A 114155-nucleotide genomic window follows, 5' to 3' on the forward strand; every position below is an offset into this window, starting at 1 on the left:
TGAGCTTCAAGCACACGGTGCAACTGTGGACAGAGTGGGTCTCGCGAGGCCTCTCGGCCACGAAGGATTGCGGGCGGCTATTCACGTTGATCGCACAATGCAGGGTCGGCCATCGACCCGGACGCATCGAGCCGCGAATGCGAAAACGAAGGCCCAAACCCTACCCCTGGTTGAAGGTGCCCCGCGACCAGGCTCGCCGACACGTCCAGAGGCATGGTCATGCCTATGAGCCAAAGTAAGTGCCATTCGCCCTAAGTGTTGAAGAGGTCGTGAGCGAGTACAACCCCCCTGTCCTGAAAACCTGGGAAACCCGGGGCGAACCGCGCTTGCTGCTGATCGGCCCGTACCGGATGGGTTTTGACCTGGCGCCCAGGGAAGGGAAGACCCAGTTGCGTGTCTGGATCGACTACAACCTGCCGTCCGGTTGGCCGGGACGCTGGCTCGGCAGACTGCTGGGCGCCGTTTACGCGGACTGGTGCGTGACGCGCATGGTGAAGGATTCGACGAGCTCTGCGTTGTTCAAGACGGTATGAACAAGGAGCACAACATGGCGATCATTTCTTTGGCATGGCGTCGCATTCCCGCGAAGAACCTGCTCGTCCTGCTGCTTTTGCTGCCCCTGATGGCCGCGACGTTCAGCGCGTTTGCGCAAGATGGTGCGCCGGCAGAAACCCAGACATCGGTCCAGCAAGGTGTGACGGTGAAGGTCACGCCCAGGGTGGTCGGCGCCGGCAACGCGCGCTGGCAATTCGCCATCGTGCTCGACACCCACAGCAGCGACCTCAACGATGACCTCGTGACCATCGCAACGCTGGTCACAGCCGATGGCCGGGAGGTCAGGCCGCTGGCCTGGACTGGCGCGGCCCCCGGCGGACATCATCGCGAGGGGCTGCTCGAATTTGCGATGACCGCGCCCTGGCCCACGGCGATTGAGCTGAAGCTGGCGCGCCAGGGCGAAGCTGCGCCACGGGTCTTCCGCTGGCAGTTTTGAACTCCGGCTCGCTCACCCCAGCATCATGAGAGCGGCGGCGGCCGAGCCGGCAGCAATCGACAGGCCATAACCGGCTGCGACAGGGCGACCGAGCGGCATCCCGCCGATCACGGCAGCAATGCAAGCCTTCGCCACCATGTTGGCCGCGGTTGCGAGGCCCACGGCGGCCACGGTGGTGGTCACTGCCAGGCCGCCCGCCGCCTGCATTTTCATCACGCTGATGATGATGGCGTCGACATCGGCCAGCCCCGACAGTGTGGCCAGCGCATACAGGCCGGGGTCGCCCAACCACGCCTTGCTGGCCTGGGTCAGCACGGCCATCAGGCCGAGAAACGCGCCGAAGCCGAGCGCTGTGCTCAGGCCGAAGGGCGCGATAGGATCGCCCTCCGACGCGACAGCGCCAGACGTGCCGCGCTTTCGCTGCCACGCGGCCAGGCCGAGAAGGGCGGCGCCTGCAGCCACCATGGGAACCCCGAGCGGCCGCCCGAGCGCAGGCTGAAGCGTGAACACGATCACCGTTATGCGCAGGAACATCATGCCGCACGCGGCCAATGTGCCGGCCGCCGCGGCATCGGTGAGCGCCGGTTCCGCCCGGGCACGCCTGGCGAGCATGAGCGTGGCTGCGGTCGAGGAGGCCAGGCCGCCGAGCAAGCCGGTCCAGAAGATGCCGCGCTGGGGGCCGGTGAACCGCATCGCGATATGGCCGCACAGGGACATGCCGGCAATCAGGATCACCGCCCACCACAGACGATATGGGTTCAGCGCGGCATAGGGGCCGAAGCCGGCGTCCGGCAGCAGCGGCAGAATGACGACCGACAGCACGAGCAGCTGCAGCGCGGCGCTGAGTTCGCTGTGCTCCACGAGTTGCAGCCAGCGGTGCAGCGTGGGCTTGAGATCGAGCAGCACCGCGATGACGACTGCCGTGCCCACCGCGATGGCGGGATGGCCTGTGCCGGCCAGCACGCCGAGCGCGTAGGTCAGCAGCGCGGCAACGGCGGTGGTCGCGCCCAGGCTGCCATGGATGCGAACGTTCTCGTGATAGGACACCGCCCCGAGGATGGACAGGCCGGCGAGCCCCATGGCCACTGGCCAGGGGCCCAGGGTCTCGCTCAGGACGCCGAGCACGCCGCCCAGCAAGCCAAACAGCGAGAAGGTCCGCAATCCCGCAACGCGGCCGCCTTCAGCACGCTCGCGCTCCTGCCAGCCGCGTTCGAGGCCGACCACAGCGCCGGCGGCGAGTGCCGCAGCCAGGGATGACACGATGGACATCACGGAGGGAGGCAGGAGTTCCACGGGAGGTTCCGGTGTGTAGTGTGAGCGGTGGGATGCCGTAGGGAGACCATAGTTACGCATTCATTGTCAAGCAGATCAGGCCAATATTCCAATATTCAGGGCTGTGACTGGAGGGGCGCGCACCGGGCGCCAGCTCGCCGGTCCAGCGCGCGGCCCACCAGTTTGCGCAGTTCGCTGAACCACAGCACGACGCTGCCCATCGCAGCGCAGACCAGCCACTGATGGAGTGTCAGCGGCACGGTGCCGAAGGCGAGATTGAGAAAGCCGAGGTTGACGACCGCCACCTGCAGCAGTGCCGACAGGGCAACCGCGCCCCACAGCCAGGGGTTGACGAACAGGCGTGTGAACGCGCTGGTGGTTTCGGAACGGGCGTTGAAGCAGTTGAACAGGTGGGCGAAGACCAGCACCGTGAAGCCCGCGGTGCGTGCGGTGGCGAGGTCTTGCGTGCCTTCGATCAGCCCGCCCGGCAGGTACAGGTCCATGGTCAGCAGGGTCACCATGGCCACGACCACGCCAATCTGGAGCACCCCGGCCCACATGCGGGCGTCGATGACCCGCTCACTCAGGTGGCGCGGCTTGCGGGCCATGACGTCGTCGGTTGGCGGGTCCACGCCCATCGCCAGCGCGGGCCAGGAGTCGGTGATCAGGTTGAGCCACAGGATCTGCGTGGCCAGCAGCGGCAGCACCACCGCGCCGCCGGCGGCGGTCTGCGTGCCCGTCAGGCCGATCACGCCTGCCCCGACCACACCGAGGAACACCGTCAGCACCTCGCCCATGTTCGAGGACAACAGGTAACGCAGGAACTTGCGGATGTTGTCAAAGATGCCGCGACCTTCGCGCACCGCCTCAATGATGGTTGCGAAGTTGTCGTCGGCAAGGATCATCTTGGCCGCCTCCTTCGTCACCTCGGTTCCGGTCATGCCCATCGCGATGCCGATGTCCGCCGATTTCAGCGCCGGCGCGTCGTTGACGCCGTCGCCCGTCATCGCGACGATGTCTCCGTGGGCCTGCAGCGCGTCGACGATGCGCAGCTTGTGCGCGGGCGCGACCCGGGCGTAGACCGACGTCTTGCGCACCGCCTCCGCGAACCCCGCATCGTCGAGCGCATCGAGCTCGGCGCCTGTCAGCGCCGTGGCGCCGGCATCGACGATGCCCAGGTCTGCGGCAATGCGGGCGGCGGTGCGCGGGTGGTCGCCGGTGATCATGATGATCCGGATGCCGGCGCGCCGTGCTTCTGCAATGGCCTGCGCCGCCTCCTCGCGCGGCGGGTCGATCATGCCCACGGTGCCGACGAAGATGAGGTCGTGTTCCAGGGTGTCCGTGGCCTGCGGGTTCTCGTCCGGGCGGAGGGGGCGGTAGGCTACAGCCAGGGTGCGCAGCGCGGCATCGGACAGCGTGTAGACGTCAGCCAGAATCTTCGCCCGCAGTTCATCGTCGAGTTCAACCGACTCCATCCCCACCCGCGCCCGGTTGCACCTCTGCAGCAGGACATCCGGCGCGCCCTTGGTGACCACGACAACCGCATCGCCGTGTTCGTGGTCGAGCGCTATCGTCGACATCATCTTGCGCTCGGAGGTGAACGGGATGTCGCCAATGCGCTCGAAACGCTGCTCGCGCCGCTCGCGCATTTCGGCATGGCCCAGCTTGCGTTCGGCCACCAGGAAGGCCGCTTCGGTGGGGTCGCCGTGGATCTCCCAGGCACCGTCCTCGCTTTGGCGCAGGTCTGCGTTGCCGGCCAGACTGCCCCCGCTGAGCACCACCACGTGCTCGGCATGCAGCGCTCCGGCACCGAGCCTGGCGCCCTCGTGTTCCACCTGACCGTGGGGAGCGTATCCCACCCCGGTGATACGGGTTCCGCCGGAAGCGGTCATGACCCGTTCAATGGTCATCTCCGAGCGGGTCAGCGTGCCGGTCTTGTCCGAGCAGATGACCGAGGCGGAGCCCAGCGTCTCCACCGACGAAAGGTTCCTGATGATCGCGTTGTGCCTGGCCATCCGCTGAACCCCCAGGGCGAGCACCACCGACAGGATCGCCGGCAGCCCTTCGGGCACGGCCGCCACGGCCAGGGCGACACCCAGCAGCAGCACATCGATGACATCGGCCGCGCTGTGGATCTCCGACAGCAGCAAAACGGTTGCGACCACCACCAGGGCAATGATGATCACGGCGATACCCAGCATGCGCCCGATGCGGGCGACTTCCTTTTGCAGCGGCGTGCCTTCCTGGGCGGTGGCCTTGAGCATTTCGGCGATGGCGCCCACCTGCGTGTCCATGCCGGTCGCCGTCACCACGGCCCGGCCGCTACCCTGCACAATGGCGGTGCCCTTGAAGACCATGTCGAGCCGGTCGCCGAGGGTGGCCGGTTCGCGCAGGGTGGCCGCATCCTTGAGCACCGCCTCGCTCTCGCCCGTCAGCGAGGCTTCCTGTACACGCAGTGAGGTGGCCAGCACCAGGCGCCCATCCGCCCCGACGGCGTCACCCTCGCCGAGCACCAGCAAGTCCCCGGGTACCAGTTCGGCACTCGGCACCCGCAGCACCTGCCCGTCACGCACGACCGCCGAGGTCACCGCGGTCATCCGGGCCAGCGCAGCCACGGCATGCTCGGCTTTCGCTTCCTGCACATAACCCAGAACGCCATTGAGGATGACGATGACCGCGATCACCATCGCATCGACCGGCCAGCCGACCCTGCCGTCGATGGCCCAGGCGACGAGCGAGATGGCAATGGCGGCCAGCAGCAGGTAGATCAGCGGATCCTGGAAATGCGCGAGGATGCGGCGCCAGGTGGGTACTCGCGGCGCTGCGCGCAGTTCGTTGGGGCCTTTTTCCGCGAGCCGGCGCGCGGCTTCCTGCGACGTCAGCCCGCTGTCGAGGTCTGCCCCGAAAGCCTTGGCTACTTCGTCAGCGTCCTGGACGGACGGGTCCTCAGATTTTCCGGTCTGCGCCATCACCGATGTGAGCTCCCAGTGCGTGTTACGGGCATGGCCCGGCTTTGTCCTTCGGCGAGCCCGGTGACGCCCGTCACAGCGCTCTTTGTCCCAGCCGCCGCAGCTTCACCAGCCAGCGCTCCGCGTCGCCTGGCTTGAAATTGCCCACCATCCCGATCAGCGTCTCATGCACCGGCGCGATGCCGGAAAAACCCAGAATATTGCGCTCCAGTGACCTGACGCTGTGCGCGCGGAAGTACCAGCGGTAGAGCAGGGCGGGCATGCCCATGGTGACCACAATACGGGCCGAACGGCCTGTCAGGCCCTTTTTGGTGAAGGCGATGCTGCCGGTTTCGCGTTCAAAGGCAAAACCGGGCCGGGCCACCTGTTCAAGAAAACCTTTCAGGAGCGCGGGCATGTCACCCAGCCACAGGGGAAAGAACAGCACGATATGCTGGGCCCAGCGGATGGTGTCCTGCGCCTGTTGCAGGCTGGCGGGCAACTCGCCCTCCTCCCAGGCCTTCTGGCTGCGCAGCAGCGGAAATTCGAGTTCCGCCACGTTGAGCGAGCGCACGCTGTGGCCGCTCTCCAGCGCGCCGCTGGCGTAGGCCGCGGCCAGAGCATGGCACAGGTGAGGGGTGGTCGTGTCGGGGTGGCCCTGGATCAACAGGACATTTTTTGACGTCATGGCAGGTTGCGCTGTGTATGGCTTGAAACGGCGAGCACGGCCCTGGCCAGCAGCGGCGTAAGGCGGATGGCGTTGCTGGCGTGAGGGATCGTATCGCAGGTCACCACGCGTGTCACGCCTGCGGCCTGCAGCCGTTGTAATGCGCCGCTGTCAAAAAGGGCATGCACGCCAATGCACAGGGGTGCGGGCATGCCGGCCTGCTTCAGGGTTGCGGTGGCGGCGACTAGCGTCTGGCCGGTGGAGATGATGTCGTCCAGCAGCACAGGCGTCCTGCCGGGCCAGGGGCCGCTGTCGGCCAGCGTGACCTGCACATCGCGGTCGCCCAGGCGGGTCTTGCTCAGTACCGTCCAGGGGGCATCCGTCAGCCTGGCCACCTCGGCAACCCATTGCCCGCTTTCCTGGTCGGGCCCGATCACTAGCGGACGGTCGACATGGCTGCGCAGCCAGCGCGCGATCACCGGCGCTGCCGCGACCACCTGCGTGCGGATCGGGTAGATCTCACCCAGGCTGCGCCATCGGTGCAGGTGCGGATCGACCGTGACCAGGAAGTCGAGCGATGCCGACAGCAGCCGCGCATAGCTGCGCGAAGTGATCGCCTCGCCCGGGTGAAAGCGGTGGTCCTGTCGCATGTAGGCCAGGTAGGGCGCCACCAGGCCGACTTGCGCGGCACCCAGGTCGCGTGCCGCATCGGCGGCAAACAGCAGGGGCAGGGTCTTGCCGTCAGGGTGGTGCAGGCTGCCGGCCAGCACGATGCAGCGGCCCTGCACCGGCGCGTCAATGCGCACCAGGGTTTCCCCATCGGGAAAGCGGTGCTGCCACAGCACGCTCCAGTCGCAGCGCAGCAGGCGAGCCAGGGTGCGCGCCAGTCGGGTTTCATCCGGCAGGGCGACGATCAGCATCAGGCATCCTCCAGCACATGCACCGTCTCGGCCTGCGAGGCCGCGTATTCCAGCGCATAGGCCAGTTCACCCGGCGTGGCTGCGTGCAGCGTGAAAAGCGGCTGGCCGCGCTCGACGAACTCACCCGGCCGAACATGCAGGTCGATGCCCGCGCAAGCCGCCTCCGGCGCACCGGCCAGTTTGGCAATGCGGGCCAGGCGCCGGTTGTCGACGGCGAGAACGCTGCCGCTGCGCAAGGCATGCACCGCTTGCCGGTGTGCGGCTACGGGCGGCTCGCGCAGGCCGCCCTGAGCCGCACAAATGTCCTGGAACTTGCGCCAGGCCCGTCCATCGGCCAGCACGGCGCTGGCCAGCGCCAGTCCGCCAGCGGCCGCAGCGGCGCCGCCGAACTCGAGAACCTCGCCGGCCAACAGCAGCGAGCGCTGGGTCAAGTCCGCCGGCGCGTTGGCCTGGTTGCGCAGCACGGCCAGTACGTCGCGTGCCTCCAGTGCGGGGCCGATGCCCCGGCCTACCGGGGCCAGGCCGTCAGTTTGCAGCACACGCACCTGCAGTCCCAGGGCGTGTCCCACCTGGCTGAGCAGCCGGCCCAGCAAATCCGCCGCCTCGGCGCTGCGAACCTTGGCGGTGGGCCCCACGGGCATGTCGATCAGCACATGGGTGGAGCCCGCAGCCACCTTCTTGGACAGAATAGAGGCCACCAGCTGGCCCTGGCTGTCAAGGTCCAGCGGACGTTCCACCCGGATCAGGATGTCGTCCGCCGGGCTCAGGCGTACCGCGCCGCCCCATACCACGCAGCCGCCGGTGCTTTCGACCACCCGGCGGATCTGCGCCACATCCAGGTCCACCGGTGCCAGTGTCTCCATGGTGTCGGCCGTACCGGCTGGGGAGGTGATGGCGCGCGACGAGGTCTTGGGCATGCGCAGCCCGCAGGCCGCCACGATGGGCACGATCACCATGGTCGTGCGGTTGCCCGGCAGCCCACCCACGCAGTGCTTGTCCATCACCAGGCCTTCGCCCCAGTCAATCCGGTCGCCAACGGCAACCATCGCGCGGGTGAGCGAGACGGTCTCCTCCAGGTCCAGCCGGTCGCCGGCACAGGCGGTGACGAAGGCCGCCAGTTGCAGGTCCGAGTAGCGACCCGCGGCCACGTCTTCAATCACGGCCGTGATGGCCGCCTGGGTGAGGGGCCGTCCATAGACCTTGGCGCGCACATGACCCAGCGACTCGAGCGGCGCGGGGTGGCGCAGCGAGACCATGTCGCCCTCCTGCGCCCGGAGCAGGCGCCACGCTGCTTCGGACAGGCCGGCCTCGTCGGGTGCGAGAAAGTCGCCAGACACCACGTTCAGCGTGGCGACAATGGTGCGATCGCCCAGCGCCAGCTCCACCCGCGATTGCGCCTCGAAGCCTTCCGAGTGGCAGACGTGGCAGTCGCGGTGCATGAAGAGCACCGGCTCCTGGTAGGTGTCTATGCCCAGCCGCCGCAGGCGCAGCTTGTGGGGCGTGAGAGGAATCGGCGGGGTTTGCATGGCGGGGGCGTGTTTCAGTCACTGTAGGCAAGGTGGGGCGTTGATCTCATTGGGGCGGGGTATCAAAACCGTCACGGAACCCCGTCCCCGGGCGGGGCCTGAACAAAGGCAAGCTCGTCTTCGGCGAGCGGTTCGGCGACGGCGTGCAGGCGTTCCAGCACGGCGGCGTCAGCTTCGGACGGGTCCCCCCGGCGGCCCAGCAGGCGCGCGTGCAGCACCGGCAGTGGCGCCTCGCAGGCGACGATGGAGAACGGCACGCCCAGCGTGCGCGCCAGCGCCAGGGCCTCGGCGCGTTCCGCGCGGCGCAGGAATGCCGCGTCGAGGATCACCGGGTAACCTGCCTGCAGCGCGATGCGCGCCGTGTCGAACAGGTGCCGGTAGGTGCGCGCGGTGGCTTCGGCGTCGTACAGGTTCAGCCCCCGGGCGCGCGAATCCTCCAGCAGGCCGAGGCCAAACAGGCGCTTGCGCTCGACGTCCGAGCGCAGCCGGATCGCCCCCTGCTGTTCCAGCAGGCGCTGTGATGCGAGGGTTTTGCCCGAACCGGGCAGGCCGTGGGTGATGGACAGCCGCACGTCGCGGGGCCCGATCCAGCCCAGAGCCGCCTGCAGGTAGCGTTGCGCCGCGGCGCTGTTGGCCCTGCGCAGGTGTTCCACCTGTGCCCGCACCAGCGCGCGGTAGACGAGCGAAAACCGCAGCGCTGGCAGTCCGCCATGATCGCCCGTGCGGTCAAGCCAGCCGTTGAGCAGGCGAAAGGCGAGGTCGCGGCGACCGCAGGCGTCGAAGTCCATCACCGCGAAGGCCACATCGTCGAGCACATCAATCCAGCGCAGCGCCGGGTCAAACTCGATGCAGTCGAAGGCCACCACGCCGCCATCGTGCGCCAGCAGATTGGCCAGGTGCAGGTCGCCATGGCATTCGCGCACATGGCCATCCGCCTTGCGGGAGGTCCACAACGGCGCCAGCGTGCCGGCCCCGGCTTCGAGCCAGGCCCGGAGCGCGGCAAGCCCGGCCTCGCTCGCCAGCGGCCGCACGCCTTCGAGTGCCGCCAGCGCGCTGGCGCGCCGCCGTTCGGGGCTCGCGAAATCGCTCGTCGCATCCGCGCGGGATGCTCTCGCATGAACGTCGGCGAGCAGCGCGGCCAGCCGATCGACATCATCGGCGCGCAGCGTGTCTGCAGCCAGCTGCTCGCTGAACAGCGCACCCGGCGCAAAGCGTCGCATGCGCACGGCGTACTCCAGCACCGGACCGGCACCGTCGAGGACGGGCGCCTCCGGCCTGCCGGTGATGCGCGTGACACCCAGGTACAGCGACGGTGCCAGCCGCTGGTTCAGCCGCACTTCCTCTTCACAGAAATGACGCCGGGCTGCCAGGTCGCCGTAATCCACGAACGCCAGCCGCACCGGTTTCTTGATCTTGTAGGCGGTGTCGCCAGCCAGCAGCACCCACGAAATGTGGGTTTCCATCAGTTCCGCATGCAATGCCGTTGAAAGGACGTTGACCAGGGCGGCAGCCCCTCTCATTTGCTGGCTGCCCTCAGGTGGGGCACCCCCAACTTCCGGATTGGGCGCAGCGTTCACGGGAAGCTCCCTCTGAGCACGCGGCGGGGAAGAAAATGGAAATACACCACGGTGCTCAACAAGGCGGCAAAGAAGCACCAGACCGAAATGAACCAGGTGGTGTAAAAGCCGTAGGCGATGGCAAAGGACAGCAGTGTCAGGACGCCGAAGGCCTTCGCTTTCGGGTGCGTGGACAGCATGAGGCTGAGCGTGGTGGACACCAGGTACAGCGTCGACGCCATGGCCAGAAAATGCGGCGGCGAGACGTACTCGATGTGTTGCCCCGTCAGCTGCGAAACAACCGGGTAGTCGACCAGGTGGTACAGCAAAAAGGCGCCCACCGCGACCCCGGTGCCCACCAGCGCGAGCAGCGCCCGCCGGCGCGGCCCTGGTGGTTCGATCAACAGCACCGCGACCGGGACGTAGATCGGCCACAACACATGGGACATGAAGGAATACATCTGGGTCATGGCCTCATTGAGCCATGGCATGGCGGGCTCTGGCTCGAACGTCAGCCACAGGACGCCCTCGCTCAACTGCTGCACGGCGAACAGCAGCGGGATGGCCGCGAAGGCCAGTTCGCGCGGACGGCGAGGCTGTTTCAGGGTCAGCATTCCGATTCCGAGAAGGCCGGCGCCTGCGGCGAAGCTGGCTGTGGCAGAGAAGCACATTCAGCCTGCTCCCTTCCGGAGCCGCCAGATGCAGATGCAGATGCGACAGCCTGGTTGGCCGGCCTCAGGCAGCGCAGCCTTGCGCCTGGCTTCCAGGTTGGCTTCCAGTGTCCGGGCCCGGTCGTGCCGCGTCATGGCATGGCCGGCGCGGTGCAGATCGGTGGGAAGGGCGTTCCGCATTTTGGTGTTTTCCCACGGGGTTGCGACTCAATGTTCGTCCCATACGGAATCCATACAACATACGTACAGCATAGGAGTCTGCCGGCCCCTTCCATTGATGCAGATCAACCGCTCTTCAAAGGTGCAATAGCCCATCACCCATCACGGATGGGCTGCTGCTGTCGGCAGGATCGGCCGGGTCGGCCGGGTCGGCCGGAGGAAAGCGGCTATTGCACCGTCAGTTTCTTGGAAGCGGCGGTGGCCTTTTTGGGCAGCTCCAGCGTCAGCACGCCGTCGGCGTACTTTGCCAGGGCTTTGGCATCGTCCACGTCCTGGGACAGGCTGAAGGTGCGCGACACGCTGCCATAGTAGCGCTCGCTGCGCAGCACCTTGTCATCGCTGCCCCTGGTTTCCTTTTCCTGCTTGACCTCGGCGTCGATCTGCACGATGTTGCCGTCGATGCGCACATTGATATCGTCTTTCTTGACGCCGGGCAGGTCGGCCTTGACCACGTAGGCGTCTTTCTTTTCAGAGACGTCCACGCGCATCTGGATGGCCTGGGCGTTGATATCCAGCGGGACCGGTGAGAAGAAGCGGCGCAAGGCCGATTCAAAGGTGTCGCTGATGCCGGGTTCGAATACACGCAGATGGGTTGTCATGATGATCCTCCTGGGTGGGTTGAAAAAATGCCGGAGACGGCTAGGCACCGACCTCCAGCTTGTCGACCACGCGCGAAACGCCGCGGGCGGCGAAGGCGGCACCTATGGCGGCGTCATGCTCCGCCAGCGAATGCACCTTGCCGCTGATCGTGACGACGCCGCCCTCGACCTCGATGTCGAGATGCTGGGCTTCGCGTGTTGCCTGCCGTGTGAGCGCCGCGGTGATCCCGGCGCCGATATCCCTGGAGCTTGCACGGGGCTTGATATGGATGTGGCTGGTCAGGCCGCGGACACCGACGAGCGGACGGATGCACTGCTCGGCGCTGGCGAGCTGGTAGCCCCAGTCCACCTCACCGGTCAGGGTCACCCAGCCGTCTTCGACCTCGACCTTCACCCGCTCGTCGGGAACCAGCGAACTCCAGCGCAATGCGGACGACGCGGCCTGCGCGATCTCGGAGTCGCTTCGCTGGTGCTCGGCAGCCAGTTTGACGTCCAGTTCGAGGGCAATGCCGCGGACCCCGGCGACGCGGCGCACCGCGCGTTCCACGGCACGTTTTTCAGCGAAGGTGTCGAGATGGCCCGTCAGTGTCACCACGCCATCCCTGGCAATGACCCCGATGCCGATCGGGTTGATGGCCGCGTCCCAGGCGAGTTCCGCCGTGACGTCGGCTTTGAGTTGTGCATCTGTTTTCATGTTCTTGCTCCTTGAATCGTGAGCCGCAGGAAGCGACCGCCGGCCGCTGCGAATTGCGGGCTCAATTCACTCTATGCCGTTGGCTTTTTCCCTGCTTGATATTTCGCAAATCGCGACACGCTGCGCGTGGCCCATCGAGATAAGTATTTGATCTCGCGCAACGGCATGAGTGCCCGGCGGCGGGGTGACGCCAGCAGCGATGACCAGGACCGCAAAAAATAAATAGTGATGTGTCCGGTGGCGTGTTTGATACGGACTACGGGCGGACCCTGCGCGATAGGTAAAAGCTCAGGGAATGAGCACCGCAGCCCCGTTCACCGCCCCGCTGCGCAGCGCCTGCACGGCGGCATTGGCGTCGTGCAGCGCGAAGGTCTGCACATGGGTTTGCAGCGCCAGATTCTCCAGCAAGGTGAAGAAGTCCTCGCCGTCGGCGCGCGTGAGGTTGGCCACCGACCTGAGCACCCGTTCGCCCCAGAGCAGCCGGTAGTCGAAGGAGGGAATGGCGCTCATGTGGATACCCGCGCAGACCACGGTGCCGCCCTTGCGCGTGGCGGCCAGCGCCGCCGGCACCAGTTCGCCCGCGGGCGCAAAGATGAGCGCCGCGTCCAGCGGGGCCGGGGCGGCGTCCGGGGAACTGCCGGCCCACACGGCCCCCAGGCTGCGGGCGAAGTCCTGCCCAGGCTGGTCACCGGCACGGGTGAAGGCAAACACATCCTGCCCCTGGGCCACGGCGACCTGGCAGATGATGTGCGCCGCGGCACCGAAGCCGTACAGGCCCAGGCGGCGCGGCAGGGCGGCGCCGGCCAGGCGCCAGGCGCGAAAGCCGATCAGGCCGGCGCACAGCAAGGGTGCGGCATGGGCGTTGTCGTAGCGTGCCGGCAGGGCAAAGCAGAAACGCTCGTTGGCGGCAGCGTACTCGGCGAAGCCGCCGTCGCGGTCGTAGCCGGTGAACACCGGAAAGTCGCAGAGGTTTTCGCGGCCCATGGCGCAGAAGGCGCAGCGACCGCAGGCGCCGCCCAGCCATGGGATGCCGACACGCTGCCCGACGGTGAACCGCGTGGCCCCGACGCCGAGGGCGATGACCTGCCCGACCACCTCATGCCCCGGCACCACCTGGGGCCGCCGCGGCGGCAGGTCGCCGTCGAGGATGTGCAGGTCGGTGCGGCAGACCCCGCAGGCGAGCACGCGCACCAGCAGGTCGTGGTCGCCGGTGGGCGGCAGCGGTTTGTGGGCCGCCAGCAATCGCCGTCCGGCGGGGTCGGCGGTCATTGCAAACATCGAGGTCGGCAACATGCCACCATGGTACGCAATCCACCCCGGCATGGGTGGGGTTGGCGGGCTTGTCCTTGATCTGGCGCAAGCCGAAAATACGGTGCAGGTGGGATCATGTGGCATGTGGCATGTGGCATGTGGCGGCCATCGCCACAGAACGGGGGTTTTCATGGCGCTTTACGACCCACGTCCCGAGGGGCAGCACACACTGCCTCCCATGGACGTTCCCCTCAAGCTCTGGCTGGCCCGGCAGGCACACGGCATCTCGCCGGCGTCGCTCATCCTGGCCTACACCGACTGGCTCAGCCACCTGGTGGTTTCTCCATCGAAGCAGGCTGACCTGGGCGCCAGCGCCTTGCGCAAGTGGCTGCTGTGGCTGCAGTACGCGCCGCAGCCCTGGCAACAGGAGCCCCCCGTGAGCGTGGAGCCGCTGTCGCAGGACAAGCGCTTTTCGCGGCCCGAGTGGCAGGTGCCGCCGTTCAGCGTCCTGGCTCAGGCCTTTTTGCAGCAGCAGCAGTGGTGGGCCGAGGCCATGACTGGCGTTCGAGGGGTATCGCGGCACCATGAGGAGGTGGCCGCCTTCACCACGCGGCAGTGGCTGGACATGCTGTCGCCTTCAAATTTTGTCGCCACCAATCCCCAGGTCCTGAAGGAGACGCTGGGCAATGGCGGCATCAACCTGGCCACCGGGCTGGCCAACTGGTCGCGCGATGCGCTCGCCGTCCTCACTGAAGGCAAGCCGCGCGGCGTCGAGGAGTTCACGCCCGGACAGGGCGTGGCGCTGACGCCGGGCAAGGTGGTGTTCAGGAATCACCTGATCGAGCTGATCCAGTATGAGCCCGTCACGGCCGAGGTGGATACAGAGCCCGTGCTCATTGTCCCGTCATGGATCATGAAGTACTACATCCTTGACCTGACGCCCGACGACTCGCTGGTCAAATACCTGGTGGAGCGGGGGCACACCGTCTTCATGATTTCATGGCGGAACCCTGACAGTGCCGATCGCGACCTGGGCATGGACAACTACCTGGAAATGGGCGTCATGGCGGCCCTGCAGGCGGTTCGGGCCATCCGGCCGCGCGCGCGCATCCACGCGATGGGCTACTGCCTGGGCGGAACACTGCTGGCCATCGCGGCGGCGGCCCTGGCCGGCAGCAGCCCCAACCCGCTGAAGACGGTGACCCTGCTGGCGGCGCAGGCCGATTTCCACGAGCCGGGCGAACTGGGGCTGTTCATCGATGAGAGCCAGATCGCGTTCGTCGAAGACCTGATGGCCGAGTGGGGCTACCTGGATGAGCGGCAGATGGCGGGTGCCTTCGCGCTGATCAATTCCAAGGACCTGGTCTGGTCCAAGCTGGTCCATGAGTACCTGATGGGGGCGCACACGCCCATGACGGCCCTGCGGGCCTGGAATGCCGATGCAACGCGCCTGCCCGCCCGCATGCACAGCGAATACCTGCGCTGGCTTTACCTGCACAACGACCTGGCCGCGGGCCGCTACCGCGCTGCCGGCCACGTGGTGAGGCTGTCCCATATCGAGCTGCCGCTCTTTGTGGTCGCGACCGAGGCCGACCATGTGTCGCCCTGGCACTCGGTGTACAAGATTCACCGCCTGACCTCCAGCCCGGTCAGCTTTGTCTTGAGCTCCGGCGGCCACAACGTGGGCATCGTCAATCCACCGGCTGGTCCTGCCGCGCATCCGCAGGCAAGCTACCGCATCGCCTCCCATGCGCCGGGCAAGGCGCCTGCCCATCCCCACGACTGGCTCGACACGGCGGCGCGGCGTGAGGGTTCATGGTGGCCGGGCTGGCATGACTGGCTGAGGCAGCACTCGTCTAGCATGGTCAAGCCGCCGCGTGTCAACGCGGTGATGTTCGAGGGGGCTCCGCTGGCAGCACCCGGCCGCTACGTGCACCTCGACTGACAGGCGCGACCGGCCGGGAGAGCGGTCGCAGGCCACGGGGCGGCAGCTTAATGCGTCGTCGGCCGGTTCCCCGCGCCATCCAGGGAGGCGGAAAGACTGGCTTGCCAGGCTTGCAGTGCCGGCTTGAAGCTGTCGCCGGCGCTGGAGCCCAGCAGGTGGCTGGCGCAGCCCATCATTTCCAGCTGGGCCTTCATCATGGCCGTCGCAATCTGCTGCCAGTAGTGGGCCGCCTCCTGCATATCGAAACGCAGCAGGTCCGACTCAATGGTGAGCAGCTCGGCAGGCCCGTGCGGGTCGCGCAGCCTTTGTGCAGCCGCCTCGTGGTGGACCGCGGCCTGGTGCGCGGCCTGTTGCTGGACTTTGCGGATGGCTTCGGAGCCGCGGAACATGGCGCTCGCACTGTCGGCTACCAGCGCGAACTGCAGGCGACCGAGGTTGGCCAGCAGGTTCCAGGGGGCGAAATCGGCGGCGCTCGCCTCGTGGGGCGGCGCACGCTGAGTGGTTTTGGTACTCATGGGGTTTCCTTTCGTTTTCAGGGTGGGGTGGGTGGAGGGATTAGCGCCGCAGCGCCGGCTGTCGTTCATGCTCATGAATGGCCTGGCAGGCGGTGCAGTAGGGGGTAGCCGGCAGGGCCGCAAGCCGCCGCAGATCGATGGCTTCGCCGCAGTCCAGGCAATAGCCATAGTCCGAAGGATGGTCGGGCCTGGCGTCGTCCAGCCGGCGCAGCGCGGTCAGCACCTGCTCGAGTTCGTGGGCGGCATGGTCCACCTTGGCGTCGGCGACCGTCGCCAGCGACTGTTCCGTTGCCACGTCCTTGAAATCCGTCACATCGTGCGACTCGGCTTCGGCTGCTTCGTCGGGCAAGCGGCCGGCGGCGCGCAAGACTGCGCGCAGTTCGCCCCCGCGCTGGGTGAGGAGCAGGCGAAAGCGCGGTGCCTGGCTGCTGTCGTAGATTTCCATGGCGAGCTTTCGTTGATCGTCGTTGAGGTGTCGTTGACGGTGTATTCCGTGTTTCAAATTCCATTTTGTGGGGCGCAAGTGCTGCCATCGTTGATCTAAAGCAAAGGCTGGCGCTGTCCGGGCGCTAATCTCAATACGGTTCAGTTAGCACACCGCGTGCAGTGCCGATCGTCTCCTTCCCCCGCTGGGGGAAGTCCGGGATGGGGGCTCACGGCGTGGGCGTCGAGCGACCGTGCTGACCTGGTCGTCGCTGGCCCCCACCCCAACCCWCCCCCGGAAGGGGAGGGAGCTTCAAGGGTCCTTCACTGAACGGTATTGGCGCTAATCTGGTTTTGTCAGACGGGGTGGCCCGCCTGCGCACAAGGAATTCCATGAGCGTACGTAATCTTGAAGCCCTGTTCCAGCCCGCGTCGGTGGCGGTGATTGGCGCTTCCGACCGCGAGGGTAGCCTGGGGTCGGTGGTGCTGCGCAACCTCAAGCTCGGCGGCTTCAAGGGGCCGGTCTGGCCGGTCAACCGCCGGCATGCGAGCGTGGATGGCGGGCCGGCCTGGCCCGATGTCGAGTCGCTGCCGCAGGCGCCGGACCTGGCCCTGATCTGCACCCCGGCACACACCGTGCCGGGACTGGTCGCCGCCCTGGGCCGCAAGGGTACGCGCGCCGCCATCGTGCTCACGGCAGGGCTGAAGCAGCCGGCCGTAGAGGGTGGCTCCGCAGGCGGGGTCTCGCTGGAGCAGGCCATGCTGGATGCTGCGCGGCCACACCTGCTGCGCATCCTGGGGCCCAACTGCATTGGCGCGCTGGTGCCGGGTGCCAGCCTGAATGCCAGCTTTGCGCCCGGCAATGCCCAGCCGGGCCGGCTCGCGTTTGTGACCCAGTCCGGCGCGCTGGCCACCGCCATGCTGGACTGGGCCAACAGCCGCGGCGTCGGCTTTTCGCATTTCATTTCGCTGGGCGACAGCGCCGATGTGGATTTCGGCGACGTGATCGACTACCTGGCCAGCGACCCGGGAACCCGGGCCATCCTGATGTACGCGGAATCGATCAAGGCGGCACGAAAGTTCATGTCGGCCGCGCGTGCGGCCTCGCGCAACAAGCCGGTGATCGTGGTCAAGGCCGGGCGCGCGCCCGATGGCGCCCGGGCGGCCGCCTCGCACACCGGAGCCCTCGCCGGTTCGGACGCCGTGTTCGACGCCGCGGTCAGGCGGGCCGGCATGCTGCGGGTCGACACGCTGGAGTCACTCTTCGATGCCGCGGAAACGCTGGCCCATGCGCGCCCGTGGCGTGGTGAGCGGCTGGCCATTGTCACCAACGGCGGCGGCGCCGGGGTGCTGGCGGCCGATGCTCTGCAGTTGGGGGGCGGCAGCCTGGCGCAACTGAGTGAGCAGACGCTGGCCGCCCTCGATGAATGCCTGCCGGCGACCTGGTCGCACGGCAACCCGGTCGACATCATTGGCGATGCCCCGGTCAGTCGCTACCAGGACGCCTTGCGCGTGCTGCTGGCTGCGCCCGATGTCGATGCCGTGCTGTTCATGCATGCACCGACGGCCATTGTTGCGTCCAGCGAGATCGCGCTGGCCTGCCTGCCGATGATGCAGGCATCGGCCAAGCCGGTATTGACGTGCTGGCTGGGTGGTGCCGCCGTGGCGGCTGCGCGCCAGTCCAGCGCGGGGGCGGGCATCGCCTCCTACAGCACGCCTGAGCGCGCGGCGGCGGCGTGGCTGCAGCTGCTTGGCCATGCGCGAAACCAGCAAGCCCTGCAACAGCTCCCGGCCGCCACACTGGACGACTTCACGCCGGACAGGGCGCAGGCCGGGTTACTGCTTCAACAGGTGCTGCATGACGGCCGCGAGTGGCTCGACGGGGCGTCGGCCCAGGCGCTGCTCCAGGCCTACGGCATCCCTGGCGTTGAAACCGTGCAGGTCCGCGACGTGCAGGAGGCCGTCGCCGCCGCCAGCCGGATCGGCTACCCGGTGGCCCTGAAGATTGTGTCGCCGCAGGTCATCCACAAATCCGACGTCGGCGGTGTCGTGCTGGGTCTGGCATCCGCCGAAGCCGTCAGGGCTGCGGCCGTGAAGATGTCTGGGCAGGTGACGCGCCTGCTGCCGCAGGCGGTGGTGCTGGGCTTCACTGTGCAGGCCATGGTGCAACGCCCTGGCGCCCATGAACTGATCGTTGGCATCGCCACCGACGCCGTGTTCGGCCCGGTCCTGTTGTTGGGCGAGGGCGGTACCGCCGTCGAGCTGCGCAAGGACCATGCGGTAGCCCTGCCGCCGCTCAACACCAGCCTGGCACGCGACCTGGTCGCCCGGAGCCGGCTGGGGCCCCTGCTGGCCGGTTATCGCGGCCGCCCGGCGGCGCACGAGCAGGCGCTGTTGACCACCCTGCTGCGGGTGTCGCAGATGGCCTGCGACCTGCCCTGGCTGGCGGAACTCGACATCAACCCGCTGCTGGTCGATGAGCACGGCGTGCTGGCGCTGGATGCGCGGGTCAGGCTGCGGCCGGTGCCGGCGGGCGAGGGCAGCCGGCTCGCCATCCGCCCGTATCCGTCGGCGCTGGAAGAGCGCGTCCAGCTGGCGGGGTGCGAGTTGCTGCTGCGCCCGATCCGGCCCGAGGATGGCCAGCGCCTGATGGCCTTCTATGCCGGCGCGTCGCCTGCCGACATGCGCCTGCGATTTTTCATGGCACGGCGCGAGGTGCCGCATTCCGAGTTGGCGCGCTACAGCCAGATCGACTACGACCGCGAGATGGCCTTCATTGCGCTGGCGCCCCAGGCGTCTGGCGGTCACGCGATGGTGGCGGAGGCGCGGGCCGTGTGCGACCCGGACAACTTGCGCGCGGAATTCGCCATCCAGGTGACGTCCGGCTGGCAGGGCAAGGGCCTGGGCCGCCTGCTGCTGGACAAGCTGACCGCCTACCTGCGCGAGCGCGGCACGGCCGAAGTCGTGGGGCAGTGCCTGCAGGAGAACACCGGCATGGCCGCGCTGGCGCGGCAGGCTGGCTTCGAGGTCTCGGCCGAGCCGTCCCAAGACACCATGATGATGCGCCTGCCGCTGCGCTGAAATCCTTTCAACTCCGGAGCCACCATGTCCACCTACCATCAAATCCTCGTGCCGGTCGACGGCAGCCCCACCTCGGAAAAAGCACTCGACGAAGCCATCAGGCTGGCCCAGCTGACCGGCGCCAGGCTGCGGCTGGTCCATGTCGTGGACGAGCTCAGCTATGTCAACGGCTTCGAGCCGGCGATGAACTACCTCAATGAAATCATTCCGCTGATGCGGGAGGCGGGCGAAAAATTGCTGGCGCATGAGCGGCAAAAGGCCGTGGACAAGGGCGTGGAGGCCGACTCCGTGCTGGTTGTGGAAGGCCCGGGCCGCATTTGCGACCATGTGGCGGAGCAGGCGCGGCGCATCAAGGCAGACCTGATCGTGGTGGGCTCGCACGGGCGCCGCGGCATCGGCCGGGTGTTGCTGGGCAGTGATGCCGAGCAGATCGTGCGGCATGCGCCGGTACCGGTGCTGGTGGTGCGGGGCGACCCGTCTGCCGGTTGATGCCCGCTGATGCCCGCGTTGATGTGCCCCGGTGAGAAGAAGCGGCCGGCTTCCCGCAGCCCTGCGCAGGGACGGCTTTGTCGCCTGTCCCCGTGCGGAAATCTGCTTCATCGTGGCGCACCTTTTGTCCTTCTGATCTGGACCCTTCTGATCTGGATCAAACGGGTCCCACTCCGCATATCTCCGCCTATCTCCGCATATCGAACGACTGATTTAGATCAAGCGGACGACCTGCAGCGCGCGGCAAACTTTGCGCCATGACCACTGTTTCGCCCGACCTTTTGCGCCGATTCGACATTGCCGGGCCCCGGTACACCTCCTATCCAACGGCCGACCGTTTCGTCGAGGCATTTACCGCGGCCGACTATGGCCAGGCGCTGGTCCAGCGCCAAAGCGGACCGGCCGCGCTGGCGCAACCGCAGCCGCTGTCGCTGTACCTGCACATCCCGTTCTGCGAATCGCTGTGTTACTTCTGCGCGTGCAACAAAATCATCACCAGGCACCACGACCGTGCGGCCACCTACCTGCGCTATCTCGGCCGCGAAGTGGACCTGCACACGGCCCAGCTGGGTCTGGAGCAGCCCGTCACGCAGCTGCACCTGGGCGGTGGCACCCCCACCTTCCTGTCCGACGCCGAACTCAGGGAACTGATGGCCATGCTGCGGCGAAGTTTTGCACTGGTGCCCGGAGGCGAATACTCCATAGAGATCGACCCGCGCACCGTGGACGGCGCCCGCCTGGCCACGCTGGCCGAGCTGGGCTTTAACCGGATCAGCTTCGGCGTGCAGGACTTCGACCCCGACGTGCAGAAAGCGGTGCACCGCATCCAGCCTGCCGCGCAGGTGTTCGCGCTGATGGAGCAGGCGCGGGCGACAGGCTTCGACTCGGTCAACATCGACCTGATTTATGGCCTGCCGCGGCAGACGCCGGAATCGTTCGCGCGCACGCTGGCCCAGGTGCAGCAGCTGCGGCCCGACCGCATCGCGCTGTATGCCTACGCCCACCTGCCCGAGCGCTTCAAGCCGCAGCGGCGCATCGTGTCCGCCGAGCTGCCCGGCGCTGCGGCCAAGCTGGCCATGCTGTCGCAAGCGCTTTCGGGCTTCGAGGCGGCGGGCTATGTCTACATTGGCATGGACCATTTCGCACTGCCCGGCGATGCGCTGGCCATTGCCAAGCGGCAGGGCCGCCTGCACCGCAACTTTCAGGGCTACAGCACCCAACCCGACTGCGACCTGATCGGCCTGGGCGTCTCGGCGATTGGCCACATTGGCGCGACCTACAGCCAGAACGCCAAGACGATGGAAGAGTATTGCGACCACCTCGACCAGGGACGGCTGCCCGTGGCGCGCGGTCTGGCACTCAGCCGGGACGACCTGGCCCGCCGGGCCGTGATCATGGCGCTGATGTGCCAGGGGCAGGTGCTGTTTGAATCGATCGAGCAGGCTTGGCTGCTGGACTTTGAGACCTACTTTGCGGCCGAACTCGAGCAGTTGAGCGAACTGGCCGACGAAGGCCTCGTGGTGCTGGATGACGCCGGCATCCAGGTCACGGCCAGGGGCTGGTTTTTCGTGCGGGCCGTGGCCATGGTGTTCGACCGCTACCTGCAGGCCGACCGCAACCGCGCGAAGTTCTCGCGCATTATCTGAAGAGCTCCAGCGGTCATGTCCACTACCCTCGCTGTCACGGCGCTGCTGATGGGGCTGGCGGGTGGCCCGCATTGTGTGGCCATGTGCGGTGCGGCCTGCGCCGCCATGCCCCGTGCCGGCCATGGTTCGCCTGCGCCCGCATCCACGCCATCGCGCTCGAATTCGCGCTCGCTCTGGATCTTCCTGGCAGGGCGGCTCGCCGGTTATTCCGTGGCTGGGGCCGCGGCCGCGCTGGCGGTGGAAAGCTTTGCCTGGCTCACGGCCCATGCCGTGGTGCTGCGGCCGGTCTGGACGCTGTTCCATCTGGCGGTGCTGGCGTGGGGACTGGTGTTGCTAGCCCAGGCGCGTCAGCCGGCGTGGGTGAATGCGGCCGGCCGCTCGGCCTGGGCGCGCATCCGCCCGCTCGCGGCGGCGCGCGGTGGTGTGTTTGCCATGGGCGCGCTGTGGACCTTCATGCCCTGCGGCCTCCTGTATTCGGCGCTGCTGGTTGCCTCACTGAGCGGCGGCGCGTCGCAAGGGGCGCTGTCGATGGCGCTGTTCGCCGCTGGCAGCGGCGCCTCACTGGCGCTGGCACCCCCGCTGCTGGCGCGCCTGCGGGACGCGGGTGACCGGCTGCGGCAGGACTGGGGCACGCGCGCGGCCGGCGCCCTGCTGGCGCTGACCGCTGCGTGGGCCCTGTGGGCGGACCTTGCCGCCCGCGTGGCCGCCTGGTGCGGGCTGGCTTAGCCGCAATACGGTTCAGTTAAGAACCCGTGAAGCTCCCTCCCCTTCCGGGGGAGGGGTGGGGTGGGGGCCAGCGACTACCAAGTCAGCACGGCGGCCCGATGCCCACGCCGTAAGCCCCCATCCCGGCCTTCCCCCAGCGGGGGAAGGAGAGGATCGGCACTGCACGCGGTGTGCTAACTGAACCGTATTGGGCTTAGCCGCTGTATGTCGACCCGAGCTGGCCCGCCGCCGGTCAATGGAGAGGGACAGATTCCAGATAGCAAGGCATGTGGCAGGTCCAGTGCAGCTCGCGCTCGATGCGCTGGCGCATGGCATCGGCGGCCGCCGGTTCGCCGTGGGTGATGAAGGTCTTTTTGGGTGCCGCCTTGAAGCCCTTCAGCCAGCCGATGATCTCAGCCGCGTCGGCATGGGCCGACAGGTCGTCGAGCATGGCCACCTCGGCATGCACGGGGATGTCTTCCCCATGGATGCGTACGCTGGGCGCACCGCCGGCAATGATCGCGCCGCGCGTGCCGCCGGCCTGGAAGCCGGCGAACAGGATGGTGTTGCGCGGGTCGGGCGCGAAGGCCTTGAGGTGATGCACCACGCGCCCGCCCGTCGCCATGCCGCTGGCGGCAATGATGACCATAGCGCCCTTGCGCGTATTGAGCAGGCGCGATTCCTCCGGCGTGCCCACGATGTGCGCCGTATGCGTCATGGCCTCGCATTGCGCGGCCGTCAGGCGCAACTCGTTCCTGTGCTTGAGGAACACCTGGGTGGCGCTGGCTGCCATGGGGCTGTTGAGGTAGACGGGCAGGTTGTCGCGAATCACGCCCTGGGCCTTGAGCAGATGGATGCAGTACATCAGGTTCTGGGCCCGGCCGACCGCGAAAGCCGGGATCACCACCACGCCGCCGCGCGCAGCGGTTCGGTTGATCACCTCGCCAAGCGCCGTCAGGGGATCGGAATTCTTGTGCAGGCGGTCGCCGTAGGTCGACTCGACGACCAGGTAGTCTGCACCGTCCATCTGTGAGGGCGCCTTGAGCACCATGTCGTTCGGGCGGCCGATGTCTCCGGAAAACAGCAGCGAGCGTGAGCCATTGTCCAGCCGCACAAACGACGATCCCGGCATGTGGCCCGACGGCGTCAGGCTCGCGTTCAAGCCCGGCGCCGGCTGCCAGTGTTCCCCATAGTCCACCGGGTGGAGTAGCTTTAGGCAGCGTTCGGCGTCTTCGCGCGTGTACAGCGGCAGCGCGGGCGAATGCTTCGACAGGCTGCGCCGGTTGGCGTATTCGGCTTCCTCTTCCTGCAGGTGGCCGGAGTCGGGCAGCAGGATGCGGCACAGGTCGGCGGTGGCGGGCGTGCAGTAGACCTTGCCGCGAAAGCCCTGGCGTGCCAGCAGCGGCAGGTAGCCGCTGTGGTCGATGTGGGCGTGGGTCAGTATCACGGCCTCAATCGCGGATGGCTTCACCGGCAAGGGCGACCAGTTGCGCAGGCGCAGCTGCTTGTACCCCTGAAACAGACCGCAGTCGACCAGTACCCTGGCCTTGTCGTGCTGCACGAGGTACTTGGAGCCGGTCACCGTGTCGGTAGCGCCGAGAAACTGGAGTCGCATGGAAATCCTCGCCGTGTGAGTGGCCAGTTTCCGGCCGTTACGCCACGGGCGGATTGATTTCGATCAAGTGCGGCCCTTGGAGCGAAGAAATAGAGTTTGAAATGTGCAACATTCGACCCGTTGCGGTCACTGAAAATTGGGCTTCGAACGACGGGACTGCAGCGGGAACGGTCAGTCGCGGTTCATGCTCGATGGACAGGTCTGGGCCAGAAGCAGAGATTCTTAATGACTGCTTCTGGCTGACCAACTCGGGTAGCCCCCCTGGGGGCTGGAGGTAGTTGCGTATTCCAGTCCGACACAGCCCTCTGAGCAGGAGTTCATCGCCATTGCTGAACTAAGATAAGAGCACATATTCAACAAGAAGTGCCGTAGGCGCGTACTGCCGCGTAACCGAAGGGAGCAGACATGCAATGGATCGACGAAAAGGCTCTTGAGACCTGGGCCGAGCGAATGAACGCCCGCGACATGCTGATGGCAATGTTGGCGGACCTGATCCGCATGACGATTGACGACGCGACTCGATTCCGTTTCCCGAGCGGCGAGGTCAGCCAGTTGCGAGGCTGGGACGGAGATTTGGAAACGACTGAGGCCAAGAGCTTCGTTCCAGTCGGCAAGTCCAAGTGGGAGTTCGGCACCGGCCCTGGCGAAGCGAAGGCGACAGCCGACTACGAGAAGCGGACCCGACAGACGCCTCCCGCGGAGATGGCTGAGAACACCCTGGTTCTGGTCAACCTCGGCTCCTGGGACACGCCGAGGAAGAAGATTCCGGAGTGGGAGGACGACCGTCGTCGAGAGGGCAAATGGAAAGACGTAAGGTACCTTGATGGCGTTCAGCTCGTCCAATGGCTGAAAGACCATCCTGCGATTGCTGCCCGATACGCCCGCAATGTCCTCGGGACGGCCCCCCGAGAAGGCGCCTTGAGCACCGATGAGTACTGGGAAGAATTCAGCACGCAGTTCAAGCCGCCGCTCACCGAGAAGCTTGTAATCGCTGATCGGCAGCGCGAGGCGGACGACCTGATCGCGAAGCTTTGTGGTCCGGCCGACTCCTTCATGCTCGGCGCTGAGACCTCCGAGGAGGTCGTCGCATTCGCGGTAGCCGCGATTCGACGTGCAGCGCCGGCCGTTCGCGAGTCGCTTGAATCCAGAACGTTGATCATCCGTACTCAGATGGCTGCCCGGTTCTTTGAGATGCACACCGGATTGGCCTTTATCGCAACGGGCGAGGCCGAATCACTGGTTGGCGTGCTCGGAAAAAAGTGCCCCACGCTATCTGCCGCGACCGGTGCCTTGGCCAAGCGCGGCGCCATGCTAAAGCGCCCAACGGCCTCAGGCATGGTGGAAGGCTTCATTGAGATGGGGCTTGATCATGGCCAAGGCTACGAGCTCGCACATCGATGCGGGCGCAGCTTGACCATCCTAAAGCGACTGATCAATAACAAGCCAGCTGCTGACCCGGTCTGGCTGCAGCAGGCAGCTGTGCTGAAGCCCGCCTTTCTAGCAGGGGGATGGTCGAGCGATCTCGAGACAGACTGCGCCGTTTTGAAGGAGCTGGGGGACTACCCCGCCTACGTGACGTTGGAAGGCGTGCTCATGCCAACGCTCGCCTTGCCTGATCGCCCTGTGGACAGGGAGGCTGACGTCTGGCAGGTGCGTGCACCGGTCGATGCTTTCTTCTTTTACGGCAGTCAGCTGACCGCAGCAGACCTCACGCGGCTGCGCAACGCCATCGTCAAGGTATTCGGCAAACAGCCTGAGCAGCCGTCGCGAGATCAAAAGTTCAACCAGGCCAAGGCCGCTCCCGCCGACTACAGCAAATGGCTGCGCGATGGGCTTGCGTTGACGCTCCTCATCATCGCGTCAATGCATGACGTCGCTGGCCTGCACGTCAAAGGCAAGACGCCTCAGCAGTACGTCGATGACGTAGTCAACGCGCTGCCGGATTGGAGCAAATCGCACCATTCGATACTGCGCCTCGGCGATCAGACCGCGCTACTCGCGGAGGCCGCCCCCAACCCTTTTTTGAAGGCCCTCGAGTCTATGCTCGAGGGCGCCCCTGAGCAGACTTCACAGATATTCGAAACGGAGCGCGACCGCTTCTTCGGTCCGTCGAGTCCGCATGTGCATTTTCTCTGGGCGCTTGAGACGATTGCCTGGGACCCACGGTACCTCAACCGTGCTGCGGTGGTGCTCGCCAAGCTCGGCCAGCTGGATCCGGAGCCGGAATCGAACCACGTCAACCGGCCGATCAACAGCTTGCGCGACATCCTATTGGGCTGGTCGCCCAACACATACGCATTGCAGCCCCAGCGCATTGCATGCCTCGATGCCATCATCAGGGAGTGTCCCGACGTCGGCTGGCAGTTGCTCAAGAAGCTCCTTCCGCGTAGTCACGACTCCAGCTCGCCCACGCAGCATCCGAAGCTGCGGGACTTCGCGCCAGAGAAGCCCGAAGAGATCACCTTCGGTTTGGTGTGGGACTTTGAAGCCGCCGTTGTCGATCGAGCACTCGTGGCAGCTGGCGATGACAAGACACGCCTTAGCGTCTTTGTAGAAGCGTTGGGGCAACTTCAACCACCGAATCGTTCGAAGGTGCTCGCCCGCGTCGACAGCTACCTCGCCGATCACCAAACGGCCGAAGGCTGCACGATCTGGCATGAGCTCAAGGATGAATCGGCTCGCAATGAATACTTTGGCGACTCAGACTGGGCCCTGACCAACGAAGAGTTGGCCGCTGTGAAGGAGGTGGTCGAGCGTCATCGTCCTGCCGACCCCCTAGTGTCCGACCGCCATGCGTTTGATGACTGGACGCCGCACATTGGCAAGTACCAGGCAGTCTCTGAAGACTTCGATGACCCCACTGACCTGCGTAAGAAGGTTCTTCAGCGCGTGCTTGACCGCGACGGGGTGCTGGGCGTCCTGAGGCTGGCGAACATGGTTAAGTTGCCAGAGCTGCTCGGCCAAGTGCTGGGCCACCTCTCCATCACGCTGGATCAGATGTTTGAGCTGATGCAAGGAGCACTCAATCCTGCCGCGCCACCGAGTCTTTCGTACTACGTATCGGCCGCTGGTGCAGACAAGTTCGGCTACCAATGGACGGACGCATTCAAGGACCGCGTTCTGGCGCAAGTCGCGGACGACGCTGAGAAAGCCAAACTCTTGCTCGGTTGGCCAGCTACCCCGTCGACCTGGGCCTATGTCGATGGCCTTGACAGCGAGGTACGCGACCAGTACTGGCGCAACGCGGGCTTACTGCCAGTCCAAGCTCCGCTCGACGAGTTGCTGTTCGCGATTGAACAGTTCCGAAGCGTGGGGCGAGACATCGACGTCTTGGGCCTGTTGTACACGCGTGGCAAAGACTTGCCGTCGAGCCTGCTGGTGGACCTACTCGCCAAAGGGGCCGGGCAGGTTGGCAACGGCATCAAGCGCTTGGGCAACATGCTGTCGTACTACATCGCGCAGGCGCTGAAGGAAGTGCGTACGCGCAGCGATGTCGACAAATTGGAGATCGCGAGGTTGGAGTACGCTTACCTGCCTCTGCTGCGCCATGAGAGTGAGCCTTTGACCGTCTTCAGCCTTTTGGCTTCCGATCCCGAGATGTTTGTCGACGTGATGTCACACGTATTCAGAGGCAAGAACGCGTCCCCGGACCAGGTCATCACAGCCGAAATGAAGGCACAGGCGAACATCTCATACAAGCTGCTGTCGGCGTTCAAGACAGTGCCTGGGCTGCGCGAGGGGAAAATCGATGCTCAGATGCTAGCTGAGTGGGTTGAAAAGGTTCGAACACTTGCATCGGCAAAGGGCCTCGATGACATCGGTGACCAGCGCATTGGCTACGTTCTCGCTCATGCATCGCAGGACGCAAGCGAGCCGTTCTGGCCACCATCAGCGGTGTGTCAGGTGATCGATGCGGTCGCTGCCGAGCATGTCGAACGCGGGTTCGCCATGGAGTGCTTCAACAAGCGCGGCGTCTATGGAAAGGGAATAAACGAGGGTGGTGGGCAAGAGCGCGAGCTCGCTGCGCGTTACAAGGGCTGGGCAGATGCGGCTTTGAAGTACCCGCGGACGTCGGCGATGTTGATGGCCATCTCAGATGATTGGACACGCCATGCAGAGCATGCAGACGTCAATGCTGAACAGAGCAAGATGAAGATGTAGATTGCTCGACATCCACTACTGGCAAGAATCGCCCCCGTCAGCTATCCTTGTGACACAGCTTGAAGTCCGCTCTTGGGAAGTGAATCTGACGTGAGCGAATTCCGCTTTGGGTCAGGAGCTGCCAGCCACTCCAAAAACCTGAATGACTCTTGCCAGTCTTCTGCTGTCGTTCAGCCTGCCGCAGTGAACGACAGCAGATGGCCGACTGTAGCTGTTTCTACTGGCCGAACTTCGGGGTCCTGAGCCGACAGTGACGCCCCTCGTTGGGTGTCCGCAATGAGAGACCGGAGCGCTCATCCGGCCGACCTCACGCCTGCGCGAACATCCCTTCGAGGAATGATGTGATGTTCCGCATCGCGCGCGAGATGTAATTCTGCGCATTTTTCCGTACTTCATGAGTGTGGCTCATTGGTTCATAAAAAATACTCGTTGGACTTTGTCCGCTTCTCTCAGCGATAGTGGGTGCAACCAAAAGGACAAATACAAGCTATGCGAACAAACCTCCTCTGGCCGGTTTTGGCCGTCGCCGCCTACACGGCCTTCACAGCCTTCCCAGTTCAGGCCCAGACCACTTCACAGGCCACAGCGGCGCCTTCGATGCATCCGGTCGGCTACGGCGCACCCATGTCCCTGGCTGCGGCCAAAAAAGTCACAGATGCAGCCATGAGCGAGGCGAAACGCGTTGGGGTGCCCATGGTCGTTGCCATTACGGATCAGGCCGGTGTGCTGCTCTACCTCGAAAGGCATGACGATGCCATCTTGGCCGGTGTGACGGTTGCACAGGAAAAGGCCAAATCAGCGGCGGCGTTCAAGAGGCCCACAAAAGCTTTCGAGGATGTCATCGGCGGGGGCGGTAGCGGCAACCGAGTGTTGGGACTAGCGGGCGCTGTGCCGCTCGAGGGCGGCTTGCCCGTGATTGTTGATGGGAAGATCGTGGGGGCGATCGGTGTCTCTGGGGGGAGCGGTGCGCAGGATGGGCAAGTGGCAAAGGCCGGACTTGAGGGGTTGAAGTGAGTCTGTATGTAGACGTTGGCGGCCTCGCGAACGTCCTTTGATGCGTCAATCAGCCCGCCGTCAATCTCGGCCCATGCCCTCGGTGCCAACGAATATTCCGGAAGAACCCATGCACGCAGAACCGCCTAGCCGTGCGGTGCTGGAGGCGGCTCCCGCTTGCGGCCGCCAAGCAAACGGGCACCGGCATCAAAGCCACGGCAAACCCCCGTGGCGACCATGCCGGTGACGGCGAGCATCGCCGCCGTGTGAACGCCTAGCGCCGCGAGCGCCAGTGTCAGCAGTCCCGATCGGGTCATCTCCAGAACCGATGCGTCCCCTGCGCAAAGCGGAATCAGTGCCGGCACCAGCATCAAGCCGGCGCCGTGCGCGGTGGACATCATGAAGGACCAGAGCGCCAGCCCGGCGTGCCCTGCCGGTGCGCGCGCCGCCTTGGGTGTGTGGCCTGACAGGTGAAGCACTGCTGCGATGGCAAGCAGGCCGCCCGCCAGAACTTGCAGCGCGAAGCGATCCATGGCCATGCCGAATACCACCGCGCCGGCCACCAGCGCGACCGATGCGGCGTGCCCGGCTGCGATCGGCACCAGCGCCCGCAGTGCCTGCGCCCGGTCGCGCGAACGCAGGCCCCAGGCAGCGGCCAGCATCCAGCCGGTGGCAGGGTTCAGCCCATGAAGGGCACCGACCCCCGCCACCACGAGCCACGGCCAAAGGCTTGACATGATGGTCGCGCCAGTCTGGGCCGGTCAGGCTTTCTCGCTGCAGCACGAGCCGGCTTCAGGCGCGGGCGTAAATGCGGACGCGGTTTCGTAGCGGTCGTGGTGGCGCACCCAGTCCATCTTGTAAAACCCGTCATGCTCGTCGCGGCCCTTGGGTGCGAGATCGAGCATGCTGTACGTGCCTATCATCACTTCCACGCCGCGTCCGTAGGTGGAATAGGTGTGGAAGACCTGGCCCTCGCTGTCCTTGTAGAACAGGCTGATGCCAGGGGCCTCTTCGGCCGGGAAGGGCTGCATGGTGTAGTTGTAGTTGACGGCGCCGGTGGCCTGCTCTTCTGGCTTGAAGCTCACGTGGAAGTCGTAGTTGAAGTCGTTGCCGTTCGATGAAACCCACTTGAACTGCCAGCCCATGCGCTGGCGGAAGCGCTCGATCTCGGGCAGCGTCGCGCGCGAGACGGCCACGAAGCTCACATCGCGGTGCTCCAGGTGGATCTTCATGCCGGCGGTGTGGTCGGCCATGAAGGAGCAGCTGGGGCAGCCCTGTTCCCACCCCGGCCCGAACATGAAGTGTTGCACCAGCAGCTGGCGGCGCCCTTCGAACAGGTCTGCGAGCTTGCGCTGGCCTTCGGGGGCGTCGAAGACGTAGTTTTTCTCGATGCGAACCCAGGGCAGGGCGCGGCGTTCGCTGGCGATCTGGTCGCGCAGGCGCGTCAGTTCCTTCTCTTGCGCCAGCAGCGTCTTGCGCTCGGCAAGCCATCGCTCCCTGGACACGACGGGATGGTTCACGGTGTTCACTTTGTTCGCTTCGGCAGTTGCTGTACTCATGGTTTTCTCCTTGGCTCGATGAGCCGTTTGCGTTGGTCAATGCGCTGCCCGACCCGTGCTGGTAACAGGTGCGCTCGTTATCGGCCGGTGAGTGGGCCGAATGGGTTGTCAGCGCAAGGGCGCCATGCCTTGCGCGCTGCGTTGATGCGGTCTATACGGCCTTGGGCCGCCGCACGGCGCGGACTTTTCCGCTCTTTCCGCCGCCGCAATAAAAGAGGTCCGCACCGTCGGACTCCAGGCCGCTGACGCCGACACCCTGTGGCATCTGCAGCCGCTCGAGCACGGCGCCGCTCTTCGGGTCGATACGGCGGATCTCGCTGTCGTCGCCCTCCCAGGTGCCGTGCCACAGCTCGCCGTCCACCCACGTCACGCCGGTGACGAAGCGGTTGGACTCAATCGTGCGCTGGATGGCGCCTGTCTTCGGGTCAACCTGGTGAATCCTGCGGTCGCGGTACTGGCCCACCCACAGGCTGCCCTCCGCCCAGGTCAGGCCCGAGTCGCTTCCGCTACCGGGCGCCGGGATGGACGCCACCACCTTGCCGGTGGCCGGGTCGATCTTGTCGATGCGCGTCTCGGCGATTTGGTAGAGGTGTTTGCCGTCAAAGGCGGTGCCGGCGTCGCCGGCACACTCCAGCGTGCGCGTCTGCTCGCCGCTGGCGGGGTCGAAGGCGATCAGCCTGGCCCCCGTGGCGGCCCAAACACGCTGGCCGTCGTGGGTGACGCCTGCAATGTCATTGACGCCGGGGAAGGGACCGTATTCGCGCACGATCTCGGCAGGGCGCGCCTTGGCTTCGGGTTTGTCGTTAGGGGTCTTGCGGGTCATCGTTGCTCCTTGTGTTGCACCGTCCGTCGGCGCTTAGAACCTGTTCACTGCCTAAACGGCCCCGTTTAGGCAGTGAACAGGTTCTTGGAGTCAACTCTATCCAATCGGCAGCGAAGCGGGGAGTAACAAGATCGTCGTGAATCCCGCCAGCGGCGGCGCCAGCCAGCGCTGCGCCCGCGCCCGCCCGATGGAGCGCGCCCGCCCGGCGGCCTCGAGATCGGCGAGTGCCCGCTGGACGGTGCGCTGGCTTGCCCCCAGGGCCAGCGCCAAGGCTGAGGTGGACCAGGCCGCGCCGTCCGACAGCAGCGCCACCAGCGAGGCCTGCTCGCCGTCAATGGGCGGCGCCAGCACGGCCACGTCGCGCTCGGCCAGCGGCTTCAAGATAAAGCCCCGTTCGGTCGCTTCGATGGCCGCGAGTGTTTTGACCAGCGCGCGCAGACGGCCGATCTCGACCCTCAGGCGCGCCCGATGTGTCTCGTCAGGGCGCCTGGTGCGAAAGGCGGATTCGATCAAGGCTTCGCGGCTCACGTCGCCCGGCCATGCTTCAGCGAGCGAACGTGCCAGTGTGAACAGGACTGGCCGGCGCGCCAGCGGCCGCCACTGGTCGCCGGCACCCAGCCCACGGCGGCAGGCATCGACCACCAGCGCGTCTGAGGCCAGGAGCGCCGAGACCTCGTCGAGGCGCAGCGCCTGCCCGCCATCGGCGGTGAGGCGCCGGGCAGCGGGACGGTCCAGTGCAGCGCGCGCTTCTGTGACCTCGGCCATGAGCGCAGGCACCTGTGCGCGTTCAGCCGCCGCGTGCGCACGCGCCAGCGCCATCCGCGCCTCGCCGACGCGCAGTGAGCGCAGCGCAAGTTCGGCTGCGGTCAGTTCGGCCACCGCTCTCAGCGAAGGCGGGAGGCCGCGGGCATCCAGCTGTGCCAGCGCGGCCGTGGCCTCGCCCAAGCGGCCCAGCAGCAAAAGCCGGCGCGCCGTGATGAGCCACGCCTGCAGCGCATTGGCACTGTCGGCATGCGCCTCGAGCGTGGCTGCAGCCGCTGCCAGCGAGCGCGGCGAGCCGGCGAAGTCGCGCATGGCCAGCGCCACCTCGGCCTCCGCAACGACGCAGCGGGCCCGCGCCAGCTCCTCGTGGGCGCCAAAGCCACGGGCAGCGCGGCGAAGGAGTTCGCGGGCGCGCGCGTGCTCACCGAGCTGGGCCATGGCGATGCCGCGCAGGGCCAGCGCCGGCGGGTCGTCGCGCAGGGCGACCCGCTTGAGGGCGCCGAGCGCGTCGCCGGCGGCAAGCGCGCGCGCGGAGGCGGTAATCAGGGAATCCATGCCCATAGGCTACACCGCCTTGCTGATGCAGCGCCGCGCTTGCAACTTTCCGGGCCCTGGCGCGCGCGACCAAGGATAGTGTCGGCGTTGAACATGCAGCCCTGGCTCCGCCTGCGACCAAGGTCAGCCAGCCTTGGTCGGGAGTTCCGCACTGGGTACCTCCTCCGGGGGGCGCACACGGCTGAACATGGACAGGAGCAGGATGTCATAGATGATTTTCAATGCCCCACCAACGATCAGGGGCCATCCGAATGTAGACACGCCAAGAAGGTAGCCGGCCAGCGCGGGACTGGCGGCAGCAGCCAGGCTGCGCGGCACAGACGTCACGCTTGCCGCAGCGGCGCGCTCCTGCGGTGTCACGATGGCCATCACATAAGAGCTTCGCGTAGGCACGTCCATCTGCGACAGCGCGCTTCTGACCAACAACAGAGTCACAGCGTAAGACAGGTCGGTACAAAACGGAATCGCAATCAAGCACAGGCTGGACGGTAGATGGGTATAGACCATGGTCTTCACCAAACCAATGCGGCTGGCTATATGAGCCGCCACAAGGTATGAAAACGCTGTCAGCAGGCCGGCCCAGAAAAAGATGGATCCGGCTACTTCGATCGAGAGGCCAAAGCGCTGATACAGCCACAGGGCGATCAACGATTGAACAACAAACCCACCGCCGAACGCATCCAGGCTGAACAGCGTTGCCAGGAGGTAGACCCGCCGTTTCGAAGGACCCAGTGCCGACTTCGGTTCGGCGGCTTCTGCAGCAGGTCGCAACGGCAGACCGCGGTACAGTGCGGCCATCACAAGAGCCAGCAAGGCATACAGGACGAACATCCCCTGGATGGCGGTCTGCGTAGCGATACCCGCCATCGGCGCTGCCAACCCAGGCAAGGCGGCTGCCAGTGATCCAAAAGCCGAAAACAAGGTCCCCGTCAAGCTGTAGCGCGCGAAGACGGCCGTGCGAGATGGGCCTTCGACATTACTCGCCAGCATCGCATGCTCGACGGGCATGAAAACGCTCACGTCGCCACCCGACGGATTCAGCGTGCCAACGAACGCCACCAGCATCAGCGGCCAAAAGCTGTTCAGTGAGGCGATTCCCAGGCCTGTGAAAGCCATCAATGCCGAGGCGGCAAGCAGCAAGGGCCGGTGGTCGTAGCGCGACGCATGCGTACCAATGAGCAGGGTCAAGACGCCGGACCCCAGCAACGTTGTGGTTGCGATGAGCCCGACCTGAAACGGCGTCAACCCAAGATTGAGCAGATAGACCGGCAGCAACAAGCTGACGAAGCCGTCGCCAAATCCCCTGATCGCCTTGGCAGCGATCAGCCGGTTAAGACTGGTTAAGTGAAACGTAAGCACAGTTATTTGCTCCTAGGCCCGGCGGCATCTGATCTAACCGCCGGATCTCACGTCGCAGCGGTCTTGGGGATTAAGGGCAGCTGCGCGGCTCTCCAGGCCTCGATGCCGCCTTCCATAAATTGCGCGTTCACGCCGTGTGCCCTCAGCGACAAGGCCGTAGAGCGGCCAATGTCCAGGCCGTGGAAGCAATACACCACGACAGGGCGCTCAGGATCAAGCGTGCCAACCCAGGCGGGTACTTCTGCAGGATCGGCATAGCGTGCGCCCTTGATCATGTCGTTGGCGTCCGCGAAGGTTTCGGCGCGGCGAACATCAATCAATTGCGCGGTCGCCTGGTCGACGGCAGCAGGCTCAAGTCCAAACCCGAAGGCACTGGCTTTCACGGCGGCACCATAGCGCGGATAAACGGTGTCCCAGTTGATATTGCGCATGAACGCATCGACATAAGCTGCGGCTTTGGCGCCGAAGTCCAGGTGGTAAGCGTGCTCATACATATCGAGCGCCAGGATCGGCGTGGCGCCGGCCAACAAGTGCGTGTGGTCCGCCGCCCACTGGTTGACCAGCCGGCCTTCACGCGATGACCAGGTGAGGATGGCCCAGCCCGAGCCACCGCCCATGGCCTTGGCCAGCGCGGTGAATTCGCTGCGCCAGCGTTCGACCGAGCCGAAATCGCGGGTGAACGCAATCGAGAGGCCATTCGACGGCAACACACCATCGCCGCCCAGGTTCTCGAAATACAGCTCATGCAGGTAGACCGAGTTCGCAGCGATCAACTCCTCCCGTTTGAGACCGTTGATCGTGAAAACCGGCGTTGTATCCCAGGCCAGTTGCGCGAGCTGGCCCCGGATGGCGTTGAGGCGCTTGGCCGCACCGGTGTAGTTGTTGTCATAGTGGCTGCGCAGCAGATTTTCAGACAGACCGTCGAGTTTTGCAGGGTCCAGAGAAAGGGTTTTGAGTTGAATGTCCATGGTATTTCCTATTGGTTCATCATGAGGGGATAGAGCGCCAGGCCGGCGAATGCGGCCACCAGCACAACGACGGGTTCGGGCAGTTTCTTGAAGCGCCAGAGAATGGCGGCCGTGCCCAGGGCGAGCGCCGCCGTCACCACGTCGGTGATCGACCGCTGGCCCAGCACGATCACAGCGCCGGCAATGGCCCCGATGGCTGCGGCTGTGACGCCGTCAACGAAGGCGACGATGCCGGGGTGCTTGCCGTGTTTTTTGAAATAAGGCGCGGGGATCACGGTCAGCAGGTAGCAAGGGACAAAGGTCGCAAGGGCCGCTACCACAGCGCCCCAGAATCCGCTGGTCAGGTAGCCAATAAAGCCCGTGGTGATAACGACCGGCCCTGGGGTGATCATGGCCACCGCCACGGCATCGACAAACTGGCGGTCCGTCAGCCAGCCGTATTCCTGGACCACTCCGCCGTAGAGGAAGGGCACGATCGCCAGGCCGCTGCCGAAGACAAACGACCCCGCATACGCGAAGAATTTAGCGATCTGCCCGAGCTTGTGCCAGTCGACGCTATCGCTTGCCAGGGAGCCAGCCAAAGGAACGGCCGCGAAGGCAATTCCATTCAAGCGACCTCCAGCACGCTTGAGTGGACCGCGCGCCGCCCAGACCAGCAAGCCGGCGCCCAGGAACACCCAAATGACTTCGGAGTGCGTGATGATGGTGACGGCTGCGCTGACCAGGTAGATAACCCAGAGCAGCTTGTCCTTGCCAACGCTTTTGGTGGTGAGCTTGTACGAACTCAGCGCGATGATGCCGATCACCGAGGCACCGACCCCATAGAACACCGCCTGCATCCAGCCGATACCGCCGTAAGCCGTGTAGGCCGCGCCCAGCGCCACGACCATGATGAAGGACGGCAGGACAAAAGCCAGGCCCACCAGCGTGGCACCGACAAGGCTGTAGTGGACGTAGCCGAGGTAAATGGCCAGCTGCGCGGCCAAAGGACCGGGCATCAGCTGGGCCAGCGCAATGCCTTCCTTGTACTCAGCCTCCGAGATCCAGTGGCGCTGCTCGACCAGGTCGCGGTACATGTAGCCGACCAGAGCAACGGGACCGCCGAAGCCGATGGTCCCAAGACGCAGCATGTAAGTCACCATTTGCCACAGGGTATAGCTCGGCGAGGCAGCCGCCGCTGCGGCTGGGGTTTCGAGAGCCTGGGTCATGGCCGGGCCCTCCGCAGAGAGCGGGCGTGCGAACCCGCAAGCGCCGAGATACGCTTGTGCGCCAGGTGCGCAGTGCAAAAAAGAAGGAAAAAGCAAAAGACCAAGTGAAGCTCCTAATTGGGCGTGGTAACCCATCATCAGGAGCAGTACTTGGGGCACCGGAAGGCACCCTTGGCAGACGGGGAGACCGCTCAAGTCCCCGCTAAGTCAAATTCTATGTCAATTGAAACCCCCCTGTCGAATCCGAAGCGCAAGAAGGGCAAGGAATGGAAGGTGACGTTCAAGGATCCGGCAGCCAAGGACAAAGCCAAAGAAACCTTGTACATGGCGACCCTGCGCGCCCGTGGACGGTTCGGTCACCCGAGAAAAGCCGATGGCGGCTTTCTGGATGTTGAGTTTTAATGGTTGACTTGCCAGTCAGCAGTCGTTCATGGTGGTCAACAACGGGCCCATTGCGGCTGTTCGGTGCGTTCGGTTGTTGCCTCGAACATCAGCGACGTGGAGCAGCGAGGATCAAAGCCATTCCCGCCGCCACGAACGAGTGCGCCGGCCCCTTCTTGCCGAGAAGATCACCGTTCATGTATGCACCATCGATGAGAAGCACAAGCTGGTCGGCCAGCTCGTCAGGCTTGCGAGCCCCCATTTTCCTGGCCAGCACGCCGAGACGGCGATGCAGTTCCACCTTGTTCCTTCTGGCGACTGCGCGGGCGGGATGGGCTGGGGCCGGGAACTCGGTCGCCACATTGAGAAACGGGCAGCCGCGGTACTTCGGCCCGGCGATATGCTCGGCGATCCAGCGCAGAAGCGCCTGAAGTTCCGCTTCGGCATCATCCTTGCCTTGCGCCGCAGCACTTTCCCAGTCACTCCAATACTCGGCGTCCTCGCGCTCGAGAAATGCAACCACGAGATCGTCCTTGGTGGCGAAGTGCCGGTAGAGGCTGGTCTTGGCGACGCCGGATCGTTCGACCACAAGATCGACGCCGACGGCTCTGACGCCTTCCTGGTAAAACAGCGTCGCCGCGGTCTCAAGGAGGCGTTCCCGCACGCTCAGGACACCCTGCTCATCACTCACTTTGGTGGTCTGCGCCGTACGCTTTTTCATTGCATTTCCTCTATACCCTTGACACGCTACAGATCTGTACTCTACACTCATTAAAAGAGTACAGATCTGTAGCGTCTTGCGGCGGATGGCTCTCCATAGAAAGGGATTCCGTGATGACATCAAAAAAACAAGCTGTGACCGTGTATGGCGCCTATGGGCACACCGGGCGGTTCGTAGTCTCGGAGTTGCGCAGGCGTGGCTGGACGCCCATCCTCTCCGGACGCGATCCCGGGAAGCTGAGCGCCGTCGGGGCGGAACACCCCGGGCTCGAGGTGCGGCCCGCATCGGTCGATGAGCCTGCCTCGCTCGATCGTGCGCTGATAGGGGCCGTGGCGGTCATCAACTGTGCCGGCCCCTTTGCCAGCACCTCCGCACCCCTGATCGAAGCCGCATTGCGTGCCCGGATTTCCTACCTGGACGTCGCGGCGGAAATAGAAGCCAACATTGACACCTTCGAGCTGTTCGCTGATCGCGCACGCGAAGGAGGCATTGTGGTTGTGCACGCCATGGCGTTCTACGGGGGGCTGGGTGATCTGTTGGCGACCGCGGCGATGGGCGACTGGACGTCGGCGGATGAAATTTCCATCGCCTATGGACTTGACAGCTGGAGGCCGACGCCCGGGACATTGGTCGCGGGGCAAGTTTCGAAGCAGCGTCGGGACGGCCGCCGGGTTGTTTTCGCGAACGGAAAATTAACGTATGTCACGGGGGCGGCGCCAGTCGTTGACTGGACGTTTCCCGCGCCGGTGGGAAAGCAGCCGGTCATCGCAGAATTCACCATGGCGGACACCGTGACGATCTCGCGTCACCTGAAGACGCCCGAGATTCGCTCGTACATGACGGTCGCAGCAGTCAAGGACCTGACCGATCCGAATCAGCTGGCGCCGACGGCAAGCGACGAAAGCGGCCGATCATCACAAACTTTTCTGGTTGAAGTGCTTGTGCGCCGGGGAGGCGAGGAGCGCCGGGCAGTTGCCAGCGGGCGAGACATTTATGCGTTCAGCGCTCCCCTCGTCGTGGAGGCGATGGCGCGAGTCGTCAGCGGCCAGGTCAAAACAGCCGGCGTCTTTACCGCTGGAGAGGCATTTGACGCGCGGGACTTCCTGGCGTCGCTCTGTCCTGAGCATCTCTCATTGGAAATACGATGAGTTTTCTTCGAGCCCTCTGAAATCCTGAGGAGTGATGCAGGAGAGGGCTGAGGCTGAGCTTGCAAGCCGATGAGCGTTGATGACGGCGAAGCGTGGTGAATCGAGACGAAAGCATTCGTTCGACGCCCGTCAAGCAGCCATTCGCTCGGAATCCATGGGCTGAATGCGCCCGAGGCGCCTTACGCAGGCGGGAATGTCCGGCAAAGGAGTCGACAAGCATGATGGAGAAGACCGCAGGACGCCGTTGACGAGGCTGGCATGCGTGGCCACAATAGCGCATCGTAGCCAATGCCCAACCAGGCGGCGGACTCGTTGGAGAGGCCTGGCCCGCTCTGGAATGGGTGGGCACAGGCGCCATTTCGAGCTTTCAAGGGGGTCTTATGGCTGAGAGCGACAAAGTGTTTGCGGGCTCGATCCCGAAGTTCTACGACACGCTGATGGTCCCCCTGATCTTCGGGGCCTATGCCGCCGACATGGCGGAGCTTGTCGCTGCCTCCTTGCCCGGCTCGGTGCTTGAGACGGCGGCCGGCAGCGGCGTGGTCACGCGGGCGCTTGCGCCAAAACTTAAGCCCGACGCGCGCTACGTGGTGACCGACCTCAACCAGCCCATGCTCGACTATGCCGCCACCCGGCAGGGGGGCGATAGCCGCATCGAATGGCGGCAGGCCGACGCGCTCGACCTGCCGTTCGAAGATGCCTCGTTCGACGTCGTGTGCTGCCAGTTCGGCGCGATGTTTTTCCCTGATCGGGTCGCCGGCTACGCCGAGGCGCGTCGCGTGCTGAGGCCAGGCGGGCGCTTTGTCTTCAGTGTCTGGGACCGCATCGAAGAGAACGCCTTTGCCGACGACGTCACCAACGCCGTCGCTACGGTGTTTCCGCACGACCCGCCGCGATTCCTCGCCCGCACGCCGCACGGCTATCACGATATCGCACTGATCCGCGAGGAATTGAGACGCGCAGGGTTCGCCGACATCGAGATCGAGACGCGTGAGAAGGTGAGTCGCGCGCCCTCGGCACGCGACGCCGCCACCGCCTATTGCCAGGGAACGCCGCTGCGCAACGAAATCGAGGCGCGCGACGCCAGCTTGCTTCAGCTCGCTACGGACCGCGCGACGGAGGCGATCGCCAGCCGCCATGGCGAAGGCCCGGTGGTCGGCAAAATTCAGGCGCATGTGATCGTAGCGGCGCGATAGCGGAGTCCGGTGCAAGGCTGTTGCAAGACCGACAAGCATTGGCGATAAGCGCGGGCATCTGAGGCGCGGTGCGCCTTTGCCCGCGCGCACCAGAAAGCAGCCCGCCAAGACGAGATTCCCCCGAGCTGGTGTTCTCGAGCATGCAGCCGACGCACGTGCTTCATCGCGGCAACTATGGCCTGGTGAGATGCCAGAAGGCCGCCTGTGGCCAGCGACTGGAACTGGCCGACTGTGTAGCCGGTCGCCCATCTTCAAAACCTTTCGAACAGTCGCGTTGGAATGATTTCGGAGGTGAATCCTGTTGAATTCAACATGGGGATGAGGTTTAGCGGACCCGGCTATCGAAGGTCAGTTTTTTACGTCGACCAAAAGCGGACTCTTCAACCCGGAATATTCGGCTCGACCAACTGGGCCAGCGCAAGAAGCGACTCCTGCCAGCCCAAGTAGCACATTTCGGTAGGAATCACATCGGGGATGCCTTCCTGCACGACGGACATTTCGGTGCCACAGGAAACTGGGGTCAGCGTCACGGTGGTCTTCATAGTGCCCGGCAGGTTGGGGTCGTCGAACTTCGCATCGTATGCAATGCGCTGGCCGGGGACAAGTTCCAGGTACTTCCCGCCGAACGAGTGGCTGTGGCCGGTACCAAAGTTAGTGAAGGACATGCGCCAAGCGCCCCCGACCACGGGCTCCATGCTGTGGACTTGGCCGGTAAATCCGAATGGTGGCAGCCAGCGCTCGAAAGCGCTTGGTTCGACGAAGGAACGGTAGAGCCGGTCCGGTGAGGTGCGCAGCACGCGGTGCAGACGGACGGTGTTGGTAGCCATGGTTGTGTTCTCCTGAAGTGCAGAGGATGACCCTCAACTGACACGACGAATGAGCTTGCGGAAAATCGACACCGAGCGATGCCGGCTCCTGATTCTGAGGCCAGAAGGAAGGACCGGTATTGGCCGTATTCTGCCACCTGCTCGAATGTCGGCTCCTGGCCGGGTACGGGTGCAGCGATCATCGCGAGATGGTTGCGCCGCTCGTCGAAGGGCGACAACCTCGGATCTCCGCTGCTGTCAGCCCCCCGTACCAGTGTCGGCTGACAGCCTGACGACGCAGGCGCCACCGTGCGCTTGCGTCACTCTGAATTCGGAGGTTAAATTGCGGTCTGACGATCTTTTCGGAGAATCAGATGGAACGTCCTTCTCCCGAGGCGCCGCAGCGCTTTGTCATCAGCCACCACAACGAGGCCGACTTCAAGACCGGTGGCCTGCGGGACTACTCGGCTTATCGCGATCTGGGCGTCGCGGCTGCGACCAATGGATTGGCTAAGGCACATGTGATCCGCATGATCGCGCCGTTCCGCACCGAACTCAGCGTGCGACATCACCACAATGTGCACTTCCAGCTGGTCTACTGTCTGAAGGGCTGGTTCCAGACAGACTTCGAGGGCATCGGACCACAGCGGCTGGTCGCCGGGTCGTGCTGGGTCCAGCCACCCGGCATCCGCCACACGGTCGTCGGCTGGTCGGACGACTGCGAGCTCCTCGAGATCCTCATTCCCGCTGAACACGAAACCATCAATGATCCATGAAGCTTCAGCTCTGAATTTGGCTCGCTTCGCGCAGACCGATCCTGGGCCGCGAGCGTCTGGATCGTGTCGATACTTCGCCTGAGATGGTTGAATTTCCCATCCGTGTTGAAAGAGCTTTAGGAGGGACGAGTCATGTCGGAGATTGAAAAAGACCAGGTCGTTGGCGTGCTGAACCGGATACTTGAGGCCGAGCTCGCCGGCGTCGTCCGCTACACCCACTACTCATTTCTGGTGTTCGGGTTCGGCCGTATTCCGGTTGTTGCCTGGTTGCGCGAACAGGCCACTGAATCGCTGTTGCATGCCCAGCAGGCCGGGGAATGGATCACCACGCTCGGCGCCTATCCGTCGCTTGCGATCGGCAAGCTGCTGGACAGCCACACCTTTGATATCGCCGCGATCCTGCGCGAGTCACTGGAAGCCGAGATGGGTGCCTTGAAGCTGTACCGCGAGCTATTGACACTGGTGGAGCATCGCTCCGTCGCGCTGGAAGAATACGCTCGCCAGATGATCCAACTGGAAGAGCTGCATGCCGGGGACGTGGACAAGATGCTGCGCAAGCCGGGACATGCCGCGGCGTTCGCCCAACCCCAAGGTTGACGGGAACGAAAGCGACCAGCAGCCCGCAAACTGCGGCCGCGTTCAACGCGATCGCCTCAAGCGTATTGCGCGAGGCCGTGGCCGAGGGACCAATTCTCTTTCGCGACCTCGATAAGGCTCACGAACACGTCTTCCGACCGGATACCGGGGCTGTCGCCGAGCAGCTCCGCGATCCGCCGGAACAGCGCCTTCTTCTGATCCACGGTGCGGGTGTTGTTGGCGGTGATCTGGATAAACACGAGATCGTCGCTCCGGGCGACGCCAAGATAAGACGTGCCGTAGCGGAAGTTCGCAGCGTCATGCTCCGTGATGGTCATGAACTGGTCGTCTTCGGGCACGTTGAACGTTTCGCGCATCGCGCGGTAAAGGCTGTCGAAGATCGCCTGGCGGTAGGCTTCCGGCTTTCCGGCGTGTAGTGAGATGTGAAGCAGCGGCATTGGGGGCCTTTCCATGTTGTGCTGGCTGCATGTTATATATTTCGATATGCTATTGATATTTATATCAATAATAACGTTTGAATATGATAGAACGCCCCCTCGACCTGGATGCCGTCGCGGCTTTCATCCGCATCGCCGAGCTTGGCAGCTTCACGCGCGCGGCTGAAGCCATGCGGACGACGCAGGCCGCGGTCAGCTTGAAGCTCAAGCGGCTCGAAGACAGGCTCGGCTGCCGGCTCGTCGAGCGGACGCCCCGGTACGTGGAGCTTTCGGCGCAGGGCGCAGCCTTCCTCGAACACGCCCGCGAGCTCCTGGAAGTACATGAGCGCGCGCTCGCCGTATTTGCCGGAGCGCGGCAGCGCCTCACCATCGGCATCAGCGACCATGTTGCGGGGCCGGAGCTCCCCGCGTTGATCGCGCGCATGAACGCGCAAGACCCGCAGCTGTTGATCGAAATCCGGATCGGATCATCGGGCGACCTGCTTCAAAGCTTCGACCGGCGGGAACTCGACACGGTGATCGTCCGCCTGCATGTCGGGCGCAGCGACGGGGAAATTCTTACCGAAGAAAAATTCGGCTGGTTCGCAGCGCCAGGCTGGCAGCATCGCGCGGGCGAGCCCCTGCCGCTTGCCACGCTTGCCGAGCCCTGCGGCGTGCGTGTGATGGCCGGGCAGTTTCTCGATGCGGCAGGCGTGCCCTGGACAGAAATTTTCGTCGGCGGCGGCGTTGCGGCGGTCGCTGCGGCCGTCATGGCCGGGCTGGGCGTTGCTGCATTGGCTCCGCGCATGCTGCCATTTGGCGCAGTTGACGTGGGCCCCAAGCTCGGGCTTCCCGATTTGCCGCGCTTGCCAGTTCTGCTTCACTCAAGGGTCAAGGACGGCCGGTCGCGCGATGCGCTTGCCGCGCTTTCGGCTGCCTTCAGGAGCGCGGTGCGAGGCTAACGATGAGCCACACAGGATAAGCCACACAGCTGGTGAAAGAAGATGAGGTGGCCGGATGCGGGTGCAGAAACCATCGAAATCGACGCCACATTGCCGACACCCAACCCGCCGATGTCAACGTCGGGTATGGAGCGAGTATTTTTGGTAGCCCTATGTCGGCAGTCGACCCCAAGCGGACGCCCAATGTCACAGAGGCAAGGCCGCCGCACTCCGGGGCGGTCATGCTGGTGATGGCTTGGCGTCCAGCATCGCTCGTCCCACCGCGATGTCTCCCTGCCTGATCAAGGCCTCGCCGGCACTGACTCGGTCACATGCTGCCCGGTTCTGACTCAATTTGAATTTGCCGACCAGACGGGTGATCTCGATATCAATGCCCACGATGGCCTGCAACATCGTGTCGATGTAGTCCTGCGGCGCATCGCCCATCTTCCAGGGTGTCGGTTGACCAGCCTCGTGCCTGCGTGTCAGTCGGGCGACGACACCACGAACGTACTTTTCTTCGTCGTGTATGGTGATCCGTCCATGAGCGTGCACGACCCTGTAGTTCCACGTCGGCACTTGCTGGTGTGTCTCCTGCTTGCTGGGGTACCAGTTTGGTGAGATGTAAGCCTCTTCCGCGCGAAACACCACGAGCACTTCAGCCCCGTTGCCAATCGACTGCCAGACCGGGTTGTTGCGTGCCACATGCGCTCGCAAAATCCCGTGTTTCCCACCATTGGCGTCCAGCTCGAACGGTAGGTGGTTGGCGTCCAACCCATCCCTGTCGTGGGTGACGAGTACCCCCAACGGGTGTTCGACGATAAAGCCGTGCAAGGCTTCTGGTTGCGATTCCTCAAAGTGGCTTGGGACGTACATGCTGGCTCCGAAAGCTTGTAACCAATCTCACGCGGCCACAACCGCTCCTTGCAAGTACGGCCTGATATGCTGCATCGCGCGCGAGACGTAGTCTTCCTTTTCTCCCACGGGTGCGACGTAGTGCATCGCGCTCTGGGCCGCTTCGAGGCCCACCAAACGGGCAATGACCCAAATGGCCAGATACTGCGACGCCAGGCACCCACCTGCAGTGGCGACGTTACCCCTGGCAACGAAAGGCTGGTTCAGCACGGCGATGCCGGCTTCTTCGACCCAGGGTTTTGTCGTCAGATCCGTACACGCCGGGACGCCGTCAAGCAGCCCCAGTTTGGCCAACACGAGTGTGCCGGAGCACTGCGCGCCCAGCAGCTGTCGTGATGGGTCGAGCTTCAATTGCGCCATCAACGCCGCGTCGGCGACGACCTCCCTTGTCTGCATGCCACTTCCGACGATCACTGCATCGGCCTCAGCGGCGTCTCGAAGGGATGCCTGCGCTTCGAGCACCACGCCGTTCATCGAACGGACCCTCACAGCAGGGCTGGCGATCGAGACGCGCCAGCTCGGCTTCTTTACACGGTTGAGGATGCCGAGTGCGATGAGTGAGTCGAGTTCGTTGAAGCCTTCAAAGGTGAGGATGGCGATGTGCATGGTGTCGTCTGCTCCTGGCAAGGTGGGTTGCGATATGGCATCGTAGGACCAACTCGCAATACAATCAAATTATTGTCATGGATACATTGATGCATGGCCCACGCCCGCTACAAGCAGTTGGTCGACGCGCTCGCCGCTGAAATTCGCGCAGGTCGCCTGCCGCCGGGTACGCGCTTGCCAACCCACCGGCAGCTCGCTGCCCAAGAGGGCCTTGCCCTGGTTACCGCGACCCGCGTCTATGCGGAACTCGAGGCCATGGGACTGGTCAGCGGTGAGACTGGCCGCGGCACCTTTGTCAGAGAGGCCTTGCTTCCTCGCGGCCTGGGCATTGACCAGCATGTCGTTGCAGCGGACATGGTGGATCTGAACTTCAACTATCCGTCGCTGCCGGGCCAGGCCGAGTTGCTGCGAGTGGCCTTGCGCCAGCTCGCCGCTTCTGGGGACCTGGAAGCCCTGTTGCGTTACCAACCCCATGGAGGGCGCCAGCACGAGCGGGCGACAGTGGCTCGCCATCTCGCATGCCGGGGTCTAACGGTGACTGCGGACCAGGTGATGATCGTCAATGGGGCCCAGCATGGCTTGGCAACGACCGTCATGGCGCTGCTGCAGCCAGGTGACGTGGTTGCGACCGACGCACTGACCTATCCGGGGTTCAAGCTGCTGGCTGAAGCGCATCGCCTGGAGCTGGCGCCCATCCCGGCGGCCGGACACGGCCCTGATCTGGACGCGCTGGAGCGGTTGTGCACGAGGCGACGGGTGCGGGCCATCTATGTGATGCCGACGCTGAATAACCCGCTGGGGTGGGTGATGAGTGCAAGCCGGCGGCGGCAATTGGTTTCGATCGCCCGTCGGCACGGCCTGCTCATCATCGAAGATGCGGCTTATGCCTTTCTTGCTGAAGATCCCCCCGCCCCTTTGGCTGCGCTTGCCCCCGAGACGACTGTCTACGTCTCGGGATTTTCCAAGAGCGTAGCAACAGGGCTGCGCGTTGGATTCATCGCCGCACCGGCTGAATGGGTGCCCAGGATCGAGCGAGCGATCAGGGCCACCATTTGGAATACGCCCGGCGTGATGACGGCGATCGCATGCGCTTGGCTCGACGACGGCACCGTCACCCGCCTCGAATCGGAGAAGCGCCGGGATGCAACGATCCGGCAAGCGATCGCCAACGACATCCTCGTCAGAATGCCTCGCGTTAGCCATCCCGCGTCCTATTTCGTCTGGCTCCCCCTGGCGGAAGAGGTCCGTGCCGACCAGGTGGTGATGGCGCTCATGCGCGAACGGATCTCGGTGTCAACGGCTGAACCTTTCGCAACGTCCGCCCAAGTGCCGCATGCAATCCGATTGGCATTGGGATCCGTCGAGCTGGACACGCTCCGAGAGGCGCTGGAGAAGGTCAGGCGCGTGATCGATGACCAAACCTATTGAGGCCCAGGCATCTGGTTGCGGGTGCAGCAATCCTCGAAAAATCGGCACCACATGGCCGATACCCAACCTGCCGATGGCAACGTCGGGCATGGAGCGAGCAGCTTGGAAGTCCTATGTTTACTGAGCTTGCCTTGGATTAGTGCCCGTGCTGCAGGTCGGTTTGCAAAGTTACGGCCGGGTCGAAAGAGCCAGCAGCTCGATACATGCGCTGCTGTTCCTCGAATTGAAGGCGCGTGATATCACGTTCCAGTCCCACAAACTGGGCCTGAGGGACGGGTTGCGTTTTGTACAAACCGACCCATACATCCGTGATCCGTTTGTCGGAAAACACGTGATTCACCAATTCGTTCAGGCGCGTTTCCAGCAAAGGCGTATGTGCGCTCAGCGGCCACTCGTCGAGTACCCATCGGCAGATCGGCTCGTAGTCGAAACATTGAGCCAACGTAGAGGGGAATGTCTCGGCCAGTCCGCTGATGCACAAGCTCACCAGAACCGGCTGCGATTCACGTTCATGCTCGTAAATGCCGACGCGCAACCGTGTCCGGAGCGACTGGACGCGGATCGTCCATTTGGAGTGAAGCGTCATCAGCCGTTCAACTCACGCATTTGATCGAGGCGGTGCGCAAAACGTTGCGACCGATGTCGTTTAAACACTAACATTCAACGATGTTGACCGCCAGGCCACCGCGCGCGGTCTCCTTGTACTTGGTCATCATGTCGGCACCGGTTTCGCGCATGGTCTTGATGACTTTGTCCAGGCTCACATGATGCGTGCCGTCGCCATGCAAGGCCATACGGGCGGCATTGATGGCCTTGACCGAGGCAATCGCGTTGCGTTCAATGCAAGGTATCTGAACCAGCCCGCCGACCGGGTCGCAGGTCAGCCCCAGGTGGTGCTCCATGCCAATTTCGGCCGCGTTTTCCACTTGCTCCGGGGTACCCCCCATGACGGCACACAATGCCGCTGCCGCCATGGAGCAAGCCACGCCGACCTCGCCCTGGCAGCCGACTTCGGCCCCCGAGATCGAGGCATTTTCCTTGTACAGCATGCCAATGGCGGCGGCGGTCAGCAGGAAGTCGATCACGCCGCTGGGCGTGGACGTGGCGACAAAGCGTACGTAATAGTGCAGCACGGCCGGCACGATACCCGCTGCACCATTGGTTGGCGCCGTGACGACACGTCCCCCTGCGGCATTTTCTTCGTTCACCGCCAAGGCGTAGAGGTTGACCCAGTCCAAAACCTGCAGCGGATCACGCAGGGCGGCCTCCGGATTGGAGCGGAGTTTGTGGTGCAGGTCGGCCGCGCGACGCTTGATTTTGAAACCACCGGGCAATACGCCCTGGGTGCGGCAGCCGCGCTCCACGCAGGCTTGCATCACGGCCCAGATTTTGTGCAGGCCCGCGTCGATGTCGGCATCGCTGCGCCAATGCCGTTCATTGCGGCGCATGAGTTCGGCAATCGAGATGCCCGCGGTTTTGCATTGCTGCATCAGCTCATCGCCGCTGTGGAAGGGGTAAGGCAGCACGGTGACGTCTGGCGCCAGTACTTTTTGCTTGCTCCCATCGGCCGCCACTTCGTCGCTGACCACAAAGCCACCACCCACCGAGTAGTAGCAGCGGTTCAGCAGCTCTGCGCCCGCTGCGTCATACGCGATGCAGCGCATGCCGTTGGGGTGAAAGGGCAGAGTCTCGCGACGGTAAAACGCCAGGTGGTCTTTTTCCTTGAATTGCACCGCGTGCTGGCCTGCTACCCGTAGCTGGCCGGTGGCGCGAATCGCCTCCAGCAGTGCTGGAATGGCTTCTACATCGACGTTTTCGGGGTCATGTCCTTCCAGCCCCAGCAGCACGGCTTTGTCGGTGCCATGGCCTTTGCCCGTCGAGCCCAGGGAGCCGTACAACTTGACTTCGATACGTGCGCAGGACGCCAGCAGCCCCTGGTGGACCAGGCGGTCGGTGAACAGGCGCGCCGCCCGCATGGGACCCACGGTATGCGAGCTGCTCGGGCCGATACCAATCTTGAAAATATCAAAAACACTGACTGCCATGGTGGGGGTCTCGTTTAGCGCTGTGCGCTTTGGTACTGGGGGTGCACGAAGAAAGGGGCGTCCGAGTGTGGCAAGGGTGCCTTGCCGCGGATGGCGTCGGCCAGTTTTTCGGCCAACATGATGGTGGGCGCATTCAGGTTGCCACTGACCACGTTGGGCATGATGGATGCGTCCACCACGCGCAGGCCGCTTACGCCATGCACGTGGCCGTTGCCATCGGTCACCGCCATTTCGTCGTTGCCCATGCGGCAGGTGCACGACGGATGCAAAGCACTTTCCCCATGCTCGCGGATATGGGCGTCGATCTCGGCATCGGTCTGCACTGCTTGGGTGGGCGAGACGGCGTCGCCACGGAAGCGGTCAAAGGCTTGTTGCTCAAAGATCTCGCGGGTCAGGCGGATGCCGGCACGCATTTCCTTGCGGTCCTGCTCGGTGGCCATGTAGTTGAACAGGATGCGGGGTGCCTCTTTGGGGCTGACCGTGCGTAGCTTGACAGAGCCCCGGCTGGTCGGGCGCATCGGGCCCACATGGGCCTGGAAGCCGTGGAAGCTGGACGGCGCGCTGCCGTCGTAGCTGATCGCCATCGGCAGGAAGTGGTATTGCAAATCGGGGTGTTTGACGCCCGCTTCGCTGCGGATGAAGCCGCCGGACTCAAAGTGGTTGGTGGCACCCAGGCCGGTTCCCAACAGCATCCACTCCAATCCGATCCTGGCCTTGGCCAGCGGGTTCATGGCCGCATACAGGGTGATGGGCTCCTTGCAGGCGTACTGCACATACGTCTCCAGGTGGTCCTGCAGGTTTTCACCCACGCCGCGCAGCGGCGCCACCACCCGAATGCCCAGGCGGCGCAGCTCATCGGGGTTGCCCACGCCGGAGAGCTGCAGCAATTGCGGCGAGTTGATGGCGCCGCCGCACAGAATGACTTCATGGTTGGCCCGGATCAGGTCGGTGCAGTGGCCATTCACGACCTCCACACCGATGGCGCGCGGCGGGCTGCTTTCGGGCGCGAACGCCACCCGGGCCACCAGTGCGCGGGTGCGCACGCTCAGGTTGGGCCGTTTCAGGGCGGGGCGCAGGTAGGCCATGGCGGTGCTCCAGCGCCGGCCCTTGTGCACCGTCATGTCCATGGGCCCCAGGCCTTCCTGGCGGTAGCCGTTCATGTCGTCGGTGTAGGCGTAGCCGGCCTGTCGCCCGGCTTCGATGAAGGCAGTGTAGAGCGGGTTGCGGCAAGCCCCGGTGGATACCTTCAGCGGGCCGTTGTCGCCCCGGTAGGCGTCGCCGCCCTTGGCCCGGGTTTCGGCCTTGCGAAAGTAGGGCAGGCAGTCGGCGTACGACCAGTTTTCCAGGCCTTGGTACGAGGCCCAGCCGTCGTAGTCGAGCGCGTGGCCGCGGATGTAGACCATGCCGTTGATGGACGACGAGCCGCCCAGCACCCGGCCGCGCGGGCAGTACATGGAGCGGTTGTCCATGAAGGGCTCAGGCTCGGAGTGGTAGTACCAGTTGTATTTGTCGTTGGCCAGCGGATAGGCAAACGCCGAGGGCATGTGGATGAAGATACTGCGGTCGCCGGGGCCGGCTTCGAGCAGCAGCACTTTGACCTCGGGGTCTTCGGTCAGGCGGTTGGCCAGCACGCAACCTGCGGAGCCGGCGCCCACAATGATGTAGTCGAAAGAGTCAGTGGTCATGGTGCGGGCTTACCGGTAGCCGCAGGCCACCTGGCCTAGCTCGACGTAAACGGTCTTGAGTTGGGTGTAATGTTCGAGCGCGACCATGCTGTTTTCATGGCCGATGCCGGATTCGCCTGCGCCGCCAAACGGGATCTCAATGGGCGTGATGTTGTAGTTGTTAATCCAGCATATACCGGCCTTGAGGCTGGCCGCCACGCGGTGCCCGCGCGCACCGTCGCGGGTGAACACGCCTGCAGCCAGGCCGAAGCGGGTGTCATTGGCGCGTTGGATCACCTCAGCCTCCTCGTCAAATACCAGCAGCGCCATCACCGGGCCAAAAATCTCTTCTTGCACGATGCGCATGCCGTCGCTGCAGTCGGCAAAGATGGTGGGGGCCACGAAGTTACCGCCTTCGCATCCTGCCACCGCGACCGCCGTACCGCCGCAGACCAGCGTGGCACCGTCTGCAATGCCGCTGGCCACATAGTCCAGCACCTTGTCGCGGTGGGCGGCGGAAATCAGGGCCCCGACTTCGGTAGCCGGGTCGGTCGGGTCGCCGACCCGCAGCAGCAGGGTGCGCTCTGTGAGCCGGGCGAGAAACTTGTCGGCGATGCCGCGCTGCACGAACACGCGCGTGCCGTTGGTGCAGATCTCGCCCTGGGTGTAGAAGTTGGCCATCATGGCCGCCGTCACGGCTTGCTCGAAGTCGGCGTCGTCGAATACGATCAAGGGCGACTTGCCGCCCAGTTCCATGGTCACCCGTTTCAGCGTGCTGGCGGCGCTGGCCATGACGCGTTTGCCGGTGGGGATGGAGCCGGTAACCGACACCTTGGCGACGCCCGGATGGGCTGCCAGCAGGGCGCCGGTGGTGCCGCGGCCTTGCAGCACGTTGAACACGCCGGGGGGCACGCCTGCCTCCAGGTAAATCTCGGCCAGCTTCACCGCCGTCATGGGCGTGAGCTCCGACGGTTTGAAAATCATCGCGTTGCCTGCGGCGAGTGCCGGGGCTGATTTCCAGCAGGCGATCTGGATCGGATAGTTCCAGGCACCGATGCCCACGCACACGCCCAGCGGTTCGCGCCGGGTATAGGCGAAGGCATTTTTCAGCGGGTACTGCGTGCCCGTCAGCGTGGCAGCGGCGCCGGCAAAGTATTCGATGCAATCGGCCCCGCTGGCGACGTCGACCACCTGGGCTTCTTGCCAGGGTTTTCCGGTGTCTTGGACTTCGATGGCGGCGAGCGCGTCGTTGCGCTCGCGCAGCAATTGCGCGGCACGGTGCAGGATGCGGCCACGCTCGGTACCGGTCATGGCGGACCAGATTTTGAAACCAGTTTGCGCTGCCTCGACGGCCGCGTTCACATCGGCCTCGGCGAAGTCGTGCACCCCGGCGATCACGGCGCCGGTGGCGGGATTGAAGGTGTCGAAGCGTTCGCCGCTGCCCTGCACAGGCAGGCCATCGACAAAGCCGGGGATCAGCGTGTCATGCATAGGGATTCATTTTTTGGTGGTGGTCAACGCAGCACCACGGTTTTCATGCCGTTGATAAATACCCGCCGCTCCAGTACGAAGCGCAGGGCCCGCGATAACACCAGGCTTTCCACCAGGCGGCCCGCCTGCGACAGATTTTGCGGCGTATCGGCGTGGTCTACGCGTTCGAGCGACTGCTCGATGATCGGGCCTTCGTCCAGGTCGGTGGTGGCAAAGTGGGCGGTGGCACCAATCAGCTTGACGCCACGGTCGTGGGCCTGCTGGTACGGTTTGCCGCCTTTGAAGCCGGGTAAAAACGAATGGTGGATATTGATAACCCGGCCATGCAGTTGCAGGCACAGCGCCTCTGACAAAACCTGCATGTAGCGGGCCAGCACCACGAACTCGGCCCCGGTATCCACGATCAACTGGTGTAGTTTTTCTTCTTGCGCGGGCTTGGTTTCGGCGCTGATGGGCAGGTGGTAAAAAGGCAGGCCCTCGGCCTCGGCCAAGGGCGCCAGATCGGCATGGTTGGAGACGATGGCAACAATGTCCATCTTCAATTCACCACGTCGCCACTGTGCAATCAGTTCGCGCAGGCAATGGTCAAACTTGGACACCATGACCAGCACGCGGGTGGGCTGCGCCAGGTCATGCACCTGCCATTGCGCCTGTGGGAAGCCTTGCGCCAATTCGGCAAAAGCGCTGCGTAAGACTTCCACCGGGCTGTGCAAGCTGAAAACGCCACGTACAAAAAATCGCTCGGTCGTATGGTCGTCAAACACCGAAAACTGTTCGATGTATGCCCCATGCTGGTCGAGCAATGCAGATACGGCGGCGACCTGCCCTCGGGCGCTGCCGCAGGCCAGATTCAAACAGTAATGGTTGTTTTGGTCCGACGTCATGAGCGCGAAAGAGTTTGAAGGGCTGTGGTTTTTGCTTGAATTCTGCATAACGTTTTCACAATGCGGGGGCATCGCCTCTGATTCATGAAAGCTAGGCGGCCTTCTTCAGTTGCCCATGCGGGTCAATGACGAATTTCTTCGGCGCGCCAGCGTCGAACTCGGCATAGCCAGAGGGCGCGTCGTCGAGCGATATCACCTGCACGCCCACCACATCGGCGATCTTGATACGGTCCCACAGAATGGCTTGCATCAGCGCGCGGTTGTATTTCATGACGGGCGTCTGGCCGGTAAAGAAACTGTGCGATTTGGCCCAGCCCAGACCCAGGCGAATGCTGAGTGAGCCGTGTTTTGCCGCCTTGTCGACGCCACCAGGGTCCTCCGTGACGTACAGGCCCGGAATGCCTATCTTGCCCGCTGCCCGCGTGACCTCCATCAATGAATTGAGCACCGTGGCCGGGGCTTCCACCTGCGAGCCTGCGTGGCCATGGCCACGCGCCTCGAAGCCCACCGCGTCAACGGCACAGTCGACTTCCGGCGTACCCAGAATGTGCGCAATCTGTTCGGCCAGCGTTGCATCCTTCGACAAATCGACCGTCTCGAAACCAACCTTGCGTGCATGTTCGAGGCGCACCGGATTGATGTCACCGACGATGACAACAGCAGCCCCCAGTAGTCTTGCTGATGCGGCGGCGGCCAGGCCAACCGGACCGGCACCCGCCACATACACCGTGCTGCCTGGGCCAACCCCGGCCGTCACGGCACCGTGGTAGCCGGTGGGCAGGATGTCGGACAGGCAGGTCAGGTCGCGGATTTTTTCAATCGCCTGCGCGCGATCCGGAAATTTCAACAAATTGAAGTCAGCGTACGGCACCATCACATACTCGGCTTGCCCGCCGATCCAGCCGCCCATATCGACGTATCCATAGGCCCCGCCCGCACGCGACGGGTTGACGCTCAGGCAGACACCGGTGTGCTGCTCTTTGCAGGTGCGGCAGCGCCCGCATGCCACATTGAACGGAACTGAAACGACGTCGCCCCGTTTGAGCGTTTCGACGTCGCGGCCCACTTCGAGTACCTCGCCGGTGATTTCATGGCCCAGCACCAGCCCGGCCGACGCTGTCGTGCGGCCGCGCACCATATGCTGGTCGGAGCCGCAAATGTTGGTGGTGAGCACCTTCAGGATCACGCCATGTTCGGCTGTTTTACCCGTTGGATTGACCAGTGTGGGAAACGGGATGGACTGAACTTCGACCTGGCCCTGGCGCAGGTAAACGACACCGCGATTAGCTGACATTTTGAATCTCCTTGGTTTGGCGTGAAATGGCTTGTATGGCTGTGGTTTTAGATTGAAATTTGCACGACACTTTTGTCATGAGTGGTGTTACAGCGGATACATGAACGGTAAGGACGGTGAGCGGTAAAGGTACACAGAGGCAGGCAGCGCCACCGATAAAGGTCAGCACTACTGCGCGGGCGCTCGGGGCCGAACCATGGCGCCAAGCTGTGTGCGGCTGGTCGGAACCTTGGCCTCCGAGAGAGGGAAATTTGCGTAAAACGACTCAGCTCTTGAGCGCTGCCGTGACGGCGGGCAAGCCGTCGCTACCCGAGAAGGTTTTCACGCCCTTGAGCCAGGCATCCAGCAGCGCCGGATTCTTCTTCAGGTAGGCCCGTGCCGCTTGGTTGGGGTTGCCCTTGTCGAGAATGGCCAGCATCACTGAGTTTTCAATCGTGGTGTTGAACTGCAGGTTTTTCAGCAATGCCGCCACATTCGGGCAACGCGCTTCATAGCCCGGTGGCACGGCGGTGAACACCTTGGCTTCACCAAAGTTCGGACCAAAAACGGCGTCGCCACCTTCCAGATAACGCATCTTCATTTGCACGTTCATCGGGTGCGGCTCCCAGCCCAGGAAAACAATGGGCTTGCTGCTGCGTCCAGCGCGCTGCACCTCTGCCAGCATGCCGGCCTCGGACGACTCGACTATCTTGAAGTCCTTCAGGCCAAACTCATTCTTGGTGATCATGCCCTGGATCAGCGCGTTGCCATCGTTACCGGGTTCGATGCCGTAGAGCTTGCCATCAAGCTCTTTTTGGAACTTGGCAATATCGGTAAAAGTCTTCAGACCTTTGTCGTACAAATATTCGGGTACGGCCAAGGTGTACTTGGCACCCACCAGGTTGGGTTGCTCCAGCACCTTGATTTGGCCGGCCTTGACGAAGGGCTCCATCATGGGTGTCATGCTTGGGTTCCAGTAACCCAGGAAGGCGTCAATCTGTTTGGATTTAATGCCTGCGAACGTGATGGGTACCGAGGCAATGGTCACGGTGGGTTTGTAGCCCAGACCTTCGAGCACCACAGATGCCAGACCGGTGGTGGCAGCGATGTCGCTCCAGCCTACGTCGGCGAAGCGCACGGTTTTACAGCTAGCGGCCTCCTGTGCGCTCGCGAGGGGCGCGTACAGTGAGAGGACCGTTGAGGTCAAACCCAGAATGGCTAGTTTCAATTTCATGACCCGTTCCTTGTAAACGTGGGGTTGCGCAGCGCGACGACACCACTGCACTTTTACAGGTTGACGCGGCAGAACTTTGCTGGGAACGACGTGGAGTTGTACCGCAGCGGCAGGTGCATGGCTGGGGCCAGGTGCTTCAAGCCACCCGCATCACCGCTGTGCGAGATTCGCCGGCGCCCGCCTGGCGGCGGCGCTCCTCGCTGGGCGCGTGTCCGAACAAACTACGGTAGGCCTTGCAGAAATGCGATGACGACTGGAAACCGCAAGCCACGGTGACCTGCATGATGGGCTGGCTGCTGTGCGTCAGCAATTCCTGGGCGCGGCGCAGTCGCAGGTTCATGTAGTACTGCGCCGGGTTTATGCTGAAGTAGCGGTGGAACAAGCGCTCTAGCTGGCGCAGCGACAGCCCGATGGCGCTGGCCAGTTCGGCCAGGGGTAAGGGGTCTTCAATGTTGGCGGCCATGATCTCGGCAGCTTCGGTCAAATGTTGGTAACCCGGGCCGATGCACTCGGGCTGCGGGATGCGCTGGCGGTCGTTGCTGGCACGCAGCCGTTCTACGATAAATTGTTCGGAGATATCCATCACCAGCTTGGCGCCGTGGCGCTCGCGGATCAGGTGCAGCATCAGGTGCAGTGGTGCTGTACCACCGGAGCAGGTCATACGGTCGCGGTCGAGGATGAAAACCTCCGGCGCAAATCGCACCTTGGGAAACTCTTCACTGATCGCCGCCAGATTCTCCCAATGGATGGCACACCGGTAACCGTCCAGCAGTCCGGCGCTGGCCAGCGCAAAAGAGCCCGTACACAGCGCGCCCATGGCCACACCGCTGGCGGCGCATTGGCGCAGAAGCTGGCGCACGGCGTCATTCGTCACGCTGCGGATGTTGACACCGCCACAGACAAATACCATGTCGCATTCGGCCAGGTCGGCAAGATCTCCGATGGACGTCAGAGCCAATCCGTTGCTGGCCACGGCGGCTGTCTGCTCGGGGCTCACCACGGTCCATCGGTACAGCGGGCGGCGACTGATGTAGTTGGCCATGCGCAGCGTTTCTACGGCATTGGCAAAGGCGATCATCGAGTAGTCGTGCAACAGGATGAAGCCGATATGGGTACTGCCCTTTTTAGACTTTCCGTCGTTGGCACCCAAAGCTGCGGACGGGGGAGATTCAAGAGGGATGCGTGGCACGGGGCGCTCCTATCGGAACTTAGCTATCGCTGCTCTTGCGGGCTGCACCAAAACTCTCGGTGAGGCGGTCGAGGATGATGGCCAGCAGAACCACCGCCAGTCCACTCTCAAACCCCAGGCCGATGTTCAGGCGCTGGATGCTGGCGAGTACGTCGTTGCCCAGGCCGCCTGCGCCGACCATCGAGGCGATGATGACCATCGACAGCGCCATCATGATGGTCTGATTGACGCCTGCCATGATGGTCGGCATGGCGATGGGCAGTTGCACCTTGAACAGCAACTGGGTGGCGGTACAACCAAAGGCGTTGCCCGCTTCCACCTGTTCGGAGCTCACCTGGCGGATGCCCAGGCTGGTCAGGCGCACCACCGGCGGCATGGCGAAGATCACGGTGGCAATGGTGCCAGGCACCCGGCCCAGGCCGAACAGCATGGCAGCAGGAATCAGGTACACAAAGGCGGGCATGGTTTGCATGAAGTCCAGCATCGGCCGTACGGTGGAATTGACGCGGTTGTTGCGTGCGCACCAAATCCCCAGCGGAATACCGAAAAACAGGCTGATGAGGGTGGCCGAGAGTGTCAGGGCCAACGTGACCATGGTTTGCAACCAGAATCCGGTGACCACAATCAGCGTCAAGGCCAGCGCCACAAACACCCCAAACTTCCAGCCCAGGCGGCGAACGCCCACGGCCGCGGCGACCAGAATTACCAGCCAGAAGGGCAGGGCCAACATGCCCATCTCGACCCATTGGGCAAACTGTTCCACCACCACGCCAATCGAATCGAATACGGTAGCGCCGTTGTCCAGCAGGTGTTTCACCCCGGCATTGACCCAGCGGCCCAGGGGCAGCACGTCGTGCGAGGCTTCGGTGACTTGGGATAAAAGATCAGACATGGCGGGCCTCTTGGGACATTTTGACAAGCAGGCTGCGGGCGGAAATGCAGCCCAGCAAGCGATCGGTGGCGTCGAATACGCCCACCGGATGGTCCATTCCCAGCACGATTTTCATGGCCTCGGGCAGGGTGGTGTGGGAGGGGAGGCGCGGCCCGCCGTTGTAGGAGTGGCCGTTCAGTCCAGGGTCCAGCAAGTCCGCCGCTGTCAGGTAGCGCGAAGTGTCCACGCCTTTGAAAAACTTGCGCACGTAGTCGTTGGCAGGTTGGGTGATGATCTGGTGGGCGGTGCCCTCCTGCACCAGGTTGCCGCCTTCCATGATGGCGATGCGGGTGCCGATGCGCAGTGCTTCTTCGAGGTCGTGCGAGACGAACAACACCGTGCGCTGCTGCTCACGCTGCAAATCGAGCATCAGGCTTTGCATCTCGACGCGCTTGAGCGGGTCGAGTGCCGAGAAGGCCTCGTCCATCAGCAAGATGTCGGGGTCCACGGCCAGAGCCCGCGCCAGTCCTACACGTTGCTGCATGCCGCCCGACAACTGCGACGGGTATTTGGCCGCGTAAGTCTGCAAGCCCACTTGGCGCAGCACTTCCATGGCCCGGTCTTCACGCGCTTTGCGCGGCGTGCCCGCCATTTCCAGGCCAAAGGCAGCGTTGTCCAGCACATTGCGGTGCGGCATCAGCGCAAAAGACTGGAACACCATCGCGACCCGCTTGCGCCGCCACTTGACCAGGTCACACTGCGGCAGGGCGGCTATGTCTTCGCCGTCGATGTTGATGGACCCTGAGGAAGGCTCAACCAGGCGGTTGATGAGCCGAATCAAGGTGGATTTACCCGAGCCCGACAAACCCATCAGCACATAAATTTCGCCCGCCACCACGTCGAAGCTGACTTTGTTGACGCCCACGACATGCCCGGTTTTGGCAAATACTTCGTCTTTGCCTAGGCCTTCTCCCAGCAATTTCAATGCCTCGGAAATATTATTTCCGAATATTTTGTAAAGATTTCTAACGCTGATTTTGGGCTTTGGCATCGTGGGTCTCCTGGGGAATTTTTTCACTGTCTGTTGCGGGTTTTTCTTATGAGCAAACAGCGTGCCACTATTTTCTAGGGCGAATATGTTTTAGGCTATGGGGTTTGCCTATAGGTTGGACTTCTTGGACTTCTATTTTTGTCGGTAGCACCAAAATGGATTTTCATGATTACAAATGGAAACTTGAAGCCATTTTTGTATCGACACATGCACGTTTTTGAACTCACCGATCCAGTGCAATATCACTCACGGGCCTGCTGCAACAGGGCAAAATCCAACCTTGGTCAATTTCGCGTTGGCGAATGCCTCCGGCATGTTTCATGTCTACCTGGCCGGCTATTTTTTTTGTTTTGCAGGTGCTGCAGGCGCCACTGCTGCAAGAAGAGGGAAGGCGCAAACCCGCAGTAACCGCTGCTTGCAAAATGGTTTGATCGGCACGGCATGAAAATGCCTGGCCCATTTTCTGTAGTTGAATTTGGTATACAGAAACCGCATTTTCATTTTGTGCTGCAGTCGCGTTGTTCATTGCCTCCGGTACCGCAGCTTCAAAAGAGAAACTCTCTTCCCGATACCGCTGCATGTCGAAACCCGCCGCCACCAGCAGTGCGCGCACCGCCGCCATGAACGGTGCCGGGCCACAGGTGTAGACATCGCGCTGCAAAAAGTCGGGGGCAATATGGGCCAGCCGCGCCGCATCCATGCGCCCCAAATGTCCGGCGTAGGCGCTGCCGGGGCTGTGTTGCTCACACACGGTGGCCAGCCGCAGTTGTGTCATGTTGCGCGCCATCAGGCTCAGCTCTTCCGGGAACAGCACATCAGCAGGGCTGCGCGCGCAGTGCACAAACACGATGTCGGCATCGCTGCCCAGGTCGTGCAGTGCCCGCGTCATCGACATCAAGGGCGTCACACCGCTGCCGCCCGACAGGAATAGATACCGTTGGGCCGGGGCCTTGAAGCAGCTGAAGTCGCCGGAGGGCCCCATCGCGCCCAAGTCCATGCCCACGCGCAAGTGCTCGTGCAGCCAGTTGGACACCTCGCCGCCCGGCACCCGCTTGACGGTGATGCTTACGAGGTCCGGACGGGTGGGGGTGGAAGACAGCGTGTAGCAGCGATTCACGCTGCGGCCGTTGATCTGCAGCTCCAGTGTGATGAACTGGCCCGGCAGGTAGCGAAAACTGCGTGGGCCTTTGGCTGCCAGTATGAAAGTTTTGACATCGGCGGTTTCCTGGCGGATTTGCACGCATCGCAGGGTTTCGTCCTGGTCGGCAGACCAGGGCTGGGACGCGGGGGCTGCCAGGTCGGGAGCGTGGAGTGGTGTGGACATCGGGAAGGGCAAATGCTCAGCGGGTTAGCGTGCTTAAGCGGTTCACATACCAGTTGCAAAATTTTTCGACCAGACCTTCGGTGAAGGGCGAGTAAGGGCCGGGTTCGTAGGCGCCGCTGGCAATGCCAATCTGCGACTCTTCCACCAGGCGGCGGTCTTGCGCATTGGTGGCATTCCACACGGCCGTCAGGTTGTCCACGGTGTAGTCCACGCCCTCGACCGCATCCTTGTGCACACACCAGGTGGTGCGCACCAGGGTTTTGGTGGCGGAAATCGGCAACACCGAAAAGCTGACGATGTGGTCGCTCATGAAGTGGTGCCAGGAATTCGGCTGGGTCCAGAACGACAAGCCGCCGAGTGCTGGATCGACGAAGTTGGCCAGCAACTTCTTCGACGCCACTTCGGCGTTCATGGTTTGTGACTGGCCTGAGCGGTCGATCGGCAGGCGCTGGGCGCGAAAGCCGGTGATGCGCGAGTCCAGGGTTTCGATCTCTGCGGAGGGCAGGCCCATGGCCTCCCAGCGTTCGTGGTTGGCGGCCATGATGTCTTGAAAGCGCTGCAGCCCCGCCGCGTTGTGTTCGTCCGGCTGGTAGCCAAAGCCGTATTCGTACAAGGAGATGGTCAACTCCGGGTGGTTGCTCATGCAGTGGTAGCACTCGCGGTTGTTCTCCATGGTGAGCTTCCAGTTGCAGTCTTCCACCAGATCGACCTGGGCCGCTACCTTGCACTGGCTGAGCTGGTGCGGTGCCAGGTAGGGGGTCATCTCCGCCGCCATCTGCTCAAAGTCTTCGGGGGGATTCTCGGCCAGGCAGGTGAAGATCAAGCCGGCCAGACTGCGCACATGTACCGGCTTGAGGCCCAGGCCACGGGGGTCAAAGTCTTCACCCATGTGCTTGGCGTGGATCAATTGCCCTTTCAGGTCATAGGTCCACTGGTGGTAGGGGCAAACGATGTTGCCCACCACGCCCTGCTGGCTGGCGCACAGGCGCGAACCCCGGTGGCGGCAGACGTTGTGGAAGGCCTGGATCTGCATGTCGTCGTCGCGCACGATCAGGATGGAGTTGGTCCCGAAGTCCACGGTGATGTAGTCCCCGGCTTCCGGTAGCTGCGGCTCGACCGCGACGAAGATCCAGTGTTGGCCGAAGATGTGCTCCATGTCGGCCTGGAGCAGCGTATCGCTCAGGTAGAACGGCGCCTCCAGGCTGTAGCCAGGGCGTCGCCGCGCCAGCAACTCGCGCGTGAGCAGGGTTTGTGCAGAAATGGTTTTTGTCATGGTGGGTGTCTCTTCAAAAATGCACAAGAGAATGGGCTCGCAGGTAGTCCAATACCGCCTGCGCCTTGGTGTGTGGGTTGCCTGCCTGGAGCACCGTGCCGCCGGTCGAAGGCGACTCAATCGCTCCCAGCATGCGGGCGTGGCCGCTTTGGACGGTCTTGGCCTCCAGTAACTTGCGGCGCTTGCTATTGGGCACACGCTGGCCTGCAGGCGCGGTTGCCGGCCCAGAGGTTTGAACGGGCGTTCGCACGATCTGGCCCGCCATGGCGTCGGCCAGTGAATGGCGCAATGTCTGGGGGGTAGCGGCGCTCACCGCCAGCATGGCAGGTGGGCTAATGCGCAGGCGTCTTCGGGCTCCTTTGGGTAGGGCCTGGGTCACGATCCAGGCGTCGCCGTCGGGCTGCACGGCCAGTACATCGGTGACCACCGGGCGTCCCAACGCAGCTGCCAGGGCATGGGGCAGCATGCCCGTGCCGTGCTCGGATTCTGAACGGGTGCCGGTCAATACCCAGGGCACATTGTGCAAAGCCGGGACCAGCGCTGCCAAGACATCGGCAGCCCCGCCACACTCCACAATTTCAAGCCGCGGTGCGCCCAGGGCCAAGTAGTCGCGGGCCACAGCGTCCGGCAAGGAGCCTGCGGTAACCAGCCGCACGGTGCCCGATAAACCCAAAGCCAGGGCCGCCGCGCTGGCATCGGCACGGCTGCGTGTGGGCCTGCCGCTGACCGCATGGGTGCGGGCTGCGACCAATACTGTGATGTCGCTCATACATCTTCCTTTTGCCGGCGCACCAGTTCCAGCAGGGCCTGCATCAAGGCTGCGCTGTCTTCCACCACGGTCAGGTCGGCGCGGCGCGCAATTGGCGCGGAGGAGTCCAGATTGACCGCTATGACGTGGCGGCAGTCTTTGATGCCTTGCAGATGCTGCACCGCACCGGAAATCCCCAGAGCCAGATAGCCCGAGGCGGAAACGGTTTTTCCGGTGGCTCCAATTTGCTGGGCGCGGGCGAAGCGGCCATCGTCCACCGCGACCCGCGAGGCCCCAACAGCGGCTCCCACCTCCAGCGCCAGCGAGTGGAACAGCGGCAGATCCGTCACCCCATTGCCTGCTGCCAGGATGAAGTCGGCTTCCTCCAGCGCCAGTGTCTGCGGGTCCCCGGCTTGCACGCCCAGGTCTTCGATCCCGGAATCCAATGCGATGGGTAACGCGGCAGCTACGTCTCGCAGGCCCAGTCCCACAAACGGCAGCTTGGTGCTGACTACACCTTTGGTTAGCAGCATGACCTGGGTATGCGGGCGCAGCCAGTCCTGGCTGGCACTGGCGGGCACGCGCAAGGCGTCGGTCCCCAGTTCCACTACGCCACAGGCCAGGCTCAGCCCCGCCTGGATCGCAAAACGGCGACCCAGCTGGCCGTCGGCCCCGCTGTCGACGAAGAGCCAATGTGTCGGGGTCCAAGTAGTCTGCAGGCCTTGCAACCATTGCACGCAGGCTGTGGGCTGGTAGCGGCTGGCATCAAAACTGTCTAATGCGAGTAAGCGGTCCACACCGAGCCCGGCCACGTCGTCATGGCAGGCACCGAGTACCGCCACGATGACTTCTGTATCGGCGGGGGCCAAAATCGCCGCCGCCGCAATCGCCTGGCGCGCCACATCGGTCAATGCACCACGCTCGGCGTGGGTGACGACCAGCGTGGCGTGGGTGAACGGGCCCGCGCTGCGCACTGTTTTGACAACGGCTTGATGTGATGTGCTGTGTGCGCCGAGACGTTCGCCTTCGCTGCTGCCCAACACGATGCGGCGCAGGCCTGCCGGTGTGATGATGGCGGGGCGGCGCGGGTCTACGCGGCGTGTGGGTGCTGAGGGTGCGTGTGTGTTCATGCCACCTCCAATGCGTGGGCCAGCAGCTCGGCGATATCCAGCACCTCGGGACGCGGCCCGACCACGCCCTCCAGCATCGCCGTGCAGTTCGGGCAGGCGACAGCCACCACGCCTGCGCCGGTGTTTTTGGCGTCAGCGATACGGATGTCGGGGATGCGGGTGGCACCGGGAATGTCGGTAAATGGCGCACCGCCGCCGCCGCCGCAGCAGCGGCCCCGTTCGCGGCTGCGTTCCATCTCCACTACCTTGATGCCTATGCCTTTGAGCACGGCGCGCGGAGCCTCCACTTCGCGGCCGTAGCGGCCCAGGTAGCAGGGGTCGTGGTAGGTCACGGTCTCCAGGCTGCCGGCGCGGGTGGGTTGCAGTTGGCCTTTGGCCAGCAGGTCGGCCAGCAGCTGGGTGTGGTGCCAGACGTCGAAGTCGCCGCCCATGGCCGGGTACTCGTTCTTCAGCGAGTGGAAGATGTGGGGGTCGGGCGTCACTATGTGCAGAAAGCCGCGAGTCTTCAGGGTGGCGATGAGCTGCAGGGACAGGCGCTGGAAGCCGGCTTCGTCGCCCAGGCGACGTGCCAGGTCGCCGCAATCGGTTTCCGCCGTGCCCAGCAGGGCGATCTTCAGGCCGGCTTTTTGCAGCGTCTTGACGAAGGCGCGCAGGGTGCGCTGGTAGCGCATGTCGAAGCCGCCTTCGCCGACCAGAACTAGCCAGTCGGTCTGGCCGCCGACATCCAGCAGCGGCACGTTCAGGTCGGCCGCCCAGTGGTGGCGGGCGGTGAGCGGGAAACCGCCGACGGTGTCGGTGTCGCGCAGCTGTTCCAGCGCTTCCATGCCCTTGTTCGGCACCACGCCACCGACCAGGGTCATGTGGCGGCGCATGTCGACGATCGCGTCCACATGCTCGATCAGCATCGGGCATTCCTGCACGCAGGCGCGGCAGGTGGTGCAGGACCAGAGCGTCTCGCTGTTGATCAGGCCGTTGACGATGGGCAGGTGCGGCGCGCCTGCATGTTCGCCCACCGGCTGGCCAGGGTAGGGGCTGCCGGCGTAATTCGCGTCGCTCTTGGCGCTCATGCCGACCACCAGGTCCTGGATCAGCTTCTTCGGGTTCAGCGGCTGGCCGGCGGCAAACGCCGGACAGGCGGCTTCGCACTTGCCGCACTGCACGCAGGCATCAAACGACAGCAGCTTGTTCCAGGCGAAGTCGGCGGGCTTGCCGACGCCCATGTCGTCGGCGGTCAGGCGCAGCGGTTTCAGCGCGGTGGCGAAGCGCTTGTCACCAAAGCGCTCGGGCCGGGGATGCAGGCCCAGGTGCAACAGGCCGGCGACGGCATGCTTCATCGGCCCACCGGCGATGCCCAGCGCGAGCTCGGCCGCACCGGCCAACAGCAGCAACAAGGCGATCACGGCGATGCCGACCGACAGCGTCGACGACGGCACGAGCAGCACCAGGCCGAGGCCCAGCGCGAAGGCAGCGAGCGTGTACGGCAGGCGGTTCCACGGCCCGCGCGAGAGACGGGCCGGCGCGACGCGGCGGCGCAACCAGACGAAGACCACGCCGCCCAGCATCAGCAACGTGGCAGCGACGATCGCCGCATCGAGCCAGCGTGCGTAGATCGCCAGGCCGTAGTTGACCGCGACCAACAGCAGGGCCGCCACCGCGCCACCGGCTGTGGCGATGTGAGCGCGCGCGATATAGGGCTCGCGCGCCACGACATGATGCAGATCGATGAAATAACGCTTGGGGATCGCCAGCAGGCCAAGCCAGTTCACCACGGCAGGGCGCCCGGCGCGCCAGAGTTGGACGCGGCGCGCCAGCCCTGCGGCGAAGCAGGCGGCGGCGAGCCAGAACAGCAGGGTCAGGATGTGGGGGAGGGACCAGTTCATCGTCGTCACCGCAGAAAGTTCTCGACCGCGCCGAGCAGCGCCTGCGGCTGGTCTTCCTGCACCAGGTGGCCGGCGTTGGCAATCGCGGTGAAGCGCGAGCCGGGAATCGCTGCGTGCAGCCGCCGGCCGGTCTCGACGGGAATCCAGCGATCGGCCTCGCCCCAGGCGATCAGCACCGGGCGAGCGATGCGTGCATAGAGCGGCTCCAAATCATCGGTGTAACGCTGGTCAGCCTGCGCGATTTGACGATAGAACGCGTGTCGCCCACGCTCCCCCCGCCACGGCTTCAAGATGCCGGCGAGCGTGTCATCCGGCATCGCCGCATGCGTTGCGCCCTGAACGTAAGCACGGATGATCGCTTCATGGATGTAGTCGGGCACGCCCTGGAACGCGGCTTTGTGCTTTTGTACATGCGCGAAGAACGGTGAGCCCCAGGGCTTCAGCGCGACGGGATCGACCAGCACGATCTGCTTGAAATCGCAGCCGTGCAGCAGGTGCGCGCGCAGCGTGGCGGAGCCACCGAAATCGTGGGCGATGACTCGGGGTGCCTCGAGCTTCCAGTGTTTGAGCAAGGCGGCGAGCAGGCGGCCCTGTACCTCGAGCGATACATCCTGGTCTGCGCCTGCGCTTGCCATCTCTGACTGCCCATAACCGAGCAGGTCGTAGACGTGCACTGACCAATGCTGCGACAGTGCCGGGATCAGATGGCGCCAGTTGAACGAGGACCATGGTGTGCCGTGTACCAGGACGAGCGGCGGACCCTCGCCGAAAATCTCGTAGCGAACGTCTTGCCCTTCAAACGCGAAGCGGCGCGAAAGTATCCAGTCGGACATCGGGGTCAGGGCGGCCATTGCTTAAAAATCCTTGCACAGGCGCAGCGAGTCGTAGATCGCCGCGTGGATGTTGTGCATTGACACGCAATCGCCGACGCGGTAGAGCAGAAAATCCCCGTTGCCGGTGGCTTGGCTCAAACCGGGTTGCGGTAGTGCGTCATACAAGGCGTCGATATCGGTCTGGCCCTTGTTGAGCGACAGCGGCTTGAGCTGCCAGTACAGGCCGTCGTTCGGCAGGATACCGTTCTCCACCACCACCTGGTCCACGGCGCGCTCTTCCAGTGCCTCGGTGTATTCATTCTTCAACACGGCGATCAGCTTGTCGCCTTCATTGGTGTGTTCTCTGTAGACCTTTTCCAGCCAGAAGTTCGGCGTCTGGATCACGGCATTGGCGTAGAGCTGGCGGTAGAAGATCGGGAAGGTGGTGCCGCCTACGTCATCGGCTACCTTGACGTCAGGCGTCACGATCTCCACCAGCTTGCCGCGCGCGGCGATGAAGTCGGCCACGCCGGTGCCCGCATGGGTGCTGATGCTGTCATAGACCAGCACGTTTTCGCCCGGTGCGACGGCGCCCGACAGGATGTCCCAGCTGCTGACGCACAGGCCCTCGGCCGCGCCCCAGGCCGGCGTCTGGCCGGTGTGCGGCAGGCCACCGGTGGCCAGCACTACGATGTCGGGCTGCTCGGCCTGGATCATTTCCGGGGTGGCGGCCACGCCGAATCGGCGGTCCACGCCCAGGCGCACGGTTTCCATGTCGAACCAGCGGATGATGCCGGCCATCTGCTCGCGCTTGGGCGGCTTGGCGGCCAGATTCACCTGTCCACCGACGATCGTGTTCTTCTCGAACAGCACCACCTCGTGGCCGCGCTCGCGCGCCACGCGGGCGGCTTCCAGGCCCGCTGGCCCGGCGCCGACGACGACCACCTTGCGGCGCACGCCGGTGGTCTTCTCGATCACATGCGGCATGGTTTCTTCACGGCTGGTGGCAGCGTTCTGGATACAAAGGACATCCAGGCCGTTGTACTGGCGGTCGATGCAGTAGTTGGCACCGACGCATTGCTTGATCTGGTCTTCCTTGCCGTCGCGGATCTTGATGACCATGTGCGGGTCGGCGATCTGCGCGCGGGTCATGCCCACCATGTCCACCATGCCGGTGGCCAGAATGCGCTCGGCCTGCGATGCATCGCGGATGCTTTGCGCGTGCATGACCGGCACTTTGGAAACCGACTTGATGCCGGCGGCCAGGTGCACAAAGGGTTCAGGCGGCAGCGCCATCGGTGGCATGCAGTTCACCAGGGTGTTGTGGGTGTCGGCACCCGAGCCCACCACACTCAGGAAGTCGATCAGTCCGCTTTCAGACATGGCCTGGGCGATCTCTTTGGCCATCTCGTGGCTGATGCCGTCTTCATGGAATTCGTCGCCGCACATGCGCATGCCGACGCAGAAGTCCGCGCCGACCTGCTCGCGCACGGCTTGCAGCACTTCCATGCCGAAGCGCAGGCGGTTTTCCAGGCTGCCGCCGTATTCGTCGGTACGATGATTCACGCGCGGGCTCCAGAACTGGTCGACCAGCTGCTGGTGCGCGGCAGAGATTTCGATGCCATCCAGTCCGGCGTCTTTGACGCGCTTGGCGGCCCGGCCGTAGTCGGCCACGATGCGGCGAATTTCTTCGATCTCGATGGTTTTTGCGTTACCACGGTGCACCGGTTCGCGGATGCCGGAAGGGCTGACCAGGTGCGGCCAGTCAAAGCCGTGCCAGGCATTGCGCCGCCCCATGTGGGTGGCCTGGATCATCAGCTTGGCGCCATGTTTGTGCATGGTGTCGGCCAACCGGCTCAGCGGCTCGATCACGGAATTTTTGGCCAGGTTGATCGAGCTCCACCACGACCAGGGGCTGTCGCGCGACACCGGGCTGGAGCCGCCGCAAATCGCCAGGCCCACACCGCCTTTGGCCTTTTCTTCGTAGTACCGGATGTAGCGCTCGGTCGGGTTGCCGCCTTCGGCATACACCTCGGCATGCGCGGTGCTGACGATACGGTTGCGCAGCAGAACCTGGTTCAGGCGGATGGGCTCAAACAAATGCGGGTAGCGCATGGCAAAACTCTAGCGTGGGCTGACGGTGAAGACGCAGTGGGCGTGGCCTTCTGCCGCGCATTGGGTCTCGGTGCTGGTGGTGCGCACGGCGGAGCCGCTTGTCTCCAGCACCCAGTCCATTGCGCCTGAAAACCAGCCGGCGAACAGGTAGCAGACCTTGCTGTGGTCTACCGGCACTCCGGCAATGCCTTGCGCCAGTACGAAGACCGAGTTCTCCAGCTTGACTTGGGCGTGGCCGGTGCTGGCGTCCGCTTCGATGAACGAAAACAGACCCCAACCGCGTTGCGACAAGCGCTTGAGGTAGTGCTCGTACACCGCCATGCCGGAGAGGCCATGGGTCGCCGATTCTTGCTGGCACCAGAAGTAGGCCGAGCGGTGCCCGGCCTTGTACAGCGCCGGGGCATACACCTCCCGCCCCACCACGGCCTCGGTTTCGACATGGTTGTTGACGAAGAAGTGCCGGGGCACATAAATCATCGGTAAACCGTCGGTGGTCCAGACGCCTGTGTCGGCGTTCACTTCAATGGGGAGTTGGGGGTGCATCGTGCGCGTCCTCAGATGGTCGGGGGGCTTAAGAGAGCCAGCTAGCTACGCGTGCTGGGTTGTCGGCAATCCATTTTTCAGCTGCTGCATCGGGCTTGGCACCACCTTCGACGGCCAGCATCACTGCGCCGATTTCCTCGGGCTTCCACGACAGCTTTTTCAGGAAGGCCACGACTGCCGGGGCCTTGGTGTTCAGCGCAGGGTTGATGACGCTGTCCACATGCTCTTCGGCGCCGTAGATGTTTTTTGGATCGGCCAGGAAGCGCAGCTTGTACTTGGCGAACATCCAGTGCGGAATCCAGCCGGTCACGGCAATGGCCTTGTTGGCGCGGTAGGCGCGGTCCAGTTCTGCCGCCATGGCAGGGCCAGAGCTGGGCAGCAAACGCATTTCCAGGCCATAGGCCTTGATGGCTTCTTCGGTCTTGCGCATGACACCTGCGCCCGCGTCGATGCCGACGATACGGTTGTCGAAATCCGCGCGGTGGCTGTTCAGGTCAGCCAGGCTGGTGGCCTTCACATAGTCGGGCACGATCAGGCCGATCTTGGCGCCAGGGTAGTTGGCACCCAGGATTTGCACCTTGTCCTTGAAACTGGTCAGATAGGCTTCGTGCGTGACCGGCAGCCAGGCCGACAGCGTTGCATCCAGGTCGCCCCGCGCCACACCCTGCCACATGATGCCTGCGGCCAGTGGTACCAACTCCACCGGGGTGCCCAGCTTGCTGCGGATGATCGCAGCCGCCAGGTGGGTCGTGGCCACGCTGTCGGACCAGCCATCCACAAAGCCGATTTTGATCGTCGGTTTGGTCTGGGTGAAAGCGCTCGTGCCCGAGAGCGCCAGCGCGGACAGCCCCAGGGTTTTGGCCAGGAACTGGCGACGTTGGCGGGTTGAAAACGTGTGTGTGCGGGTCATGGTACGGGTACTCCTGGTTGATGAAAGAAAGGTGCAAGAAAATCAGTATCGGGTAGCGCATATCAGGCGCCCCAGACCTCACGGAAAACACTGAGCCAGTTCCGCCCCATCACCTTGTTGATGGGGCTATCGCAGGCTTACTGAATCTGGTCTGGTTTCACCACGATCCAGTTGCGGTCGGCCGTCACCGGCAGGCCTTGGGCCTTCTGGGCTTCGGCGTGTTTTTTCTGCATGGCCTGGATCTGCACCAGGTACTTGTCTTTGCGGTTTACCCACACGCGCAGACCACCACGCTCTACATCGGTGCCGCGAAACAGCATCGGGCCGTCACTGACGGGGGTGTCGCCCGCAACCAGAATGGGCTTTTTCCACTCGTCGATGTAGGTGTAAATGGCAGCCTGCTTGCCTTCAAACCAGGTCATCGGTGCCCATAGATAAGATGTCAGTTCATGGTCCAGCAAGGCGGCCTGGTTATATTTTTTCTCCAAAATGAGCTTGCGTGCGTTGGTAACTTCACCGGTCTTGCGGTCTTTGAGCAGCAAGCCGACACCGATGACGTTTTGCGGCTTGGCGTTGTAGCCATGCTTGGGGTCGGCCACGATCATGCGCACCAACTCCTCGCTGGCCGCACTCATCACGTACACCTCAATGCCGTTTTCCATCAACCGGTTGTAGAGCTCCTGCATGCCTGTGTAGAACTTCGGCGGCTTGACCGCAACGGTCTTGACCGTCGTGCCCTCGTAATACGTGGCCGGAATAGGTTTGCCTGCAGCCAGCATTTCATCGAGCCAGCCCTTGAGCTCACGCAGGGTGTAGCCCGAAAATACCTGGGCCACCCAGGGGTAACAGACCTGGTCGTCGATCTCGCAGAGGCGGTAGTAATAGCTGTTGAGGCTCTCCTTGTGGCCATCAATGTCCTTGAACGGAATCAGCTTCAGCGCGGGGTCGAGTTTGTCGCGGCTCAAAATGCCCTTCATTTCCAGAAAGGGCAGCAAGGATTCTTCAAGATCATTGTTGTAGCTGGTGTTGTCGGCGTCGAACACGGCAAATGCGCCTTTGTGGGCGTTTGCCTGGATCAAGGCATCCAGCTGCGCAGCCGCTTCGGGTGGCCAATGCTTCAATGCAGTCTCGGCCTGCGCTGAAACCAGCAGTGCCAGGCTCATCGCCCCGGCAGCCAACCATTTGGCCAGATTCGTCCTCTTCAACATTGCAATACTCCTTTTGGAATCAATGAAAAACAGCGCGGATCAGGCGCCCCAGACTTCACCAAACACACGCAACCAGTTCCGCCCCATCACCTTGGTGATGCGGCCAGTCGACCAGCCCGCCCGCTCCATCGCGGCGGTGAGGTTGGGCATTTCGCCGATGGTGCGGATGCCCAGCGGGTTTTGCACGGTGCCAAATTTTGTGAGGCGGCGGTTGGTGCCCTTGTCGTGTGTCAGCCACTCGAAGAACTCGTCGCCATAGCCTTGGGTGAAGTCGGTGCCCACGCCCACGCAGTCTTCGCCGACCAGGTTAATCACGTAGTCCAGCGCTTCCACGTAGTCGTCCACCGTGGCTTCAATGCCACGCTTGAGAAAAGGCGGGAACATGGTCACGCCGATGAAGCCGCCGTGGTCGGCAATGAACTTGAGTTGTTCGTCGTTCTTGTTGCGCGGGTGCTCTTTCAAGCCTGCAGGCAGGCAATGCGAATAGGTGACTGGTTTCCTGGACGCCAGTATGGCTTCTTCGGAGGTCTTGGCACCCACGTGCGACAAGTCGACCATGATGCCTACGCGGTTCATCTCGGCCACTACCTCGTGGCCGTAGCCCGACAGGCCGCCATCGCGCTCGTAGCAGCCGGTGCCGATCAGGTTTTGCGTGTTGTAGCAGAGCTGAACCACGCGCACGCCCATGTCGTGGAAGGCCTCGATGTAGCCCAACTGATCTTCGAACGCATGGGCGTTCTGGAAGCCCAGCACGATGCCGGTTTTGCCGTCCTTCTTGGCCTGCTCGATATCTGCGGTGGTGCGCGCCAGGGTCAGCAGGTCGCTGTTGTCGCGGATCAGCCGCTTCATCTGGGCTATGTTGGCCACCGTGCCCTTGAAGTCTTCCCACACCGAGACAGTGCAGTTGGCAGCGCTGATGCCGCCTTTTTTCATGTCTTCAAACACCGAGCGGTCCCACTTGGAAATAATGAGGCCGTCGATGATCAATGCGTCTTGGTGCAGGGTGCTCATGGTGGGTTCTTTCAAGCGTAGAGAGGGAAGCGGGCTGTCAGGGCTTTGACGCGGACGTAGACCGAGGCTTCTACTGTTGCGTCGCCGGCGGGGTTGGTTTTCAGACTGTTGAAGACTTCGAGCATGAGACGCCCGACCTCTTCAAACTCGGCCAAGCCAAAGCCGCGCGTGGTGCCTGCGGCCGTGCCGACGCGGATGCCGGAGGTGACGGTGGGCTTTTCATCGTCAAACGGGATGCCGTTCTTGTTGCAGGTAATGCCCGCACGTTCCAGCGCCACTTCAGTCTGGTTGCCCTTCAGACCCAGAGGCCGCAAATCGACCAGCAACAAATGGTTATCGGTGCCGCCCGTCACCAGGTCCAGGCCGCCGGCCTTGAGCACTGCGCCCAAGGCCTTTGCATTGGCAACCACCTGCTGGGTGTAGGCCTTGAAGCTGGGCTGCAGTGCCTCGCCAAACGCCACGGCCTTGGCGGCGATCACGTGCATCAACGGGCCGCCTTGCGAGCCGGGAAACACAGCGGAGTTGATCTTCTTGGCGATCTCTGCGTCATTGGTCAGCACCACGCCGCCACGCGGGCCGCGCAGGGTTTTGTGGGTGGTGGAAGTCGTCACATGAGCGTGCGGCACCGGGCTGGGGTAGACGCCGGTGGCCACCAGGCCGGCCACGTGGGCCATGTCTACCATCAGGAATGCGCCGACCTTGTCAGCAATCGCGCGGAAGCGCGCCCAGTCGATGGTGCGCGGGTAGGCGGAAAAGCCCGCAATGATGAGTTTGGGCTTGTGCTCGACGGCCAAGGCCTCGACTTCGTCATAGTCGATCAGCGAATCGGCGCGGCGCACGCCGTATTGCACCGCCTTGAACCATTTTCCGGACAGCGCCGGCTTGGCACCGTGCGTCAGATGGCCGCCAGCCGATAGCGACATGCCCAGCACCGTGTCGCCAGGCTGCACCAGCGCCAGCATCACCGCGGTGTTGGCCTGCGCACCGGAGTGGGGCTGCACATTGGCGAATTCGCAACCAAACAGCTTGCATAGGCGCTCGATGGCCAGGGCCTCGACCACGTCCACATGCTCGCAGCCGCCGTAGTAGCGCTTGCCCGGGTAGCCTTCGGCGTACTTGTTGGTCAGCACCGAGCCTTGGGCTTCGAGCACGGCCTGGGAGACGATGTTCTCCGAGGCGATGAGTTCGATCTGGTCGCGCTGGCGCTGCAGTTCGTGGCTCATGGCTGTGTTGACCGCTGCATCGGCCTGTGCCACGCCCACGGAGAAGAAGTTTTCAGTTGTCATGGGGGAGAGTCCTCAAACGATTTCGAACAAGGGGGTGAAAATCGGGTCGACGCATTGCACCGGGCTGGTGATGCACAGGTGGTAAGGCTTGGCGGTGCGTTCCAGCAAGCGCCAGGTGTAATCGGCGAAGCTGCGGCGGAACACGAGGACCACACCGGCGGTGTCGGTACGCACCACGGTGAAGCCGGTCTTGGAAGCCACGGTACTGGCGCAGCGGCCCACGGCCAGGCTCTCGTAGTCGTAAGGGCCGAGCTGGCGCAGCAGCAGCATGTGGTCGGGCCCGGTGATGCGCAGCGCCGTCAGGCCGCCGCTGTTGTCCACCACCTGGGCGAACACATCTTGGAGCGCGCTGGTCAGCGCGATCAGCAGCGCATTGCGGGTCGAACGCTTGCAGACCAGCAGCCATTCGTCGGGCGAGACCCACAGCACCGCACCGGCGCTGGTGGATAAAACCGTCATCGGCTGGGTCGGCAGGGCCTGGCCCAGTACACCGGCTACGCCTTGCATGAAAGCCGTGTCGTCGGCCTTGCCGCGCAGCACGATGTAGCCCATGTGGGGCAGCTCACTCATGATCACCCGGCTCTCTCTGGTGGGCGTTGCTACGCGGGTAGGCAGGTCAAAGGCGTGCAGAGCGGATTTCAGCATCACATTTGGCGGATTAAACATTTTGACGATCACCTTTCACATCCACGAATACGCTGCCGCCGACCTTGACGGGCGTGACCTTGCCGTGAGCGTGCACATACAGGGTTTGCTCTTTGCGCTGCAGACCACCGGCGACGACGGCCATGGCGATGGAGCGGCCCAGGAAGGCGCTGTGGTAGCTGGAAGTCACATGGCCCAGCATCTGGTTGGTCGCGCCTGTGGTGGCGCTCTCCATGATTTGCGCACCTTCGACCAGCACACTGGCCGGGTCTTCGGGCAACAGCCCTACCAGTTGCTTGCGGCCTTCGCGGGCCGTGTCGCTGCGCGCCAGCGAGCGCTTGCCCAGGAAGCTGAACGGCTTCTTCATGCCGACGGCCCAGGCCATGTCCAGATCCAGCGGGCTCATCGAGCCATCGGTGTCTTGGCCAACGATGATGAAGCCTTTTTCGGCGCGCAGCACGTGCATGGTTTCGGTGCCGTAAGGCGTGATGTCGAACCCGGCACCGGCGGCCATCACGGCCTCCCACAGCGCGTGACCGTAGCCGGATTCGACGTTCAACTCATACGACAACTCGCCCGAGAAGCTGATGCGGAACACGCGGACGGGCAGGCCACATACTGTGCCCGCACGCCAGTCCATAAACTTGAAGTTGTCGGGCGAGAGGTCAATGTCGGAGCACAGCTTGGCCAGCACCGCGCGGGACTTGGGTCCCACCAGGGCGATGGTGGACCAATGATCGGTCACCGAGGTCATCCATACCTTGAGTTCGGGCCATTCGGTCTGGTGCCAGCGCTCCAGCCAGTTCAGCACCCGGGCCGCGCCGCCGGTGGTGGTGGTCATGTAGAACTGGTTTTGCTGAATGCAGGCGGTCACGCCGTCGTCCATCACCATGCCGTTTTCGTCCAGCATCAGGCCGTAGCGGCATTTGCCGACGGCCAGCTGGGTCCAGGCGTTGGCGTAGATGCGGTTCAGGAATTCGCGCGCATCCGGGCCGTCGATCTGGATCTTGCCCAGGGTTGACGCGTCCATTACCGCCACGCCATTGCGGGCCGCCAGGCATTCGCGGGCGACTGCGGCGTGTAGGTCTTCACCGGGCTTCGCAAAGTACCAGGGGCGTTGCCACTGGCCGACTGGCTCCAGTGCCGCACCGCGTGCCACGTGGGAGGCGTGGATGGCGCTGTAGCGGTTCGGGTCAAACAGCTCTCCGGTCATGGTCCCGGCCAGCGCGCCCAGGCTCACCGGCGTGTAGGCCGGGCGGTAGGTGGTGGTGCCAACCTCGTTCACCGGGCGCTTCAGCGCGCGGGCGGTGATGACGAAGCCGTTGACGTTGGACAGCTTGCCCTGGTCGGTGCCGAAGCCCAGCGCGGTGTAGCGCTTGACGTGCTCGATCGAGTGGTAGTTCTCGCGCACCGCCAGTTCGATGTCGGCGGCGCTGACGTCGTTCTGGTAGTCGACAAAGGCCTTGGCGCCGACGCCTTCAGCCTTGCCGTCGGGCAAGCGGAACATCGGGCGGGCCGCCAGGCGCTTGGGCTGCACGCACAGCGGGGCTTGCAGCAGTTCGTCCTTGCCACAGGCTTTCAGCAGTTTCTCCATGACTTCGGTGGTTTGCGCCAGCGCATCCGCCAGCTCGAACGCACCGGTGACCGCGCCCACGCAGGCCACGCCTTTGCGGCCGGTGCGTGGCGCTACAAAGGCCGCTACCGATTCATCCCATTGCGGGCGGCTGCCATCGTGGCAGAACAGGTGCACCGTGGGTGACAGGCCGCCGGAGCTCAGCACCACATCGCAGGCGATGAAGGTTCCGGTGCCGGCCACTTCGTCGCGGGTGGCATGCAGGGGCACCAGTTTGACGCCCTTGACTTCGCTGCCGCCGGTGACTTCGGCAATGCCGTGGCCGGCCATCACCGTGTAGCTGCTGTTGCGCGCCACCGCGCCATGGCGCACATCGGCGACCGTGACGGTGGCGCCGGCCTTGGCCAGGCCTTCGGCGCAGTCGTGGACCAGGTCGCTGGTGCCGCAGATCACCACGCGCTGGCCGACGCGCACGCCGTAGCGGTGCAGAAAGGTCTGGCCCGCCGAGACGGTCATCACGCCGGGCAGGTCGTTGTTGCCAAACACCAGCGGGCGTTCGATGGCGCCGGTGGCCAGCACCACATGGTGGGCGCGGATCTTGTGCATGCGGTGGCGTGGCAGATGGGCCTGGCGCTGCTCTGGCGCGATATGGTCCTGCAGCAGTTCCACGGCCTGTACCAGGTTCTGCTCGTACATGCCGAAGGCGGTGGTGCGAGCCAGCACCGTCACATGCGGCATGCCGGCCAGGGCAGCTTGCACCGAGCGGATATAGGCATCGCTGTTGCGGCCATCGATTTGTGCATGCGGGTCGGACAGCAGCCAGCCGCCGAGTTCGTTTTGTTCGTCCAGCAACACGGTCTTGAGCCCGGCGCGACCGGCCTGCAGCGCGGCCAGCAGGCCGCAGGCGCCGCCGCCGACGACCAGCACGTCCACGTGGTGGTGCAGGTGGTCGTAGTTCTCGGGATCGGGTTCGGTCGGTGCGTCGCCGAAGCCGGCGAACTTGCGGATCACGGTTTCATACAGCGGCCAGAGCTTTTGCGGCCATTTGAAGGTCTTGCTGTAGAAGCCGGCCGGCATGAAGCGCGAGCCCTGGCCCAGCACCGACTTCAGATCGAAGTCCAGCGAGGGCCAGCCCGAGGTGGAGCGGGCGCTCAGGCCGTCATACAGCTCGGCCTGGGTGGCCTTGACGTTCGGCGTGGTCAGCGCGCCCACGCCCAGCTGCACCAGTGCATTCGGTTCTTCCGCACCGGCGCCGATGATGCCGCGCGGACGGCCGTACTTGAAGCTGCGCGCCATGCGGCGTACGCCGTGCGCCAGCAGGGCGGAGGCCAGCGTGTCGCCGGGGTGGCCGGTGTAGTCGCGGCCGTCGAAGGTGAACTTGACCGTGCGCGTGGCATCGATGCGCGTGCCGGTCTGGGGTACCCGTGTGCCGCTCATGCCGTTTGCTCCTTGGCCATGTCGGCCAGAAACAAGGCCTTGCCTTCGGCCAGGGTCCAGGTGCCGGCGATTTCGTAGGTGGCGGTGTTGCGCTTCACGGCAAACACCTTGCGGCAGGCCGCGGTGTGCTGCCATTGTTCCCAGAACCAGCCCTTGGTGTTCCTGCGCATGAAAACATAGTCGCCCCAGGTGGCGTCGTCTACGGCTTCGGGCTGGAGCGGGCGGGGGATATAGGCTTCACCGGCATTGTTGAACTCTTCTTCGTCCCGCGTTTCGCCGCAGTGGGGGCAGTGCAATAAAAACATATCAGTGGGCGACGCCTGCGGCGCCGTGTTCGTCGATGAGGTGACCGGTGTGGAAGCGGTCCACGGAGAAGGATTTGGCGAGGGCGTTGGGCTCACCTCTTGCCAGCATGTCGGCAAATACATGGCCCGAGCCCGGCGTGGCCTTGAAGCCGCCGGTGCCCCAGCCGCAGTTGAAGAACAGACCTTGCACCGAGGTCTTGGAGATGATCGGGCAGGCGTCCGGCGTCACGTCCACAATGCCGCCCCATTGGCGGTTCATGCGCACGCGGGAGAACTGGGGGAACAGTTCGATGATGGCGGCGGCCGTGTGTTCGATCACGTGCGGGCTGCCGCGCTGGCCGTAGCCCAGGTAGCTGTCGATGCCGGCGCCGATCACCAGTTCGCCCTTGTCGGACTGGCTGAGGTAGCCATGGACTGCGTTGGACATGATCACGGTGTCAATCACGCGCTGCATCGATTCGGACACAAAGGCCTGCAGCGGATGGCTTTCCAGCGGCATGCGCAGGCCAGCCATCTTGGCCAGCACCGACGAATGGCCGGCGGCCACGCAACCCACGCGGTCGGTCTTGATGGCGCCCAGGTTGGTTTGCAGGCCGCGGATCTTGCCGCCTGCTATGTCCATGCCGATGACTTCGCAGCCCTCGATCAGATCCACGCCCAGGCGGCTGGCGGCGCGGGCAAAGCCGCGCGCCACGGCGTCGTGGTGGGCGATGCCGGCGCGCGGCTGCCAGCTGGCACCTAGCACTGGGAAGCGGCGGCTGCGGCTGCAGTCAAGCTGGGGAATCTTTTCTTTCACTTCCTGCGCATTCAGCACATGGGCGTCAATGCCTTGCAGCGCGTTGGCGTTGACCCGGCGCTCGATGTCGCGCATGTCCTGCAGGGTATGGCCCAGGTTGAACACGCCGCGCTGGCTGAACATCACGTTGAAGTTCAGGTCCTCGGTCAGGCCTTCCCACAGCTTGAGCGAATGCTCATAGATGGCGGCCGATTCGTCCCACAGGTAGTTGGAGCGAACGATGGTGGTATTGCGCGCGGTGTTGCCGCCGCCCAGGTAGCCTTTTTCCAGCACTGCGATCTTGCCGACCTGCGGGTGGTTCTTGGCCAGGTAGTAGGCCGTGGCCAAGCCGTGCCCGCCGCCGCCGACGATCACCACGTCGTAGGATGCCTTTAACGCCACCCGCTCCCAGGCAGGTTCCCAGGTTTGGTGGTTTTTGAAGCCGTGCTTGAGCAGGCTCCAGAGAGAGTAGTTTTGGCCGCGCATAGTCGCTCGTGAGGGGGTCCAATGAATCTGCGTCCATTGTTGGATGTCCCTGGTACGCCAACTTGCGCCGGGCAGACGCGCACTTGCTCAAATTCGACATGATGTCGAGTTTGGTGATTTTTGAGATTTACCGGATGGCACTGACGGATTGTTGAAAATCGGCCTATGACTCCGTACACATCACTGGCCTTGTCGAGAGCCCTTGGACTGAACGTTGTGATAACGCTATTGGGCGGTAGCAGGCAGTTGGCCTAGATGATTTCCATCAATGAATGTGCCCTGCGATCCGTCAGTGAGGAACCCCAGTCAACCCTATCGATCAAGTTGCGTGGCGATCCCTTGTAGGTGCGTCACCACAAGCCGATCGCATCCGGAGAATCACTACCAACGCAAGGCCGGCGTTGTCACCGGAGCATCCCAAAGCGCCTTCAGCTCTTCGTTCAGTAGCGTTACGGTCAGGGAAGCGCCGGCCATTTCAAGCGAAGTGGTGTAGTTGCCGACCAGCGACCGCGCCGGAACTAGGCCGGCATGGCTTAGGCGCTCGCTGGCCAGCTGGTACAGCAGGTAAAGCTCCATCAACGGCGTTCCGCCGAGGCCGTTGACGAACAGCAGCACCTCCTGCCCCTGCTTCGGGTTCAAGTCTTTCAGGATCTCGTCCATCAGCTCGTCAACGATAGCGGTAGCGGATTGGAACGCCCCGCGCCGGCGCCCGGGTTCGCCATGAATGCCCACGCCGATCTCCATTTCGTCAGGGCCGATCTCAAAAGTCGGCACGCCCGCCTCCGGCACGGTGCAGCTGCTGAAAGCCACCCCCATGGAGGCAGTGCAGGCGTTCACGCGGTCACCCAGGTGCTTGCAGGCGGCCAGGTCGGCGCCGCGCTCCGCAGCCGCGCCGACCATCTTCTCGACCACCAGCGTTCCGGCAACGCCGCGGCGGCCCGTGGGATGCCCGGCCGAGTCGACCGATACGTCGTCGTTGACCAGGACCCAGGCGTATTCGCTGTCCATCATGTCCATGGCTATCTGGAAATTCATCAAGTCGCCGGCGTAGTTCTTGACAATGAAAAGTACACCCGCCTCGCCGCCGACGGCCTTGGCCGCAGCCAGCATCTGGTTGGGCGTCGGCGAGGTGAACACCTGCCCGGGACAGGCGGCGTCGAGCATCCCGGTGCCGACGAAGCCGGTGTGGAGCGGCTCGTGGCCCGATCCACCGCCGGAGATCAGCGCTACCTTGGACGGCGTGGGGTTCTTGCGCGTGACGAACAGCGGGTCCAGATGCACGGCCACCAGCTGGGCATGGGCGGCCCCGAACCCCAGCAGGCTTTCAAACACGAGGTCGCTCGGGAGGTTGGTGAATTTCTTCATCGCGGCTCGTAGTGGATAGTGGGCCGATTATGGTCACTGCGGGCGTGCCTTGTCACGCGAGGTTCTCCGCAGTGATGATTTCTATCCGGGGGTTGCTCACGGCCAGCGCGCCGCGCACGTCTTCGCAAAGCAGCCGCAATACCTTGGCGGCGGTCATGATTGCGTAGTACACGTCCTGCTGCAGCACATAAGAGACGACGTTGGCCACCAGCAGCGAGCGGTGCATCTCCAGCAGGTCGTGCACCACGAATCCCAGCGAGCTGTCGTAACCTAACTCCTGCAGGGCGCGGCTGACGCCATGCGAGCCCGGGCCCAAGTTGTACAGGGCGTGCAACTTCCCATCGGTCTGAGCCGGATCGAGGAATTGTCGCGCAAATGTGTAGGCCTGGTCTTCCGATTCTGGCATGTCGGACAGCTCGATCAGCCGGGCGTTGGGAAACCGCTCCTCCAGCACTTGAGCAAAGCCGATGCGCCGGTCGATCTCGGCGGCGAATCGTGTAGCCGGCGACAGCATGGCGCAGCGCCCGGGCTCGTCGCGCGGCAGGCAGCGGCCCAGCAAGATGCCCGCAGTCCGCCCGGCTGCGCGGTTGTCCGCGCCAACAAAGGTCTCGCGCAGCGAACCGGCGACGTCGGAAAACAGGGTGACCACATGCACGCCGCTTCGAGCCAGTTCATTGATGGCCAGCTTGACCTGCGGCACATCAGGCGCCAGCAGGGCGATGCCGTCCAGATCGGTCATCTTGGCCAGTTCCTGAGCGAAGTCCGCGCCGTCCTGGTTCGGCAGGCGATGGGTGATTTCAGTGATGTGCTGGTGCCTGAAATCACCGGCGGCCTGGGCGACGACGCGGTCGATGATGTCGAAAAAACCGCGCCGCGAAGCGGGCAACACAAACCCGAAGCGGTAGTTGGGCGTGGACCGTGGGCGGCCGCGGGCTGGAGTGGCGGCACCGAGCGCCTGCATCACTGTGCGGACCCGATCCACCGTTGCCGGGTTGACGCCCGGTCGATTGTTCAGAACGCGATCAACCGTGGCGGTACTTACGCCCGCAGCTTCTGCTATCTGGTTGATGGTGGCTGCCATTGAATCGATGGGTTTGCGGCCAAGGTGATTTTAAATAAATCAATCTTTCGGCCGCCCTTCCTGCCAAGAATGTACCTCAATTTCGATCAGCAGAGGCAGAGCAGCCTCGTAAATGTCTGGAATATTCATCTATTAGGGTTTCTATTGATTGATGCATTAAATGATGTGATTACCATCAATCACATCAGACCGGTCAATGACCTGGGCTGATCGGCGGATGAGGCCGAAAAAACAAGCGGGCAGATGCACCCGAATCGCCGCTTCCATTTGCAACCCAAGCGTGGCCCGCCACGCACCGTAAGGAGACGAACACATGAGCAAAGCCAAATCAACCCTCTGGCGCCTGCTGGCCGGGGCTGCACTGGGATTGACAGCGCTGGGTGCAAGCGCGCAGGACAAGCAGCTGACCCTGTGCTGGGCCGCCTGGGACCCGGCCAACGCGCTGGTGGAACTGTCGAAAGACTTCACCGCCAAGACCGGTATCCAGATGAAATACGAGTTCGTGCCCTGGCCGAATTTCGCCCAGCGCATGCTCAACGAGCTCAACTCCAAGGGCAAACTGTGCGACCTGCTGATCGGCGACAGCCAGTGGATCGGTTCGGCCGCCACCGAAGGCCACTACGTCAAGCTCAACGACTTTTTCGACAAGAACGCCATCAAGATGAGCGACTTCATGCCGGCGACGGTTGAGGGCTATTCGACCTGGCCCAAGGGCACGAAGAACTATTGGGCGCTGCCGGCCATGGGCGATGCCGTGGCCTTCACCTACCGCAAGGACTGGTTCGCCCGCCCCGAGTTGCAGGCCGAGTTCAAGAGCAAGCATGGCCGCGAGCTGGCCCCGCCCAAGACCTGGGACGAGTTCAAGCAGATCGGCCAGTTCTTCCAGAATCGTGTCATTGATGGCAAGAAGGTTTACGGCGCCGCGCTGTACACCGAGCGCGGCTCAGAAGGCATCACGATGGGCGTCACCAACACCATGTACGCCTACGGGATGGAGTACGACAACCCGAAGAAGCCATACGACATGAACGGCTACATCAACGGCCCCGGCGCCGTGAAGGGCCTGAAGTTCTACAAGGACATGTATGACTGTTGCGTGCCGCCCGGTCACGGCAACGCCTACATGACCGAGGACCTGGACGCCTACAAGTCGGGCCAGGTAGCGATGCAGATGAACTTCATCGCCTTCTTCCCTGGTATCTCCAAGGACCCGCAGGTCGGTGGCGAGAAGACCGGCTTCTTCCCCATCCCCAAGGGCGACAAGCAGTTCGCGCAGCTCGGCGGTCAGGGTATCTCGGTGGTGAAGTACTCCGACAAGAAGGACATGGCGCTGCAGTACATGAAGTGGTTCGCGCAGCCTGCCATTCAGAAAAAGTGGTGGGACGGCGGCGGCTTCACCTGCATGAAGTCCATTCTGGAAGCCCCGGGTTTCGAGACCAGCACGCCATACGCCAAGGTGTTCCTGGACTCCATGAAGATCGTCAAGGACTTCTGGGCCGAGCCCACCTATGCGCAGCTTTTGCTGGCCATGCAGAACCGTGTACATGAGTACGTGGTCGCCGGCAAAGGCACGCCCAACACCGCTCTGGACGCGCTTCTGAAGGACTGGATCCAGGTGTTCAAGGAAGACGGGAAAATCAAGTGAAATCCACGGAATTCACGCAATGGGTACCGCCGCCTGCAGCGGTACCCAGCGCTAATCTCCCGGAACCGGTAGGCCCCGCCCATCGGGCCGCCTCCGCCGCGTCAGTGCAGCGTCCGCTCCTGGCCTTGCGGGGGCTGTCAGACCGGGCGCTAGCCTGGCTCTTCGTGGGCCCCACTATCCTGCTGCTGCTGGCCTTCAACATCTTCCCGTTGCTGTGGACGATCTATCTCTCATTCACCAACTTCCGTGCCAACCGGCCCAATGCAGAAGTGGTGTGGCTGGGCTTGTCCAACTACCAGCGCGTACTTGGCGATGAGGCAATCTGGGAGAACATGCGCACCACGGCGCACTTCCTGTGTTGGTCGATTGCCCTGCAACTACTGCTGGGCTTCGCATTGGCCCTGCTGCTGAACCGCAAGTTCAGGTCGCACAGCTTCTGGAGCACCGCGATCCTGCTGCCCATGATGCTGGCGCCGGCAGTGGTCGGCACCTTCTGGAAGTATTTTTTCGAGCCGCAGTACGGCATCTTCAACGCCATCGCGCGCCTCTTCGGCGGCGCCGGCAACTTCACCATGCTGGGCGACACGCAGCTTTCGCCCTGGGCCATCGTGCTGGTGGACACCTGGATGTGGACGCCTTACGTGATGCTGTTGCTGCTGGCCGGGCTGCGCTCCATCCCGCCCTATCTGTACGAGGCGGCCGAGATCGACCGTGCCTCGGAGTGGACCAAATTCTGGCGCATCACGCTGCCGATGGTCATGCCCTTCATCATCCTGGCACTGCTGTTCCGCTCGATCGAGAACTTCAAGATGTTCGACCTGGTGGACAACCTCACCAATGGCGGCCCCGGCTCGGTGACCGAGCTGGCATCGATCCACCTCAAGCGCGAGGCTTTCGAGAAATGGCGCACCGGCTACAGCTCGGCCTTCGCCATCATCCTTTTCGTCGCGATCTACGGCATGTCGCTCGTGACGGTGCGTTTCCTGGACAAGGTGAAACAGAGATGAAAACCATCCCCCACAGCCCGCTGGAGCCGACGTCACTCGCCAAATGGTTCGCCGGCGTCCTGGTCATCACCTACACCATCATCTCGCTGGTCCCGTTGGCGTGGATTTTCATGACGAGCCTGCGCACCCCGCAGGATGCCATTGCCTATCCGCCCAAGGTGGTGGCCGAGGCATCCCTGATTGGCTACGTCAACCTGTTCACCACACGCTCACGCGTGTCCGCAGAAGAACTGGCGGCGCAACCACCGGCTACGAGCTGGTACGAAGGCCTGGTCCGTGAACAGCAGATGATCCTGGCCGGCCCCTCGCGCTTTTCAGACCGTTACCTCAATTCGCTGCTGATCGGCTTTGGTTCGACCCTGCTGTCGGTGGTACTGGGCACACTGGCGGCCTATGCGTTCTCGCGCTTTCGGGTGCCGGGCAAGGACGACTGGCTGTTCTTCATCTTGTCCACCCGGATGATGCCGCCGATCGCGGTGGCCATCCCGATCTACCTGATGTTTCGCCACCTGGGGCTCAACGACACCCACCTGGGCCTGATCCTGCTGTACACCGTCGTGAACCTGTCGCTTGCAGTGTGGCTGCTCAAGGGCTTCATGGACGAAATCCCGCGCGAGTACGAGGAGGCGGCCATGGTGGACGGCTACACGCGTTGGCAGGCCTTCCTGAAGGTGGTGCTGCCGCAGGCGGCCACCGGCATCGCCACCACCTCGATCTTCTGCCTGATCTTCGCCTGGAACGAGTACGCGTTCGCGCTGCTGCTCACCAGCGGCACGGCGCAGACCTCGCCACCTTTCATCCCCACCATCATCGGCGAAGGCGGTCTCGACTGGCCCGCCATGGCAGCCGGCACGACGCTGTTCCTGCTGCCGGTGCTGGTGTTCACCGTGTTGCTGCGCAAGCACCTGCTGCGCGGCGTGACCTTCGGAGCCATTCGAAAATGAAGTCCCGCAAATCCCCCCGCTGGCTGCGCCGCGCGCCCTGGGAACGTGGCACAGCCACCCTGATCGGCCTGGGCCTGGTGATGTTGATGCAACCCTGGTCCATCGAGGTCTACAGCTATGCCTTCACAGTGCTGCTGGCCGGCGTGATCGGCTATTCCATCGCCGGCAAACTGCCGCAAAACTGAGGCGATCATGAGCGAAATACGAATCCAGAACCTGCAGAAGCGCTTTGCCGACTTCACCGCAGTGCGCGGCTCCTCGCTGGTGCTCGAAAGCGGCAAATTCGTCGTGCTACTCGGCCCCTCGGGCTGTGGCAAGACGACCACGCTGCGGATGATCGCCGGCCTGGAGTACCCCACGGGCGGTAGCATCACGCTGGACGACCAGGACGTTACATATCTCAGGCCGCGCGAGCGCGATATTGCGATGGTGTTTCAGTTGTTCGCGCTCTATCCGCACATGGGGGTGCGTGGCAACCTGGAGTTCCCCCTGCGCAATGAGGGCGTGTCGCGCGCCGAGATAGACCGACGCGTGCAGGAGGTCGCCGCCGTCCTGCGTATAGAGCACCTGCTGGGTTCGCGGGTCACCGGTCTGGCCGGTGGTGACCGGCAGCGCGTGGCGCTGGGCCGCGCCATCGTGCGCCAACCCAAGGCCTTTCTGATGGACGAGCCGCTGGGCACGCTGGACGCCGAATTCCGCGAACTGATGTGCGTGGAACTGCGCAGGCTGCACGACCGGCTGAAGACGACCACCGTGTTCGTTACTCATGACCAGAACGAGGCGATGGCGCTGGCCGATCACATCGTGGTGATGAATGAGGGCGAGATCCTCCAGGCCGACGACCCGCATGGCATTTACAGCTTTCCCTCCTGTCTGTTTGTGGCGCGATTCATCGGCCGCCCGCCGATGAACCTGCTCAAAGTCGATGCGCCCGTGGTCCGCGGCGACACCGGTGTGCGGGGGGCGAGCGGAACTATTGATGTACCTACGGTCGAAGCTCCTTCCCCGTCAGTGCTGCTGGGCGTGCGACCCGAACACGTGCGCCTGCAGGCGCCAGGCAAGGGCAGCCTGAGTGGTCGCGTGCAGCATGTCGAGTACTTCGGCTCGCACTGGGTCGCCGAGGTGCAAACCGATGCGGGGCCGCTGAAAGTGCTGGTCGACAAGTCTGTGCGGCCGGTCCTGCAAGAGCAGGTCGGCCTCGCCTTCGACACCCAACGGGTGGTGCTTTTCGACGCGGCCACTGAACGGTTGCTGCCCAGCGCCACCACTATCGCCCACCAACCGAGTATGCGCCATGGCTAGTATTTCCCTACACGGCATCCACAAACATTTCGGCGACATCGCAGCGCTGACCGACCTGCAGCTGGAGATCGCCGACGGCGAATTCTTCGTGCTGCTTGGCCCCAGTGGCGCCGGGAAAACCACGACTCTGCGCATCATCGCCGGGCTGGAGCAACCCGAGACCGGCCTGGTGCGAATGGACGGCGAAGACGTCACCACCGCAGCGCCGGCCCAGCGCGATTGCGCCTTCGTCTTCCAGCAGTATTCGCTGTACCCGCATCTGACAGTGTTCGACAACCTGGCGTTTCCGCTGCGCGCGCCGCTGCGCCGTATTCCCGAGGCGGAAATCCGGCAGCGAGTGGAGCGGGTCGCGGCCACGCTGCACATCGAAAGCAAGCTGCAGCGCAAAGCCACGGCCCTGTCGGGCGGTGAAATGCAGCGCGTAGCCATCGGCCGCGCCTTGGTGCGGGAGCCGCGTGTCTACCTGATGGACGAACCACTGTCTTCGCTGGACGCGAAGCTGCGCGAGGAACTGCGCGTGGAACTCAAGCGCCTGCAACGCCAAAGCGGCACCACCGTGGTCTACGTGACGCACGACCAGGTGGAGGCCACCACGCTGGCCGACCGTATTGCCATCCTGGAAGCCGGACACATCCAGCAGATCGGCACACCCGAGGAGATCTACGAGGCGCCCGTGTCGGTGCAGGTGGCGCAGCGGCTCGGTTCGCCGGCGATCAACGTGCTGCCAGCGGGGTGGTTCGTCGGCCAGCATCCGGCTGCGGCGGCCAGCGTCGGCATTCGGCCCGAGGACGTGGAACTGGCAGGTGAGAACGATGGCTTTGAGTGCACAGTTATCGAGTCCTCCTTGCTCAAGCATCACGTCATCGCCGAGCACGCCGGCGTTGAGGTGCGCGCCCGCCTGATGCAAAGCGCTGCGCCTCCTCCCCAGTCCCGTATCCGCCTGCGTTTTCCGGCTGGCCAGCGCCTGCTGTTCGACCAGGCCGGAAAGCGGCTTGCAGCCTGAGACCCTATTCCTAACGAGACCAACCCCATGAACACTCAAGACATTATCACGGCCGCCCAGGCGGTACATGCCGCCATCCTGACCAACGAGCAGCAGATCGAATCGCTGGATCGTGCCATCGGCGACGGCGACCACTTCATCAACGTACGGCGCGGCTGCGAAGCCATCGCAGCGATCACGCCCGAACTGGTGCCGCTGTCGCCGGCGCAGGCGTTCAATCGCATCGGAATGAAACTGCTTAGCACCATAGGCGGCGCCTCGGGGCCGCTGATCGGCAGCTTCTTCATCTCCATGGGCAAGGAGCTGGAAGGCTCGGTCGAGCCGGATGCGAAGCACTTCGCGCACGCCCTGGCCGCAGGCGTCGAAGCCATCAAGAGCCGCGGCAAAGCCGACCTGGGTGAGAAGACGATGCTGGACGTGCTCATCCCCGCCTCGCGGCTGCTGCTGCGCCTGGCCGACGAGGGATGCGACCTTGACACACTGTGTGCCCGCCTCAAGGAAGAAGCGGAGCTCAACATGCTGGCCACCCGCGACATGATCGCGACCAAAGGCCGGGCCCATTTCCTCGGCGAGCGCGCCCTGGGGCATATCGACCCCGGTGCGAAGACCAGTCAGGTCGCGCTGTTCGCTGTGTGCGACATGCTGACTGTCGGAGCAGCATCGTGAAAAAATTCGTCAACGATGTGGAGCAACTGCTGCAGGAATCGCTGCAAGGACTGGCCGCCGCGCACAGAGACCTGCTGACCCTGCACCTGGATCCAACGTTCGTCACGCGCAAGCAGTTGCCGCAACTCAAGGTGGCCCTGATATCCGGTGGTGGTTCAGGCCACGAGCCGCTTCACTGCGGCTTTATAGGCACAGGCATGCTCGATGCGGCCTGCCCCGGCCAGGTGTTCACCTCGCCGACGCCGGACCAGATGCTGGCCGCCGCAGCGGCGGTGGACCGCGGCAAGGGAGTGCTGTTCATCGTCAAGAACTACGCGGGCGACGTGATGAACTTCCAGATGGCCGCGGAGATGATGCAGCAGCCCTGCGCGACCGTGCTCGTCAACGACGACGTCGCCGTGGAGCGTTCGACCCACGGCACCGGGCGGCGCGGCGTGGCCGGCACGCTGATCGTGGAAAAGCTGGTGGGCGCGGCGGCCGAGGCCGGTGCCAGCCTGGATCAATGCAAGGTGCTGGGAGACCGGGTCAACAGCCGTACCGCGTCGATGGGCGTGGCATTCACCAGCTGTACCGTGCCGGCGGCGGGGCGGGCGACCTTCGATATCGCCGAGGATGAGATGGAATTCGGCGTGGGCATCCATGGGGAGCCCGGGCGCCGGCGCGGGCTGGTGCGCCCTGCGCAGGAACTGGTCAACGAGCTGATGGCAGCCATCCTGGGCGACCTGCAGCCCAAGCCCGGCGCAGAGGTTCTGCTGCACGTCAACGGCTTCGGGGGCACGCCCCTGATCGAGCTGTACCTGCTGTATCACTGCGCGAATCAACTGCTTGAGGGCCAGGGCCTGACGGTGGCAAGGTCGCTCGTCGGCAACTACACGACCGCGCTGGAGATGGCCGGCGCCTCGCTGACCGTCACCCTGTTGGACGAGGAAATGAAATCCCTGTGGGATGCGCCTGTGCACACGGCTGCGCTGCGCTGGTAGGTCGGCCGCCCCGTCCCGGGCCGCCAAAAAAAAGGAGCCTCATCTCAATGAACCGAAGAAAGGCCATTACGCTGGCCTGTACGGCGGCGGCCGGGCTGTCGCGGCCGATCCTGGGCCTCGCGACCGGGAAGCCATCCGCGGATGGCGTTGTGCGGCTGGGCCAGTCGACCGCGCTGAAGGGCGCCAACGGTGCGGTGGGGCGACAGTTCCGCGACGCCGCGTTGGGATGGTTCAATTTGGCCAACAGCCAGGGCGGCGCGGGGGGCTATCGCATCGAACTCATTACGCTCGATGACGGCGGCGTGGTTGAGCGTGCAACCACCAACGCCAAGCTCCTGACCAGCACGCACGGAGTCGCCGGTTTCTTCGGCTTCGCTGGGCCAGGTGCCAACCGCGAAGGAATGCAGGGAGCGATGGAAGAAGGCGTGCCTTTCATCGCGCCGGTCAGCGGCATGGACGTGCTGCGGCAACGCGACAACACCAACGTGTACCTGCTGCGTGCCGGCCACCGCGACGAAATCCGCCAGATTATCCGGCATACCAGTTCCACCGGCATCACACGGGTGGCACTGCTGTTCGAATACGAATCGGCGGGATGGGAGATCAGGGATTCGTTTGTCCAGGCGGCCGATGCTGCCAAGCTCGCCAGCAGCGTTAGCGCCAGCGTTTCCCGGGGCAGCGCCGACGTGGGCCCGGCCGTGGCGGCACTCGTTGCAGCCAATCCCCAAGCCATCATCCTGGCGGCCAACCCGAGCGCCAGTGCGGCTTTCGTGCGGACTGCGCGCAAGGCTGGTTTCGGCGGCAGTTTCTACACCGTGTCCACCGTGGGCGGACAGGTGCTGCTCGATCAGCTGGGTCAGCTCGCAGTCGGAATATCCGTGGCCCAGGTCGTGCCGTTTCCGTGGGGTGGCACCACAGCGATCTCACGCGAGTTCCTGGGCTTTTGCGCCGCCAGTCAGGTCAAGCCCGACTTCGCCAGCATGGAAGGCTACATTGCCGCCCGCTGGCTGACGGAGGCCTTGAAGCGGGCAAAACCCCGTGAGCCGAGCGCCGCGGCTTTGGGCACGGCGTTGGAACAAATGCCGGCCTTGAACTTCAGCGGCTTCCCTTTGGCCTTCAGCAGCGTCACGCGAAGCGCCTCATCGTTTGTGGAGCTGACGGTGGTTTCGAAGCAGCTGAAGTTTTTGAAATAGCGGGATGCGGCGGTTACCCAACCCGGAACTGGTGGGCCACTCGGTTGAAAAAGGTTGACCACGCCCACCCCCGGCTGCAAACCGCATGGGCATAAAGTGGCGTGCCGCTGTGGGCGGCAGGGTAAGGGTTATAAACAAAAGCTGTGCATAACTTTGTTAGCAACAGGCGTTGCAAGTAGGCGTAACCCGCGCCCGTCGTGCCCCGCTACAGTTAGCTGAAAATATAAGCACCAGTTCCCCCTTCGGCGCATTTATACCGGCCGCCCAATCATTAGATTTGTTGGGTATAAGGCAGCCCAGCGCAGTCTTTTTTCTGCCGTACCACCCTAACTCCTAGCGAGGTGACCATCGCAGGCCCTGCTTGTGTACCCGCACCGCTGCGGCATGAATAATCTTCTTGCGGTGTTGAATAAGATGGGCCTACACGTCCGATTGGATTTGCCGCCGAAGCGCCGGTAGGTGCCTGCCGCGTGCAGTAGAACCAAACTGCTGGTTAAGCCAAGCCAGAAATTGAACAGCTTTTGCTAGGGACGCATCTGACGCCAACCGGTTGTTGATGCCACTGTGTTGGGTGATCGAAAAAGTCAATCCATTTGACGCTACTGCGCTGCTTGATGTGGCATCTTGGGCGCATCCATCAATCTCAAACTCGATCAGCGTAATGCTTCGGGCTCGGTTATCGCGGCGTTGTGTTTCACGTCCGGCTTGCTGGCTATCGGTTAGTGCCGTGGCAGTGTTTGATGGTACTTTTTTTAGGTACCACCAAAAGCACCAGCAAAACGGCTGCATACCAGTGCATTTCACTGCGCGGCCTTGGACAATGAAAAACCCGAAATGCCAATAGGCATGCGGGTTTTTGGTCCTTTTTGGATTTTTTTGGATGCTGGGGTGGTACACCAACAGTAACCGCAAATCGGGCTATAGCCCAATAGGCATAAGGGTTTTTGCTAAATTAGTTTAAAAAGTACCAGCAAAAGTACCATCAAAATGCGGGGCTCCCCAAATTTTGCTTTTACCGCTGTTTTTACTGGCTTTAAAGGGCTTAAATGGCACACTTTTACGCCGCCAAACCACAGCCCTAGCGCGCAATATTACTACTTGGCACGCACCCCTAGCTGCGGCGCTTGCCCACACCGCTGGTGCCTTTTACCTCGTCAAATAGGTCAAAAACGGTCATGCCCAGCGCGTTGGCAATGACCTCTACGGCGTTTAGCGTGGGGTTGGCCTGGCCGTTTTCTATGCGACTCAAATAGGTCTGATAGAAGCCGCAGCGCTCACCAAACTCCACCTGGCTTAAGCCTGCCTCCAGGCGCAGCGCACGTACGCAGCTGCCAAAACGTTTTGCCAAGGTGTTTTTCACACCAGGGACTATCGGGTTTATGCTTTTATTCGCATAAACACTAATTCGTATATAATTACCATAATGTGAAATATTGGCTGTTTGGCGCCACCCATGCGCCCAGCTGAACCGATAACCAACGGGAGGACAACATGAAAAACGTAATTGTTTTGGCCGCGCTGTGGGCGGGTGCAAATGCTTTTGCACAACAACCTGATTCGGGCTGCCAAGTAGCGAACGTCTTGTTAGGCGCCTTATTCAACGCGAAGGGCGCTATCCCTTGCGACACGCCAGCACAGGCCGGCCAGCCAAGCCAAGGCACGGCGCAGCAACCAACGCCGTCGGCAAACCAACGTAGGGGGCCAATGAACAATGACCTGGATACACCAGAGAACCTGGCGGCCATTCTCAACAACATACGTAAGCGCTACGAGCAGCTGGACCTAACGAAGCCACATCTGATCGCCAGCGATGAAGCCTGCATGGACGAAATGCAGGCATACCGCGCATACAGCCGTGTCCTTAATTCAGGCTACGACCAATTGCAAGCGAAGTGCCTGCAGCAGAGCCAACCGATCCGCGAAGACTTTGTGCGGCGTAACCGACTGGTAATGCAGCAGCAGAAGGAATTCAGCGATCAGCAAACGGCCGACAACCAAACGCGCCAGAAAAAGAAAGAAGCGGAGGAGCGGGCTGTCGTCGTCGCCGAACTGCGCTCCGGTAAACGCGTCCCTACAAATTGCGCGCAATACATGGTCACACAAGGCCATGACACGCCGGAAGCACTGCTCGCCCCTGTCATGGCTGCGGCGTATCAGTCGCCTAAAGGCATTGGCCAATATTTTGGTGTTGTCGCCCAAATTGATGGAGAAAACATCCTTCTTTCGGGCAAGGTGCCGGCCCTATTTCAACTGGCATTCAGCCCGCCCGACAACACGATCTTGGTCGTCGGAAAGGGGGCTCGTGTTTTTGAGGGCGAGGAAATCAGAGTAGGCGCAATGGTTAAGGGATACGCGACACAGACCAGCACCCGCACTGTCAAGCTGGTAAACGGCAGCAGCAGCACCATCGCCGTGATGCGAGCTATGTGCCTCGCTCCCTTGTCTTGAAAAACCTCCCGGACAAACACATCCGAAATAATCAATCGAAACCATCATGTCTGAAGCCATAAAACGCTGCCCATTTTGTGCGGAAGAAATCCTCGCTGATGCAAAAAAATGCAAGCATTGCGGGTCATTAGTAGATGTTGATAGCCCAGTGCTTGCAGCCGCAAAACCCTTACCGCTGGCCGACTATGGCGTAGCGCTGCTTGCGGCCCCCGTGGTGGCAACGATGCTAATTTGGCTTTGGGTGGGGAATATGAACCTGCTCCAGTCGCCCGGAAGTACGATGACTCTCATACTTGCGGTCGTTATTCTGGTGACCGCCGTAGTTGCCTCAATGGAAGCGGGCAAGGCCGGAATGGCCTCAGACCGGGCCGAGGGAACGTACAGTCCAATTGCTTGGTTTTTTATCATCGCGCTGCTTTGGATTGTGGGATACCCGACTTACCTCTACAAGCGCAAGCATTATGGTTTGGCAAATCTTTCAGTCTGGGGGGCCCTGGTGGCGCTAGTATTTCTAGGAAGCTGGAACATCATGAATTCAGCGGTTGAGGATAAGGAGGCGGAGGTCAGAGGAAAAATAGAGCAAGTACAAAAGAACCTAGAGTCACTCGGAACGTCCGGATTTCAGCTGCCTGATCCATCTCTCAGTCAGACGAATCCACAATCCGAACGCACTCAATCCTCTGAGAAGCCTTTTCTAACCATCTGCGCCCCTAGAGTTATCCCGAACGCGCAGAAGCTTGGCGGAATGTCGGACGCTGAAGCGGTGCAGCATGCCAAGGAAGTGTGTGCGGATGTGGAAGCGACTTATTCTGCATGTATTAAGCAGGGTATCGGTGAAGCTGCTTGTTTAGATAAAGCACTTCCGACTGGAGAATAGCTATCTCTTCCCCAGCGACAGACTCGATCGCATCCCCAAACAGCTGTATAGCCAGTATTTAGCCGCCTCCCCGTGCTAACCCGGCATTACGCAGGGCTCAGCATGCCAGAGATGTGGTTCGCCGCGTCCGTCAGCAATCCCAGACCCTTGGATATGACGGCAGACTCCTTCACCGTCCCGACATGCCAGACGCAACTCAGGCAAGCCGCTATGCCACCGCCGGAACGGACGGGCACGGCGATGGCGGAAAGATGGGTGTCATGGTCGGCGTCGGGGCCGGCATAAAGCGGGTCGCGCACGGCATAGCCACGCGCGCGAACGTCTTCCAGCAGACGGTCCAGCCATTCACGCCGGCGCGCCATCGGGCCGCCAGGGCGAATCAGCTGCCCGAGCAATTCCTTGCGTTCGCTGGCCGGGCAAAAAGCCAGGTAAGCACGACCCATGGCTGAGCCGAGCATGTCGGGTTGGGCGCCAATGACCGAGCGCTTCCAGTTCTCGCCAAACAGGGACCGATTGCTCTGGACGACCAGCATTCGCGTGCCGGAACGAACCCCAAGATCCGACGGCCAGGGCATTTTCTTTTTCAGGTCACGAAGCACGGAAGTTGCCGCGTCCTCCAGACGAACGCGCGGGACGCTCTCCGTGGACGGTGCCTCCTGCTGTTCTCTTGGCATGTACAGGTTGTCGCCCATGCGGCGGTGAATCCATCCGGACTCCTCCAGGGTCCTGAGGATGCGCAGTAACGAAGGCTTGGGGATGGCCGTCATGTCATGCAACTGGCCCAGGGCGAGTCCATGGCCCTGCCTGATCAGACCAAGCACTTCAAGTCCACGTCGCAAGGCTGCAATCGATTTGACTTGCGGGAGGTTCGGTGCAAGGAGTGGATTTTTATTCCGTTTCACTGAGTGAAACTATAACTTGCTCGCTGCTTCGCGTGAAGCCTATTCTTCGATCAACACAAGCGGCCCGTCGCCGCAGGAGAACGAAATGGTAGAAGGAATTCGCGTCACGATGCTGGGCACCGGCGCCGCCTTGGCGGACCCATGCCGCGGGCATTCGTCCATTCTGGTCACGGTGCGGGACCGCCACTACTTGCTGGACATCGGTCATGGCGCCACCCGCCAGATGGTGAAAGCCAATGTAGACCCGGCACTGGTGAACCACGTGTTCATCAGCCATCTGCACTTCGACCACATGGAGGATTCGGCCTACTTCCTGATTGCCTCCTGGATGGCCAACAGAAAAGTCAAGCCTGAGATCTACGGCCCGCCAGGGACCCAGGACTTCATTGACCATCTGCTGGAAAACGGTGCCTACAAGCTCGACATTGCCGCGCGGGCGCAATACAAGCAGCGCGCCGATTCAATGGAGATGATCCGTCCGCACGTCGTCGAATTCTCGACGGGTCTCATTTTTGACGATGGTTTGGTGAAAATTTACGCCGACTACGTTGACCACATTGCGCCGGAAATCCTGCATTGCTTCGGGTTTCGGCTGGAAGCACTTGGCAAGTCGATCGCCTTTTCGGGCGACACCAAGCCATGTGACACGATGCGGCGGTTCGCGAAAAACTGTGACCTGCTCATTCACGAGTGCACATTCCCGGAAGAGGCCCTTGAATTCAGGCGCAACACGCAGATCGGCACCTCAGACCACACCAGCCCCCTCGAGCTTGGAAGGCTCGCGGCGGAGGCCAACGCGAAGATGGTGGTTGCAACACATTTTGGCCACTTTGACACCACCAACCCGGTCCTCAAAGGCTATCTGGCGCACCACATGCCAATCGACATGGTGGGGCCGGAATTCATGGAAAGCGTTGTGCGCGACATCCGCAAGAGCTACACCGGTCCGCTGCAGTTGGCTCATGACCTGATGCGTATCGACCTTTAAGCCAGGAGTAATGACATGCCTCAGTCCCTGCTTTTCAAACTGACAGCCTTTGTGCTGGCTGCGCTGGCTTGTGGGGCGGTACCTGCCCAGACCAACTGGCCGCAAAGGCCAATCAAGGTCGTCGTGGCCTATCCGGCCGGTAGTATGGGCGACAACGTGATCCGCGTCCTCACCGAAGATTTACGCCGTCGTCTGGGGCAACCCATCGTGATTGACAATCGCGCGGGGGCCGGTGGAAATATTGGCGCAAGCACGGTCGCCCAGGCGAGCCCGGACGGCTACACGCTACTGCTCGCGGCGGCGAATAACTTCGCCAGCAATCAGTTTCTTTACAAGGACATGGGGTTCGATCCGCTAAAAGCCTTTCAGCCTGTCTCTGTCCTAGTAGACGTACCTTCGGTGGTGTTCATCAACGCCTCTTTGCCAGTAAAAAACTTTGTGGAATTTGCCAGCTATGCGAAGGCCAATGTCGGCAAACTTAACTACGGTTCACCGGGGCCAGGAACGCCACCGCACCTGGCGGCCGAGTTGATCAATCAAAACGCAAAATTAGGGCTCACCCACGTGCCATACAAGGGCTCGCCCTTTGCCGTCACTGCCTTGCTGTCCAATGAGGTACAGATGATGTTGGCTGGATCGGGTGTTGGTTCTCCGCACGTCAGGACTGGGAAACTGCGCGCCATCGCGGTCGGAGGACCCGCGCGGATTGCAGAATTTCCCGAGGTGCCAACATTGAATGAGCTGGGATTAAGTAATGTCAAGGCCAGCACCTGGTGGGGCATTGCGGCACCCAAGGGAACCCCGCCTGACGTGATCGAAAAACTCAACCGGTCCTTTAACGAAGCACTGGCCAACCCGGTACTTCAACGACAGCTGCATGACCTGGGGGCATTGCCCTTGCGAGGAACTGCCGCGGACATGGAAAAATTGGTGTCGGAGGACAGCCGGTACTGGCAACGGGCGATTAGCCAGATGGGTATCAAGGTGGATTGAGTCTGGAATATTCATGACCATCCTTGAATCCGAATCGTGTACCGTCGACATTGACGGTGTGTGACTCCATGTGCAGCTCAGCGGCCCGCCTGATGCGGCGGTCAGAGCAGGTTTAGCGCCATCACCTCGTAGCCGCTAGCTCCAGGTAGCTCGCAAGACGCTGAGGCTCAATTGCTACCCGTAAGGCATGGCACGAGACGACTAGGAAAGTGCGCGGGGTTGGGCTCGTGCTCGCTGTAACGGGGGATTGTGGTCGAGTGTGTTGATGCATTAACCGGGTACGCATACCTACTCCCGGGAATGGGGTGTTTTGGTAAGTAGGGAAACGAGCGGGATGTGGGTGCGCCTAGGGCGCCGTGGCAACGTCGCGCGCGGCCGCGGTAGAGTACATCTCGCTGGTGCCAATTTTGCCATTTGAGGGCGTTTTGTAGTTACCATCAAAACGGCTGCATACCAGTGTATTTCACTGCACGACCTTGGACAATGAAAAACCCGCAATGCCAATAGGCATGCGGGTTTTTGGCTTTTTTTGGATGTTGGGGTGGTACACCACATTGATTCAGCAAGGCCTAGTCATGGCTCACTGTCGAAGCTTTCCACCGACGCCTACGATGGATAGATCGACGTAGCTTGACCCGGTGTGGATGCCGGGTTGGTAGGAGATGATGTAGTCACCGAGATCAAGCCGTTCTAGGCTGTCTAGCGCGCGAACAAAGCTTGCGCGCGTCGGGTTTGCGCCTGCGCGACGCATGGCTTCCACCAACACCCGCGCGGCGATGTAGCCCTCGAACATGGCATGACTCATCGGTCGCTGTGCCATCCGCTGCTCGAGCGGAATGAATCCACCTTCAAGCTTGGCTTTGCTTCCGCCCGCTTCAGCTTGATATGCCTGCTGAAAATCGCGTGTTAGTCGAATGGTTGGTTTGCTCGGGCTTGGCGTCACCTGCGCAATCGAGATGCCTGCAAGCTCAGTTTCACCGATGCGCTGCCCAAGCTGCTCAATATCGAGGTCTGCAGTTGCAAATAACTGCGCGGTCCCGCCAGCAGCACGGTAGCGTTCCACGAACGGGCCGCCAGAGGACTCTACCTGCAAGAGTATGGCTTGCGGCTGCGCAACTAGCAACATTCGAACATTTTTCGTCACTTGATCTGGTGAGGGGGTCTGCATTGCAGCGGCGACCACGTTCAAGCCACGCTTTGCGACGCTGTCGCGTACGAATTGCAGCACACTTGCTGCCTGAGGTCCGCTTTCGTATAAAAGTCCTAATCGCTGAATTCCCAGGGTTGCGAGGTGTTGGACAATTTTGTCGAGCTGCTCTGGCAAGCCTGCGCGTACGCTGTAGACAAAGGTGCGGTTCTTGGGGACTTGCGCGCCGCGGAAACCTACAAGCGGAATTTTTTCCTGCTCCAGCAGGCCACTAGCTAGCAGGGTCGACATATTGGCTGCGCCGAAATATCCAGTTAATGCAATCGGACGCTGCTCAGCCACCAATTGTTGCGTCACCAACAATGCCTGCTCCCGGTTTCCTGCATCGTCACGTGATACTAGAGTTAGTGTGTTGCCGGCGATGCCTCCTGCCGCATTCACTTGGTTGAAATACAACTGAACCCCGACGGCGTACGCGCGTCCCTGATTGGCCTCTGTTCCAGCGAGAGGGCCTACTTGACCGAATATGATTTCCGCAGCTGATGTTGGCGAGCTGATCATTAGTGCGAGTATTAGCGACGTCAGTGATCGCTTTGCTATGGATGGCAATGATTTCAGCATAGTGGTTCCTGCGATGTCTTCGCGACATGTTTTTTCATCTTGAAAGTGGCCAGTCGACTATTTGGCAAGCCAACCCGCAGTCTTAGCCGGGCAGGGCGGACACGTCCGCCCTGTCGGTATTTACTTGCCTACCCAGTTAGTGAATCGCTGGAGCAGTTCTGTCTCATGGTCGAGCCAGAAGCCGGTGTCTAGCAACACCGCGCTCTTGAGATGTTCAGGGGTAGTCGGCAGCAGGGCCTGGGTCGCCGTGGAGATCATTGGAATGGCGCGCTTGTTCAGCGTTCCATAGGGAATTGCCTGGGCAAATGCTGCTTGGTTGTCCGCGGCTAGCGAAAAGTTGAGCAAGTCCAGCGCCTGAGCCTTGTTGGGCGTGCCCTTGATCACCGTCCAATAGTCCATGCTGTACAACTGATTGGTCCACACGATAGGGAAAATCTTGCCTTGTTTTGCTGCGACGGCGATGCGACCGCTGTAAGCCGCTGTTACTGAGACCGCGCCTGAGTTCAGCCATTCCAGCGGTTGTGCACCGGTCTCCCACCACACGATGGAATCCTTTAGTTTGTCGAGTTTGGCGAATGCACGGTCCTGCCCTTTTTTGCTGGCGAGTACCTTATAAATATCCGACACGGGGACACCATCGGCCAGCAGTGCGATTTCCAACGTCATCCGCGGCTGCTTGCGTAGACCACGTTTGCCTGGCCACTTTTTTGTGTCCCAAAACTCCGCCCAGTTTTTGGGACCATTGGTGCCGAACTTCGTGGTGTCATAGGTCAACACTTCTGACCAAATGAATGCGCCTACGCCGCATTTTGCAAACGCCGATGCGTCGACGTCCTTCGCATTCGTGAACAGTGCTTTGTCGATGCGTTCGAGCAGGCCTTGCTCGCAAGCGGCGGTCATCTCGTTTTCATCCATCTGTACAAGGTCCCAGGTGACGTTCCCGCTTTCCACCATGGCTTTTTGCTTGGCAATGCCGCCTTCATAGGAGTCTTCGACGATTTTGCTGCCTTTGGCTTTCGCGTATGGCGTGAAGTAGGCGGTTCTGAACGCTTCTTGGAGCGCGCCGCCGAAGCCTACGACCGTGAGGTCTCGGGCGACGACATTTCCGGAGGCGAAGGCGGCCAGGGTGGCCAATACGGCTAAGACGCCGTAGCGAGGAGAGGAGGTGAGTGGCATGTGAAATCCCTTGGGTAATGTCAAACATGTAAACTAGCCTATCTAGAATACATGATATATCCTATACTCTAATTTAAGCGTGATCAAAGCTTTTTTAAGCTCCCAGATGAGGGAATTCCCAAGTTCATAATATCTTGATATATGATATATCTTGTGTCAATTGAGGAAATCAAATGAAATCTTTAGACGGTGTTTATCCTTCGGACTTACCGCTTACGCGCGTTGGCTCGGCCGATGCCCAACATCACCTGCACTCGCAATCCAACCTGCAATCTCACCGGACGCAGGGCCCCCTAGTGATGGTCCGTGGGGACGGCCCATATGTGATCGACGAACATGGCAATCGCTACCTGGAAGGTATGGCCGGCTTGTGGTGTGCTTCGCTGGGGTTTTCGAATGAAAGGCTTGTGGAAGCTGCAAGTCGGCAGATGAAAAAACTGCCCTACTATCACACCTTCAATCACCGCTCTAGCGACATTGCGTCATTGCTGGCGGCGAAGATCTCGTCCCTCAGTCCCATGTCGGACGCACGGGTGTTTTTCGCGACGTCAGGGTCTGAGGCTAACGACAGCATGGTCAAGATGGCTTGGAATTACCACATAGCCCGAGGAGAGCCGGCGCGCCGGAAGATTCTCGCTAGGGACCGTGGATTTCATGGCTCGACGGTGATGGGCGCCAGCCTCTCCGGTCTGACCAACATGCATCAGGCCTTCGGCTTGCCCATTGACGGCATCGTGCGTGTCGACTGCCCATACTTCTACCGGAACGCACGTGATGGCGAGTCTGAGGCGGCCTATGTTCATCGCCTAGTTCAAAACCTAGAAGTGACAATTGCCGAACACGGTGCGCACGCTATTGCAGCCTTCATCGCGGAACCCATTATTGGTGCGGGCGGCGTGATAGTTCCGCCGGCTGGCTATTTTGAGCAGGTGCAACAGGTTTTGCGCCGACACGGCATCTTGATGCTGGCCGACGAGATCATCTGTGGTTTCGGTCGGACCGGAAACTGGTTTGGCTCACAGACTTTCGATATCGAGCCGGACATGATGGCTTGCGCCAAGGGGCTGTCTTCGGGTTACGCGCCCATCTCCTGTGTGGTCGTCAGTGCCCCTGTGTTCGAGGTGATGGAATGCCATAGCGGCAAGACCGGTGGCTTCGGGCACGGCTTCACATATTCTGGCCATCCGCTCAGTGCCGCAATCGCCCTTGAGGCGTTGGCCATCTATGAAGAGATGGACCTGCCCGTTCGCGCGAAGGAGTTGGGAGATGTGCTGCATCGCGAATTGCGCGCACTTACGAGCCATGGCCTAGTGGGCGAAGTCCGGGGCACAGGGTTTATCGCCGGCATCGAACTGGTGGCGGATAAGCGCACCGCGGAGCCATTCGACAGCCGTCTCGCGATCGGCGCACAGGTCGAGCGCGCCACGCGCTCGCACGGTCTAATAGTTCGCAGTATGGGCGACGTGATCGCTCTGAGTCCTCCCTACATCATGGACGAGTCGCAGATCGTCGGCATGGTCGCTACGCTGAAGCTGGCCCTCGACGATGTAGCCGATCGCCAGGCTAACTCGCTGGAGGTGCTGTCATGAGTCATGACAACCTGATTGAAATGATTGGCGTGCAAAAGAGCTATGACGGCACGCAACTGGTCATTCCCGATCTCAATCTGTCGATACGGCGAGGAGAGTTCCTGACCCTGCTGGGCGCCTCGGGTTCGGGCAAGACCACGACGTTGATGATGCTGGCTGGTTTCGAGAACCCGACCCGCGGCCAGATCTTGATGGACGGCCGCCCGATCCAGGATGTTCCGGCCCACCAGCGTGGCATCGGCATGGTGTTCCAGAATTACGCGCTGTTCCCGCACATGACGGTGGCGGAAAATCTCGGCTACCCACTGAAGATGCGTGGACTGTCCAAAACCGTGCTGAAAGACAAAGTTGAGCGGGCTATGGAGCTGGTGCAGCTCAGCAGCATGGCCAACCGCAAGCCGGCACAACTGTCGGGCGGTCAGCAACAACGTGTTGCGTTGGCTCGAGCGCTGGTGTTTGATCCGGAGCTGGTGCTGATGGATGAACCCCTAGGAGCGCTGGACAAGAACCTGCGGGAACACATGCAGTTCGAAATCAAGCAGATCCACAGGAAACTCGGTGTGACCATCGTCTACGTCACGCACGATCAGAGTGAAGCGCTGACGATGTCCGATCGCGTGGCTGTCTTCCATGATGGCCGTATTGAGCAGCTGGCGCCGCCCGCTGTGATCTACGACGCACCTGCCACGTCCTACATCGCGACTTTTATCGGAGAAAACAACGGTCTTGACGGCGTGATAAAGGCCAGCAGCGGCGGTGCCACGTCGCTAGAGCTGGGCCAGGGCAGTGGCATCCGGATACCAATGCCGACGCATGGTCTGGCTCCAGGCCAGCATGCCAGGGCCCTGGTGCGCCCGGAAAGCGTCTCTCTGTCCAGGGGATTAACCGTCAGCGTTGAGGCCACCATTGCGGACATGGCCTATCTTGGTGACCATACCCGGCTGGTCGCCATGCTGAAAAACGGCAATACCATGGTCGCCAAGTTGACAAGCGGCGAGCTGCCCGTCGATACCAGTGTGGGCGCGCCTGTTACTTTGGGATGGGAGCCGCACGATATGTTGGTGTTCGCTCACAATGCCTCAAGGTTTTAATGTCAAAATTCGAAGGTAGCGCAACGAGGAACCTGTGAAACCCCCCAATAAGCCCATCGACAAGACGAATCTCGCCTCGCGGGTCTATTCCGAGATTCGTGAATCCCTGATTGCTGGCCGTTATATGCCGAGCGACCGGCTTCGTATCAACGAGACGGCCCAGATGTTCGGGACCAGCGACACCCCGGTGCGCGAGGCCTTGCTGAGGTTAGTCAGCGAGCATGCCTTGGAGATGGAAACGGCTAAGCAAATCGCGGTGCCTCCTCTGGGGCTGGCGCGCTATATTGAAATCCGTACCGTTCGATTGGCGCTCGAGTCAGCGGCCGTCGAGGTGGCCGCGAGCAACATCGGTGCGCGCGATATTGCCGAGCTGGTGCGCATCAACAAGAAATTCACTCAGGCCGAGTCCAGCCACAACGCGGAGCAGCAATTGCGCTACAACCGCGAGTTCCACTTTGGCGTCTACGTGCACTGCCGCTTGCCGACCTTGCTGGCGATGATCGAGAATATGTGGACGTCGATGGGCCCCATCCTTCGCGCCTTCTACGAGAAGTCCGGCGGGACCTATGACCAGGGCCACGGTCAGCACGACTTGCTGCTGGCTGCACTGGAAAAGCATGATCCCGCCGCCGCCGTCAAGGCCATACGCGCAGACCTAATGTCGGCAGCGCCCAGTATCGAGCGCTTCCTGAAGGAATATCAGGCCAGCCAGGAAGAACAAGCCGCTGCCTGAATCGGCGGCTGTATCAACGGCCGTCGTCCAGCCACGCGGATAGGAAGGCCACCAGCGTCGAGCCCACCACGCCAGGGTTGTAGCCGCCTTCCTGCACCAAGACTGACGGCAGATTTAACTGCCGGACCTGCCGGCCGATGGCCGAAAATCCAGCATCACTCAGCAGTAGGCCCTGTGCCGGATCGTATTCGTGAGCATCGAGCCCGAGCGACACCACCAGTGCGTCAGGTGCGTAGGCAACGATGCAGTCCAGAGCGACTTCTAGCTGGTTCAGGTAATGTAAGTCCGTGGTTCCCGCAGCCAGCGGTACGTTCAGGGTATAGCCTTCTCCGGCGCCTTCGCCCGTCTCGTTAGCGTAGCCACTGAAAAAGGGGTGGTAGTCTTCTGGGTGGCGGTGCAGCGATGCAAAAAAGATGTCTGGCCTTCGCCAAAAGATGTCCTGGGTGCCATTGCCGTGGTGAACGTCGAGGTCGATCACCGCAATGCGAGCAAAGCGCGTGCGCAGATGTTCTGCAGCGATAGCCGCATTGTTCAGGTAAGTGCCGCCACCAGCCATGTCGGCATAGGCGTGGTGCCCTGGCGGGCGACACATCGCATAGCTGCAGGTCGCGCCGTTTATTACGGCATCGGCGGCCGCAACCGCGAGGTTGGATGCCGCCAGCGCTGCTTCCCAGGTATTCAGCCCTATGGGCGCGAGTTGGTCGTGAAAGTGATAGGCAGCGCGGCCGACGATAGATGAAGGATAGCTACTCTGATGAGGCCGGCGCATAGCGAAGACGTTGGCATGCACCTCTGGCGATGTGCCCGGGGTCCGGGACCATTGCTGATGTGCATGCGTCAAGAAGTCAAGGTAGCGACTCTCGTGCACGCGCCGGACCGGCTCCAGGCCGAACGTGGCTGGCTCGCGCACCGCCACACCCAATGTCGCCACTGCATCCAGCATTCGGTCGATGCGGACGGGGTCGTCGCGCGATGGACGCCAGCCGCCCAGTGCGCCTAGCAGGCCGGGTCGGTGCAGCGCGTGCAACGGAGTGTGGAACACCTCGATGGGCTGCACCGGTTGGACCATGTCCTTCAGTTGGACACCCACTTGGCAAAGCGCTGTTGCAATTCGTCCAAGTGGTCGGCCCAGAAAGCGGTGTTCTGCAGCAGCGGCGCATCGGTGTTCTGTGGCGCGTTGGGCAAGCGGTCGAGCACTGACTTGGAAAGTGCGCTCTGCGCCTTGGGATTGACCGGGCCGTAGGAGATGGTCTCGGCGAAGAGCTTTTGCTGCGGCGCCGAGGTCATGAAGTTGATTAACGCGACGGCTTTGGCTTTGTTCGGCGTGCCTTTGACTACTACCCAATAGGTCGGGCCATAGATCTGGTTCTTCCACACCATCGCCAGCGACTTACCTTCCTTGTTCGCAGCATCGACCCTGCCGTTATAGGCGGACGACATCGCCACGGCGCCGGACGTAAGCCATTCGACCGGCTGCGCACCAGACTCCCACCACTGGACGTCCTTCTTCAACTGATCCAGCTTGGCGAATGCGCGATCTTGGCCGGCTTTAGTCGCCAGCACCTTGTAAACGTCAGATGCCGGTACGCCGTCGGCCATCAGCGCGATCTCCAGGGTTTGCTTGGCCTGTTTGCGCAGCGCCCGCTTGCCAGGCCATTTCTTTGTATCCCAGAAGTCCGCCCACGACTTTGGCCCGTTTGCGACGCGCTTGGTGTCGTAGCTCATGACCTTAGCCCACAGCATTGTGGGCACGCCACAGGGGCTAAGCGACTCTTTGGGTAGATCGAGCGTGGAGGGCGCAACCGCACGCCAGTCAACTTTCTCGAGAAGGCCGGATTCGCAGCCCACCACAACGTCTTCTTCGTCCATCTGTACCAAATCCCAGATCACGTTGTTGGCTTCGACCATGGCCTTAACTTTTGTCAGACCCACGACGTTTGTGTCCTCTACCAGTTTCTCGGATTTGGCGGCCGCATAGGGCTGCCAGTAGGCTTTTCGAAAAGCCTCCTGGAGCGATCCACCGACGCTGACGACGGTTAGGTCGCGTGCGCTAGCGGCAGTAGAGAGTAGGGTCAGTGCGGCGATGGCGAGAAGGCGAATGCGAAACGAGGAAGGCATGGAAAACTCCTTGAGATTAGCTAAGATCAGGGTGGAGAAGCAGACGCGAGTAGAACGGTTAGTCGAATTGGGTCGGCAGCGTTCAAGGTTTGAGCTTGCTGGTCAGTCCATCCAGGAAGTGAACGAGGTTGGTGCCTATGTGGTCGCAGTCGTAACCGCCTTCCTGCACCATGACGCAAGGGAACCCGAGATGACCCAGTCGCTCGCCGATGCGGCGGAACCCTTCGGTCGTGACGCGCAGGCCCTTGAACGGGTCGTTCTCGTGCGCATCCAGGCCGAGCGAGATCACCAGCGCGTCCGGCTGGAAGGAGTGCAGCCGGCGGCAGGCGTGTTCCAGCGCCACCAGGTAGGCGTCGTCGCCGGTGTTGGCTGGCAGCGGTAGATTGAGGTTGTAGCCCAGACCGGCGCCTGAGCCGCGCTCCTGCGCATAGCCGCAGAAGTAGGGGTGGTAGTTAAGTGGGTCGCGGTGAATTGAGACGAAATAGACATCGTCGCGCTCATAGAAGATGCCCTGCGTGCCATTGCCGTGATGGACGTCGATGTCGATCACCGCCACGCGTCGTCCGTGACGCCTGAGGGTCTGCGCCGCGATGGCTGCGTTGTTGAGGTAACAGACACCGCCGCCCCGTTCGCGGTAGGCGTGGTGCCCTGGCGGGCGGCAGATTGCATAGGCCGCCGGCGCGCCGGCGATCACACGCACGGCGGCATCAACGGCCAAGTTGGCCGATGCCAGGGCCGCCGCATAGGTGCCGGGGCCGATGGGCGAGGCCAGGTCCTGCATGTGGTACCCGGCCTGGCCGACCACGCGCTCTGGGTAACCGTGGTGAAGGCCGTGTACGGCGAAGACGTTGGGGACGATTTCGGCCGACGCTCCGGGGATATCGGACCAACGTTTGTGACCGTCTTCTAGGAAGCAGATGTAGTCCGGCGTATGCACGTCGGCCACCGGTGCCAGGCCATGCTCGGCCGCGGTGACTAGCTCGCAGCCGGCCGCAACTGCAGCGTCGCGCAGGAACTCTGCGCGGTCGATGCGCTCCTGCGCCGGCGTGAAATTACCGGCGACAAAAAAGAAACTTGGTTCATGCTGGCGGTGCAGCGGCGTGTATAGAACGGGAAGCATTTGTTGTCTTTCGAGAGGGAGAGGGGGTGTTACCTGTTTGGCTCAGGGGGTACCACGGGCGGCGTGCGGTAGCCCGCCGTCTCGCCGCCATCAACCGTCATGACGGCGCCGTTTACAAAGCTGGCTGCGTCCGACAGCAGCCAGCAGATGAGCGCCGCCACCTCGCCGGGTTCACCGAGTCGACCTGCGGGGATGCGCCGTGTCAGGGCCGACAGCCGCGGGCCGTCCTCGATCACGCGAGCCATCATTCGCGTCGCGATCTGGCCAGGACAGACCACGTTGAAGCGGACGTGGTCGCCGAACTCCAATGCCAGCGCCTGCGTCATCGCGATAACCGCACCTTTGGATGCGCAGTACGCGGCAAGCCCCTCCTCGCCGACCTTGCCAGCGATAGATGCGACGTTGACGACGGCACCGCGCGAGGCGATTAGTGCTGGCAGGGCCGTGCGGGTGAACTGAAACACAGACCGGGTATTCACCGCCATTACTCGGTCCCACTCTTCTACGCTAGTTTCGAGGAAGGCCGTGCGCGACGATGTGCCGGCGTTGTTCACGAGACCGGTGATACGCCCGTGGCCGAGGGCGAGCGCGCGGTCGCAGGCCGCCTGGACCGCGTCCGGATCAGCCCCGTCCGCCATAGCGAAGGTCGCGCCAGGGGTTGTGTCTTGAAGCGCTTTTCCAGCGGCAGCATCCCGTCCGGTGAAGAGAACGGGCGATCCGCCCGCTGCCAGTTGCTTGACCACTGCCGCGCCGATGCCGTGGGTACCACCAGTGACGATGATCATATGTTTTCCTTTTCCATTTCGTACGGCACCGGCGTATTGCGTGGGTCGCTGCCGGTGCGGTGCCAGTAGCTGCGCTGCAGCTGCTCCGTCATAGGCCCGATCCGACCGTCACCGACGTGTCTACCGTCCAACTGCGTGACAGGCATGATGCCGCCGGCCGTACTGGTAATGAAGATCTCATCAGCGTCTTTCAACTGCGCGCGTGGCATAGCCGTCAACTGGCATGGAATGCCGAACTGTCGCGCCATGTCGATCACCGTGCGACGAGTCATTCCTTCGAACACGTTGCGCTCGGGCGTGGTAAGCGCGCCGCCTTTCACCGAAAACACGTTAAAGCCTGCGCCTTCCGTGACGTTGCCTGCGCTGTCGGACAGCACGGCTACAAGCGCACCCTGGTCGTAGGCATCGAAAATGCCCATCGTCAAATCCAGCCAATGGAAATTCTTGATGCGTGTGTCCAGTGCTTCGGGTGCGATGCGTTGCACGTCGCTGATGACCATCGAGACGCCGCGCTGCTGCTGTTGTTGTGTTGCGATCCAGACGAAGGGTTGCGAGAACGCGTAGAAGCGGTTGGTGCATTCGCGGGGGTCGCGCGAGCCGCGCGGCGGAACACCTCGGGTGCAGGTCATCTGCACATAGGCATCGCGCAGGCCACTCTTGGAAACGCATTGCTCCAGAATGTGCCGTATTGCCGCATGGTTCAAGGGCAAGGACATCCGCAGCTGCTCCATCGACCAGAAAAAACGCTCGATGTGATCGTCCAGCCGGAAGAAATTGCCTTTCCACACATGAGCTACGTCATAGGTGGCATCGGAGCGCAGGAAGCCACGGTCCGTAATCGGGATGCGTGCGTCGCGCAGGGGGATGTAATGGTCGTCGATGTATGCGACGCCTTCGGAGTAGTCTGAAATCATGCAGAGGCCTTGTCGGTTGGAACGGTATGCGGTGCGCGTTGGCTGAGCCATGCGGACAGTGTCAGAGCGATCGTCGCGACGACCATGAGAAAGGTCGACATGGCGATGATGGATGGGTCAATGGTGTCGCGTATTCCATCGAACATTTGGCGCGGGAGGGTACGCTGGCCAGGACCGCCAATAAAGATTGCCACCACCACTTCATCGAACGAGGTAATGAAGGCGAACAGGGCGCCCGACACAATGCCTGACAGAATGAGTGGCACAACAACGGTGAAAAAGGCGCGCAGGGGAGATGCCCCCAAGCTGTAGGCCGCGCGCAGAAGCGTCATGTCGAACTGCTGCAGCGTGGCGGTGACAGTGATGACGACAAAGGGCGTGGCCAAGATGGCGTGAGCCAGCACCAGGCCGGTCAGACTCGCGGTGAGGCCAAGTCTCGAGAACAGAAAGTACATACCCAGACCGGTGATGACCGAAGGCACGATCATCGGTGCCATCAGAAAGCCAAGCAGTGTGCGTTTCGCCGGCAGATTGCGCCGTGCAAAGGCAAACGCGGCCAACGTGCCTAGCGTTGTGGCTATTAAGGTAGATAACACACCTACTATTAGGCTGTTGCGCAGTGAGTCTGTCCACGGGCCGGATGAGAACACCCGCTCATACCACTGCATCGACAGACCGGGCAGTGGGTACGAGAGGAAGGAGCCCGCACTGAAGGAGATCGGAATCATGGCAAGCAGCGGCAGTAGCAAAAACGCCACCATAACTGCGCCGAAAATAAAGTGTGCTGTAGTGGCCAGCCGTGCGATTGTTTGGTGCGTCATGCTCTGTCCTTACTTAATACCAGCGAGTTGTTTCACGCCGAGAGTGGAAGCAGCAATCAGGTAGACCGCCATGATGCAGCTCAGCAGTACTAGGCCCAGAGCCGATGCCATGCCCCAGTTGACCGTATTGTTGGCATAAAAGGCGACGAAATAGCCCAGCATCTGTTCGCGCGCACTGCCCACTAGCGAGGGTGTGATGTAGTAGCCCGCTGCCACGATGAAAGTCAGCAACCCGCCGGCGGCGACGCCCGGAAGACTGAGGGGCAGGTATACGCTGAAAAAACCACGAACCGGGTGAGCCCCCAGCGAGGCCGAGGCGCGCATAAGGTGCGGCGGAATTCCCTTGAGGCTGTTGTAGATCGGCAGGACCGTGAAGGGCAAAAGAATGTGGACCATCACGATGTAGAGGCCCGTACTGTTGAAGATCAGCGTCAACGGCTGATCGACAATGCCGACCGCGCTGAGCAGGCTGTTGATTAGGCCATTTTCTTGCAGCACAACGATCCAAGCAGTGGTGCGTGCCAACAAGGACGTCCAGAACGGCAGCATGATCGCCAGCGTGATGACATAGGCGACCGACCGCGAGGCTTTGGTCAGCAGCGACGCCAACGGATAGCCCAATAGCAGGCAGGTCAGCGTCACGCCGGCGGCAATGCCCAGCGTACGACGAAGGATGTCCAGGTAGATCCGTTGATCCGGCTCTGCTCGGACGATGTCGCCGCTGTCGGCTTGTTTCAAGTCGAGCGCGGCCAGCAGGTAATGACCAGTCAACGGGGTCGATGCTCGCTTCAGCGCGGCCCAGTAGCTCACGTCACCCCAACGTTCGTCCGCGTCTATCAGCCAATCTTTGGCGTCCTCTGGAGGAGGTGGCGATTCACCGAGCGTTCGGGCCGTTTTCATCACCAGAGTGCGGTAGCCGCCGATTTCATAGTTAAGTCGTCGTGCCAACTCGCCGACCACCCTTGTTCCTTGGCCTTCCGCCAGATCGACGGTCAGTGCCGCGAAGGCATCGGGGCCGGGTAGTTGCTGCCGGTCTCCCCGCCAGGTCGCTAATGCTGCCACCGTGCGCGGCAGCGCCTGGCCTACTTCAGGGTTATCCACGGCGCGGTAAATCATCATGGCCAAGGGAAGGATGAAGAATACCGTTCCGTACAACAACACGGGAGCCATCAGTAACAGCGAGATCACCCTTTGCCGGCGGTCAGCGCGATGGGTGGCCTCCTTGAGTGAATGCGCCGGTCGCTGAGGCTCGTTGGTGGGCACGGCTGTCGCCAGCGGCGACGTTTGCAGGGAGGGGATCGCGGACATCAACGCGTACCTGCGAAACAGCGGGACGGCCAGACTCCTGCGCTGCGTGCGCCGTGAAACATGCGCTTCAACATTGTTCGACTGAACGGGATCAGCAGAAGGGCAGGTTGGGTGCCTGCTTGGTGGTGCGCGTCGTGGGTGATCGACATAAGAACTCCATAAATGTTTGGAACCACAAGACAAGCTCTGTTTAAGTGGTGTAGGATATATCCTATATTACATTTTGGCTGACTACAAGTTTTTTTACGCATGAAGGATAGAAATGTTGAAACCCATCGCTCGCTACATCAGGCCAACACGTCGCCGGATCTCGCTGAGGGAGTTGCCATGCTCCAATTGAAAGACTCGACACTTCTTCGCGATCGGGCCTACGTTGCCGGTCAGTGGGTGGGATCTCGCAGCGGTCAGACCCTGGAGGTGGTCAATCCTGCCAGCGGTGCGGTGATTGGCAGCGTCCCGCTGTGCGGCGCAGAGGAAACGCGCCAGGCGATTGCCGCCGCGGAAGTCGCGCAGCGTGCGTGGGCTGCGGTGCCGTCGAAAGACCGCGCGTTGATCCTGCGAGAGCTGTCCGGCCTGATGCTCGCTAACGCAGAGGATCTCGCGCTCATCATGACCCGCGAGCAAGGAAAGCCTTTGGCTGAGAGCCGAGGCGAGATCGCTTACTCAGCCTCGTTCATCGAATGGTTTGCGGACGAGGCGCGGCGGGTGTACGGGGACACGATTCCATCGACCCAAGGCGACCGCCGCATCCTCGCAATCCGGCAGCCGATTGGTGTGACGGCGGCTATCACCCCTTGGAATTTTCCTATGGCCATGCTCGCGCGCAAAGCGGGCCCGGCGCTGGCGGCCGGCTGCGCGATGGTGGTCAAGCCTGCATCGCAAACGCCGTATTCGGCGCTGGCCTTCGCCGTGCTGGCCGAACGGGCAGGCGTGCCGCCTGGTTTGTTATCCGTAGTGACGGGTTCTGCCAGCCAGATTGGCAGTGAGATGACTTCCAGCCCGATCGTGCGCAAGCTGACTTTCACCGGATCGACAGACATCGGCCGGCTGCTGATGCGCCAGTCTGCCGACACCATTAAGAAGCTGTCTCTGGAACTCGGCGGCAATGCGCCCTTTATCGTGTTCGACGATGCCGACATCGACGCGGCCGTGGAGGGCGCTATGGTTTCCAAATACCGCAATACCGGGCAGACCTGCGTGTGCGCCAACCGCCTGTATGTGCAACGCGGCGTGCTGGAATCTTTCACAAAAAAACTGGTGGCACGGGTTCACGCGTTGCATGTGGGCGATGGGACGCACGACGGCGTGACGCAAGGTCCCCTCATAGACGACAAGGCTGTGGCGAAGATCGAGGAGCACATCGCCGACGCCGTAGCGAAGGGTGGCAAGGTGTTGACCGGCGGCAAACGTCACGCGCTAGGCGGCCTGTTCTTCGAGCCGACGGTGATCGGCCAAGCGTCGAGCGAGATGCTGGTCGCACGCGAGGAGACCTTCGGGCCGCTGGCCCCCATTTTTGCCTTTGACACGGAGGAGGAGGCGATCGCCAGCGCCAACGACACCGAGTTCGGCTTGGCCGCTTACTTCTATAGCCGTGACATCGGACGTGTGATGCGTGTGGCCGAACGGCTGGAAGCCGGCATGGTAGGCGTTAACACGGGGCTGATCTCGACTGCCGAAGCACCGTTCGGCGGCATCAAGCAGTCGGGACTGGGGCGCGAGGGCTCGAAATACGGCCTCGATGACTATCTGGAACTCAAGTACATCTGCCTGGCTGGCTTGTAGTGCACTGTCCCACAAAAGGCGCTGGCTTCTTCGAAATTAGAATATATGATATATTATTGAAAGAGAAAAATGACATCGAACCACAACCAATCATCGACAGGCTTTACGCCCACTTCCGCCCAGGTGGCTTTGCTGCGTGAGAAGGCGCGTTTCGTGCGGCTGGAGACCATCCGACTTATCGAGATCGCCAAAGTTGGGCATTACAGCTCGGTGTTTTCAGCCGCCGAGATCTTTGCTGCGCTGTATTACGACGTGATGCGCATCCGTGCGAATGAACCGCAATGGCCTGATCGCGACCGGTTCCTCATGGGCAAGGGTCACGCCGCGGTGGGCCTGTATCCCGTGCTGGCGGAGTACGGCTATATCGACAGGGAAACGCTGGACGGCTACACGCGCCTGGGCAATCCCTTGGGTGACCACCCCGATATGCGCAAAGTCGCCGGCATCGACTTCAGCTCTGGTTCAATCGGCCATGCGCTTTCCGCCGGTGCGGGCATGACTTACGGCGGACGCATCGCTGGACGCGACTTTCATACCTTCGTGATGCTCGGCGACGGCGAGATGCAGGAAGGGCAGGTATGGGAGGCCGCGATGTTCGCAGCTCATTACAACTTGAATCGCCTTGTGGCCATCGTGGACCGTAACGGCTTCCAGCTCGATGGGCGCGTCGATGACGTCATGGGCGTGGAAAGCCTGGTCGACAAATGGCGCGCGTTCGGCTGGGAAACTCACGAAGTCGATGGTCACGACCTGAGCGCCCTGACGGCGCTGCTGCGCCGGATCAAGGCCGACACCGACCGATCAAGGCCCGTCTGTGTCATTGCTAAGACGCTGAAGGGCAAAGGCGTCTCCTACATGGAAACCGAACCGGGCTGGCATCTGGGCTACCTCGCGCCCGAAGACGCCGCGTTGGCAGTGCAAGAAATTATGACGAACGAGATCTGACACATGACTTACCTTGTTTCCCCCGATAGCTGGCAATACCGCTCCCTCAATGCGATCACGCCAGGACTGAGCGCGCTATCCGACGCTCTCATCGAACTGGTCGAGGCCGGCCACCCGGTGGTGGCCGGATCTGCCGATCTGCAGTATTCGAACGGCCTGAGCAAGTTTGCTGAAACCTATCCCGAGCGCTACATCCAGTTTGGGATCTCCGAGCAGAACATGGTGTCGGCTGCGGCCGGTTTGGCGACGACCGGGCAGATGCCCTTCGTCGCTACTTTTGCGTCCTTCCTCGCGCTGCTCTGCTGTGAACAAATCCGCATGGACGTGGCCTACAGCGCGTTGCCGGTTCGGTTGATAGGGCATCACACGGGCATCTCGCTCGGCTTTTACGGCACTTCGCACCACGCGACCGAGGACATCGGCACCATGCGGTCAATTGCCAACCTGACCATCATCTCTCCAGCTGACGGCCCACAGCTCAAAGCCGCAATCAAAGCTTCGGTGGATTGGCCTGAACCGATCTATTTCCGTATCGGCCGCGGCCGGGATCCGGATATCTATTCGGATGACACACCATTCCAGATTGGCAAAGCGATTGAACACGGGGAAGGCCACGAACTGACGATCATCGCCTGCGGAATGCCGGTGAAGTCTGCTCTCGACGCGGCTGCGGCGCTCAACGCCGAAGGCCGGTCGGTTGGTGTGATCGATATGGCCACCATCAAGCCGTTGGACCGAGACGCGGTGCTTAGAGCTGCCGCACATTCTGCCGCATTGATGACGGTGGAAGAGCACAACATCATGGGCGGTCTAGGAGCGGCAGTCGCCGAGGTTCTAGCCGATGAAGGCTGCGGTGTGAAGCTATTTCGCCACGGCATTAACGACGAATACAGCCTGATTGCTCCACCGACTCATCTGTACCGTGAATATCAACTTGATGCGGTGGGTGTCGAAGCCGTCGCACGCCAAGCATTAGCCAGGCAAATCTGATGCGCGGTTGTTGAAGATATGCCCCGGCAATGATTCGTTGCGCAAGCTGGGCTCTTTGAACTCCTATCTCTGCAGCGCAGATGTTGTACTCCAGTGCACTGCTGTCGCCGCCTGACTAAGGAAAATACATGAAAGTCATTGTTCTGGGCGGTGGAGTCATTGGCACCAGCACAGCTTATTACCTGGCTCGTGCGGGCGCGCAGGTCACCGTGCTGGATCGTCAGCCGGGCCCGGCGCTTGAAACTAGTTTTGCGAATGCGGGTCAAGTGTCACCGGGCTATTCGACGCCGTGGGCGGCGCCGGGAATTCCGCTAAAGGCGATGAAGTGGATGTTCCAGAAGCACGCGCCGCTTGCGATCCGATTGGACGGCAGCTTGTTCCAACTGCGCTGGATGGCGCAGATGCTGCGCAACTGCGAGCCGGATCGGTATGCTGTCAACAAGGAGCGCATGATGCGCGTAGCCGAATACAGTCGCAGTTGTCTTCAGCAACTGCGCGCCGACACCGGCATCCAATACGAACAGCGAGTCGGCGGCACGCTGCAACTCTTCCGCACTCAGACTCAACTCGACGCAGTGCATCGAGACATCGCCGTGTTGCGAGACTGCGGCGTACCCTACGAGCTGCTGTCGCGCGACCAGCTCGCCGGTGTGGAGCCCAGCCTGGCCCAGGCGCGGGGCCGCCTGGCCGGTGGTCTGCGCCTTCCTAACGACGAGACCGGTGACTGCCACCGCTTCACCGCCGCGCTGGCACAGCTCGCGCAGGGTTTGGGAGTGGACTTTCGCTTCAACCAGTCAGTCGAGCGCCTGGTGATAGAGGGCGGACGGGTCGCAGGGGTGATCATTGGCGGTGCGACCGGTCAAATAGTTCACACGGCAGATCGTTATGTATTGGCCTTCGGCAGCTATTCGCGCAATGCGCTGGCTCCGCTGGACATCGATCTTCCGGTCTACCCGGTCAAGGGGTATTCGCTGACAGTTCCTCTGACTGACCCAGCATTCGCGCCGCAGTCTACAGTCCTGGACGAGACGTACAAGGTGGCCGTGACACGCTTTGACAATCGCATCCGCGTTGGCGGTATGGCCGAACTAGCCGGCTTTGACCTACGCCTTAATCCGCGCCGCCGCGCCACGTTGGAGTTAGTTGTCAAGGACCTTTTCCCCGGCGGCGACGTGGCGAACGCAACTTTCTGGTCAGGTCTCCGCCCAATGACGCCCGACAGCACGCCTATCGTTGGGTCCACAAGGTACGCCAATTTATTCTTGAACACTGGCCACGGTACGCTGGGATGGACTATGGCCTGCGGCTCGGGCAAACTTGTCTCGGATTTGGTTACTGGGCAGCGGCCTGACATCAGCACTGCTGGACTCGGTGTTGATCGCTATCTTCCTCGGAGGAAATTGCTTGAGCCAGTTTCGCCTTCAACTGCTGCGCTATGACGCGTCGTTTCTTCGGTATCCCGGGTGATAGCGTCACCAACTGTTCACGCCAGTAGCCAATTAGGTTGAAGTACCCTGCAGCGTTGGCCCCGCGACAACCGCCTACTTACGGTAATTGGGGGTTGTAGTAAGTTGGCAAACAGCTCTAGCTTAAGCCGCCTTCAGCTATCGAAAGAAGGAGAAAACCAAGGACTTATCCACACCGTGAGCCGCTCTGCTCGCAAAGAGGGTGGGTCAATACTCGATGGAAATTCCCGGTCAGGTTTGCGTGGAAATTTAACACTAGCCACGAACAATCAGGTGCCCGGGCACCATCTTGCGGATCTCCCGGCGAGCATGATCAATGAAGGGCTTGAGGATGAGTGTGGATGAATTGCGTTCCGAAATGACGAGAGAGTAATCATTGACGTGCTCAACCTCAAATGGAATGAACTTCAGCAAGCCCCCCGTGTAAAAACTTGCCGTCAGCGGATCAATGATGGAGACACCGGCGCCCGCTTCGACCAATTTAGTGATGACGGCAGAAATCGGGCTCTCGACGTTGATGCGGCGATTCACGCCGTACGACAGCATTAGTGAATCAATCCTAGTGCGCGCTTCCATTAAGGGCGGGTAGGAGATGAAACTCTCACCTTCGAAATCCTCCGGGCGTAAAACTTGGCGACTTGCAAGGCGGTGGTGGACCGGCACTACGCCGACAGACTTCGCTGACACCAAGATCTCGCTGTTGCCGTGCCGCGTTGTACGCATGGGCATGATGGCAAACCCCAAATCGCAGCGGTTACTCTGAACCATGTCGATTACGGTGGACGAACTGTGCATATGCAGGGACACTAGAGCATCGGGATGTTCGCGCGTAAAGCTGGCAATGGCGTGAGGCAGGAATGTAAGCGCCATGGATGGAGCTGCAGCGATTTCCAGATGCCCGAGCTTCAGCGCCTTGATATTGGATGCCGCGTTAGCAATTCGC

Annotated in this window: 102 protein-coding genes and 1 pseudogene (1 of these 103 running past the window's edge); 37 read left to right on the forward strand and 66 right to left on the reverse strand. The window is 62.6% G+C overall.

What is annotated here, in order from left to right; translation table 11 throughout:
- The 3 genes and pseudogenes from AC1DUR_RS15950 to AC1DUR_RS15960 all read left to right on the forward strand — a co-directional run.
- Positions 1-239: pseudogene (locus tag AC1DUR_RS15950) on the forward strand (IS4 family transposase); the annotation flags it as partial.
- Positions 240-533 (forward strand): hypothetical protein, encoded by a 294-nt coding sequence (locus tag AC1DUR_RS15955; protein WP_477719690.1) that lies wholly within the window; start codon positions 240-242, stop codon positions 531-533.
- Positions 534-547: 14 nt separating this feature from the next.
- Entirely contained in the window at positions 548-991 is a 444-nt protein-coding gene (locus AC1DUR_RS15960) for a hypothetical protein (protein ID WP_477719691.1), read from the forward strand.
- Between the two features lie 12 nt (positions 992-1003).
- On the opposite strand, the gene AC1DUR_RS15965 is transcribed toward AC1DUR_RS15960, so the two are convergent.
- The 11 genes from AC1DUR_RS15965 to AC1DUR_RS16015 form a co-directional block, all read right to left on the reverse strand.
- The gene (locus AC1DUR_RS15965; protein ID WP_477719810.1) at positions 1004-2260 is read right to left on the reverse strand and encodes an MgtC/SapB family protein; all 1257 of its coding nucleotides are present in this window, start codon (positions 2258-2260) and stop codon (positions 1004-1006) included.
- Positions 2261-2379: 119 nt separating this feature from the next.
- A complete protein-coding gene (locus tag AC1DUR_RS15970; protein WP_477719692.1) occupies positions 2380-5232 on the reverse strand; it encodes a cation-translocating P-type ATPase in 2853 nt (950 codons plus the stop codon).
- Between the two features lie 73 nt (positions 5233-5305).
- Complete coding sequence (locus AC1DUR_RS15975; RefSeq protein ID WP_477719693.1) at positions 5306-5899, reverse strand: NAD(P)H-dependent oxidoreductase; 594 nt, start codon at positions 5897-5899, stop codon at positions 5306-5308.
- A complete protein-coding gene (locus AC1DUR_RS15980; protein WP_477719694.1) occupies positions 5896-6798 on the reverse strand; it encodes a ribose-phosphate pyrophosphokinase in 903 nt (300 codons plus the stop codon). Before AC1DUR_RS15980 ends, AC1DUR_RS15975 begins: the two co-directional genes overlap by 4 nt.
- On the reverse strand, positions 6798-8324 hold the full coding sequence (locus AC1DUR_RS15985) for a thymidine phosphorylase family protein (protein ID WP_477719695.1): 1527 nt from the start codon (positions 8322-8324) through the stop codon (positions 6798-6800). The genes AC1DUR_RS15980 and AC1DUR_RS15985 overlap by 1 nt, the downstream gene beginning before the upstream one ends.
- Positions 8325-8395: 71 nt before the next feature.
- On the reverse strand, positions 8396-9787 hold the full coding sequence (locus AC1DUR_RS15990; RefSeq protein ID WP_477719696.1) for a bifunctional aminoglycoside phosphotransferase/ATP-binding protein: 1392 nt from the start codon (positions 9785-9787) through the stop codon (positions 8396-8398).
- 110 nt (positions 9788-9897) lie between these two features.
- Entirely contained in the window at positions 9898-10551 is a 654-nt protein-coding gene (locus AC1DUR_RS15995; protein WP_477719697.1) for a DUF6629 family protein, read from the reverse strand.
- On the reverse strand, positions 10552-10731 hold the full coding sequence (locus tag AC1DUR_RS16000; RefSeq protein ID WP_477719698.1) for a hypothetical protein: 180 nt from the start codon (positions 10729-10731) through the stop codon (positions 10552-10554).
- A gap of 206 nt (positions 10732-10937) precedes the next feature.
- Entirely contained in the window at positions 10938-11369 is a 432-nt protein-coding gene (locus AC1DUR_RS16005; RefSeq protein WP_477719699.1) for an Hsp20/alpha crystallin family protein, read from the reverse strand.
- A 40-nt stretch (positions 11370-11409) separates the two neighbouring features.
- The gene (locus tag AC1DUR_RS16010) at positions 11410-12063 is read right to left on the reverse strand and encodes a BON domain-containing protein (protein ID WP_477719700.1); all 654 of its coding nucleotides are present in this window, start codon (positions 12061-12063) and stop codon (positions 11410-11412) included.
- A gap of 288 nt (positions 12064-12351) precedes the next feature.
- Positions 12352-13341 carry a zinc-dependent alcohol dehydrogenase family protein gene (locus AC1DUR_RS16015; RefSeq protein WP_477719701.1) on the reverse strand — a complete coding sequence of 330 codons (990 nt, stop codon included), beginning with the start codon at positions 13339-13341 and terminating at the stop codon, positions 12352-12354.
- A 163-nt stretch (positions 13342-13504) separates the two neighbouring features.
- Between AC1DUR_RS16015 and AC1DUR_RS16020 the strand changes: the two genes are divergently transcribed.
- The gene (locus AC1DUR_RS16020; RefSeq protein WP_477721751.1) at positions 13505-15259 is read left to right on the forward strand and encodes a PHA/PHB synthase family protein; all 1755 of its coding nucleotides are present in this window, start codon (positions 13505-13507) and stop codon (positions 15257-15259) included.
- A gap of 47 nt (positions 15260-15306) precedes the next feature.
- Here AC1DUR_RS16020 and AC1DUR_RS16025 read toward each other — a convergent pair whose 3' ends face one another.
- Both AC1DUR_RS16025 and AC1DUR_RS16030 read right to left on the reverse strand, forming a co-directional pair.
- Positions 15307-15774 (reverse strand): phasin family protein, encoded by a 468-nt coding sequence (locus AC1DUR_RS16025; protein ID WP_477719703.1) that lies wholly within the window; start codon positions 15772-15774, stop codon positions 15307-15309.
- Positions 15775-15814: 40 nt separating this feature from the next.
- Positions 15815-16219 carry a TraR/DksA family transcriptional regulator gene (locus tag AC1DUR_RS16030; protein ID WP_477719704.1) on the reverse strand — a complete coding sequence of 135 codons (405 nt, stop codon included), beginning with the start codon at positions 16217-16219 and terminating at the stop codon, positions 15815-15817.
- 371 nt (positions 16220-16590) lie between these two features.
- Here AC1DUR_RS16030 and AC1DUR_RS16035 point away from each other — a divergent pair, with 371 nt between their 5' ends.
- From AC1DUR_RS16035 to AC1DUR_RS16050, 4 genes are all read left to right on the forward strand, one after another.
- The gene (locus tag AC1DUR_RS16035) at positions 16591-19278 is read left to right on the forward strand and encodes a bifunctional acetate--CoA ligase family protein/GNAT family N-acetyltransferase (protein WP_477719705.1); all 2688 of its coding nucleotides are present in this window, start codon (positions 16591-16593) and stop codon (positions 19276-19278) included.
- Positions 19279-19302: 24 nt separating this feature from the next.
- Entirely contained in the window at positions 19303-19767 is a 465-nt protein-coding gene (locus AC1DUR_RS16040; protein ID WP_477719706.1) for a universal stress protein, read from the forward strand.
- A gap of 257 nt (positions 19768-20024) precedes the next feature.
- The gene (gene hemN / locus AC1DUR_RS16045; RefSeq protein ID WP_477719707.1) at positions 20025-21413 is read left to right on the forward strand and encodes an oxygen-independent coproporphyrinogen III oxidase; all 1389 of its coding nucleotides are present in this window, start codon (positions 20025-20027) and stop codon (positions 21411-21413) included.
- A gap of 15 nt (positions 21414-21428) precedes the next feature.
- Positions 21429-22139, forward strand: coding sequence for a sulfite exporter TauE/SafE family protein (locus AC1DUR_RS16050; RefSeq protein ID WP_477719708.1), 711 nt, complete (start codon positions 21429-21431; stop codon positions 22137-22139).
- 232 nt (positions 22140-22371) lie between these two features.
- Here the strand turns inward: AC1DUR_RS16050 and AC1DUR_RS16055 are convergent, their stop codons facing one another.
- A complete protein-coding gene (locus tag AC1DUR_RS16055; protein WP_477719709.1) occupies positions 22372-23733 on the reverse strand; it encodes an MBL fold metallo-hydrolase RNA specificity domain-containing protein in 1362 nt (453 codons plus the stop codon).
- Between the two features lie 405 nt (positions 23734-24138).
- Between AC1DUR_RS16055 and AC1DUR_RS16060 the strand changes: the two genes are divergently transcribed.
- Positions 24139-27894 carry a hypothetical protein gene (locus tag AC1DUR_RS16060; protein ID WP_477721752.1) on the forward strand — a complete coding sequence of 1252 codons (3756 nt, stop codon included), beginning with the start codon at positions 24139-24141 and terminating at the stop codon, positions 27892-27894.
- Between the two features lie 489 nt (positions 27895-28383).
- Positions 28384-28908 carry a GlcG/HbpS family heme-binding protein gene (locus AC1DUR_RS16065; protein ID WP_477719716.1) on the forward strand — a complete coding sequence of 175 codons (525 nt, stop codon included), beginning with the start codon at positions 28384-28386 and terminating at the stop codon, positions 28906-28908.
- 125 nt (positions 28909-29033) lie between these two features.
- Here AC1DUR_RS16065 and AC1DUR_RS16070 read toward each other — a convergent pair whose 3' ends face one another.
- From AC1DUR_RS16070 to AC1DUR_RS16100, 7 genes are all read right to left on the reverse strand, one after another.
- A complete protein-coding gene (locus AC1DUR_RS16070) occupies positions 29034-29624 on the reverse strand; it encodes a hypothetical protein (protein WP_477719717.1) in 591 nt (196 codons plus the stop codon).
- 24 nt (positions 29625-29648) lie between these two features.
- Entirely contained in the window at positions 29649-30446 is a 798-nt protein-coding gene (locus AC1DUR_RS16075) for a DUF899 domain-containing protein (protein WP_477719718.1), read from the reverse strand.
- A gap of 151 nt (positions 30447-30597) precedes the next feature.
- Complete coding sequence (locus AC1DUR_RS16080) at positions 30598-31269, reverse strand: Vgb family protein (RefSeq protein ID WP_477719719.1); 672 nt, start codon at positions 31267-31269, stop codon at positions 30598-30600.
- Between the two features lie 96 nt (positions 31270-31365).
- Positions 31366-32586 (reverse strand): helix-turn-helix domain-containing protein, encoded by a 1221-nt coding sequence (locus AC1DUR_RS16085; RefSeq protein ID WP_477719720.1) that lies wholly within the window; start codon positions 32584-32586, stop codon positions 31366-31368.
- A gap of 123 nt (positions 32587-32709) precedes the next feature.
- Positions 32710-33945 (reverse strand): MFS transporter, encoded by a 1236-nt coding sequence (locus AC1DUR_RS16090; protein WP_477719721.1) that lies wholly within the window; start codon positions 33943-33945, stop codon positions 32710-32712.
- Between the two features lie 47 nt (positions 33946-33992).
- Entirely contained in the window at positions 33993-34913 is a 921-nt protein-coding gene (locus tag AC1DUR_RS16095; protein WP_477719722.1) for a Fe-Mn family superoxide dismutase, read from the reverse strand.
- An 8-nt stretch (positions 34914-34921) separates the two neighbouring features.
- Positions 34922-36121: a chromate transporter gene (locus AC1DUR_RS16100; RefSeq protein WP_477719723.1), complete on the reverse strand. Its 1200-nt coding sequence runs from the start codon at positions 36119-36121 to the stop codon at positions 34922-34924.
- 216 nt (positions 36122-36337) lie between these two features.
- On the opposite strand from AC1DUR_RS16100, the gene AC1DUR_RS16105 reads away from it, so the two are divergent.
- Entirely contained in the window at positions 36338-36523 is a 186-nt protein-coding gene (locus AC1DUR_RS16105; protein ID WP_477719724.1) for a hypothetical protein, read from the forward strand.
- Positions 36524-36611: 88 nt separating this feature from the next.
- On the opposite strand, the gene AC1DUR_RS16110 is transcribed toward AC1DUR_RS16105, so the two are convergent.
- Positions 36612-37223, reverse strand: coding sequence for a TetR/AcrR family transcriptional regulator (locus AC1DUR_RS16110; protein WP_477719725.1), 612 nt, complete (start codon positions 37221-37223; stop codon positions 36612-36614).
- Between the two features lie 113 nt (positions 37224-37336).
- On the opposite strand from AC1DUR_RS16110, the gene AC1DUR_RS16115 reads away from it, so the two are divergent.
- Both AC1DUR_RS16115 and AC1DUR_RS16120 read left to right on the forward strand, forming a co-directional pair.
- The gene (locus tag AC1DUR_RS16115) at positions 37337-38371 is read left to right on the forward strand and encodes a saccharopine dehydrogenase family protein (RefSeq protein WP_477719726.1); all 1035 of its coding nucleotides are present in this window, start codon (positions 37337-37339) and stop codon (positions 38369-38371) included.
- 380 nt (positions 38372-38751) lie between these two features.
- Entirely contained in the window at positions 38752-39564 is an 813-nt protein-coding gene (locus tag AC1DUR_RS16120; protein WP_477719727.1) for a class I SAM-dependent methyltransferase, read from the forward strand.
- A gap of 380 nt (positions 39565-39944) precedes the next feature.
- On the opposite strand, the gene AC1DUR_RS16125 is transcribed toward AC1DUR_RS16120, so the two are convergent.
- Positions 39945-40391, reverse strand: a complete 447-nt coding sequence (locus AC1DUR_RS16125; protein WP_477719728.1) for an SRPBCC family protein — start codon at positions 40389-40391, stop codon at positions 39945-39947.
- Between the two features lie 353 nt (positions 40392-40744).
- Here AC1DUR_RS16125 and AC1DUR_RS16130 point away from each other — a divergent pair, with 353 nt between their 5' ends.
- Positions 40745-41146 (forward strand): cupin domain-containing protein, encoded by a 402-nt coding sequence (locus AC1DUR_RS16130; protein WP_477719729.1) that lies wholly within the window; start codon positions 40745-40747, stop codon positions 41144-41146.
- A gap of 132 nt (positions 41147-41278) precedes the next feature.
- Positions 41279-41743 (forward strand): ferritin-like domain-containing protein, encoded by a 465-nt coding sequence (locus AC1DUR_RS16135; protein WP_477717994.1) that lies wholly within the window; start codon positions 41279-41281, stop codon positions 41741-41743.
- Between the two features lie 56 nt (positions 41744-41799).
- Here AC1DUR_RS16135 and AC1DUR_RS16140 read toward each other — a convergent pair whose 3' ends face one another.
- Complete coding sequence (locus AC1DUR_RS16140) at positions 41800-42180, reverse strand: tautomerase family protein (protein ID WP_477719730.1); 381 nt, start codon at positions 42178-42180, stop codon at positions 41800-41802.
- Positions 42181-42263: 83 nt separating this feature from the next.
- Here AC1DUR_RS16140 and AC1DUR_RS16145 point away from each other — a divergent pair, with 83 nt between their 5' ends.
- The gene (locus AC1DUR_RS16145) at positions 42264-43121 is read left to right on the forward strand and encodes a LysR family transcriptional regulator (RefSeq protein WP_477719731.1); all 858 of its coding nucleotides are present in this window, start codon (positions 42264-42266) and stop codon (positions 43119-43121) included.
- Between the two features lie 219 nt (positions 43122-43340).
- Here the strand turns inward: AC1DUR_RS16145 and AC1DUR_RS16150 are convergent, their stop codons facing one another.
- Positions 43341-43976, reverse strand: coding sequence for an FMN-binding negative transcriptional regulator (locus tag AC1DUR_RS16150; RefSeq protein ID WP_477719732.1), 636 nt, complete (start codon positions 43974-43976; stop codon positions 43341-43343).
- Between the two features lie 27 nt (positions 43977-44003).
- On the reverse strand, positions 44004-44621 hold the full coding sequence (locus AC1DUR_RS16155) for a DJ-1/PfpI family protein (RefSeq protein ID WP_477719733.1): 618 nt from the start codon (positions 44619-44621) through the stop codon (positions 44004-44006).
- A 93-nt stretch (positions 44622-44714) separates the two neighbouring features.
- Between AC1DUR_RS16155 and AC1DUR_RS16160 the strand changes: the two genes are divergently transcribed.
- Positions 44715-46049, forward strand: a complete 1335-nt coding sequence (locus AC1DUR_RS16160) for an aminotransferase-like domain-containing protein (protein ID WP_477719734.1) — start codon at positions 44715-44717, stop codon at positions 46047-46049.
- Positions 46050-46185: 136 nt separating this feature from the next.
- Here AC1DUR_RS16160 and AC1DUR_RS16165 read toward each other — a convergent pair whose 3' ends face one another.
- From AC1DUR_RS16165 to AC1DUR_RS16300, 28 genes are all read right to left on the reverse strand, one after another.
- A complete protein-coding gene (locus AC1DUR_RS16165; RefSeq protein WP_477719735.1) occupies positions 46186-46635 on the reverse strand; it encodes a dihydroneopterin aldolase in 450 nt (149 codons plus the stop codon).
- 67 nt (positions 46636-46702) lie between these two features.
- Positions 46703-48094 (reverse strand): L-serine ammonia-lyase, encoded by a 1392-nt coding sequence (locus AC1DUR_RS16170; RefSeq protein ID WP_477719736.1) that lies wholly within the window; start codon positions 48092-48094, stop codon positions 46703-46705.
- A 14-nt stretch (positions 48095-48108) separates the two neighbouring features.
- Positions 48109-49779 (reverse strand): choline dehydrogenase, encoded by a 1671-nt coding sequence (betA, locus tag AC1DUR_RS16175; RefSeq protein WP_477719737.1) that lies wholly within the window; start codon positions 49777-49779, stop codon positions 48109-48111.
- Between the two features lie 9 nt (positions 49780-49788).
- Entirely contained in the window at positions 49789-51249 is a 1461-nt protein-coding gene (gene betB / locus AC1DUR_RS16180) for a betaine-aldehyde dehydrogenase (RefSeq protein WP_477719738.1), read from the reverse strand.
- 23 nt (positions 51250-51272) lie between these two features.
- Positions 51273-52133: a formyltetrahydrofolate deformylase gene (gene purU / locus AC1DUR_RS16185; protein WP_477719739.1), complete on the reverse strand. Its 861-nt coding sequence runs from the start codon at positions 52131-52133 to the stop codon at positions 51273-51275.
- Positions 52134-52224: 91 nt separating this feature from the next.
- Positions 52225-53427 carry a formaldehyde dehydrogenase, glutathione-independent gene (gene fdhA / locus AC1DUR_RS16190; protein ID WP_477719740.1) on the reverse strand — a complete coding sequence of 401 codons (1203 nt, stop codon included), beginning with the start codon at positions 53425-53427 and terminating at the stop codon, positions 52225-52227.
- A gap of 265 nt (positions 53428-53692) precedes the next feature.
- Positions 53693-54640 (reverse strand): choline ABC transporter substrate-binding protein, encoded by a 948-nt coding sequence (locus AC1DUR_RS16195; protein ID WP_477719741.1) that lies wholly within the window; start codon positions 54638-54640, stop codon positions 53693-53695.
- A gap of 136 nt (positions 54641-54776) precedes the next feature.
- Positions 54777-55829, reverse strand: a complete 1053-nt coding sequence (locus tag AC1DUR_RS16200; protein ID WP_477719742.1) for a GlxA family transcriptional regulator — start codon at positions 55827-55829, stop codon at positions 54777-54779.
- Positions 55830-55848: 19 nt separating this feature from the next.
- Complete coding sequence (locus tag AC1DUR_RS16205; RefSeq protein WP_477719743.1) at positions 55849-56721, reverse strand: ABC transporter permease; 873 nt, start codon at positions 56719-56721, stop codon at positions 55849-55851.
- The gene (locus AC1DUR_RS16210) at positions 56714-57751 is read right to left on the reverse strand and encodes a quaternary amine ABC transporter ATP-binding protein (protein WP_477719744.1); all 1038 of its coding nucleotides are present in this window, start codon (positions 57749-57751) and stop codon (positions 56714-56716) included. Before AC1DUR_RS16210 ends, AC1DUR_RS16205 begins: the two co-directional genes overlap by 8 nt.
- A 223-nt stretch (positions 57752-57974) precedes the next feature.
- The gene (locus AC1DUR_RS16215; RefSeq protein ID WP_477719745.1) at positions 57975-59075 is read right to left on the reverse strand and encodes an FAD-binding oxidoreductase; all 1101 of its coding nucleotides are present in this window, start codon (positions 59073-59075) and stop codon (positions 57975-57977) included.
- 16 nt (positions 59076-59091) lie between these two features.
- Positions 59092-60348: an aromatic ring-hydroxylating oxygenase subunit alpha gene (locus AC1DUR_RS16220; RefSeq protein ID WP_477719746.1), complete on the reverse strand. Its 1257-nt coding sequence runs from the start codon at positions 60346-60348 to the stop codon at positions 59092-59094.
- A 13-nt stretch (positions 60349-60361) separates the two neighbouring features.
- Positions 60362-61117, reverse strand: coding sequence for an adenine nucleotide alpha hydrolase family protein (locus tag AC1DUR_RS16225; RefSeq protein ID WP_477719747.1), 756 nt, complete (start codon positions 61115-61117; stop codon positions 60362-60364).
- Positions 61114-62226, reverse strand: coding sequence for an FAD-binding protein (locus AC1DUR_RS16230; RefSeq protein ID WP_477719748.1), 1113 nt, complete (start codon positions 62224-62226; stop codon positions 61114-61116). Before AC1DUR_RS16230 ends, AC1DUR_RS16225 begins: the two co-directional genes overlap by 4 nt.
- Positions 62223-64106 carry a (Fe-S)-binding protein gene (locus AC1DUR_RS16235; protein ID WP_477719749.1) on the reverse strand — a complete coding sequence of 628 codons (1884 nt, stop codon included), beginning with the start codon at positions 64104-64106 and terminating at the stop codon, positions 62223-62225. Before AC1DUR_RS16235 ends, AC1DUR_RS16230 begins: the two co-directional genes overlap by 4 nt.
- A gap of 5 nt (positions 64107-64111) precedes the next feature.
- A complete protein-coding gene (locus AC1DUR_RS16240) occupies positions 64112-64939 on the reverse strand; it encodes an alpha/beta fold hydrolase (RefSeq protein WP_477719811.1) in 828 nt (275 codons plus the stop codon).
- Positions 64940-64960: 21 nt separating this feature from the next.
- The gene (locus tag AC1DUR_RS16245) at positions 64961-67033 is read right to left on the reverse strand and encodes an oxidoreductase (protein WP_477719750.1); all 2073 of its coding nucleotides are present in this window, start codon (positions 67031-67033) and stop codon (positions 64961-64963) included.
- Positions 67034-67042: 9 nt separating this feature from the next.
- The gene (locus tag AC1DUR_RS16250; protein WP_477719751.1) at positions 67043-67576 is read right to left on the reverse strand and encodes a DUF5943 domain-containing protein; all 534 of its coding nucleotides are present in this window, start codon (positions 67574-67576) and stop codon (positions 67043-67045) included.
- A gap of 28 nt (positions 67577-67604) precedes the next feature.
- Positions 67605-68486 carry a glycine betaine ABC transporter substrate-binding protein gene (locus AC1DUR_RS16255; protein ID WP_477719752.1) on the reverse strand — a complete coding sequence of 294 codons (882 nt, stop codon included), beginning with the start codon at positions 68484-68486 and terminating at the stop codon, positions 67605-67607.
- 137 nt (positions 68487-68623) lie between these two features.
- Entirely contained in the window at positions 68624-69694 is a 1071-nt protein-coding gene (locus AC1DUR_RS16260) for an HAD family hydrolase (protein WP_477719753.1), read from the reverse strand.
- Between the two features lie 39 nt (positions 69695-69733).
- Positions 69734-70705 (reverse strand): dipeptidase, encoded by a 972-nt coding sequence (locus AC1DUR_RS16265; RefSeq protein WP_477721753.1) that lies wholly within the window; start codon positions 70703-70705, stop codon positions 69734-69736.
- A gap of 11 nt (positions 70706-70716) precedes the next feature.
- A complete protein-coding gene (locus AC1DUR_RS16270) occupies positions 70717-71991 on the reverse strand; it encodes a serine hydroxymethyltransferase (protein WP_477721754.1) in 1275 nt (424 codons plus the stop codon).
- A 12-nt stretch (positions 71992-72003) separates the two neighbouring features.
- Positions 72004-72636: a sarcosine oxidase subunit gamma gene (locus AC1DUR_RS16275; protein WP_477721755.1), complete on the reverse strand. Its 633-nt coding sequence runs from the start codon at positions 72634-72636 to the stop codon at positions 72004-72006.
- A 13-nt stretch (positions 72637-72649) separates the two neighbouring features.
- Complete coding sequence (locus tag AC1DUR_RS16280; protein WP_477721756.1) at positions 72650-75646, reverse strand: sarcosine oxidase subunit alpha family protein; 2997 nt, start codon at positions 75644-75646, stop codon at positions 72650-72652.
- Positions 75643-75951, reverse strand: a complete 309-nt coding sequence (locus AC1DUR_RS16285) for a sarcosine oxidase subunit delta (protein ID WP_477721757.1) — start codon at positions 75949-75951, stop codon at positions 75643-75645. Before AC1DUR_RS16285 ends, AC1DUR_RS16280 begins: the two co-directional genes overlap by 4 nt.
- A gap of 1 nt (position 75952) precedes the next feature.
- Positions 75953-77212: a sarcosine oxidase subunit beta family protein gene (locus AC1DUR_RS16290; protein WP_477721758.1), complete on the reverse strand. Its 1260-nt coding sequence runs from the start codon at positions 77210-77212 to the stop codon at positions 75953-75955.
- Positions 77213-77593: 381 nt separating this feature from the next.
- Positions 77594-78577 (reverse strand): dihydroxyacetone kinase subunit DhaK, encoded by a 984-nt coding sequence (dhaK, locus tag AC1DUR_RS16295; protein WP_477719760.1) that lies wholly within the window; start codon positions 78575-78577, stop codon positions 77594-77596.
- Between the two features lie 52 nt (positions 78578-78629).
- Positions 78630-79658 (reverse strand): LacI family DNA-binding transcriptional regulator, encoded by a 1029-nt coding sequence (locus tag AC1DUR_RS16300; protein WP_477719761.1) that lies wholly within the window; start codon positions 79656-79658, stop codon positions 78630-78632.
- Between the two features lie 313 nt (positions 79659-79971).
- Here AC1DUR_RS16300 and AC1DUR_RS16305 point away from each other — a divergent pair, with 313 nt between their 5' ends.
- From AC1DUR_RS16305 to AC1DUR_RS16345, 9 genes are read left to right on the forward strand one after another with little or no spacing between them, the layout of a single operon-like run.
- Positions 79972-81303 carry an ABC transporter substrate-binding protein gene (locus tag AC1DUR_RS16305; protein WP_477719762.1) on the forward strand — a complete coding sequence of 444 codons (1332 nt, stop codon included), beginning with the start codon at positions 79972-79974 and terminating at the stop codon, positions 81301-81303.
- Positions 81300-82310 (forward strand): carbohydrate ABC transporter permease, encoded by a 1011-nt coding sequence (locus AC1DUR_RS16310; RefSeq protein WP_477719763.1) that lies wholly within the window; start codon positions 81300-81302, stop codon positions 82308-82310. Before AC1DUR_RS16305 ends, AC1DUR_RS16310 begins: the two co-directional genes overlap by 4 nt.
- Positions 82307-83254, forward strand: coding sequence for a carbohydrate ABC transporter permease (locus AC1DUR_RS16315; RefSeq protein ID WP_305635827.1), 948 nt, complete (start codon positions 82307-82309; stop codon positions 83252-83254). The genes AC1DUR_RS16310 and AC1DUR_RS16315 overlap by 4 nt, the downstream gene beginning before the upstream one ends.
- On the forward strand, positions 83251-83439 hold the full coding sequence (locus AC1DUR_RS16320) for a hypothetical protein (RefSeq protein WP_477719764.1): 189 nt from the start codon (positions 83251-83253) through the stop codon (positions 83437-83439). The genes AC1DUR_RS16315 and AC1DUR_RS16320 overlap by 4 nt, the downstream gene beginning before the upstream one ends.
- 7 nt (positions 83440-83446) lie before the next feature.
- Positions 83447-84556: an ABC transporter ATP-binding protein gene (locus AC1DUR_RS16325; RefSeq protein WP_477719765.1), complete on the forward strand. Its 1110-nt coding sequence runs from the start codon at positions 83447-83449 to the stop codon at positions 84554-84556.
- Positions 84549-85559, forward strand: a complete 1011-nt coding sequence (locus AC1DUR_RS16330) for an ABC transporter ATP-binding protein (RefSeq protein WP_477719766.1) — start codon at positions 84549-84551, stop codon at positions 85557-85559. Before AC1DUR_RS16325 ends, AC1DUR_RS16330 begins: the two co-directional genes overlap by 8 nt.
- Before the next feature lie 27 nt (positions 85560-85586).
- Positions 85587-86225 carry a dihydroxyacetone kinase subunit DhaL gene (gene dhaL, locus AC1DUR_RS16335; RefSeq protein ID WP_477719767.1) on the forward strand — a complete coding sequence of 213 codons (639 nt, stop codon included), beginning with the start codon at positions 85587-85589 and terminating at the stop codon, positions 86223-86225.
- On the forward strand, positions 86222-87205 hold the full coding sequence (gene dhaK, locus AC1DUR_RS16340) for a dihydroxyacetone kinase subunit DhaK (protein ID WP_477719768.1): 984 nt from the start codon (positions 86222-86224) through the stop codon (positions 87203-87205). Before dhaL ends, dhaK (AC1DUR_RS16340) begins: the two co-directional genes overlap by 4 nt.
- A 47-nt stretch (positions 87206-87252) precedes the next feature.
- Complete coding sequence (locus AC1DUR_RS16345; RefSeq protein WP_477719769.1) at positions 87253-88398, forward strand: ABC transporter substrate-binding protein; 1146 nt, start codon at positions 87253-87255, stop codon at positions 88396-88398.
- A gap of 1111 nt (positions 88399-89509) precedes the next feature.
- Here the strand turns inward: AC1DUR_RS16345 and AC1DUR_RS16350 are convergent.
- On the reverse strand, positions 89510-89746 hold the full coding sequence (locus AC1DUR_RS16350) for a helix-turn-helix domain-containing protein (protein ID WP_477719770.1): 237 nt from the start codon (positions 89744-89746) through the stop codon (positions 89510-89512).
- Positions 89747-89889: 143 nt separating this feature from the next.
- On the opposite strand from AC1DUR_RS16350, the gene AC1DUR_RS16355 reads away from it, so the two are divergent.
- Together AC1DUR_RS16355 and AC1DUR_RS16360 are read left to right on the forward strand one after the other, a co-directional pair.
- Complete coding sequence (locus AC1DUR_RS16355; RefSeq protein ID WP_477719771.1) at positions 89890-90846, forward strand: hypothetical protein; 957 nt, start codon at positions 89890-89892, stop codon at positions 90844-90846.
- Between the two features lie 46 nt (positions 90847-90892).
- Complete coding sequence (locus AC1DUR_RS16360) at positions 90893-91723, forward strand: hypothetical protein (RefSeq protein WP_477719772.1); 831 nt, start codon at positions 90893-90895, stop codon at positions 91721-91723.
- Positions 91724-91809: 86 nt separating this feature from the next.
- Here AC1DUR_RS16360 and AC1DUR_RS16365 read toward each other — a convergent pair whose 3' ends face one another.
- Positions 91810-92625, reverse strand: coding sequence for an IclR family transcriptional regulator domain-containing protein (locus AC1DUR_RS16365; RefSeq protein WP_477719773.1), 816 nt, complete (start codon positions 92623-92625; stop codon positions 91810-91812).
- Between the two features lie 85 nt (positions 92626-92710).
- Here AC1DUR_RS16365 and AC1DUR_RS16370 point away from each other — a divergent pair, with 85 nt between their 5' ends.
- Both AC1DUR_RS16370 and AC1DUR_RS16375 read left to right on the forward strand, forming a co-directional pair.
- Positions 92711-93613: an MBL fold metallo-hydrolase gene (locus tag AC1DUR_RS16370; protein ID WP_477721759.1), complete on the forward strand. Its 903-nt coding sequence runs from the start codon at positions 92711-92713 to the stop codon at positions 93611-93613.
- 15 nt (positions 93614-93628) lie between these two features.
- Positions 93629-94606, forward strand: coding sequence for a Bug family tripartite tricarboxylate transporter substrate binding protein (locus AC1DUR_RS16375; RefSeq protein ID WP_477719775.1), 978 nt, complete (start codon positions 93629-93631; stop codon positions 94604-94606).
- A gap of 580 nt (positions 94607-95186) precedes the next feature.
- On the opposite strand, the gene AC1DUR_RS16380 is transcribed toward AC1DUR_RS16375, so the two are convergent.
- Together AC1DUR_RS16380 and AC1DUR_RS16385 are read right to left on the reverse strand one after the other, a co-directional pair.
- Complete coding sequence (locus AC1DUR_RS16380; RefSeq protein ID WP_477719776.1) at positions 95187-96374, reverse strand: ABC transporter substrate-binding protein; 1188 nt, start codon at positions 96372-96374, stop codon at positions 95187-95189.
- 120 nt (positions 96375-96494) lie between these two features.
- Positions 96495-97550, reverse strand: a complete 1056-nt coding sequence (locus AC1DUR_RS16385) for an ABC transporter substrate-binding protein (protein ID WP_477719777.1) — start codon at positions 97548-97550, stop codon at positions 96495-96497.
- Positions 97551-97723: 173 nt separating this feature from the next.
- Between AC1DUR_RS16385 and AC1DUR_RS16390 the strand changes: the two genes are divergently transcribed.
- From AC1DUR_RS16390 to AC1DUR_RS16400, 3 genes are read left to right on the forward strand one after another with little or no spacing between them, the layout of a single operon-like run.
- Positions 97724-99139, forward strand: coding sequence for an aminotransferase (locus AC1DUR_RS16390; RefSeq protein WP_477719778.1), 1416 nt, complete (start codon positions 97724-97726; stop codon positions 99137-99139).
- Complete coding sequence (locus tag AC1DUR_RS16395; protein WP_477719779.1) at positions 99136-100230, forward strand: ABC transporter ATP-binding protein; 1095 nt, start codon at positions 99136-99138, stop codon at positions 100228-100230. The genes AC1DUR_RS16390 and AC1DUR_RS16395 overlap by 4 nt, the downstream gene beginning before the upstream one ends.
- A 34-nt stretch (positions 100231-100264) precedes the next feature.
- On the forward strand, positions 100265-100963 hold the full coding sequence (locus tag AC1DUR_RS16400) for a GntR family transcriptional regulator (RefSeq protein ID WP_477719780.1): 699 nt from the start codon (positions 100265-100267) through the stop codon (positions 100961-100963).
- Positions 100964-100976: 13 nt separating this feature from the next.
- Here the strand turns inward: AC1DUR_RS16400 and AC1DUR_RS16405 are convergent, their stop codons facing one another.
- From AC1DUR_RS16405 to AC1DUR_RS16435, 7 genes are all read right to left on the reverse strand, one after another.
- The gene (locus AC1DUR_RS16405; protein WP_477719781.1) at positions 100977-102032 is read right to left on the reverse strand and encodes a histone deacetylase family protein; all 1056 of its coding nucleotides are present in this window, start codon (positions 102030-102032) and stop codon (positions 100977-100979) included.
- Between the two features lie 5 nt (positions 102033-102037).
- Positions 102038-103081 carry an ABC transporter substrate-binding protein gene (locus AC1DUR_RS16410; RefSeq protein WP_477719782.1) on the reverse strand — a complete coding sequence of 348 codons (1044 nt, stop codon included), beginning with the start codon at positions 103079-103081 and terminating at the stop codon, positions 102038-102040.
- A gap of 82 nt (positions 103082-103163) precedes the next feature.
- Positions 103164-104201, reverse strand: a complete 1038-nt coding sequence (locus AC1DUR_RS16415; RefSeq protein WP_477719783.1) for a histone deacetylase family protein — start codon at positions 104199-104201, stop codon at positions 103164-103166.
- Between the two features lie 29 nt (positions 104202-104230).
- The gene (locus AC1DUR_RS16420; protein WP_477719784.1) at positions 104231-104986 is read right to left on the reverse strand and encodes an SDR family NAD(P)-dependent oxidoreductase; all 756 of its coding nucleotides are present in this window, start codon (positions 104984-104986) and stop codon (positions 104231-104233) included.
- Complete coding sequence (locus AC1DUR_RS16425; protein ID WP_477719785.1) at positions 104983-105900, reverse strand: aminotransferase class IV; 918 nt, start codon at positions 105898-105900, stop codon at positions 104983-104985. The genes AC1DUR_RS16420 and AC1DUR_RS16425 overlap by 4 nt, the downstream gene beginning before the upstream one ends.
- The gene (locus AC1DUR_RS16430; protein WP_477719786.1) at positions 105897-106721 is read right to left on the reverse strand and encodes an ABC transporter permease; all 825 of its coding nucleotides are present in this window, start codon (positions 106719-106721) and stop codon (positions 105897-105899) included. The genes AC1DUR_RS16425 and AC1DUR_RS16430 overlap by 4 nt, the downstream gene beginning before the upstream one ends.
- A gap of 9 nt (positions 106722-106730) precedes the next feature.
- Positions 106731-108029: an ABC transporter permease gene (locus tag AC1DUR_RS16435; RefSeq protein ID WP_477719787.1), complete on the reverse strand. Its 1299-nt coding sequence runs from the start codon at positions 108027-108029 to the stop codon at positions 106731-106733.
- Between the two features lie 327 nt (positions 108030-108356).
- Here AC1DUR_RS16435 and AC1DUR_RS16440 point away from each other — a divergent pair, with 327 nt between their 5' ends.
- The 4 genes from AC1DUR_RS16440 (at position 108357) to AC1DUR_RS16455 (ending at position 113185) form a co-directional block, all read left to right on the forward strand.
- The gene (locus AC1DUR_RS16440; RefSeq protein ID WP_477719788.1) at positions 108357-109811 is read left to right on the forward strand and encodes an NAD-dependent succinate-semialdehyde dehydrogenase; all 1455 of its coding nucleotides are present in this window, start codon (positions 108357-108359) and stop codon (positions 109809-109811) included.
- A 69-nt stretch (positions 109812-109880) separates the two neighbouring features.
- Positions 109881-110756, forward strand: a complete 876-nt coding sequence (locus AC1DUR_RS16445; protein WP_477719789.1) for a transketolase — start codon at positions 109881-109883, stop codon at positions 110754-110756.
- Between the two features lie 3 nt (positions 110757-110759).
- On the forward strand, positions 110760-111746 hold the full coding sequence (locus tag AC1DUR_RS16450) for a transketolase family protein (protein ID WP_477719790.1): 987 nt from the start codon (positions 110760-110762) through the stop codon (positions 111744-111746).
- A gap of 128 nt (positions 111747-111874) precedes the next feature.
- Positions 111875-113185, forward strand: a complete 1311-nt coding sequence (locus AC1DUR_RS16455; protein WP_477719791.1) for a D-amino acid dehydrogenase — start codon at positions 111875-111877, stop codon at positions 113183-113185.
- Positions 113186-113467: 282 nt separating this feature from the next.
- Here the strand turns inward: AC1DUR_RS16455 and AC1DUR_RS16460 are convergent, their stop codons facing one another.
- On the reverse strand, positions 113468-114155 hold the 3' portion of the coding sequence (locus AC1DUR_RS16460; RefSeq protein ID WP_477719792.1) for a LysR substrate-binding domain-containing protein. It continues 239 nt past the right edge of the window; only the last 688 of its 927 coding nucleotides appear in the window; its start codon lies beyond the right edge, outside the window — the gene reads right to left on this strand; the stop codon is at positions 113468-113470.

Source organism: Polaromonas sp. P4_F4 (assembly GCF_056401355.1).

Coding starts and splice junctions, on each gene's coding strand:
- AC1DUR_RS15960 (WP_477719691.1), top strand. CDS start 548: ATGGCGATCATTTCTTTGGCATGGCGTCGCATTCCCGCGAAGAACCTG.
- AC1DUR_RS15965 (WP_477719810.1), bottom strand. CDS start 2,260: ATGTCCATCGTGTCATCCCTGGCTGCGGCACTCGCCGCCGGCGCTGTG.
- AC1DUR_RS15970 (WP_477719692.1), bottom strand. CDS start 5,232: ATGGCGCAGACCGGAAAATCTGAGGACCCGTCCGTCCAGGACGCTGAC.
- AC1DUR_RS15975 (WP_477719693.1), bottom strand. CDS start 5,899: ATGACGTCAAAAAATGTCCTGTTGATCCAGGGCCACCCCGACACGACC.
- AC1DUR_RS15980 (WP_477719694.1), bottom strand. CDS start 6,798: ATGCTGATCGTCGCCCTGCCGGATGAAACCCGACTGGCGCGCACCCTG.
- AC1DUR_RS15985 (WP_477719695.1), bottom strand. CDS start 8,324: ATGCAAACCCCGCCGATTCCTCTCACGCCCCACAAGCTGCGCCTGCGG.
- AC1DUR_RS15990 (WP_477719696.1), bottom strand. CDS start 9,787: ATGGAAACCCACATTTCGTGGGTGCTGCTGGCTGGCGACACCGCCTAC.
- AC1DUR_RS15995 (WP_477719697.1), bottom strand. CDS start 10,551: ATGTGCTTCTCTGCCACAGCCAGCTTCGCCGCAGGCGCCGGCCTTCTC.
- AC1DUR_RS16000 (WP_477719698.1), bottom strand. CDS start 10,731: ATGCGGAACGCCCTTCCCACCGATCTGCACCGCGCCGGCCATGCCATG.
- AC1DUR_RS16005 (WP_477719699.1), bottom strand. CDS start 11,369: ATGACAACCCATCTGCGTGTATTCGAACCCGGCATCAGCGACACCTTT.
- AC1DUR_RS16010 (WP_477719700.1), bottom strand. CDS start 12,063: ATGAAAACAGATGCACAACTCAAAGCCGACGTCACGGCGGAACTCGCC.
- AC1DUR_RS16015 (WP_477719701.1), bottom strand. CDS start 13,341: ATGTTTGCAATGACCGCCGACCCCGCCGGACGGCGATTGCTGGCGGCC.
- AC1DUR_RS16020 (WP_477721751.1), top strand. CDS start 13,505: ATGGCGCTTTACGACCCACGTCCCGAGGGGCAGCACACACTGCCTCCC.
- AC1DUR_RS16025 (WP_477719703.1), bottom strand. CDS start 15,774: ATGAGTACCAAAACCACTCAGCGTGCGCCGCCCCACGAGGCGAGCGCC.
- AC1DUR_RS16030 (WP_477719704.1), bottom strand. CDS start 16,219: ATGGAAATCTACGACAGCAGCCAGGCACCGCGCTTTCGCCTGCTCCTC.
- AC1DUR_RS16035 (WP_477719705.1), top strand. CDS start 16,591: ATGAGCGTACGTAATCTTGAAGCCCTGTTCCAGCCCGCGTCGGTGGCG.
- AC1DUR_RS16040 (WP_477719706.1), top strand. CDS start 19,303: ATGTCCACCTACCATCAAATCCTCGTGCCGGTCGACGGCAGCCCCACC.
- hemN (WP_477719707.1), top strand. CDS start 20,025: ATGACCACTGTTTCGCCCGACCTTTTGCGCCGATTCGACATTGCCGGG.
- AC1DUR_RS16050 (WP_477719708.1), top strand. CDS start 21,429: ATGTCCACTACCCTCGCTGTCACGGCGCTGCTGATGGGGCTGGCGGGT.
- AC1DUR_RS16055 (WP_477719709.1), bottom strand. CDS start 23,733: ATGCGACTCCAGTTTCTCGGCGCTACCGACACGGTGACCGGCTCCAAG.
- AC1DUR_RS16060 (WP_477721752.1), top strand. CDS start 24,139: ATGCAATGGATCGACGAAAAGGCTCTTGAGACCTGGGCCGAGCGAATG.
- AC1DUR_RS16065 (WP_477719716.1), top strand. CDS start 28,384: ATGCGAACAAACCTCCTCTGGCCGGTTTTGGCCGTCGCCGCCTACACG.
- AC1DUR_RS16070 (WP_477719717.1), bottom strand. CDS start 29,624: ATGTCAAGCCTTTGGCCGTGGCTCGTGGTGGCGGGGGTCGGTGCCCTT.
- AC1DUR_RS16075 (WP_477719718.1), bottom strand. CDS start 30,446: ATGAGTACAGCAACTGCCGAAGCGAACAAAGTGAACACCGTGAACCAT.
- AC1DUR_RS16080 (WP_477719719.1), bottom strand. CDS start 31,269: ATGACCCGCAAGACCCCTAACGACAAACCCGAAGCCAAGGCGCGCCCT.
- AC1DUR_RS16085 (WP_477719720.1), bottom strand. CDS start 32,586: ATGGATTCCCTGATTACCGCCTCCGCGCGCGCGCTTGCCGCCGGCGAC.
- AC1DUR_RS16095 (WP_477719722.1), bottom strand. CDS start 34,913: ATGGACATTCAACTCAAAACCCTTTCTCTGGACCCTGCAAAACTCGAC.
- AC1DUR_RS16100 (WP_477719723.1), bottom strand. CDS start 36,121: ATGACCCAGGCTCTCGAAACCCCAGCCGCAGCGGCGGCTGCCTCGCCG.
- AC1DUR_RS16105 (WP_477719724.1), top strand. CDS start 36,338: ATGTCAATTGAAACCCCCCTGTCGAATCCGAAGCGCAAGAAGGGCAAG.
- AC1DUR_RS16110 (WP_477719725.1), bottom strand. CDS start 37,223: ATGAAAAAGCGTACGGCGCAGACCACCAAAGTGAGTGATGAGCAGGGT.
- AC1DUR_RS16115 (WP_477719726.1), top strand. CDS start 37,337: ATGACATCAAAAAAACAAGCTGTGACCGTGTATGGCGCCTATGGGCAC.
- AC1DUR_RS16120 (WP_477719727.1), top strand. CDS start 38,752: ATGGCTGAGAGCGACAAAGTGTTTGCGGGCTCGATCCCGAAGTTCTAC.
- AC1DUR_RS16125 (WP_477719728.1), bottom strand. CDS start 40,391: ATGGCTACCAACACCGTCCGTCTGCACCGCGTGCTGCGCACCTCACCG.
- AC1DUR_RS16130 (WP_477719729.1), top strand. CDS start 40,745: ATGGAACGTCCTTCTCCCGAGGCGCCGCAGCGCTTTGTCATCAGCCAC.
- AC1DUR_RS16135 (WP_477717994.1), top strand. CDS start 41,279: ATGTCGGAGATTGAAAAAGACCAGGTCGTTGGCGTGCTGAACCGGATA.
- AC1DUR_RS16140 (WP_477719730.1), bottom strand. CDS start 42,180: ATGCCGCTGCTTCACATCTCACTACACGCCGGAAAGCCGGAAGCCTAC.
- AC1DUR_RS16145 (WP_477719731.1), top strand. CDS start 42,264: ATGATAGAACGCCCCCTCGACCTGGATGCCGTCGCGGCTTTCATCCGC.
- AC1DUR_RS16150 (WP_477719732.1), bottom strand. CDS start 43,976: ATGTACGTCCCAAGCCACTTTGAGGAATCGCAACCAGAAGCCTTGCAC.
- AC1DUR_RS16155 (WP_477719733.1), bottom strand. CDS start 44,621: ATGCACATCGCCATCCTCACCTTTGAAGGCTTCAACGAACTCGACTCA.
- AC1DUR_RS16160 (WP_477719734.1), top strand. CDS start 44,715: ATGGCCCACGCCCGCTACAAGCAGTTGGTCGACGCGCTCGCCGCTGAA.
- AC1DUR_RS16165 (WP_477719735.1), bottom strand. CDS start 46,635: ATGACGCTTCACTCCAAATGGACGATCCGCGTCCAGTCGCTCCGGACA.
- AC1DUR_RS16170 (WP_477719736.1), bottom strand. CDS start 48,094: ATGGCAGTCAGTGTTTTTGATATTTTCAAGATTGGTATCGGCCCGAGC.
- betA (WP_477719737.1), bottom strand. CDS start 49,779: ATGACCACTGACTCTTTCGACTACATCATTGTGGGCGCCGGCTCCGCA.
- betB (WP_477719738.1), bottom strand. CDS start 51,249: ATGCATGACACGCTGATCCCCGGCTTTGTCGATGGCCTGCCTGTGCAG.
- purU (WP_477719739.1), bottom strand. CDS start 52,133: ATGACGTCGGACCAAAACAACCATTACTGTTTGAATCTGGCCTGCGGC.
- fdhA (WP_477719740.1), bottom strand. CDS start 53,427: ATGTCAGCTAATCGCGGTGTCGTTTACCTGCGCCAGGGCCAGGTCGAA.
- AC1DUR_RS16195 (WP_477719741.1), bottom strand. CDS start 54,640: ATGAAATTGAAACTAGCCATTCTGGGTTTGACCTCAACGGTCCTCTCA.
- AC1DUR_RS16205 (WP_477719743.1), bottom strand. CDS start 56,721: ATGTCTGATCTTTTATCCCAAGTCACCGAAGCCTCGCACGACGTGCTG.
- AC1DUR_RS16210 (WP_477719744.1), bottom strand. CDS start 57,751: ATGCCAAAGCCCAAAATCAGCGTTAGAAATCTTTACAAAATATTCGGA.
- AC1DUR_RS16215 (WP_477719745.1), bottom strand. CDS start 59,075: ATGTCCACACCACTCCACGCTCCCGACCTGGCAGCCCCCGCGTCCCAG.
- AC1DUR_RS16220 (WP_477719746.1), bottom strand. CDS start 60,348: ATGACAAAAACCATTTCTGCACAAACCCTGCTCACGCGCGAGTTGCTG.
- AC1DUR_RS16225 (WP_477719747.1), bottom strand. CDS start 61,117: ATGAGCGACATCACAGTATTGGTCGCAGCCCGCACCCATGCGGTCAGC.
- AC1DUR_RS16230 (WP_477719748.1), bottom strand. CDS start 62,226: ATGAACACACACGCACCCTCAGCACCCACACGCCGCGTAGACCCGCGC.
- AC1DUR_RS16235 (WP_477719749.1), bottom strand. CDS start 64,106: ATGAACTGGTCCCTCCCCCACATCCTGACCCTGCTGTTCTGGCTCGCC.
- AC1DUR_RS16240 (WP_477719811.1), bottom strand. CDS start 64,939: ATGTCCGACTGGATACTTTCGCGCCGCTTCGCGTTTGAAGGGCAAGAC.
- AC1DUR_RS16245 (WP_477719750.1), bottom strand. CDS start 67,033: ATGCGCTACCCGCATTTGTTTGAGCCCATCCGCCTGAACCAGGTTCTG.
- AC1DUR_RS16250 (WP_477719751.1), bottom strand. CDS start 67,576: ATGCACCCCCAACTCCCCATTGAAGTGAACGCCGACACAGGCGTCTGG.
- AC1DUR_RS16255 (WP_477719752.1), bottom strand. CDS start 68,486: ATGACCCGCACACACACGTTTTCAACCCGCCAACGTCGCCAGTTCCTG.
- AC1DUR_RS16260 (WP_477719753.1), bottom strand. CDS start 69,694: ATGTTGAAGAGGACGAATCTGGCCAAATGGTTGGCTGCCGGGGCGATG.
- AC1DUR_RS16265 (WP_477721753.1), bottom strand. CDS start 70,705: ATGAGCACCCTGCACCAAGACGCATTGATCATCGACGGCCTCATTATT.
- AC1DUR_RS16270 (WP_477721754.1), bottom strand. CDS start 71,991: ATGACAACTGAAAACTTCTTCTCCGTGGGCGTGGCACAGGCCGATGCA.
- AC1DUR_RS16275 (WP_477721755.1), bottom strand. CDS start 72,636: ATGCTGAAATCCGCTCTGCACGCCTTTGACCTGCCTACCCGCGTAGCA.
- AC1DUR_RS16280 (WP_477721756.1), bottom strand. CDS start 75,646: ATGAGCGGCACACGGGTACCCCAGACCGGCACGCGCATCGATGCCACG.
- AC1DUR_RS16285 (WP_477721757.1), bottom strand. CDS start 75,951: ATGTTTTTATTGCACTGCCCCCACTGCGGCGAAACGCGGGACGAAGAA.
- AC1DUR_RS16290 (WP_477721758.1), bottom strand. CDS start 77,212: ATGCGCGGCCAAAACTACTCTCTCTGGAGCCTGCTCAAGCACGGCTTC.
- dhaK (WP_477719760.1), bottom strand. CDS start 78,577: ATGAAGAAATTCACCAACCTCCCGAGCGACCTCGTGTTTGAAAGCCTG.
- AC1DUR_RS16300 (WP_477719761.1), bottom strand. CDS start 79,658: ATGGCAGCCACCATCAACCAGATAGCAGAAGCTGCGGGCGTAAGTACC.
- AC1DUR_RS16305 (WP_477719762.1), top strand. CDS start 79,972: ATGAGCAAAGCCAAATCAACCCTCTGGCGCCTGCTGGCCGGGGCTGCA.
- AC1DUR_RS16315 (WP_305635827.1), top strand. CDS start 82,307: ATGAAAACCATCCCCCACAGCCCGCTGGAGCCGACGTCACTCGCCAAA.
- AC1DUR_RS16320 (WP_477719764.1), top strand. CDS start 83,251: ATGAAGTCCCGCAAATCCCCCCGCTGGCTGCGCCGCGCGCCCTGGGAA.
- AC1DUR_RS16325 (WP_477719765.1), top strand. CDS start 83,447: ATGAGCGAAATACGAATCCAGAACCTGCAGAAGCGCTTTGCCGACTTC.
- AC1DUR_RS16330 (WP_477719766.1), top strand. CDS start 84,549: ATGGCTAGTATTTCCCTACACGGCATCCACAAACATTTCGGCGACATC.
- dhaL (WP_477719767.1), top strand. CDS start 85,587: ATGAACACTCAAGACATTATCACGGCCGCCCAGGCGGTACATGCCGCC.
- AC1DUR_RS16345 (WP_477719769.1), top strand. CDS start 87,253: ATGAACCGAAGAAAGGCCATTACGCTGGCCTGTACGGCGGCGGCCGGG.
- AC1DUR_RS16355 (WP_477719771.1), top strand. CDS start 89,890: ATGAAAAACGTAATTGTTTTGGCCGCGCTGTGGGCGGGTGCAAATGCT.
- AC1DUR_RS16360 (WP_477719772.1), top strand. CDS start 90,893: ATGTCTGAAGCCATAAAACGCTGCCCATTTTGTGCGGAAGAAATCCTC.
- AC1DUR_RS16370 (WP_477721759.1), top strand. CDS start 92,711: ATGGTAGAAGGAATTCGCGTCACGATGCTGGGCACCGGCGCCGCCTTG.
- AC1DUR_RS16375 (WP_477719775.1), top strand. CDS start 93,629: ATGCCTCAGTCCCTGCTTTTCAAACTGACAGCCTTTGTGCTGGCTGCG.
- AC1DUR_RS16380 (WP_477719776.1), bottom strand. CDS start 96,374: ATGCTGAAATCATTGCCATCCATAGCAAAGCGATCACTGACGTCGCTA.
- AC1DUR_RS16385 (WP_477719777.1), bottom strand. CDS start 97,550: ATGCCACTCACCTCCTCTCCTCGCTACGGCGTCTTAGCCGTATTGGCC.
- AC1DUR_RS16390 (WP_477719778.1), top strand. CDS start 97,724: ATGAAATCTTTAGACGGTGTTTATCCTTCGGACTTACCGCTTACGCGC.
- AC1DUR_RS16395 (WP_477719779.1), top strand. CDS start 99,136: ATGAGTCATGACAACCTGATTGAAATGATTGGCGTGCAAAAGAGCTAT.
- AC1DUR_RS16405 (WP_477719781.1), bottom strand. CDS start 102,032: ATGGTCCAACCGGTGCAGCCCATCGAGGTGTTCCACACTCCGTTGCAC.
- AC1DUR_RS16410 (WP_477719782.1), bottom strand. CDS start 103,081: ATGCCTTCCTCGTTTCGCATTCGCCTTCTCGCCATCGCCGCACTGACC.
- AC1DUR_RS16415 (WP_477719783.1), bottom strand. CDS start 104,201: ATGCTTCCCGTTCTATACACGCCGCTGCACCGCCAGCATGAACCAAGT.
- AC1DUR_RS16420 (WP_477719784.1), bottom strand. CDS start 104,986: ATGATCATCGTCACTGGTGGTACCCACGGCATCGGCGCGGCAGTGGTC.
- AC1DUR_RS16425 (WP_477719785.1), bottom strand. CDS start 105,900: ATGATTTCAGACTACTCCGAAGGCGTCGCATACATCGACGACCATTAC.
- AC1DUR_RS16430 (WP_477719786.1), bottom strand. CDS start 106,721: ATGACGCACCAAACAATCGCACGGCTGGCCACTACAGCACACTTTATT.
- AC1DUR_RS16435 (WP_477719787.1), bottom strand. CDS start 108,029: ATGTCCGCGATCCCCTCCCTGCAAACGTCGCCGCTGGCGACAGCCGTG.
- AC1DUR_RS16440 (WP_477719788.1), top strand. CDS start 108,357: ATGCTCCAATTGAAAGACTCGACACTTCTTCGCGATCGGGCCTACGTT.
- AC1DUR_RS16445 (WP_477719789.1), top strand. CDS start 109,881: ATGACATCGAACCACAACCAATCATCGACAGGCTTTACGCCCACTTCC.
- AC1DUR_RS16450 (WP_477719790.1), top strand. CDS start 110,760: ATGACTTACCTTGTTTCCCCCGATAGCTGGCAATACCGCTCCCTCAAT.
- AC1DUR_RS16455 (WP_477719791.1), top strand. CDS start 111,875: ATGAAAGTCATTGTTCTGGGCGGTGGAGTCATTGGCACCAGCACAGCT.